Raw genomic sequence first — 113824 nt, 5'->3', positions numbered from 1 at the left:
TGCCATCCTGCCGTCATTGAGGTAATAAATAACCAGATGGTGGGCACAATCGTGACCCAGGCGTAACGTTGCTTCTTCATTTTAAACAGCACCACGGTGCCGAGGATCAGCGCCATGGACGCCAGCATCTGGTTACCGATACCAAACAGCGGCCAGAGCGTATTAATGCCGCCAAGCGGATCGATGACGCCCTGATAGACGAAGAACCCCCAGCCTGCAACGGCCACCGCGGTGCCGATAATATTGCCTACCCAGGAACGATTATTCGCCAGCGAAGGCACCACCGTACCTGCCAGGTCCTGCACCATAAAACGACAGGCGCGCGTACCGGCATCGACGGCGGTCAGGATAAACAGCGCTTCAAACAGAATGGCAAAGTGATACCAGAAGGCCATCATCGCCCGACTGTTAAAGACCTCGGTAATGATATGCGCCATGCCCACCGCAAAGGTGGGTGCGCCACCTGCGCGCGACAGCACTGACATCTCTCCGACATCACGGGCGATGGCGGTTAACACCTCCGGTGTAACAACAAACCCCCAGCTGTTGATCGCCTGACTGGCACTTTCGACGGTGGTACCAATCAGCGCCGCCGGGGCGTTCATCGCAAAGTAGACACCGGGGTCGATCACCGAGGCACAGATCAACGCCATGATGGCGACGAAAGACTCCATCAGCATGGCGCCGTAGCCGATCATGCGGATGTGGCTTTCTCGCTCCACCAGCTTCGGCGTGGTGCCGCTGGAGACCAGCGCATGGAACCCAGAGATTGCCCCACAGGCGATAGTGATAAACAGGAACGGGAACAGTCCCCCTGAGAACACCGGGCCGCTACCATCGATGAATTTGGTCACTGCCGGCATTTTCATCTCCGGCATGGCAAAAACGATGCCAACGGCCAGACCGACAATCACGCCGATTTTCAGGAAGGTGGACAGATAGTCACGCGGTGCCAGCAGCAGCCAGACGGGAAGCACAGAGGCAACAAACCCGTAAATCACCAGTACCAGAGTCAGCGTGGTGCCTTTTAGCGTAAAGAAAGGCCCCCAGTATGGATGCAGAGCGATATCCCCGCCGTAGATAATCGCGGCCATCATCAGCACAAAGCCAATCAGCGACACTTCAGCGATTTTTCCTGGCCGCAGGAAGCGCATATACACGCCCATAAACAGCGCGATAGGCAAGGTGGCCGCCAGCGTAAACAGACCCCAGGGGCTATTGGTCAACGCCTTGACCACCACCAGCGCCAGCGCCGAGAGAATAATAATCATCACCCCCAGTGCGCCCAGCATGGTGATCACCCCGGCGAAGGCGCCCAGTTCCTGTTTCGCCATTTCACCCAGTGAACGGCCATCACGGCGGGTGGAAATAAACAGGATCAGGAAGTCCTGCACGGCACCCGCCAGCATCACCCCAATCAGGATCCACAGCGTGCCGGGCAGAAAGCCCATTTGTGCCGCCAGCACCGGGCCGACGAGTGGGCCAGCCCCGGCAATGGCAGCGAAGTGGTGGCCGAACAGCACCCATTTGTTGGTGGGAACATAATCCAGACCGTCATTGTGACGCTCAGCGGGCGTCAGGCGACGGTCATCCAGTTCGAAAATACGACGGGCAATAAACAGGCTGTAAAAGCGATAAGCAATGCTGTAACAGGCGACGGCGGCCACCACCAGCCATAGCGCGTTCACGGGTTCGCCCCGGTTAAGCGCCAGCATGGCGAAAGCCACAGCACCTGCTAACGCCACCAGTAACCAGATCAATCCGGCTTTGACGTTCTTCATCACGTAACTCCTTGTCAGATCCATTAAGAAGAGGGACAAGTTAACCGTAATGTAAAAAAGTGTTAATGACAGGCGGTAAGTAAAGAAGTGTGAGGCGCAGGCGATTTTTTCGTTTTAGAAGGGGAAGGGCAATAACAGAGGAAAATACGGGATAGCCAACAGGCTATCCCGTTGAAGACAATCAGACAACCGGACGGGCAACGACGCTGCGGGTTTCCATACGCACTTCGGCGATGGTCACGTCAATCAGGTCGGTGACGCGGTAAGCCACATCGCCTTTGATCTGCACGGTGCCATTCTCGTTGCTGCACACCAGCTCATCACGCACCGCGTGGATGAACGGGGCAGGGATAAAGGCAACCGCACCATTTTCCTGAAGACGTACACGCATACCGCCACGGGAAACATCGATCACTTCCGCGCTGAAACGCTGGTCAGTACCGACCGATTTCTGCAGGAAACGCGAGTACAACCAGTCTCCGACATCGCGCTCTGCCATACGGTTCTGACGGCGGCGTTCGCCCATCTTCACCGTGACGTCATCCGCAGGGCGGCTGGCCGCTTCCCCTTTGATGATCGCTTTCAGCAGGCGGTGGTTCACCATATCGCCATACTTACGGATCGGAGAGGTCCAGGTTGCGTAGGCATCCAGACCAAGGCCGAAGTGTGGGCCTGGTGTGGTGCTGACTTCAGCAAATGACTGGAAGCGACGAATACGGCTGTCGAGGAACTGAGTCGGCAGTGTATCCAGCTCGCGGCGCAGCGTGCGGAAACCTTCCAGCGTGGCAATGGCTGCGGGATCTGCCGTCACACCGTGGTTCGCCAGAACGGCGGCAGCCTGCTCGGCATTCACGTCGTCGAAACCAAGGTGCACGTTGTAGATACCGAAGCCCAGCTTATCGCGCAGCACGGCAGCCGCGCAGATGTTGGCCAGGATCATCGATTCTTCAACGATGCGGTTAGCAATGCGACGATGCTCGGCAATGATATCCAGCACTTCGCCTTTCTCGCCTAACAGGAAGCGGAAGTCAGGGCGGTCTTTGAACACCAGCGCATGTGTCTGACGCCATTCGCTGCGTGCCTGGCACAGACGGTGCAGCAGACGAATCTGTTGTGCGATGGCGTCGCTTTCCGGCTGCCATTCACTGGTACCGTTAGTTTCCAGCCAGTCAGAGACATTGTCGTAAGCCAGCTTGGATTTAGATTCAATCCAGGCCGCGAAGAACTGAATGTCATCTCCCGGTGTGCCGTCAGCGGCGATAGTCACGCGGCATGCCAGCACAGGACGTCGCTCATTCGGACGCAGCGAACAGATGTCATCAGACAGCTCGCGCGGCAGCATCGGAATGTTAAAACCAGGCAGGTAGTTAGTGAACGAGCGCTCAGCGGCAACCGCATCGAGTTTGCTCCCCGCGGGCACATAGGCCGTTGGGTCGGCGATCGCGATGGTCAGTTTCAGCGCGCCATCGGCGGCCTCTTCCACATACAGCGCATCGTCCATATCTTCGGTGCTGGCGCTGTCGATGGTCACGAAGGTCAGGGCAGTGAGGTCTTCACGCTCCAGTTGCTCGTCCAGCATCTCTTCCGGCGTTGCCACATCCGGTGCTTCACGCTCCAGATTATGGCGAGACAGCGTCACCCACCACGGCGCCAGATGGTCATCCGCAGTGGTAATAAATTCGGTCAGTTCGGCATAGAAACTGCGATCGCCTTTGAGCGGATGACGGCGCATCTCAGCCACTGCCCAGTCACCGGCCTGGAAGTCATGCTTCACATTACGGTCAGGACGGCACTGAATGGCGTCTCTCAGCAGCGGATGATCAGGCACAATCGACAGGCGATCGTCTTTCTTCTGAACACGGCCAACAAAACGGGTCAGGAAGGGTTCAATCAGCGTTTCAGGGTCCGCAACTTCACGATCTTTATCGGTCTGAATCACTGCGCTAACGCGGTCACCGTGCATGACTTTTTTCATAAACGGTGGCGGAATAAAGTAGCTTTTCTGTGCATCGACTTCCAGGAAGCCGAAACCTTTTTCCGTGCCTTTTACCACACCCTCAACACGCGGCGTTTGGGAGTGGAGTTTCTCTTTTAGCTGCGCGAGCAGCGGGTTATCCTGGAACATAATTTCAACGTTTTCGTGGCCTAAGAGCGGCAGACAGTTTTACGCGATTAACCGCTCCACGGCAAGTAAAAAGCCTTTTCTGACGTGGTGGTGGGCGGCCATTTTTGCGGCCGCCCGGGTCTGTCAGGCGATACGTCTTCCGGCCACAACAGGTGACAGACTGATCTTCACCGGCACCGACTTCGAGGTGGGCGTTCCGCTGCCGTCACCAAAACTGGAAAGCGGCACCAGCGGATTGGTTTCGGGATAATAGGCGGCCAGATTCCCACGCGGAATGGCATAGGGCACCAGCTTAAACCCGCTGACTTTACGGGTAATACCATCATTCCACAGCGTTTCGATATCGACGTTATCTCCGGCGGCGTAGCCCATGTTGTCCATGTCTTCCGGGTTGATAAACAGCACTTCACGCTGGCCGTAAACGCCACGATAACGGTCATCCAGCCCGTAAATGGTGGTGTTGTACTGGTCATGAGAACGCAGCGTTTGCAGCGTGAACGGCACTTCAACATCGAGCGCCGGGAACAGCGAGGTCGGCAGGGAGGCCGCGCTGAACTGAGCTTTTTCATGCAGCGTATTAAAACGCAGTTCAGCCGCCGCGTTGCCTAAATAGAATCCGCCTTTCAGATCGCATTTGGCATTGAAATCGCTGAAACCGGGCAGCGTTGCCGCAATATGATCACGAATGATATTGTAATCGTCCGCCATTGCGAGCCAGTCCACTTTCTCGCTGCCCAGTACTGCATGAGCAATGTTAGCCACGATCCAGGTTTCAGAACGCTGGGTATCGGCTATCGGTTTACCCACACCTTCTGACGCATGCACCATGCTGAAGGAGTCTTCGACGGTAATAAACTGCGGGCCACTGGCCTGAATATCCTGCTCGGTACGGCCAATCGTCGGCAGGATCAGTGCATCAATCGCGCCAGGGCACAGATGGCTGCGGTTGAGCTTGGTGCTGATCTGCACCGTCAGACCGCAGCGTTTCAGGGCCTCTTCGGTACGCGGGCTGTCCGGAGCGGCCGCAGCCAGGTTGCCCCCGAGGGCAATCAACACCTTGATTTCATCACGCAGCATCGCTTCCAGCGCCTGTACCGTGTTGTGCCCGACGTTGCGCGGTGGCTCGAAGTCAAAATGCTGCCCCAGACTATCGAGAAACGCCTGAGACGGCTTTTCATCGATGCCCATCGTGCGGTTACCCTGCACATTACTGTGGCCACGTACCGGGCAAAGACCTGCGCCTTTTTTGCCTAACTGCCCGAACAACAGTTGCAGGTTGACGATTTCGCGCACGGTATCGACAGAATGTTTGTGCTGGGTGATGCCCATCGCCCACGTACAAATCACACGTTCGGCGCTTTGGTAAATCGCTGCCGCTTCACGGATCTGCTGTTCGCTGAGACCGGACTGACTGACAATCTGTGACCACTCCGTGGCATCCACGGCGGCAAGATAAGCCTCCAGACCTTCCGTTTTGGCATTGATAAACATCTCATCGAACAGGCCTTTCTCACCCGCCGCGATCAATGCACGATGGTTCTCAGCCAGCACTTTGACCATGCCGCGCACGGCGGCCATATCCCCGCCGAGGTTCGGCTGGTAATAGGTTGAGCTGATTTTACCTGCCATGCTGGTGACCACTTCCAGCGGTTTTTGCGGATCGGCAAAACGTTCCAGCCCGCGTTCGCGCAGCGTGTTGAAGGTGACGATTTTAGCGCCGTGATCGGCCGCGTGACGCAGGCTGTGCAGCATGCGCGGATGGTTGGTACCCGGGTTCTGCCCGAAGACAAAGATGGCGTCTGCATGGTCAAAGTCGTCCAGACGGATGGTGCCTTTCCCCACGCCAATACTGCGCTTCAGCCCGACACCACTGGCTTCATGGCACATGTTCGAGCAGTCAGGGAAGTTGTTACTGCCGTTCATGCGGCCGAACAGTTGATACAACCAGGAGGCTTCATTACTGGCGCGGCCGGAGGTGTAAAGCTCCATACGGTCGGGATGATCCATCGCCTTAATATGGCGTGCGATCAGGGCAAAAGCCGCGTCCCAGCTAATCGGTTCATAGTGGTCAGTGGCGCGGTTATAGCGCAGCGGCTCGGTCAGACGTCCCTGGTATTCGAGGAAGTAATCGCTCTGCTGATAAAGGGCGGCAACACTGTACTGGGCAAAGAAGTCAGCACCGATATGGCGACGGGTGGCTTCCCAGGTCACGGCTTTGGCGCCGTTCTCGCAGAAGCTGAAGGTACTTTTGTTGTCGTCGCCCCAGGCACAACCCGGGCAGTCGAAGCCCTTTGCCTTATTCATACGCATCAAATTGCGCATGTTTTTTAACACTTGTTTGCTGTCGAAGACGAAACGGGTGGTGGCTTCCAGTGAACCCCAGCCGCCCGCAGCGGCCTGGTATGGCTTAATCGCTTCTTTAAATTTCATAATGTCGCAGGCTTATGTTGAATAGTTGTTAAAAAATTATTGCTTCTTTTTGGCGATTTTGCGATCCGAGCGAAGAATTGTCTAATTGATTGCAGAGATGGTGCGATAGGTCGTGTTTATCGCGATAAGACTGGAAATGTGACGTTGGTCAAAGATTGTCCGTTGAATATCCCCATTAAGGCAGCATCCTCCGACATGCAACGCATACTTAGCCCGTGATAATGACAGCGGGAGAGACGGATGAAAGCGTTTGCCAGTAAAGTCCATGCCTTCGGTAAAGCTCTGATGATGCCGATTTCGGTGATTGCCGCCGCCGGTATTTTCTTAGGCGTTGCGGCCGCGTTGCAGAACCCGGTGATCACCGGGGATGCCTTTGCCAGCTTGCAAATACCGCAGCTGATCATTGGGTTTATCCGCAAAGTGGCGGGGGCGCTGTTTGCTAACCTGCCGCTGTTCTTTGCTGTAGCCAGCGCCATTGGCCTGGCGAAAGCAGAAAAACCCACGGCTGCCTTTGCCTCGGTGATTGGTTTTATCGCCATGCACGTCGGCATCAGCGCCACCCTGGCAGCGCGGGGGCTGACGGCCGCCACCACTACCGCAGCGGCCTTGCAGCAGCAGGGGATGGATCAAACTACGGCGATGATGACCTCCGCGGAATTTATTCCCATGCTGGGCATCTTCACTTACAACATGAGTGTGCTGGGTGGGGTGATTGCCGGGCTGGTGACGGTAATGATTCATAACCGCTTTTACACCACCGAGCTACCGACGGCGATCAGCTTTTTTGGCGGGCGACGCTTTGTCCCGATTGTCACCGTGCTGGTGCTGCCGCTGGTCGGCGTTTTGCTGGCGCTCATCTGGCCGACGATCGGTGCCGGGATTGCCTGGGTCGGCGAACTGATTGGTGAGAGTGGTCAGTACGGTGCGTTTCTCTACGGCACCAGCGAACGGTTGCTGATCCCCACCGGGTTGCACCATATCCTCAATGAAACGGTGCGATTTACGCCGATTGGCGGCATTGCCACGGTCGATGGGCAGACCATTGTCGGCGCGCTGAATATCTTTAATACCTCGCTGACGCACCCGGGTTCCGTACCGGATACCACGGTGCAGGACGCTACACGTTTTCTTGCGCAGGGAAAAATTCCGGTGATGATGTTCGGCCTGCCCGCCGCCGCGCTGGCGATGTATCACTGTGCGCGTCCCGAGCATAAGCAGCGGGTGAAAGCGCTGGTGCTGGCCGGGGCGCTGACCTCCTTTACCACCGGAATTACGGAGCCGCTGGAGTTTTGCTTCATCTTTGTTTCCCCGGTGCTTTACCTATTTCATGCTTTGCTGAGCGGCCTCTCCTTTATGCTGATGTCATTGCTGCATCTGATGATTGGCAATGTGCAGGGGGGCGCTATCGATCTGGTGGTCTTCGGCATTCTGGGGGGCAGTAAAACCGCCTGGTGGTGGAGCGTGGCGCTGGGGCTGATCTATATCCCGATCTACTATTACGGTTTTCGCTTCGTCATTCTGCGGATGCGCGTGGAAACACCGGGGCGAGAGTCAGAAGAGGCACCTCAGGCCGCTAAGGTGACGGGGGATGAACGCACCCGCATTATTATCAGCGGGCTGGGCGGTGAGGCCAATATAGAGGATGTTGATTGCTGCTTTACCCGCTTGCGGGTGAGGGTTAAAAAGATGAATGAGGTGGTCGATCATACCTTGATGAGCACCGGTGCCAATGGCATCAACCGCGTCAGCGACCACGATGTTCAGGTGATTTATGGGCCGCAGGTAGAAAAAATTGCCAATGAAGTGAAAAGTGCGTTGGGTCTGGCCTGAATGGCCCGGTATGATAGCGCCTGAATAAAGGCGCTAAGTTGCCGATAAAACTCAATATACCCTAAATAATTCGCATTGCAGGACAAAAACGTTACTCGTTTTTGAACAGCACTTGTGCTGGCCCCAAAGGGGCGCGCCCAACGCATCTGCAATGAGAATTGTGACGGGTAAGGACCCACGTTGCATGGACAAGATTAAAACGACGATAGCCTTGCTGTTGCCGGTGCTGCTTCTTGCGGGCTGTAAAAAAGAAGAAGATGAAGGCATTTCATTAAAAATCAAAAACCTGTCTTTCCTTTATCAGTTTGAGTCTATTCCCGGAAAGATAAAAAGCACCCATCAGACCATTTTTGATGCCAACGGCGAGAAACGTTACGACGGGGTATTTAATTTTGATAAGGACGGCTGCGTCACGGATTTTGATGTCACCAACCTCGACGTCGGTAATATCAGCGTGCGTCGGGAAAAAAACCAGCTGGTCGGCGAAGAGAATGGAAAACCCGTTGTCCTGACGTTGGATAGCAAATGCAACGTGCAGTCCAAAACCAGCGGCAACTTCACCATCGATATTCGTTACAACGATAGCGGGCTTATTTCCGGGCTTTCTTCTACACAGTCTGACTATCGCGTTGAACTGACGTATGACTCTCTGGGGCGTCTGGTTGCTCAGCATGCGTTTAGCGGCGATCGCCCGATCTCGGAAGGGGTGCAGAAATATGCCTCGGATGCCGGTGATAAACCCTCCGATGCCGTGACCATCAGCAAAACTGCTGAAGGCACCAGGGAAACCACTACTCGTTGCGATTATCAGCAGGGCGTGCCCGTGACCTGTCGCTTCACCCTCAAAACCACGCCGGGCGACAAGGTGGTTGAACGCCATGCGCAGCTGGCCACGACGTTTTACTAAAGCGTAGATATTATGGATATCAAACAGCTCATCTATCTGTGTAATCTAGAGCGCGAGCGCCACTTTGGTCGCGCCGCCGAGGCCAGCTTTGTCAGCCAGCCTACGCTGTCGATGCGCCTGAAAAACCTGGAACGTGAGCTGGGACTGTCGCTGATTAACCGCAGCAATAACTTTGATGGTTTTACACCGGAAGGGGAACGCGTGCTGTCCTGGGCGCGGGAAATTGTCTCGGTTTATCAGGGGCTCAAGCTGGAGGTGGAGTCACTCAAACACGGCGTTAATGGAACGCTGCGTATTGGTGTGGTGCCGCAGTGCAGTATTTCGCTGCCGGTGATGCTGAAAGCGATCGGCGATCGTTACCCGCAGCTCGACTATCGTGTGGCGGTGCTGAGCGCCGATCAGCTGCTGGATGCACTGAACAGTCATACGGTGGATGTGGGAATTGGCTTTTTTGAGCTGGCTACGCTGCGTGAGCTGCATTTCCAGGCGGAAACCCTGGACGATAACGGTATTGAGCTGCTCTATCATCCGCAGCATTTTCCTCAGTTACAGGGCGATGAGCCGCTGACACTGAAAGAAGTGGCCGCGCTACCGCTCTGCCTGGCTGAACAGACGCGCTATTTCCGCCGCTATATTGACGGGCATTTTCGTGATGCGCAGCTGACCCTGCGTGTGGTGCTGGAAACCACATCCGTCTTTCAACTGCTACAGGGTGTTCAGGTCGGATTGGGATGTCTGGTCTCGCCGGTCGGGCATCTGATTGACGGCATGACCAGCGGGTTGCAACGCCGCCGGGTGGCGATGCCGCCTATGTCCCGACAGGGGGCTGTGGTCATTGCTGAACCAGGGCGTGCTACGCCGCTGGCCCAGCATTTCTTTGATGAAGTCCGGCGCTGGTTAAAGGACTAGCGTTATTCGCCGTTAATGCCCAATCCCTGCATCAGCCGGTTACCCCAGCTGGCTGCCGCCACACTCAAAATAATATCGAATATCTGCGCACTGTTCAGACCCGCGTCTTTCAGCGGCTGAATATGGGCGGCATTCACTCTTTCCGGTGAACGTGTCAGCTGTGCTGCCAGTGAAATTACCGCCTGTTGCAGGGTATCCGCTACGCTCACAGCCTGTTCCACGCTCTCCTGTAATGCCGTCCGCCATTCGCTGCCTGCGGCATAACGTTCAAAACAGCTCACGCTGCCGTTGATACGTGAAGTGACTGCCGCAGCCAGCGAGGAATCGTTGCTGCTGCGTGCCGCCTCCAGCTGGTTGATCAGACGGCCCCAGCCATACAGTGCTTTGCCATCATGGGCAAACAGCCATGCGCCTGTTTCAAGTTCGGCCAGTGGCTGGCAGAAGGTGAGCGCTTCCAGCTGTTCCGGCGCTGCGTAGCGTAACTCCAGCGGCGGCAGCGCAGGGCGCCAGACGAGGGAATTCAGGAAGTTTTCGCTGGCGGCATCCGGTGGAATGGTCACGCCGGGCATCCAGCGTACGGGCAGCGCCATCAGGGCATGAACCCCGGCGACAACGCGTGCCTGATAACTCACAAAACCGATAATCTGACCGAGAGTGATAATATCCGGCGCGCTCAGGCCGACATCGTCAAGCCGCTGCACGGAGAGGGCATCAATCAGTGTTGGCTGGCTGGCAAGCTGGCGTGCATATTCGGTGATTTGTGTCAGGCGATGATTGCTCTCACGTGATGAGTCTGGCCCCGGAAGCGGATTGAGGCGTGCAGCATAGTGATTGCAAAGACGTTGCACCCCGGTCACCTGCGCCACCGTCAGCGCACTGCTGAGGCGATCGTACAGTGTCAGCGTATGGCTCAGGGTGGTGGTGAGTTCCGATGGGAACAACAGTTGATAGAGATCGCGCGAAGCCAGCAGTGCGGGTTGCACCTGCTGTAATAAGGTGTTCAGTTCTCCTTCTGCCTGCTGCGCCAGACCCAGCAAAAACCGGTCTTCAATAGTGGCAGCTTCAGGCATCAGCGGTGCGCGCTGGGCGGGCAGGCTGGTCTGGGTTTCATGATACCAGTGGTTGTTGCCGGTAAAGCGGCGCTGTTCCATGATCATTCCTTTTCGGGTTCAAAGGCTCGCCGGGAGGGCGCCAGGAAAAGGCACCATGACCAGCGGGCCTGAATGTCATGGTTATCCTGGCGTAAGGCGCAACACGATAGAAATAATGATCTGTGCTATCAAATAGCTGAATGGCATATACCCTTTTTTACCCGTCATACTTCAAGCCGTAGCTGCGTTGGCTGCATCCGTTCAACCTGGTCACAGAGTGATTGTTGATAATACTTAGCGGTCTCTGCGCCAGGCATCAGCCGTCAGGGCTTCACCAAAATGGCTGGAGATAAGACGCTTCGTCAGGTCATGCAGCGGGCAGGCCAGCACATCGGCCGTGCTGCCGCGTTCGACAACTTCACCCTGGTGCATGACCAGCACCTTGTCGCTGATATGTTTCATCATTCCCAGATGCTGAGTGACGTAAATATAGGCGATCCCGTGTTTATCCTGCAGTTCCAGCATCAGGTTAATCAACTGAGACCGCATCGACATATCCAGCGCCGCCAGCGCCTCATCAGCAACAATCACTTTAGGCTGTAAGATCAGGGCGCGCGCCAGCCCGATACGCTGCTTCTGACCGGGGGCCAGCATATGGGGGTAGTAGGATGCGTGATCGCGCAGTAACCCGACCTGGCGCAGCGTGGCGATAATGCGTTTCTCCCGCTCGGCGGAATTCAGCTCAGTATTCAAACGCAGTGGAAAATCGAGGATCTGGCTGATGCGCTGACGCGGGTTCAGCGAGGTTGACGGGTCCTGGAAAATCATACGAATGCGCTGGCTGCGGTAACCGTAATCACCGTACTCCAGCGCATGGTCGTCAATCACGATCTCTCCGGCCGTCGGTGCGATCATGCCACTGAGCATTTTTGCCAGTGTCGACTTGCCTGAACCGTTCTCACCAATTATCGCCAGCGTCTGACGTTCCTGTAACGTAAAGCTGATCTCTTTGACCGCCTCGACGTGCTGACGTCTGAACAGACCGGTGCGGTAGCGATAGGTTTTACTCAGATTGCGCACTTCCAGCAGTGTATCAACCATTACTGACTCTCCATATTCAGCGGGAAGTGGCAGGCAAAAAGATGGCTTTTGCTGCCTGAAAGGCGCGGCGTTGCCATACAGTCTTTTTGCGCGTAAGGACAGCGTGGGCCAAGGCGGCAACCAATCGGCAGGTGTTCCAGCGAAGGAATGGTGCCTGGCAGCGTATTCAAACGACTCTTGTGCGGCAGAGAACGACCAAAATCCGGCATGGCGCGGATCAGGGCCTGAGTGTAGGGGTGGTGCGGCGCTGTAATCAACTCTTCGCTGACGGCGGTTTCAACGGTCTGTCCGCAGTACATGACGTTAATCCGATCCGCCCAGTGGCTGAGCATTTGCAGGTCATGACTGATCAGCAGAATAGTGGTGTTGTTATTCTGGTTCAGACGCGACAGCAGGCGGAAAATCTGCGCCTGCGTGGTCGGTTCCATGGCGTTGGTCGGTTCATCGGCAATCAACAGGCGCGGCTGATTGGCCAGCGCAATGGCAATCATCACTTTCTGGCATTCGCCATCTGTCAGCTCGTAAGGGAAGCTGCTCATGATGTCTTTATGATCTTTGATCCCCACGCGGTGCAGCAGCTCAATGGCACGGCGGTGGCGCCAGCCGAAGCGCTGATACCAGCGGCCTTTCCATGTCCAGCCGGGGATCGCCTGTTTTAACTGGGTGCCGATACTCTCAGATGGGTCAAGGCACGACTGCGGCTCCTGAAAAATCATCGACACATTATGGCCGACGATCTTACGCCGTTCACGCGGCGAGAGGTGCAGCAGATCGATATCATTAAAGCGCATACGGTCGGCGGTGACGCGCCAGTTGTCGTTAGTGACGCCACAAATCGCTTTGGCAATCAGACTCTTCCCCGAACCTGACTCACCCACAAGGCCGCGAACCTCGCCTTCCGTCAGCGTAATACTTACCCGATCCACGGCTTTGACCGGGCCATCGGCCGTCATAAATTCAATGGTCAGGTTACGAATATCGAGTAGCGGCATTATTCAACTCCCGCATCGATGGCACGGCGTACACCGTCACCCAGCAGGTTAACGATCAATACGCTCAACATAATGGCTGCACCGGGTAACATCACGGTCCAGGGCGCAACATAAATCAGTTCCAGCGAATCGCCCAGCATGGCGCCCCATTCTGGAGACGGCAACTGTGCGCCAAGATCGAGGAAGCCGAGAGCGGCAATATCGAGAATGGCCATCGACAGGGCGCGGGTAAACTCCGTCACCAGCAACGCCAGAATATTGGGCAGAATGGCGTACCACAGAATATCCAGACTGCTGGCCCCATCAAGGCGCGATGCCACCACATACTCTTTTTCCAGTTCGTCATGCACCGCACTGTAAATAGCGCGCACCAGACGCGGCAGGATGGCGAGGTACACCGCCAGCATGGCATGTTCCAGCCGCGGCCCGAGAAACGCGACGACGATTATCGCCAGCAGCAGAGAGGGGATCGACAGGAGTGTATCGAGCACATGATTAAGCGCCGCAGAGCGCAACCCGTGGGTCAGACCGGCCAGCACACCGAGCACCATGGCGCAGACGGAAGCCACCAGGGTGACGACAATCGCCGAGCCAACGGTGGGAGCAGCACCGCTCAGCAGGCGGCTTAACAGGTCGCGGCCCAGGTCGTCGGTGCCGAGGAAGAAGGAGACATCGCCGTAATGCGACCAGGACGGCGGCAGCAACTGATAGCCGAGAAATTGCTGATCAAGCCCGTAGGGGGCGATCAGGCCGCCGAAAATGCACAGCAGCAGCACGGCGATAAACGCATAGAAGCCGATCATCGCCGTGGTGTCACGGTAAAACAGCCCCCAGGTATGACGAAGGGGGCTGGGCGGTCGCTTCTCAGCGTAAATATTATCGGTGGGCATGAGTTTTCACTTCAATTCTTCTGGGTGTGTTGTCGTCTGCTATGGTTTTTTGATTCATATCATAACCTTAGTCTGCATCATCCCTTGATCGTCTCGTCATGTCAGTTTTTTTATCTCAGGCGACGTGACAATTTTCACTGTGCTCGCTGAAAAGCACAGCCTGTAACGATCAGCATAGGCGATTATCCTTCGATATCACTGTCGCAAGCAAGGGAACTCCGGCAGCAATTTATCCTCCTCACGGCACGAATGCTTCTCGGGTCTTATCGGTATCTGTTTCGGTCGAACGGTAGCCGTTTTAGTCGCCGCGTGCCGATAGTTTGCACAATCGAGCAGTCATCAAAATTTTGATTATCTTCATAACACATCCATTGTGATGGTTAAGATGAAAATGGCCCCAAACCCGAGGCCAGATTGTCATTATTGATAATCCTCTGCATCAGGGATAGGGACTGAATAGTCACGAGGATTGAAGGGGGAGGGCACACCATTGACAATTTTAAACTCCGACATAATAAACCGGCGCTGCATCACCTTTGTCGGTGAGCGCAAGGCAATATCAACATTCACTTCACCTTTTTTTGGGAAATGATAGTAAGTCTGAGGGATACACAATTGGTCGTTTTCAATTTTCAATGCAGGAAGCTTTCTGTTAAAACCCGATCTCTCCGTAGCATTGCGATCTCTTATTGAAATATAGTGTGCATAATAGTCACTAGCGTTTTTTATTTGGAAACAGTATCCAGCAAAGTTTTTAGAAACGGGTACTATTTCATACTGAGGGAAGTATTCTCCAAACAATCCGCAACTAACAAGCAACGAAGATAACAGGATGGGACGTAGCATTTTAATTATCATCATTATATGCTCCATGGGAATGATCTCAGCGTATATTGATATTGGCGTAATAGCTCTTTATCGGATAATTCATCACAATTTTTACATGTATTGTTCGATTCCCAATCACTGCGCCCGCCGGGTTGCCTCAGAAGATAATAATCAGGAATGATCGATGCCTGTTGTTCCATACGATAGGTACTCAGTGGCCAGCTGTCTAAGGCATACTTATAGGATACCAGCCAGCTCAAACCCCTGGTTCCCTTATCAAACATAACCGCTCCTTGTTTCATCCATGGTAATTATCTTGTCAATATAGCAAATTCATTTCTTGCATCTTCATAACACAACGAGTGTGATCCTTAAGGGGAAAATGGCCCCGAAACAGGGCCAGGTTTTCTACTCTTTCTCGCGCATATAGTCAGCAGTAGGTACTGAGTATTCACGGGGAGTGAAAGGCTGCGGCTCACCATTTACCATTCTGAATTCAGAGACTATATTTCGGCGCTTCATTACTTTCGTTGGGGAATGTAAAGCAATGTCGACATTGATCTCACCATTTTCAGGGAATTTGTAGTAAGCCTCAGGGATGCACATCTGATTACTCGTGATTTTTAATGCTGGTAACAGCCTGTTAAATCCAGACATTTCCGGTGCATTCCGATCTCTTATTGAAAGGTAATGCACATAATAATCTCCGGGTTTTGTTATTTGGAAACATAACCCGGTATTGTTTTTGGAAACCTGTGCAATTTCATATGGAGAGACGTAATAACCCAGCATTCCACATCCTGTCAAAAATGAAGAAAACAGAGCAATAATCGACATTTTACTTGTCTTCATTATAAACTCCATGGAAAGGATCTCAGTGTATATTCATACCGACTTAGTAAGTCATTGTAGGATAAATATTCACAATTAGCGCATGAATTATTCCTCTGCCAGTAGTTATGCCCATTGAATTGCGTAAGAAGATAATAATCCGCAATGATCGATGCCTGTTGTTCCATACGGTAAGTAGTTAGTGGCCAACTGTCTAAAGCATATTTATAGGAGACTGCCCAGCTGATCAGGCCTCTTAACTTGACCTTCATACCCTTCTGATATTGCCAGACATGAGACAATTCATGGATGAAAATATGTTGATTGATTCGCATGGCCTTTGAAAAATCAGGACTGTAGTATTCCCTAAAATACATCTCTCCATTGGGTGACATCGATGTTCCCATACTCTGTAAACCAAAAGGCAGATAACTACCTTTATGTATCCATACCTTAGGATAATCAATCGTGTCACGAAAAATCTCTCGCGCCATCTTAAGCTCACCCGGTGTCATCAGGCGAAGACTGCCATCCCTGGTTCCCTTATCAAACATAACCGCCCCTTGTTTCATCCATGGTAATTATCTTGTCAATATAGCAAATTCATTTCATGCATCTTCATAACACAACGAGTGTGATCCTTAAGGTAAAAATGGCCCCGAAACAGGGCCCGGTTTTCTACTCTTTCTCGCGCATATAGTCAGCAGTAGGTACTGAGTATTCTCGTGGAGTGAAAGGCTGCGGCTCACCATCAACCATTCTGAATTCAGATGCAATCCAGCGACGCTTCATCTTCTTTGTCGGTGAACGTAGTGCAAATTCAACGTTTATCTCCCCTGAATTGGGGAAGTGATAATAGGCCTGTGGAATACAAACCTGATTTTTAGCAATGCTCAAGGCAGGCAGTTCTCTATTGAATCCAGACCTCTCCGGTGCATTCCGATCTCTGATTGAGAGATAATGAACGTAGTAGTCGCCAGGTCTTTTAATCTGGAAGCAGAATCCGCTATTTGTCCTGGACACCTGCCCAATTTCATCTAAAGGGGTGTAATCTCCCAGCAGCCAACAGCCAGTCAGTAGTGAGGAGATCAATAGGGGAAACAGAAATACTTTTATCTTCATCGTAGATTCCCCGGAAAGGATCTCAGGGTGTATTTATACTGAAGAACTAACTCTTCATCAGATAATTCTTTACAATTCGAGCAGAAACCGTTCGATGCCCAGTCAGCACGGTCATCGAATTTCGCTAAAATATAATAATCAGCAATGATCGCCGCCTGTTGTTCCATACGATAGGTGCTAAGTGGCCAACTACTTAATGCATAGTGATAATCAACCAGCCAACTTGCGAGGCCTCTGACTTTCACATTCATACCGTGTTGGTGTTGCCAGAAGTGCGACAGTTCATGAATAAAGGTGTGCTGTTGCCTCATATGAGCCTTTGAGAAATCGGATCTGTAGTCATCTCTAAAATACATCTCTCCATTGGGTGACATCGATGTTCCCATACTCTGCAAGCCAAAAGGTAGGTAACTGCCTTTATGTATCCACACCTTCGCGTAATTAATCGTGTCACGAAAAATCTCTCGCGCCATCTTAAGCTCACCCGGTGTCATCAGGCGCAGACTGCCATCCTTAGTTCCCTTATCAAACATAACCGTTCCTTGTTTCATCCATGGTAATTACCTTGTCAATATAGCAAATTCATTTCTTGCATCTTCATAACATATAGAGCGTGATCCTTAAGGTGAAAGTGGCCCCGAAACAGGGCCTGGTTTTCTACTCTTTCTCGCGCATATAGTCAGCAGTAGGCACTGAGTATTCACGGGGAGTGAAAGGCTGCGGCTCACCATCGACCATTCTGAATTCAGACACAATATAGCGACGTATCATCATTGTTTTCGTGGGTGACATTAGAACAATGACAACGTTTATCTCACCGTATGCTGGGAATTGATAGTAATCCCTTGGGATGCAAAAATTATTTTTAGAAATGGTTAAGGCGGGTAGCTGCCTGTTGAAACCAGACATCTCGGGTGCATCTCTATCTCTGATTGCGAGGTAGTCGACATAATAATTCTCAGCATTTTTAATCTGGAAGCATAACCCATTATTCACTCTGAGTGCCTCGCCGACCTCATATTGAGGTAGCTGTTCCCCTAATAACCCACACCCAGTAAGTAAAGGGAAAAATAGGGTGGTAAATAGTGATTTTTTTATTGTCATTAACGGATTCATGGGAATGCCCTTAACGTATATTTATACTGCTGCATTAACTCCTCAAAAGATAAGTCATCACAGTTAGTACATAATCTATTCATTCTCCAGTTAGTATGCCCGTTGAATTGTGTAAGGAGATAGTAATCTGCAATGATTGATGCCTGCTGTTCCATACGATAGGTACTCAGTGGCCAGCTGTCTAAAGAATATGTATAAGGCACGGCCCAGCTTATCAGCCCCCTTAATTTAACATTCATACCGTGCTGATACTGCCATACGTGCGACAGTTCATGCATGAAGGTGTGCTGATACAAAAAGTGAGCCTTTGAATAATCAGAACTGTAATACTCTCGAAGGTACATCTCTCCATTGGGTGACATTGATGCTCTTTTAAGTTGCAAACCAAAAGGCAGATAACTGCCTTTATGTATCCACACTTTAGGGTAATTAATCGTGTCACGAAAAATCTCTCGCGCCATTTTAATCTCGCCCGGCGTTATCAGGCGCAGACTGCCATCCTTAGTATCCTTATCAAACATCTTTAATCCTTGGTTCATCCGTGATCCATTCCTGGCAAGCATAGCAAATACACTTTGTACTAAACAGGTTGTGAGGTGTAATTTGCCTGGTGTGTCACGTTGGCCTTCAATGGCCGGAAAAAAGAAGGGGTAACTCGAAAGGGGTATATCCCGCCAGCTTTAAGACGTAGCGGGATATTTACATAGCGGCAGTCAAACGAGTTTAATATTGCGGTGCTCAGGTTAATGAGTTGAACACCGCATAAGCACTATTGTTATTAACGCAGCGCATACCACTCTTTATGCTTCAGCGGATTGGTCATGGCGCCTAAAATATCGGAAAGCACGTTAACGGCAATCACCAGGCTGCCCACTACCATCACGCCTGCGGAAATAGCGGCATAGTCCTGTTGGCGAATGGCATTAATCAGCCAGCGTCCCAGTCCAGGCCAGCTGAATACCACTTCGGTGATCATCGCCAGCGTCAGCATGGTTGAAAATTGCAGGCCAAGGCGAGGGATCACCGGTGGCAGGGCGTTATGCAGGACGTGGCGGCGAATAATGGTAAACAGTGACAACCCACGCGTGGCCGCTGCTTTCACGTAATTCTGCTCCATCACTTCACGGGTGCTGAGACGCAGCAGACGGATCACCTCCGTAGTGGGGGCAACGGCCAGCGCCGTCACTGGCAACACCATATGTTTCAGTGCGCTGATAATCATTTCATGGCGCCACGGTGAATCGGTAATCCAGGCGTCGATCAGGGCGAATCCGCTAACATGCTTTACCGGATAGAGCAGATCAAAACGACCGGACACCGGGAACCAACCGAGATTCAGTGAGAAAAACAGCGTTAACAGCAGTGCAAGCCAGAATACAGGTAATGAAAATCCGAGCAGCGCCACGGCGCTGATCGCTTTGTCCTGCCACTTGTTACGCATCACGCCTGCGGCAATCCCCAGCGGTATCCCCACCATCAGCGCCACGCTAAATGCCATAAAGCAGAGTTCCAGCGTGGCAGGGAAAACCTCGCGCAGTTGCAGATTGATCGACTGGCCGTTAATGCTGGAAACGCCAAAATCGAGCTGCAAAATCCCTTTAAACCAGAACAGCCAGGCATCCAGTAAAGACGCACCCTGCAACGGCGCGTGTGGCGTAAAGTAGCTCAGGCTGAAGCCGAGCAGCGTCAACATAAACAGCGTTACGGCAAATAGCACCAGACGGCGCAGCGTATAGATAATCACGGTGACTTCTCCTCGCCGCCATCGCGGTAAACACCGGCAAATGAGGCATTGCCAAACGGACTGAGTACCAGCCCTTTAATATCGTAGCGATAGGCCTGCAAACGCAGAGAGTAGGCCAGCGGCAGAACCGGCAGCTCCTGAGACAACATCGCCTGGGCGCGGTCATAATAATCGATGCGGTTTGCCAGTTGCTGCGACAGCAGCGCCTTGTGCAGCAATTCATCAAAGCCAGAGTGGCACCAGTGCGCATAGTTAGTCTGGGAAGCAATTGCCGCACAGCTCAGCAACGGACGGAAGAAACTGTCCGGGTCATTACTGTCCGTTGCCCAGCCGGTCAGCGTCAGGTCGTGGTTCATCTCCATAAGTCTGGCTTCCTGGAAACGGCCTTCAACCTGCACGATGGTCACGCGAACGCCAACCTGGGCGAGATCTGCCTGAATCAACTCGGCAGTCTTCATCGGGCTGGGATTCCATGACTGGGATGCCGAGGGTACCCACAGATTGAGGTGGAGATCGTCAATGCCCAGTGCCTTAAGCTGATCGCGGGACTTTTGAGGATCGTAGGGGGTCACGCGCGCATCGGTATCATAAGCCCAGGAAGCACGCGGCAGAATCGAAGCAGCGGTTTCTGCGGTACCGTAATAAATCGACTCCATCAAACGTTCGTTATTGATCGCCAGCGCCAGTGCCTGGCGTACCTCTGGGCGATCGAGCGGGGCTTTGCGCGTATTGAATGCCAGATAGGCAATATTCATTCCCGGCCGCAGCGTCAGTCGGAGGCGTGGATCATCGCGCAGGATAGAAAGCTGGCTGGCGGCAGGGTAGGCCAGCACATCGCATTCGCCGGTGAGCAGTTTGGACAACCGCCCGGTACCGCCCGCACTCATATCAATCACCACCTGTGACATGCGCGGTTTGCCCTTCCAGTAGGCGTCGTTACGTTGCAGGCGTACATACTGCCCGGCGTGATAATCGTTCAACATAAAGGGTCCGGTGCCGACCGGTTCACGGTCCAGCTGCTCCTGACGGTCCACTTTGGTGAGCTGGTCTGCGTACTCGGCCGACAGAACTGGCGCGTAGTGTGTTGCGAGATGCCAGAGGAATGAGGCGTCCGGGCTGTTAAGACGGATTTCGACGGTGTTTTTATCGATCTTTTTCACGCTCTGCACGGCGTCAGAGAACTGGAGGCTGTCAAAATAGGGATAGCTGCCGCCGTTGACGTTATGCCACGGATGCTGGCGATTAAACACCCGCTCAAAGCTGAACACCACATCATCAGCGTTCATGGTACGGGTTGGCGTGAACCATGCAGTATGCTGGAAGGGCACTTTTTGGCGCAGATGGAAACGGTAGGTCGCGCCGTCGTCCAGCACTTCCCAGCTTTCAGCCAGCTCCGGCATCAGCCGATAGGTGTAAGGATCAACATCGAGCAGGCGATCGTAAAGCTGGGCGGCGAGGGTATCCACCACCAGCCCACTACTGGCCATCTGCGGATTAAACGTATTCATTACGCCATTGACGCAATACACGAAGCCACTCTGGCGAATATCACCAGGCGTGGATGACCATACAGGGGTACTCAGCGCGCTAAGGCTGAGAAGCAAAATCGAGAATAATTTGCGCATAACTCTTCTGAAAATTCAGGCAATAAACAGAGTGTACCGCACTCGGAGGCTGCACCCAAAGTTTGCGAGGGCGAGGGGAAGAAAAATGCCCACAAGCGGTTAAGGGGTGTTAATAATAAGCCTGAACTTGTTATGGAAATGAGAAAGGTTCTCAACAAAGTGCTTTACAGATCGGCTTGAGAATGATTATTATTCCCCTGCGCTTCAACGGTGGCTCTACCGTGGAAGAGCACGACATTGCTCACATTGCTTCCAGTATTTTTAGCCCGCCTTGAGCGGGCTTTTTTTTGCCTGATTTCCCGGGCCTCAATCTTCACTGACACTGATATCATGCTTCTTTAACATGGCGCGCAGCTGATGATAGGTCACGCCCAGCAGCTCGGCAGCCCGGCGTTGATTAAAGCGAGCCTGAGTCAGCGCTTTTTCTACCAGCATTTTTTCCTGTTGATACTGCCAGTGACGTAAATCAAGCGGCAGGGCGGGCAGCGCATCATCACCCTGTGGTTCTGTCGTGACGGCAGGTTCCACACGCTGGAAGGGGTTAAGAATGATGTTGTCGAGCGGATCCTCGATGCTGGCATGGCGATAGACCGATCGCTCCACCACGTTTTTCAGCTCACGTACGTTACCCGGCCAGCCATAGCCCAGCAGGCGTTGCTCCGCTGCCGGGGTAAAACCCGGAAACAGCGCCAGGCCCAATTCGCGGCACATCTGGATGGCAAAGTGCTGTGCCATCACCAGGATGTCGCTACGGCGTTCGCGCAGCGGAGGCAGCTGCACCACATCAAACGCCAGCCTGTCGAGAAGATCGGCGCGGAATTTTCCCTCACGGGCCAGCAGCGGCAGATCGTCATTGGTGGCGCACACCAGCCGCACGCTGACCTGCAACGGCTGACTACCGCCAACGCGTTCCAGTTGGCCGTATTCAATGACACGCAGTAATTTCTCCTGCACCAGCATCGGCGCCGTTGCCAGTTCATCAAGAAACAACGTGCCGCCATCGGCACGTTCAAAGCGCCCCAGATGGCGCTTTTGCGCGCCGGTAAAGGCGCCTGCTTCATGGCCGAACAGTTCTGAGTCCAGCAGGTTTTCATTCAGTGCGGCGCAGTTCAGCGAAATAAACGGCCCCTGCCAGCGGTCAGAGAGGTAGTGCAGACGGCTGGCAATCAACTCTTTACCTGTGCCGCGTTCGCCGATGACCAGCACGGGCTTATTTAGCGGTGCCAGACGGGAAACCTGCTCCAGCACATCAATAAAGTTATTCGACTCGCCAAGCAGGGTATCAGGATTTTCACTCATCATTAATTTCACCAAGTGTTAGTGATAAAAACCACTTTAGTCGCTGCATGTCATCCTGTAAAGCGATGCACTCATTGAAAATCAATAAGATAAAAACTGGCACGCCTTTTGAATAGTGTTATGCAGCAAGAACAACAGACACTAACTCAAGAGGATTTTGATTATGGGTATTTTTTCCCGCTTTGCCGACATCGTGAATGCCAATATCAACTCGCTGCTGGAGAAAGCGGAAGATCCGCAGAAGCTGGTGCGCCTGATGATTCAGGAGATGGAAGATACGCTGGTTGAAGTTCGCTCCACCTCAGCCCGCGCGCTGGCAGAGAAGAAACAGCTGCTGCGCCGTATTGATCAGGCTGAAAGCCAGCAGGCAGAATGGCAGGAGAAAGCCGAACTGGCCCTGCGTAAAGACAAAGACGATCTCGCCCGCGCTGCGCTGATGGAAAAACAGAAACTCACCGACCTGACCGCCTCATTGCAGCAGGAGGCCAGCCAGGTTGAAGAGAGCCTGACCCGCATGAAAGGGGAAATTGGTGAACTGGAAAGCAAACTGAGCGAAACCCGCGCCCGCCAGCAGGCGCTGACGTTACGCCATCAGGCAGCATCTTCTTCGCGTGATGTTCGCCGTCAGCTCGACAGTGGTAAAATTGATGAAGCGATGGCGCGTTTTGAATCGTTCGAACGCCGCATCGACCATATGGAAGCTGAAGCCGAAAGCCACAGTTTCGGAAAAAAGAAAACGCTGGACCAGGAGTTTGCTGAGTTACAGGCTGACGATGAAATCAGCCAGCAGCTGGCGGCGTTGAAAGCGAAAATGAATCGCAGTGAGTAACGGAACTGGCCACGGCAGTGGCCAGAACAGTTAAGCTTAACCTTCAAGGAACGTGAATGAGTGTCTTCATTATTGCCTTACCCCTGACGTTGTTTCTGCTGTTCGTCGCGCCGATCTGGCTCTGGCTGCATTACACAAAACGCCAGAACGGTGGGGCGGAACTGTCGCAGAACGAACTGCAACGGCTTCAGCAGCTGACCCAGGACGCACGCAAAATGCGTGAGCGTATTCAGGCGCTGGAAGCCATCCTCGATGCCGAGCATCCTCAGTGGAGGCAGCCATGAGTCAGAAGAAACTGTACTGCATCCCTGAGCAGGGGAAGCTCAAAGGTGTCTGCGCAGGGATTGCCGACTATTTGGGTGTTCCGGTGTTACTGGTGCGTGTGATTGTTATCATGTCGCTGTTTTTCGGTTTGTTTTTACTCACCATCGTGGGCTATCTGCTGCTGGCCGCGATACTGCCGGATATGCCGCCGAGTGAGCAGGGCCGCGACAAACCACTCAGCGCACATCAGCTGTTGGATGAGCTGAGCGCCGAGCTGAACGGTGGCGAGCGTGAGTTGCGCGAGGTAGAACGTTATGTCACCTCGGAAACCTTTAGCGTACGCAGCCGTTTCAGTCAGCTGTAATCTTCCGGTCCTTTTTCAGGAGTCATATTATGCGTCACTGGCAGCCCCATCCGCGCCTGAAAAAGGCCGGAAAATTTATTCTCATCAGCGCCATCACTTACGGTCCGGCCGGATTAAGCGGCTGGGCGGTGAAATCGGTGGCTCGCAGGCCGCTGAAGATCCTGCTGGCCTGGGCATTGGAACCGTTACTAAAACGCGTGATGCGCCGGGCCACCGCGCGCTGGGTGAAGCCCTCATCCTGAGTCAATATACCCGTCATACTTCAAGTTGCATGTGCGTTGGCTTCACTCAGTCACCCGAATCACATACTCGAGTAAGCTCATCGGGCCGCTTTCATGCAGCTCGAATTATTTTGGGTATAAAGCAGCAATGGCATGAGGATGTTACGATAAGGAACACACAACAATAAGGTGCCAACGCCACAGATGAAACGACTACAACATGAATTGCTGTCGCTGGTGAATCGCGGCGCGGATCGCCATCTGCGCCTGGCGGTCACCGGATTAAGCCGCAGCGGAAAAACCGCTTTTATTACCTCGCTGGTGAATCAACTTCTTAACGTCAATTCCGGTGCTCGTCTGCCGATGTTCTCGGCCGTGCGCGAACAGCGTCTGCTGGGTGTGAAACGCGTCCCACAGCGCGATCTCGGTATCCCGCGTTTTACTTACGATGAAGGCGTGGCTCAACTCTATGGCACACCGGCGGCCTGGCCAACGCCAACCCGTGGCGTCAGTGAAATTCGCCTGGCGCTGCGCTACCGTTCGCAGGCATCACTGCTTCGCCACTTTAAAGAGACCTCCACGCTTTATCTGGAGATCGTCGACTACCCTGGCGAATGGCTGTTAGACCTGCCGATGCTGGAACAGGATTACCTGAGCTGGTCGCGTCAGATGACGGGCCTGTTACAGGGTGACCGCGCCGAATGGGCGCTGCAGTGGCGCCAGCTATGTGAAGGGCTGGACCCGCTGGCCCCGGCAGATGAAAACCGCCTGGCCGATATTGCCGCCGCCTGGACCGAATACCTGCAGCGCTGTAAACAGGAAGGCCTGCACTTTATCCAGCCAGGCCGCTTTGTGCTGCCCGGTGACATGGCCGGCGCACCCGCCCTGCAATTTTTCCCCTGGCCCGAGGTGGCAGAAGGGGGAGAAACGCGCCTGGCGCAGGCCGATGCGGGCAGTAATATCGGCACTTTGCGCGCCCGCTATCAGTATTATTGCCAGCACGTGGTGAAGGGGTTTTATAAAAATCACTTCCTGCGTTTCGATCGTCAGATCGTGCTGGTGGACTGTTTGCAACCGCTCAACAGCGGGCCGCAGGCGTTTAACGATATGCGCCTGGCGTTGACCCAACTGATGCAAAGCTTCTCCTACGGCCAGCGCACGCTGTTTCGCCGTCTGTTTTCTCCGGTTATCGACAAACTGCAGTTTGCCGCCACCAAATCCGACCATGTCACCGCCGATCAACATGCCAATCTGGTGTCGCTGCTCCAGCAACTGGTGCAGGATGCCTGGCAGAACGCGGCGTTTGAAGGCATCAAGATGGACTGCATCGGGCTGGCATCCGTGCAGGCCACCCAAAGTGGCCGTGTTGATCACCAGGGCGAAAGCATTCCGGCACTGCGAGGGCACCGTCTGTCCGACAACACCCCGCTGACGGTTTACCCCGGTGAAGTGCCACCTCGCCTGCCGGGACAGGCATTCTGGCAGGATCAGGGATTCCATTTTGAACAGTTCCGCCCGCAGGATCTGGATGTTGACCGGCCTTTGCCACATATCCGGATGGATGCTGCACTGGAGTTTTTACTGGGAGATAAACTGCGATGAACGCACCCATTAAACCAAGAATTGATTTTGCCCAGCCGCTCAGTGACGAACCGGCGCCTGTTTTACGCCAGCAGCAGGCGTTTGCTGAGCAGCAGGATAACTTCGTGGCTACGGAGCCAGAGCTGGATGTTGAACCGGAAGGTGCCGGTGAGCTGGCGGTGGAAGCCGCACTGCGGCCTAAACGCAGCCTGTGGCGCAAAATGGTGATGGCGGGTCTGGGTCTGTTTGGTGTCAGCGTGGTTGCTCAGGGCGTACAGTGGGCACACCAGGCATGGATAACCCAGGACTGGATCGGCCTCGGCGGCAGCGTGGCGGGCGGATTGATTATCGCGGCAGGGGCCGGATCGTTGATCGGTGAATGGCGCCGTCTTTACCGCCTGCGTGAAAGGGCGGAAGAACGTGACGTGGCGCGTGAACTGCTGGCCAGCCACGGCAGCGGTCAGGGCCGCGCGTTCTGCGAAAAGCTGGCGCAGCAGGCGGGGCTGGAGTCCGGTCACCCGGCCCTGCAACGCTGGCAGGCTTCGTTGCATGAAACGCAAAACGATCGTGAAGTGGTTGCACTGTATGCCCAACTGGTGCAGCCGGTGCTGGATCGGCAGGCGCGGCGTGAAATCAGCCGTTATGCCGCTGAATCGACGTTGATGATTGCCGTCAGCCCGCTGGCGTTGGTGGATATGGCCTTTATCGCCTGGCGCAATCTGCGTCTGGTGAACCGCATTGCTGCGCTGTATGGCATTGAGCTGGGTTATTTCAGTCGGCTGCGGCTGTTCCGCCTGGTGCTGTTGAACATCGCTTTTGCAGGTGCGTCGGAGCTGATCCGCGAAGTGGGCATGGACTGGATGTCACAAGATCTTGCCGCCCGACTTTCCACCCGCGCCGCACAGGGGATTGGAGCCGGGCTGCTGACCGCCCGGCTCGGGATTAAAGCGATGGAGCTGTGCCGCCCGCTGCCGTGGCTGGAAGGAGATAAACCCCGCCTTGGTGATTTCCGCCGTGAGCTGATAGGGCAGTTAAAAGAGAGCGTGCAGCGCAGCGGGAAGGACAATCCATAAACAGACTGTCAACTTTTCATGACAGAACACTTCTGGCCTGACGAGGGATAGCGTATTATCCATCAATACGCTCCGCACTGTGATAATAAAGGTTAAAACGCATGCGTCTTGAAGTTTTTTGCCAGGATCGAATCGGTCTGACCCGTGAACTGCTGGATCTGCTGGTTGAACGCAGCATCGATCTACGCGGTATCGAAATTGCCGCCATTGGCCGCATCTATCTTAACTTTTCCACCGTCAGCTTTGAGCAGTTCAGCCAGCTGATGGCGGAAATCCGCCGCATTCCCGGCGTCACTGACGTGCGTACCGTCTCCTATTTGCCCTCAGAGCGTGAACATCGCGCACTGAGCGCGCTGCTGGTCGCCCTGCCTGATCCGGTGTTCTCCATTGACCTGAAAAGCAAAGTGGAACTGGCGAACCCGGCGGCCCAGGCCCTGTTTTCCCTTAATGAAGAGAAGATGCGCAATTACAGTGCCGGATCGTTGATCGCCGGTTTCAATTTCCAGCACTGGCTGGAAAGCGAACGCATTGAGGCTGAAGCGCATCACGTTGTGCTGCAGGGGCGCGACTTCCTGATGGAGATCACACCGATCTATGCACAGGACGAAGATACGGCGGCCCCGAACCCGGTCGGCGGCGTGGTACTGCTGAAATCCACAGCGCGTATGGGCCAGCAGCTGCAGAATCTTATCGTGAATGATGATAGTGAGTTCCAGCACATTGTTGCCGTCAGCAGCAAAATGCGCCAGGTGGTGGATCAGGCACGAAAACTGGCAATGCTCGATGCACCTCTGTTGATTGTGGGCGATACCGGTACCGGAAAAGATATGCTGGCCCGCGCCTGCCATCTGCGCAGTGCGCGCGGGAAAAAACCTTTCCTGGCGTTGAACTGTGCCTCGCTGCCGGATGATGTGGCCGAAAGTGAGCTGTTCGGACATGCGGCTGGCGCTTACCCCAATGCGCTGGAAGGGAAAAAAGGGTTCTTTGAACAGGCCAGCGGTGGCTCCGTGCTACTGGATGAAATCGGGGAAATGTCACCCCGCATGCAGACCAAACTGCTGCGTTTCCTCAATGATGGCACTTTCCGCCGTGTCGGCGAAGAGCACGAAGTTCATGTGAATGTGCGGGTGATCTGTGCCACGCAGAAAAACCTGATGGAGCTGGTGCAGCGCGGTGAGTTCCGCGAGGATCTGTTCTACCGTCTGAATGTACTGACGCTTAACCTGCCGCCGTTGCGCGATCGTCCACAGGACATCCTGCCGCTGACCGAAATGTTTGTCGCACGCTTTGCAGATGAGCAGGGCGTACCACGGCCAAAACTCTCCGCACAGCTGAATGCCTTCCTGACCCGTTACACCTGGCCGGGCAACGTGCGCCAGTTGAAAAATGCGCTGTATCGCGCACTGACTCAACTGGACGGCTATGAGCTGCGTCCACAGGATATTGTGTTGCCTGAATATGCGATGGAGATGCCGCTGGGGGATGATGCAATTGAAGGGTCGCTGGACGATATCACCAGCCGCTTTGAGCGCTCAGTATTAACCCGGCTTTATCTCTCTTATCCCAGCACGCGCAAACTGGCAAAACGCCTGGGTGTCTCGCACACCGCGATTGCCAATAAGTTGCGTGAATATGGTTTGAGCCAGAAAAAGAGCGATCCTGAATAAGGGTTACCGCGTTTCGCGCAGGTAATCAATCAGTGCTCTGAGCGGCGTGGGCACCACCGTATTGCCGGGATAATAGAGTGAATATCCGGTAAACGGGGGTGTCCAGTCACTGAGGAGCGGCACCAGCTCACCGTCTGCTATCGCCACGTCCACCAGGGCGCCGAACAGATAGCTGATGCCCGCCCCTTGTTTCACGGCGGCAACCAGTAATTCCGGCTCATTGACTCTCAAGGGGGCTGCGATATCCACCTCCAGCCTTTTTCCGTTCTTCTCAAACTCCCATCGCCACGCTGTATGATCCGACGGGCGAAAGTAAGAGAGACAGCGGTGCTGATGCAGATCTGCGGGATGCTGTGGGCATCCGTTTTGTGCCAGATACTGAGGGGAGGCCACCACGTGCATCTGCACATTGCCTCCCAGTGGAACAGCAATCATATCCTGATGCAGTTTTTCCCCCAGCCGTATCCCCGCGTCATACCCTGCGCTGACAATATCAATCAATCCCTCTTCTGACACAATCTCCACCTCAATCTCTGGATAACGGGCCATAAATCCGGCCACTTGAGGGGCCAGCAGATGCAGCGCTGCCAGCCTTGGAGCATTGATGCGCAACGTGCCTCTGGGAATGCGGCTGTGGCTGGCAAGGTCGGCTACTGCCGCATCCAGCTCGGCCAGCAGCGGATGCAACCGGGCAATCAGCGCTGCACCGGCTTCCGTCGCAGCCACGCTCCGCGTGGTCCGGTTCAACAGGCGAACGCCGTGGCGCTGTTCCAGAGATTTGATGGTCTGGCTGAGTGCTGAGGGCGTCAGCGCCAGGCGAGCGGCAGCACGGGCAAAATTGCCGCATTCCGCAATAGCCATCAGCGCCCGCAACTCCATAAATTCACTGCCACGCATTCTGTCTTTCCTGCTTAATACTCCATGAAGATTAAACAGTATTATTTAATAACCCGCTCAGTGCCAGACTCTCCTCTCTTAACACGAGGAGTAAACCATGAGTTTTAAGCAGCAACGCATCCTGATTACCGGCGGCAGCAGTGGTATTGGTCTGGCAGGCGCACAGCAATTAGCACGTGAAGGGGCTGAACTGATCGTTACCGGTCGTAACCCACAACACCTGGCAGAGGCAGCCAGGTTATTACCGGGGGAAACCCGGGTACTGCGTTCGGACAATAGTGAGCCTGACGATTTGACGGCATTAGTTGAGTGCGTGAAACAGACGGGGCCGCTGGATGGGCTGTGGCTGAACGCGGGTTATGCCGCTGTGGCACCCTGCGATCGGCAAGATAAGACGTTCTTTGATGCGATGATGTCGGCGAATGTGCGTGGCCCGGTATTACAACTGGCCGCGCTGTCCACTTTCCTGAAACCGGGGGCAGCCGTTGTTGTGACAGCCTCGTCTTCAGCCTATGAAGGTGCGGCGGCGACCAGTATCTATGCCGCCACTAAAGCGGCGCTGATAGCCTTAACGCGCTGCTGGGCAACGGAACTGGCGGCACGTCAGATTCGGGTTAATTGTCTGGTGCCTGGCCCGATAAGCAGCGAACTGCGCAGCTTCCTGCCGGTGGATCAACGTGAGGAATTTGAACAGGGTGTGCTGGCTCAGGTGCCGTTAGCGAGGATAGGGCGAGCAGAAGAAGCGGCGGCGGTCGCGCTGTTTTTGCTGTCAAGCGCTGCGAGTTATGTGACCGGGAGTCAGTACTGCGTGGACGGGGGATTGCTGATGCGATAGAGCAGGCCACAACGACCAACAAACTGCGTGAATATGGCTTGAGCCAGAAGAAGAGCGATCCGTCGTAGGGGCGAGGCACGCCTCGCCCTGGGTCGGGCATGCCCGACCCCTACGAAAAAATATTACTTCAACGCTGCCAGTGCGGCATCGTAGTCTGGCTCGGTGGTGATCTCATTCACCAGTTGGCTGTAGATGACGTTATCTTTTTCATCCAGAACCACAACCGCGCGCGCAGTCAGTCCGGCCAGTGGGCCGTCAACGATTGCCACGCCGTAGTCCTTTTTGAAGTCGCCGCCACGCAGGGTGGAGAGGGTGACCACATTGCTCAGGCCATCGGAGCCGCAGAAACGGGACTGGGCAAACGGCAGGTCTGCTGAAATACACAACACAACGGCGTTATTCACATCACCCGCCAGCTGATTAAATTTACGCACAGACGTGGCACACACGCCGGTATCAATGCTTGGGAAGATGTTAAGCACTTTGCGTTTGCCCGCATAGTGGGACAGGGAGACATCGGAGAGATCTTTGGCCACCAGGGTGAACGGCTTTGCTGGCTGGCCCGGCGCTGGCAGTTGCCCGTCAACGGAAACCGGATTGCCCTGGAAATGTACGGTCTGAGACATAATCTATCCTTTTAATGTTAATGGTGTTTAACCTGCTTCAGTGTATGCCATGCTGAAGCAGTGAGACAGTATAAATGCGATACAATGTGCTGGCATCAACTCAGATTAAGGATTGAAGCATGAGATCAGTGAAGACTTATCCGGAAAGCTGGCCGTTACATACGCCGTTTGTGATCGCACGTGGCGCCCGCAGTGAAGCGGGTGTGGTGGTGGTTGAGCTGGAAGAAAATGGCATTAAATCCATCGGCGAATGCACCCCCTATGCGCGTTACGGCGAGAGTGAAGCGTCGGTGCTGGCGCAAATTACCGCGTTGTTGCCTGCGTTGCAGCAGGGGCTGACCCGGGCAGAGCTTCAGCAGCAGCTGCCTGCGGGGGCCGCGCGTAATGCGATCGACAGTGCCCTGTGGGATCTGGAGGTGGCGCATGCCGGGCAAAGCCTGTGGCAGTTAACAGGAAGCCATGCACCTGCGCAAATCACGATGGCGCAAACCGTGAGCATCGATGTGCCAGAAATGATGGCCAGCAGTGCTTTGGCGCTATGGGAGAACGGGGCCAGATTATTGAAAATTAAACTCGACGATCATCTGATTACTGAACGCCTGGTGGCGATCCGCAGCGCCGTGCCGCAGGCCACGCTGATTGTTGATGCTAACGAGTCCTGGCACAGTGAGGGGTTGGCGGCCCGTTGCCAGCTGCTGGCTGATCTCGGCATCGCCATGCTGGAACAGCCACTGCCTGCGGCTGACGATGCCGCGCTGGAGAACTTTATTCACCCCTTGCCGATCTGTGCAGATGAGAGCTGCCATACCGCGGACAGCCTGCCTGCGCTGCACGGGCGCTATGACATGGTGAACATCAAACTGGACAAAACCGGGGGCCTGACGGCCGCGCTGGAACTGGCTCAGGCCGCGCAGGCACAGGGGTTTTCCATTATGCTCGGCTGCATGCTGTGCACCTCACGCGCCATTCGTGCCGCATTGCCGCTGGTGCCTCAGGCGCGTTTTGTCGACCTGGATGGCCCCACCTGGCTGGCGGTGGACGCCGAGCCTGCTCTACCGTTTAGCTGCGGAAGCATTGAGCTTTCACGGCTGCCAGTAGAGTAAATCGACCAGCGCCCCCAGATAGCGTTCGGTCGCTTCATCGGCGGCAATCGGTGGGAATTCGGCGGTGATGCAGGGCAGGTTGATATCGGCGCACCAGCTGCCAAACGAGCCTGGCGTGGCATAACCGACGCTGGTGACCAGCGGCAGGCCCGTTTTGGCCGCCAGCCAGTGCCCCAGTGGGCTGCTGTGCGGATCTTCAATACAGGCCAGGGGCTCATGAAAGGTGACAATCCAGGCCGGGGAGAGCTGGTGAATCAGCTGGCAAAGCGCCTTCGTTTCGGGTTCGGAAGCGGCATGCTCACCGGTGGACAACAGCACATCGCGTTCCTCGGCCACGCTGTTCCAGCGGTAAACCGTGTCGCCATGCTGCCAGTTGGCGGCAGGAAAGTTGCGGTTGAGATCCACACCATTAGCATTAGCGCGCAGCCCAAGCTGGCAACCGTCCGGGTTTACCGCGAGCACCACATGATGCCGACGATGGCTATCCTGCAACGTGCGCATGGCGCAGGAGAGAGTAACCACCGCTGCGGTTTCATCGCCATGCGTACCCGCGAGGATCAGCCCGCTGTCATCGTCCGCCAGCGGGGCCGGGAACCAGAGCAGCGGTGCGCCCAGCACGGACTGTCCATAGTGTTGCGTGGGGGCATCCAGACGACCACGCAGAGGCCGGGGGTGAAGTAATGACATTGTCCTGCTCCTGAGAGAAAGTTCTGCGCTAAGCCTGGCACATCACCCGCTGCGGTTCATCATAAAAACACTGTTTCGCAGCGTGCAATTTGCGTTAGAGTGCCAGCAGTACAAAAACACCCGCCGTTTCGCTGACAGGTAAGGATATCTCTATGAGGACATCATCATCTTTTGCGCTGGCTGCTTTAGCGCTATGTATCAGCTCAACTTTGCACGCTGCCGACGTACCGGCAGGGACTCAACTGGCCGCACGACAGGAAATTGTCCGTCATATTAAAGATGAACCGGCCTCGCTGGACCCGGTGAAAGCGGTCGGCTTACCTGAAATTCCGGTGATCCGCGATCTGTTTGAGGGGCTGACCAATCAGGATGCCAGCGGGAAAATCATTCCGGGCGTGGCGACGGCCTGGCAGACCAATGATAATAAAACCTGGATTTTCACGCTAAGAAAAGATGCCCGCTGGTCAAATGGTGACACTGTCACAGCGGCGGATTTTGTTTACAGCTGGCAGCGCCTGGTTGATCCAAAAAACACCTCAACCTTCGCCTGGTTTGCTGAGCTGGCCGGGATTGAAAATGCGAGTGCGATTGTTAAAGGTGAGATGAGCCCGGATAAACTGGGCGTCAGCGCCATTGATGCCACCCATCTGAAAGTCACACTCGATAAACCGGTACCTTATTTTGTCAGCCTGACGGCCAACTTCAGCCTGTTCCCGGTGCCGCAAAAGGTGATTGCACAATATGGCGATCAGTGGACGCGTGCGGGCAATCTGGTCGGTAACGGGGCGTATCAGCTCAACAACCGGGTGGTGAATGAGAAGGTCGAGCTGGTGCGTAATCCGCACTACTGGGATGATGCACATTCGGTGCTTACCAAGGTCACCTTTGTACCGATCAGTGAAGAGTCCAGCGCGACCAAACGTTACCGCGCCGGGGATATCGATATTACCGAGTCCTTCCCGAAAGAGCTTTACGGGCTGCTGAAGAAAGAGATCCCTGCAGAGGTCTACACACCTGACCAGCTCGGCACCTATTATTATGCATTCAACACCCAGAAGGGCCCGACGGCCGATGTTCGCGTGCGTCAGGCGCTCTCCTGGTCCATCGACCGTAAAGTCATTGCGGAGAAAGTGCTGGGCACGGGCGAAAAACCCGCCTGGCATTTTACGCCGGATGTCACGGCAGGTTTTACCCCGAAAGCCAGCTTTATGCAGCAGCACAGTCAGGCAGAACTTAACGCGCAGGCCAAAGCACTGCTCGCGGCGGCAGGTTATGGTCCCACGCATCCGCTCAATTTGACGCTGTTGTATAACACCTCGGAAACACACAAGAAGATCGCCATTGCCGTGGCCTCCATGTGGAAGAAAAACCTTGGGGTCAATGTGAAGCTGCAAAACCAGGAGTGGAAGACTTACATTGATAACCGTAACAGCGGGAATTTCGATGTTATCCGCGCTTCCTGGGTGGGGGATTACAACGAGCCTTCGACGTTCCTCAGCCTGCTGACCTCAACGCATAGCGGTAATATCGCCCGCTTTAAAAGCAGCGAATATGATGCGGTGCTGGCGCAGGCCAGTCGTCAGACTAATGACAAAGCACGTAACGACGACTACAACCGTGCTGAACAGATGATCGCCGGGCAGGCTCCGATTGCGCCGATCTATCAGTACACCAATGGTCGGTTGATTAAGCCTTATGTGAAGGGGTATCCCATCACCAATCCGGAAGATGTTGCTTACAGTCGTACGCTGTATATTTTGAAGCACTGATAGATAGCGAGCGCCACGTCGTCTTAAGGTCCAGGTCAAGGGCGTTGACGTTGACCCGGCCCCGGACCTAACCCTGGCCACGCCCCTAACACAACCAATACCCACGAAAAGCAGCAGTTAACGCTGCTGCTTCCGCTATTGAATCGCGCACGTTATGTGCACAATGATGCCATTCTGTCCGAAACGGTAATGATGATGAAACTGACCCCTCTGCTGGTACTCTCTCTGCTACTCAGTGGCTGCGCTTTGAAGCAATATCCTGATTCTCCCCCGGTCAGTGCCGTGCAGGCCGATCAGCTGGATTGCCAGGGCGTACAGCAGCAACTTGCTGAACAACAAAAGGTCCAGCAGGATATCGATAAAACAGGGGAGTTTGACGCGTTGACGGTGGTCGGTGCCGCCATGGACTTCGGTATTGGCAACGGTATTGCGAAACATCAGGCGCAGAAGCAGGCGACAGAGCGCGAAGAACAGTTACAACAGCTGGCCGCAGCGAAGTGTTCACGCGCCAGTTAAGACACAAATCGTAACAAACCGGGAGATCTGTCACAGATTGGCAGCCTGGTACTTGAGACGCGCGTATAATCCCTTATCGTGTTCATCACTGGATTGTTACTGCATTTATGCAGGCAAAACCTGACCGCTGGAGCATATCTGGCTGTCAGGTTTTTTTGTTTCAGGCAGGGAAATGAAAATAGCAAAAGTTCTGAATAATAATGTAGTCATCGTTCATGACGAACAGGGTAATGAACAGGTGGTGATGGGGCGCGGGCTGGCGTTTAAAAAACGCAGTGGCGACGAGCTGGACCCAACGCTGGTCGAAAAAACCTTTGCCCTGAAAAGTCGGGAGCTGACCGGGCGCCTGAGCGAACTCTTGTCCGAAATTCCGCTGGAAGTGGTGATTGCCAGCGAATGCATTATCGCGCTGGCACGCGAGCAGTTGTCCTGCGCGTTGCACGAAAGCCTGGCGATTGCACTGACCGATCACGTCAATTTTGCGCTGACCCGTCATCAGCAGAATTTGCCGATCCGCAATGTGTTGCAGTGGGAAATTCGCAGTCTTTATCCGAAAGAGTATGCGGTCGGGCTGGCGGCACTGGATATTATAGAAAAGCGCTTAAAGGCGCGCTTACCTGAAGATGAGGCGGGGTTTATTGCCCTGCACCTGGTCAATGCCCAGCTGGGCAGCGAGATGCCTGCGGTGATGCATATCACCAAATTTATGCAGGAAATCCTGCATATTGTTAAGTATCAGCTGCAGCTGGATTACCAGACCGACTCGCTGAGTTACAACCGTTTTGTGACCCACCTGAAATTCTTTTCTCAGCGTATGCTGGGGAAACGCGGTGTCTATAGCGACGATGAATCGCTGCATGACGTGGTGCGCGACCGTTATCCTGATGCGTATAAGTGCGTGGAGAAAATTGACCGTCATGTGATGAAAAATTACGAATATACGCTGGGCAGTGAGGAGCGGATGTTTTTGACGATTCACATTGAGCGGGTCAGAAAAGAGACGCTGGCGTTGGGGGAGAGCCAGGACGAGGCATGATGTTTTTCGTTTGAGCGTGATGCAGTCAGGAGCGGGCATGAACACCCGATCCTGACCGCCACCGGTCAACCGTTGAGGCGCAACTGCGGATAACGCTTCATGCTGATGGCACACCACAACAGCGAAAGCATCCCGATGGCACCGCCGACGTAGCCGACACTTGCCATATTCAGGTGGAGACTCACCTGATTTCCCAGTAGCGCACCCGCACCGATACCAATATTGTAGATCCCGGACAGCAGCGACATCGCCACATCGGTCGCATCCGGTGCCAGGGCCAGCACGCGCACCTGCACGGCCAGACCAATCACCATCATCGCCATGCCCCAGACAATACACAGCGTGGAAATCGCCAGCGTGTGGGTGGCAGACACATACAGTGACAGCATCGACAGCGTAATTAATGCAATCGCGCCGAGCAAAAAGGTTGCCGGATATTTATTGCCGTAAATGCTGAACAGAATACTTCCCACAATGCCCGCTGCGCCGAAAATTAACAGCAGGAACGTGGTGAAACCGCCGCTCAGTGACGCCACACTCTGAATAAACGGCTCAATATAACTGTACGCGGTGTAGTGCGCCGTTACTGTTACTGCAATCAGAAGATACAGTGCGACCAGCGCCGGGCGGCGAAACAGCATAGGAACGCTTTTCAACGATCCGGTATGTTCACTTGGCAGCTTCGGTAACAGTTTGACCAGTAACAGCATAGTCACCAGCGCCACCACACCAATCACAGCAAACGTGATGCGCCAGCCCAGCAACTGGCCGATCATACGGCCAATTGGCAAGCCCAGAACCATTGCCAGCGCGGTGCCCGTGGCCAGCATACTCAGTGCCTGGGTCTTTTTCCCCGGAGGGGCCACACGGATCGCCAGTGAAGCGGTAATCGACCAGAAAATCGCATGTGAAAAGGCAATACCAATGCGGGAGGCCACCAGGGTGGTGAAATCCCACGCCACCGAGGAGAGAGCATGGCTGGCAATAAACAGCACAAAGATCACAATCAACAACAGGCGACGCTCGACATTACGCGTCAGCAACATCATTGGCAGTGACATCAGCGCCACCACCCACGCGTAAATCGTGAGCATCAGGCCGACCTGCGCCGTCTGCATGGAAAAACTGCTACCGATATCTGACAGCAGGCCCACCGGAACAAACTCCGTGGTATTGAAAATAAACGCAGCAATAGCGAGCATGACCACGCGTAGCCATGCGGTCTTACGGGAAACAGTAGTTGATTGCATTGAAGTTAGCGATGTGTTGAAGGAATGTTAACCCGAAAGAACAGGTCAAAGAATAACGTGGGGATATTGTCTTTTATTTATTCGCCAGATGAAATAAAAAAATCAATAAAATTGTAAATCAGAATTTTTATATAAGCCGGGGTTATGACGAGCGCTTATTTCCCTGTGTAAAAGTGTCTGAACGTTTATCTGCATCAATGTTTGACGCCAATGCGGCCAGGCCGCAGAATCGCGCAGTAATTCAACTCATCAGGCAGCAGCAGAGGAAAGGTATACGTGAGCGTTCTGGATAATGCATTGTTGACGGACATCCTGCAGCAGGTCAGGCCATTAATTGGTCAGGGAAAGGTGGCTGACTACATTCCGGCTCTGGCCGAGGTGCCTGCCGACCGTCTGGGTATTGCGGTCTGCATGCTTGACGGCACCGTCTATCAGGCGGGCGATGCGCAGGAGCGTTTCTCCATCCAGTCGATCTCCAAAGTGCTGTCACTGACGCTGGCGCTGACGCGCTATCAGGACAGTGAAATCTGGCAGCGGGTCGGCAAAGAACCCTCCGGCCAGCCGTTTAACTCGCTGTTGCAGCTCGAGTTGGAGCAGGGTAAACCACGAAATCCGTTTATCAATGCCGGCGCGCTGGTCGTGTGTGACATGCTGGAAACCCGCCTTACCGCGCCGCGCCAGCGTATGCTGGAGGTGGTCAGAAGCCTGACCCAGGAGCCGGACATTGCCTATGATCGCTATGTGGCGCGTTCGGAGTATGACCATTCCGCGCGCAATGCCGCTATTGCCTGGCTGATGAAGTCTTTCGGTAATTTCGACAATGATGTACCGAAGGTACTGCAAACCTATTTTCATTACTGCTCAATGACGCTGAGCTGTGTCGAACTGGCGCGCTGCTTCCTTTATCTTGCTAACCACGGCAAAGGTCTGGGGCAGGAGGAACCGCTGCTGACGCCGAAACAGACGCGACAGATCAATGCGTTAATGGTCACCAGTGGTATGTATGATGGCGCGGGCGAATTCGCCTGGCGCGTTGGCATGCCGGGTAAATCGGGCGTCGGTGGAGGTATTGTTGCGGTGGTGCCGGGGGAAATGAGCATCGCCGTCTGGTCGCCGGAGCTGGATGGTTCAGGCAACTCGCTGGCCGGAACAGCCGCGCTGGAGCTGCTGGCGGAGCGTATTGGCCGGTCGATATTTTGATGCCGGATCCGGTCTACTTCAACAGCGATTAATCACATAGCGTAATCAATGATTGATCGTGGTCAACGACCGGTTTAGCATGAATTGCTAATATTTTGCGCAGCGAAATAATACGACGTTCCACACAGCAATCCATGAACCTGAGAGGATAGGTATGACTATTCAGGCACGGCAGTTAACGCTTAATCATCAATTGCGCCAGTTTGGCGCGCTGGTCAAACTGGCTATGATCCGTTCCACGCCACAGAGTGTCGAAGTCTGGACCATGAGCGGCAATCGTCTGCGTTTCAGACCGACTCAGCAGGTTGAGGCCCAGTTCGTCGCATGTTAAGCCCCGCTTTGTGAAGATCGCCCGACACCGCGGTAACGGTGGGGTCGGGCTCCTGACCCTCATTCGATTTGTGCGTGTTAATAGTGCTGCCGTTTCAGCTCGTCTGGGCTGCCATTCTGCGCCGTGACATCAACGTCCGCACCACCAGTAACAGCATAATCAGCCACTCCGCTGCCAGCGCAGTCAGCACCGCATGCTGGTAATGACCCTGCATGTGCAGCGCCTGACTGAACACGGTGCCCAGTAGCATCGGCCCCAGACCGAACGCCGCCTGCTGCACTGTCGACAGCATCGCACTGCCTGCACCAGCATGATCTTTCGATACCTCAGCCAGACCAATGCGGAAGAAACAGCTGACGATAAACGATTGCCCAAAGCCAACCAGTATCGTCGCCGGGATCAGGCTTCTCACCCCAATCTGCGGCCAGTCCATGTTGAACGTCAGCATCAGCGCAAGCAGTCCTGTCATCTGCACCAGACAGCCGATCAGCAGCGTGTTAACTTTGCCCAGCCGCTCGACAATCCGCGTCGACAGTAATGAACCGATAAAGTAAGCCACGCCGAGAGCAATAAAGGCATTACCTGACTGGAAGGCGTTCAGACCCAGTCCCGATTGCAGCGTCAGTGCCACCACAAACATGAAGCCACTCCAGCAGGAGAAAAACAGCACGGCAATCGATAAGCCGAAACGCACGCTGTACAACCGCATCAGCGCTGGCGGCAGCAGTGGGGCGCCGCCCTGTTGTTCAATGCGCTCTTCTACCTGCCACAGGCGTTTCAGGAGCAGGGGGAAAGCAGCGAGCAGGGCAATACAGGGCCACGACCAGTGCAGCAGCGGGCCTAACGCCAGGGCGACCAGCAGACAGCCAATACTTCCGGCCAGATACAGCGTTCCAGCCCAGTCGATGGCTACGCGCTGCGGCTTTTTCGTTTCAGGAATGGTGCGGGGTGCCATCAGTAAAACCAGCAGGCAGATGGGAATATTAATCAGAAACACACTACGCCAGCCGTAACCGCCGGGATTGGCGTTAATCAGAAAACCACCCAAAACCTGACCAATGATAAAGGCCATGCCGCCAATACCGCCGTATAAACCGAGCGCCCGTGAATGTTCGCGTCCGTGCAGCGTGACATGCAGTGTCGCTAAGATCTGCGGCACGATCAGCGCTGCACCGATCCCCTGTAAAGCGCGTGCCAGTAATAACGTCCACACATCCGGAGTGATGCCGCACAGCAGGGAAGCGATGGCAAACACCACGACGCCGATGCAGAAGATGCGACGGCGGCCAAAGTTATCGCCGAGCCGGCTTCCCATCGCCAGGCTGACGGCAAAGGCGATGCCGTAGATCGCGACGATCAGCTCCAGTTGGATAGGGCTGGCGTGCAGCGTGGTGGACATGGCATCAAGTGCCACATTGACGATGGAAAAATCAATCATCGGTAACAGCTGACCCGCTAACAGCACTATCAAACCGCTGTGGCCGAGAGTGGTGGAATCAAAACCGCTTTTCATGATGCGTAACCCTTGTGTTAATCAGTATCCGGGCATAGCATCAGTGAAATCTTAAACGGGTACCAGTTCTTGATTATCATAGTACCTGCACTACCTGCCTGAGTGGAGTGCCCCCCAATGAGTGAGATTCCGCTGTCGTTGAGCAGCAGTGAAAAAAACCGTCAGCTGCTGGCCACATTTTTACGCAGTCGTCGTGAAAGCATTGATCCGGCGCGGCTGGGAATGCCGCACCATCGCTCACGTCGCACCCCGGGCTTACGCCGTGAAGAGGTGGCTCAGCTGGCGGACGTGGGCGTGACCTGGTACACCTGGCTTGAGCAGGGGCGTGAGATAAAACCCTCGCCGAAAACCCTGGCCGCAATTGCCACTGCGTTACAGTGTAACGAAGCCGAGACGCAGCACCTATACCGGCTGGCCGGGCATCCCATGCCGGCCACTGCCGCAGCGAAAACCTGTGCCAAGGTCTCGGCGCATGGGCAGATCCTCCTCGACCACCTCAACCCACTACCGGCCATTATCCAGACGCCGCGCTTCGATATTCTCGGTTACAACCCGGCATGGTGCCGCCTGATGAATGTCGACCTGGAGAGCATCGCGCCAGAAGACCGTAACTGTATTCTGCTGGCCTTCACCCATCCGCAATGGCGGCAGGCGGTTGCCGATCAGGAACAGCTGATGCCGCATATGGTGGCGCTGTTTCGTACTCAAATGGGAGAACACCTCGACGACCCGCGTTGGCAGGAATTACTGGAACGCCTGTTGTCCGAATCCGAGGAATTTCGCGCCATGTGGCAGCGCTACGAGATCCGCGCCATCGACAATCATGTAAAGCGCTTTTACCATCCGGATGTGGGCATTATCACGCTGCGGCAGAATAACTGGTGGTCTGCACCGCGCAACGGCGACCGTCTGTTGGTGTACATTCCCAACGATGAACAGAGCGCGGCGGCACTCAAAAAAATCACCGATTGACTCTCTCAAGGCTCAGGTATTCCTGAGTCAATCATGAAACAGGACAAGGACAGGAAGTGACTATGAATCAACACCCTTCGGTCGCGGTACTCGGACTGGGCGCTATGGGCCACGCTTTTGCGGCTAATCTGCTGAAAAAATCATTTCACGTTTCCGGCTGGAACCGCACGCGCGCACGTGGTGATGATCTGACGGCTGACGGGCTGGTGCTGTGTGATACCCCCGAACAGGCGGTGGCAGATGCGCAGGTGATCATCGTGATGCTTTCGGATGGTGCCACCACACTGAAGACCTGTGCGCAGATCCTGCCGGTGCTGAAACCGGGTGCGGTACTGTGCCAGATGGGCACCATCGGCGTTGACGCCACACAGCAGCTGATTGACAGCATTCACCAACAGCGCCCGGATGTGGTGCTGCTGGATGCCCCGGTATCCGGGACCAAAGCCCCCGCAGAGCAGGCACAGATACTGGTGCTGGCCAGCGGCGATCGTCAGCGTGCTGCCGCCATTGAACCGGTTTTTGCAGCGATTTCCAAAGGCGCAAAATGGCTGGGTGAAGCGGGTGCGGGATCAAAAATGAAACTGGTGGCGAACGCCTGGCTGGTTTCCGTGATGCAGGGCGTGGCGGAGAGTACTCAGCTGGCGCAGCAATTTGGCTTCACCCCGGATGATTTCTGGCAGGTACTGGAGGGCGGCCCGCTGGCGGCACCCTATGTGAAAGGCAAGCTGGCGATGATCGCCGCAGGGGAATACCCGGCACAGATGCAGCTCACCTGGGCGCTGAAGGACGCAAGGCTGGCGCTGGATGCGGCGGGCGACCGACCGATGCCTGGGCTGCAAACCATTGCCACCCAGTGGCAGGGTGCCGTCGATGCGGGTTATGGCGATAAAGATCTGTCTGTGGTCTATCGTTACCTGCATGAGCAGCATAAAAAGTAATCTGACAGGCGGGCAGGGCGCCGTGTATAAATCCCTGCAAATCATCATGATATGGTCAATAGCCCATAGTGCTTAGCCGGGTGCTTCATAAATGTGTCAAAGTTTGTTATATTATTAAACTCATATGTTTTATATTTGACTGATTTTTAATGCTTTTATTGCAGTGATTCGTTTCCAGATGAACAGAAAAAAGCAAGGATCACATCATGCTTGATATTCGCTTTCCCACCGCATTACAAATGGTGTTATGTATCGCCAAGGCGGATGGCGAGGGGCAACGTTGCACCAGTAAAATTCTCGCCGATGGTTTAGATGCCAACCCGAGTTTTGTGCGCAAAATGATGGTGCCACTGACGCGTGACGGCATTATTATCTCGACGCTTGGCCGCTGCGGGACGATCCGTCTTGGACGCCCGGCCGATCGCATCACGCTGTGCGAAATTTATACGTCAGTAATTGAAGATAAACCGTTGATGGCAGGGCGCCCGGACGTTCCGGCGCTGTGCGTGGTCAGCGCAAATGCCTGCTGGTATTTCAAAGAACTGGCAAGAGAAGCCGAGCAGGCGTCTCTCGATGTCCTGGCTAAACGCACGGTCGCTGATGCGCTGCGTGACATCATGCAGCGCGACTGCATCAATCCGGATCAGCGCTGCGCCTCCTGAGCATCGTCTCAAGCCCCTGTACTCACCGCGTGCGGGGGACTTGTCTTTCTTAACTTATTTCTGAAAATCCACAATTGACGATCCCCGATCGCGTTAACGATCGCACTTAATGCAACAATAAAACTTGCATTAAAGGGATGGCTGCCTTACCGTAATTAAATGCATTCGTGATAGTTGCTCTTTAGCATTCACCACCAACATTCATTTATAAATAGTGACCAATAAATCAGGGGATTTCCGATGAGCCATGATGATTTTATTAACGATCTCGTCAAGTGGATCGATACACACATTGAAGGGAAAATGGATTTAGACACCGTTTCTGCCCGTGCCGGTTACTCAAAATGGCACCTGCAACGTATGTTTAAACAGCACACCGGCCATGCGCTGGGTGAATATATTCGTGAACGCCGCCTGAAAAAATCCGCTGAACGTCTCGCAAGGGGCGGTGAGCCGATTCTGGACGTGGCCATCAGTTTTGGTTTTGATTCTCAGCAGTCATTTAACCGCAGCTTCAAACGTCAGTTCGGTCAGTCACCGGGCGCATGGCGTCGTCAGGTTCAGATTGCAGCCCACGCAGCCTGATAGCAGCATCCCCCTGACAGGTGAGCGGACAACAGTTTGTCCGCTCACATGAGTCACTTTCGCGTAAGCTGCCCAGCCTTGTGCCCACTGCAAATACCGCCCAGTCCCGATTTCCCCCCCCCCTCATTTCTGCCGCCACCTTCAGATGATCGTCGCTGACGAAAATAACAATCACGCATTCAGCATTGCAGATTGATGTTATCCATCTATGTATAAACCATTGCCAATATTGATATTTTACCGCCAGCTCAAAACACGGAATATTGTTCTTATAAGACAGCAATAAGGAGAAGGGCAGCGCCCTTCGCCGCGCGTCCTGAACCCGTTACGGAGCAACCATGACCCAGATCACCTCACTACCGATCCTCGACTTCTCGCAGCTGGATGGCAATGCCGAACAGCAGCAGGCGTTTTTACAAAAACTCAGCCGCTCCGCGCGCGATGTCGGTTTTTTCTACCTGATCAATCACGGCGTTGATGCAGCACTGTCGGCGAAGGTACAGCAGTTGTCTCGTCAGTTTTTCGCCCTGTCGGACGACGACAAGCAGCAGGTATCGATGATCCACTCTCCGCATTTTCGCGGCTATAACCGCGCGGGATCGGAACTGACGCGCAGCCAGCCAGACTGGCGTGAACAGTTTGATATCGGTGCTGAACGCCCGGCGCTGGCGCTGCAATCGGGTGAAGCAGGCTGGAAGCGCCTGCAGGGACCGAACCTGTGGCCGGAAGCCCTGCCGGAACTGAAGCCCACGCTGCTGCACTGGCAGCAGGAGATGACCGCCATGTCTCAGCGACTGCTGCGCGCTTTCGCTCAGGCACTTGAGCTGGCCCCGGATGCCTTCGACCCGCTGTACGGCGAAAAACCTAACGAACATATCAAGTTGATCCGCTACCCCGGCCAGACGGCAGAAACCACCAGTCAGGGCGTGGGCGCACACAAAGATTCTGGCTTCCTCAGCTTCCTGTTGCAGGACCAGCAGCGCGGTTTACAGGTGGAAGTGGAGCCGGATCGCTGGGTGGATGCTCTGCCTTTGCAGGGGGCTTTTGTGGTCAATATCGGCGAACTGCTTGAGCTGGCCAGCAACGGCTATCTGCGCGCTACCGTCCACCGCGTGGAATCCCCGCCCAACGGGCAGGACCGTCTGTCGATTGCCTTTTTCCTTGGCGCACAGCTGGATGCCGTGGTGCCTGTTTTCACGCTGCCGGAAGAGATTGCCCGCCTGGCACAAGGCCCGGCGAGCGATCCGCTCAACCCGCTGCTGCGTGACGTCGGCTGGAACTATCTGAAAGGCCGGTTGCGCTCCCATCCGGATGTCGCAGCCCGCTGGTATCAGGAATTACAACAACAACAGCAACCCCAACACACCGCTTAATGAAAGGAACTGCAATGATCAAACATGCTCCATTTTCTCTGGCAGGGATCGCGTTATCCATGACACTGGCTTTTTCCGCTCAGGCGGCGGAGGCGCTACGCATCGCGGCCGATGCCGTGCCGCACGCTGAAATTCTTAACTATGTGAAGAAAATTGACCCGTCACTCGATCTCAAAATTATTGAACTGACCAGCGGCGTCAACGCCAACGAACTGCTGGCGCATGGCGATGTCGATGCCAACTATTTCCAGCACGTGCCGTATCTGCGCGATCAGGAAAAAGCGCTGGGGCAGACCTTTACCGTGGCCGCCACGGTGCACATTGAGCCGCTCGGCATCTATTCACATAAAGTGAAAAACCTGAAAGACGTGCCGAACAAAGGGACGGTGGCGGTTCCGAACAACGTCACCAACCTGAGCCGTGCACTTTACCTGCTGCAAAGCGAGGGGCTGATCACCCTGAAACCGGGCTTCAACGATCCGGCAAAAAACCAGGCAACGCCGAAAGATATCGCGACTAACCCGAAAAACCTGAAAATTCTTGAAGTGGAGTCGCCACAGATCCCACGTTCGCTGGATGATGTCGATCTGGCGATCATCAACGGCAACTATGCGCTGGAAGCAGGGCTGAACCCGGCAAAAGACGCACTGGGCCTGGAAAGCGCCAAAAATAACCCATATGCCAATATCCTGGTCACCACACCCAAACTGGCTAATGATCCGCGCATCAAACAGCTGGCGAAAGATCTGGAGTCGAAGCAGGTCGCTGAGTTTATTCAGCAGACTTATAAAGGCTCTGTGATCCCGGTCGCAGGGAAATAATATGATTGATATCGAGAATGTCACCCGGCGCTACAGCCCAGACCAGCGCCCGGCGCTGGATAATGTCTCGCTGACCATCCCCGATGGTTCGATATTTGGCATTCTCGGCCGCAGCGGGGCGGGGAAAAGTACCCTGATCCGCTGCCTCAATCTGCTTGAACGCCCCGACGCCGGTCGGGTACTGGTCGATGGACAGGACATTACCCGCCTGAGCCAGGCCGCCTTGCGCCAGCAGCGGCAGCGCAGTGGGATGATTTTTCAGCATTTCAATCTGCTGCACTCGCGCAGCGTGGCGGGTAATGTGGCTGTACCGCTGGAAATTGCCGGGGTGAAAGCCTCACAGCGGCGGGTACGCGTGGCAGAGCTGCTGGATTTAGTCGGGTTGAGTGATAAAGCGAACGCCTTTCCTACTCAGCTTTCCGGTGGTCAGCAGCAGCGGGTCGGTATTGCGCGGGCGCTGGCTGCACAGCCGGGATATCTGCTCTGCGATGAAGCAACAAGCGCCCTCGACGTGGAGACCACGGCATCGGTGCTGGCGCTGTTACAGCAGATTAATCAGCAGTTTGGTCTGACCATCGTGATGATCACCCATCAGCTGGAGGTAGTGAAAGCGATTTGCGATCGTGCTGCGCTGCTGGAGGGCGGTAAGATCGTTGAGAGCGGGGCGCTGAGCACGCTCCTGCGTCAGCCGGACTCAGTACTGCGTAAAGCATTGCTGCACGATCCGCAGGCAGAACACCGTTTCCTGCAACGTCATGGCATCCACGGAGGTGACCTGTGCGCGGTAGCCTAGACCTGAATGAGCTGTGGGAACTGATGTCGGCGGCCACGCTGGAAACCCTGTATATGGTGGCGCTGGCCGGGCTGTTTACGTTTCTTATCGGCCTGCCGCTGGGTGTGCTGCTGAAGGTCGGGCGTCACGACGGTATTCTGCCGCTGCCGCGCCTGAATGCGCTGCTGGGTGCGGTGGTTAACGTCGGTCGTTCTCTGCCGTTTGTGGTGCTGCTGATTGCGCTGATCCCGCTGACGCGCATCATTGTCGGGACCACGCTGGGCAGCAGTGCGGCTGTCGTGCCGATCACCATTGGTGCCATCCCGTTTTTTGCCCGCATCGTCGAAAACGCGCTGGATGAGGTCAATAAAGGACGGATTGAAGCCATCGTGTCAATGGGCGGTAGCGGCTGGCATGTGGTCGGCAAAGTCCTGTTGCCGGAAGCGTTACCCGCACTGCTTGCAGGCATGACGCTGACGCTGGTGATGCTGATTGGTTTCTCTTCGATGGCAGGCGTGATTGGCGGCGGCGGGTTAGGCGACCTGGCTATCCGCTACGGTTACCAGCGTTTTAATCAGCCAGTGATGATTGGCACCGTGGTCGTTTTGATCCTGCTGGTGCAGGCCGTACAAATGGTGGGCGATCGCCTGGTGCGACAGCTGGCTCATCGCCGTTAATTCAGCAAAATCTGGCGCCCGCATAGTATACTGTCTGAATTCGCTTCATTTTTTTCCTTCAGACAGGATTGGTCATGGAAATACGGAACGTTAATCGGGCGCAATTATGCCAGGTCACCAGCTACGGCCTGATATTTATTGCGCTGTTCGCCATCTTCCCGCTGCGTTTGTTGCCCTGTTTTCTTGCCGGCTTTATCGTTTATGAAACCATTCTGGCCCTGACGCCCTTAGTGGAACGTCTGGTGAAAGGGCCGATTGCCCGCTGGATCAGCATTATGTTTCTTAGCGTGGTGATTATTCTTTCGCTGGTCACCGGCATCACCAAGCTGATCGGCTTCCTTTTGCATGACTTCCAGAACCCTGCCGCCTTCCACGCCACGGCCAGCAAACTGCTGGAGGATGCCCAGCACACGCTGTCGCCCGTGATTACGCGCTATCTGCCTTCGGACATCGATGAACTGCAGAACCAGGTAGTGACCTGGCTGCGTGAACATCTGGTGGTGGTGCAGACCTTTGGCCGCAGTGCGGCACATACCTTTGCCACCATGCTGATTGGCATGCTGCTGGGCGCGATCATCTCGCTGCGCACCAGCAGCGGAATCCGCCCTGAAGCGCCGCTGAAGCAGGCGATGCTGGACCGCTTAACCACCCTGGCGGCGGCGTTTCACAATGTGGTGTTTGCACAGATTAAAGTGTCGCTGGTCAATACCATCCTGACCTGCGGTTTCCTGTTCGGCGTGTTGCCGATGTTTGGCCTGCATTTCCCGTTTGCTAAAACCGTCGTGGTGCTGACCTTTATCGCCGGGCTGCTGCCGATTATCGGTAATCTGATTTCCAATACGGTGATTGTGCTGATCGGTCTTTCTATCTCGCTGGAAGCCGCGCTGATTGCCCTGATTTACCTCGTGCTGATCCACAAGCTGGAATACTTTATCAACGCGCGGATTTTTGGCAGCCGCATCAGCGCCAAAACCTGGGAGATCCTGTTAGCGATGCTGGTGTTTGAATCGGCCTTTGGCCTGGCCGGCGTGGTGGCCGCCCCGGTCTATTACGCCTACCTGAAAGCGGAGCTGCGTGCCAGCAGACTGATTTAGGGCTATTTTACTTGCGCTATGCTGGCCGGGAAACTTCCCGGCCCTGACGGATAATCCATGTCGTTATTGACCACGCTGCTTCATCAGATCTTTATTTCCATGCCGCTGTTTGTGCTGATCGCTCTGGGATGGCTGCTGGTGCGCTGGCGTCAGTGGCCGGAGAGTATCACCAGCGCCATTAACCGGCTGGTGTTCCGCGTGGCGCTGCCTGCCATGCTGTTTCGCCTGATGTGCGACTTCAGTGATGGGCCGTCGGTGGATGCCCGCCTGCTGATTGCCTTTTTCGGCGGCTGTCTGCTGGTGTTTATCATTGGCAGGATTGTGGCATCTAAGGTGTTTAAGCTTGATGGCGTGGCCGGATCGGTGTTCGCCCTCGGCGGTATTTTCTCCAATAACGTGCTGCTGGGCCTGCCCATTGCCCGCGTGATGCTGGGCGACGAGGCGATCCCCTCCGTTGCGCTGGTGCTGGTGTTTAACGGCTTAATTCTCTGGACGCTGGCCACCGTTTCGGTGGAGTGGTTCAGGCACGGGGCGCTCAACCTGAAGGGCTTCGGCAATACCGCGCTCAGCGTACTGAAAAATCCTCTGATTATCGGCATCCTTTCCGGCACCTTGTTCAGCCTGACCGGGCTGCCATTGCCTGTCTTCGTTGATCAGCCCGTGACCATGCTGGGGCAGATCGCCGTGCCGTTGGCGCTGGTGGCACTGGGCATGAGTCTGGCGAGTTACCGGATTAAAGAAGGGCTGGCCATCAGCTATGCGCTGAGCGCCATTAAGCTGATCGTGCAACCCCTGGTCGTGTGGGGCCTGGCCTGGATGATTGGGCTGCCGCCGATGGAAAGTAAAGTGGTGGTACTGCTGGCCTCCATGGCCGTGGGCGTGAACGTGTATCTAATGTCGCAGCAGTTTAACGCGCTGACGGGGCCTGCGGCGACGAGCATGCTTTTGACCACGCTTTTTTCGGCAATTACCACGCCAATTCTGATGCTTACGATGGATTGGGCGTATGGGTGAGTGAGGGAAAATGTGGGGGTGAAAAGCTCTTCTGCAAAACCCCTGCAAAACTCTTCTGCAAAACCCGGCAGTTTTATACTGCCACGACCTTCCATTCCTTACCTCGATCATCATTATATTTATCAGTCATTGACCTGCTTTTATGGCCCAAAAGAGTCTGTGTATCGATACCCTGATCCCGGTATAAGCGTTCTGATAATGAGCGCTGTTCATGGAAACTTGGTGGCGTTCCAGATGACCAGGAAAGCTCAGATTTATCACGAGCGCGTGAGAAGGTAATCGTTATCGAGTGCTTCTTGAGCTTTTCACCTGGTTTGCAATTTCCCTGAGAATGCCGTTGATGCAATATCCACGGGCTAAGGATTGAATCCCTGCAAATCGCGATCACCTCTCTCAAAGACATCCCGATAGCGTCGCAACGAAGCGAAAGCGGTATAGCAACTTTTGATCCGGTCTTCTCCTGAACTACATGCAGGGCATCATCCCAAATGTCAGAAAATTTCATTTCAGAAATATCACCAACACGCTGCCCGGTAACAAGAGCGAGTAGCATCGCCCGTGATACCCATGGTTGCATCTTTTCGGCTTCGGCATAGATGACATGCCACTCTTCGAGAGAAAGGCGCTGCCGATTAACGCGGGCTTTAGGATTTTTGGTTGCCAGGGCAGGGTTATAGCCCGGTGGGACTTCTCCGGCATGCTGTGCCTCCCTGAATACGTCAATCAGCACAGACCTGCACAGCTGGGCCATCCTTGGCACGCCGCGTGTAACGTATTCATCGATAATTACTGCTATGTCCCTTGTACCCACTTCATTTAGTGGGCGAATACCGCATTGTGTGACCAGCGATCTGAGTGCTGACTCTCTGCCTGCTGCGGTAGCCGGTTTGATTTCCCCAGCTGCGACTTTGCGAACGAGGATCTTGCTATACTCTTCCACCCATGACTTTGTGGTAATACTCTTGCCACTACTTTTAGCTATCTGCTCCCGCGCCCTGAGCATGTTTGCCATCTGATTCTCAGCTAACCGACTGTTAGCCTCAACGGCTATTACCTTTGCTGCAGCTTCATCGGTGCCGAGACCGTGAAACTTCCCAGTCACAGGGTGTTTGTAGCGCCAATACACCTTTTTGGTCCGGGCATCGGTATAGCATGAAAGCCCGGCTATGCTTACGTTGTATTTACGTGGACGTGCCATCAGCAAGAATCCTTTTCAGTCGGTCATCATCATTATTTTTTATCGTGGGCTTGATGCCATATCCCACAAATCGAGCAGTACGTTCTACACGCCAGCAACGCCCAGCTTTAAAAGGAGAGGGCGATATCATGCCATTTTTTGCGTACTTTAAAAGCGATGGCATGCTGGGGATCGGTTCGTCGAATTCTTCCTTTGCCCAGTCCTGTAATTTGACAGTTCTGCTCACTTTTTAACCTCCAGACGGTAAGATCCAGCTGGCGCCCGGAAACCGTTGCACCAGCTGTGGATTTCTCAAAATCATTCAGGCACACGCACGCAGGGTGGTATAGTGGCCGGCACTAAAGAACTCCATGATTGAAACGCCTAGGGCTTCGGCATACTTCTCGCATGTTGAAACACTGGGTTTATCGTGTGCCAGCACGCCATGAACAGAGCGAGCGGGGATACCCATGCGTTTCGCCACATCGTTCAGCGGAATGCCGTGGGTGAGCGACAGGCTTTGAACTGCCAGGCTGAACGAGAACTTTCCCGGATCTGCTGATGGCGGCTGTTTTTGCTTCAGGCTGGTCAGCGCAATCTGGTGCAGTGCCATCGTTGTTTCCAACACTTCAGCCGGTGCAGTATTACGTGCAATGGCAATTTTCAACTGCGATATGCGAAGCTCGCATTCAGCAATAAGTAATGGTGTATTCATCTTTACGGCGCCAGTAGCTCAACTCTTCATCGACGTGCCAGCATGCATCGCCCTGATCTTCAAATGGCGGTTCATCGCCGTGATGCCGTGCCTCGATAGTGACTTCAGCATTCCGGCGGCAGAACTCTTTCCACTGCTTGCGGCCTTTCTTCCACCCACGGTGCCAGCCCAGCGCCTTCGTTTCGATACGCCACGCGCGGTTGGCCAGCTGCATTTGAGATTTGCTCATCATTCACCTGCCTTTGCTGCTTCCAGCACCTGCCTGAAAGAACCGCGTGGTGATTCGCGCCACTCCCAAATATTTTCTTCGCGATGGATCCAGCGATCCTGTGATACAGCCCAGCCAATCGCTTCGCTCATAGTGGCGTTAAGCTGCTCGCTTTTTTCGAGAGCTTCCAGTAGCTGCATTACCGTTTCCGCCTGTAGTGCCGGCAGGGCGTTTGCCAGATTTTGCGCGTTTTGTTTTAGCTGATTTTTTGTCTGCATTCTTTTTTACCTTCATGACGCTTACGGGTACCGGACGAGTGGTGTTAATTTGTGCGCGAATACGTGCACGGCTACGCATTTCCCAGATAATGACAGCCGCCCAATCACAGCCATCGTCAGGTTGCTGGCTGGTACCGAATTTCAGGCCGCCGGAGTCTTCATTACTCATGCTCAATCCTTAATCGGCCCCGAAAGGCCGGGCGTGTTATGCGGCGTATTCCGGCTTCATATCAAGAAGTGTGACGCTGTAACCTTCATACAGCTCGTCCCCCAGGTGACGTTTCGCGGCGGCCAGCGCACGTTCAGCATTCTGGAATGCTGCAACGGCACCAGGTTCATCCGGCTGCGGCAGAGAGTTAATTGCCGCTTCGACCTTGTTGCGGTGATCAACCAGGTAATACCGCTTCACGGCTTTGTTCTTCAGCTCGGTGAACAGCGCTGTTCCGAGGGTTGCCTTTTGTGCCTCGATATCCACCCGAATAGCTTTTGCGCTGTCTACATCTTCTGAGGACTCAATACGGTCGCGGAATTGATCCGCCAGGGCATCAATGCTGGCATTCGATTTCTGCTCACTCCCGGTGGTGGCCTCGCTGGTGATTTCCTGCACGCTCACACGCTGTGCTGGCGCCGGGTTAATCTCGCGCTCTGTGCGCTGCTCTACTTCGTCAGGGCTGTAAACGCCGAGGATCACTTCCGGACAGTACAGACGCGCCCAATACTTCACGCCGAGATAAGCGATCTGCTGCTTCGGATTTGAAACCCACAATGGCGAGTTACGTGTTACGACGCCCGACAGGTAGATAGGTTCGCCCCATGTGATTTCTGTCTCGTCGCGGAGGACCGCCCCGACTTCAATGTAGAGGCCGATCTCGTCTTCATCAGACCAGCCACGCACGCGCTCGGTTACATTGTATTTGCCATTCTTCCCGTTCTTTTCTCGCGTAACCTCCTGAGTGCGGGTGCAGCGCTCCCATTCCCCACCGTAGCGGTAATGGAACCGGCCTTTAATGGCGCTGGAGCTGGCGATCACTGCATTCACAAGCTGAGCTTCGTAACCCAGCACCCCGTTAACCAGGTGCGTTTTCTGCGCGACGGCGTAGGGATTCATGCCCCACTGCATCGCCTGCATAACGATAGCCATGCAATCGGCTGGTTTCCCTGCCAGATGCGCGGGCACGGTAACGGCAGACTGGGCCATCAACCCGGCGAACGCCTGCAGCTGGCCCAGAGCCTGGACGTTGAAAATCGAGTTGCTGGCCGAAATGGTGTTAGGTGCCTGCTGCTCAGTGGTTACGATATTTGTGTTTTCCATCGTCATTCCCCTTATGCCTGGCTGCGCAGCGCTTCAAGGCGGCGCAGGTCGAAATCGTTCAGTTCGTCGGTGTAATCGTCGGTGATCGGCGCTGGCCACTTCCCGGTATCGAAAGCGTTCGCGATGGCGCGCATCGTGGCCTGGTATTCATGGTTGCCCAGCTCAAGCAGTTCGGCACCGGCCTCAACGATGGCGATCCAGTGGTAGCCCTCATCCTTGTTCACGAATATCCAGAAGAACTGGTCCAGTGCCGCAGTGTTCATGTACATGGCAGCGCTCAGGTGGTAATCACGCTCGATGATTTCACGGTGAAGACGGGCGCGCAGGCCGGACTGCTTCACGTTCCACATGCTGATAGTTTTCAGATCGAAGCCGATGCGGACGCCGCTCATATCAATTTCGAGGTCTGGACGTACACGGATTTCCAGACCGGTTTCATCGTGGATGCCGAAATAGCTCACTTCAACAGCGCGGTTCGGGTGTGCCAGGAACTTACCTGCGGTCGGGTGTGACAGCAGGGCGTCCTGAATGGCCTGGGCTGTTACCAGCTGCGCACGGGTGACCAGGATTTTGTCGTCCGGGTTTTCGCGCCAGGCATCCAGCAGTTCGTCGGCGAATACTGCGTCCGGGGTAACGCTTTTGACGGACTGAATCAGATCGGCTTTGGTGCCGGACACTTTCAGCGGCGCGGGTTTCAGCGCTTCCTGCGCCACCAGGTCAGGGGTGATGATCGCCAATTGCTCGAGCAGCACGTCGCGGCTGCCGCTGGTTTTAACCTGAGCGGGTAGTGTGGCGTTGTACTCCTTAATGCAGGCTTTCATTGCTGCTGCGGTTTGTTTCTGGCCTTCCTCGATGCGCTGGTAGTCCGGCGGCAGCGCCATATAGCTCTGGCCTGTTTCTTCTGCGGATGCCCCGAGCGGCACCTGGGCTGGCAGCGTGGCGTTGTGTGCATCCAGCAGCACTTTGATATCGTCGGCGCTCAGCATCGGCGGCAGGCTGGCGTTATGCGTGTCGATGAACTCGCGTAGGGTCGCGGTGGTGGTGAATGCACCATCGGGGATAATCGGCTCAACGCTGAATTCCGCTTCCAGATTTTCCGGCTGGAGTGCCAGCTCGTGGACAAGGTTTCCCATATCCAGCACCTTCGAGTTTTCACGGGCGATGGTTTTAGAAACGTGGCGGGCGTTGAAATACATCAGCGAGACACGGGCATCTTTAACCTGCGTGCTGCTGATGCCATTCGCGGCGTGATAGACGTTGTTTGGCAGACCCTCATAGCGGCCAGGCTCGAACTCTGTCGGGAATGCCTCAGTGATTTCAGTGGGTTCTGCCTGTTCAGTTGGTTGTACTTCCGTTTCTTCACCTTCAATTGAGGCGGTTTCTGGCACAACTTCCGGCGCAGTTTCCTGTTCTGTGGTAACCACGGGTACCGACTGTGGTTCCGTCTGCGCTGTCTCAGCAACAAGTGCGGTGATATCGAACTTGCCATCGCCCATGGCCTTGATCGGTCCCTCGGCTGGCGGCGCAGCTGCTACATCAGCGACCTCTACAGACGAGCCATTCGCCAGAGCGACAAGCTCCGGACACGGGTTTGCATGATCTGATTCTGTCAGGCTGCTGTTGATGTGTGCCTGTAGATCACCCGGTATGAGATGTGTGTTCTCCTGCGCTGTGCGGACAACAGCAAATATTGCAGCACGCGAGAAATCCAGAATTCCCGGCGTGTTACTCAGTGCACGGTGCCATGGCGATGCTTTAATGCAGGCCACGAGATCACGATCACGACAGAAGGCAGCAAATTTAGATTCAGGTATTGCAAAACTGGATTAGAACGCTTATATTTCGTATAAATCTGATATTGTCGCCATAGCTTTGGTTGACGACCAAATTAAAAGCCTCGCACCTCGCGGGGCTTCCTTGTTTCTGGGCTGCGCTAACGCGTGGCCCTTTTCTATTTCAGGCCCATGGAACCCGTAACACGCTGCCTGAATCTTTTTCTACTCACACAGCGCCCCGATAACGGAGGTGCGGATATGCAGCGAATGAACCCTACAGACGGACATAACCTTCCTTACTGGTGGTCGACTCTGCTCGCTGGTTTTTCTCTTCTGTCTCTCCAGGACTATGTGTTCATCATCGGCGCGGTGATCTCGGCGTACTTCACAATCAAGACGTATTACGCGAAACGCCGTGATGAACGCGCCCGCCTGGATGAAGAGAAAAAGCGAACCCGGTTGCTGGAAGAATACCTCCAGGACGTGGCGAAAAAGCCTGAGCACGAGCGGCCGGCATCAGCTGAGGTAGTTACAGAGGCAATGAAAAAGGTGATACATGTCGGCGATTAAGAAAGCAGGTGGTGCGGCAGGCGTCGTATGTTCGGTTGGTACGATTATCGCGATTATCCTGAGCGCGGGTAATGTCCGCACTAATCATCGCGGCCTGGATCTAATAGGTAATGCTGAATCCTGTCGACGAGATCCATACGTTTGTCCTGCGGGCGTACTGACCGACGGCATCGGCAACACCCACGGCGTTAAAGCGGGTGTACGCAAAACCGATGAGCAGATCGCACGAGACTGGGAACGAAACATCCTTCAGGCCGAACAGTGCGTTAACCGCTGGGCCGCCGGTAAGCAACTCAGCAACAATACTTTCTCAGCAGTGACATCCCTGACGTTTAATGTCGGCTGTGGTGCCATGCAGAAATCGACGCTGTTCCAGCTGTTGCGCCAGGGTGAAACTGCACTGGCCTGTGAGCAATTTCCGCGCTGGGTTTATGCTGGTGGCGTGAAACTGAATGGCCTGGTCACCCGGCGCGCAGCAGAGAAAGCGCTCTGCCTGGATGGTGTGTGATGGGGCGCATAGCGGCCATTATCGGCGGTGCGGCAATTCTGACGCTGGTGGTCCTGGCCCTGCTGGTGAATCACTACCGCGACAACGCCATTGAGTACAAGCAGCAACGCGACGATAAAGCCGAAGAGCTGAACCTAGCGAACGCCACCATCGGCGATATACAGGTGCGCCAGCGTGAAGTCGCCGCACTCGATGAGAAATACACTAAGGGGTTAGCTGATGCGAAAAAGCAGCTTGATGATCTGCAGCGTTGCGTTAGCTCTGGCAAATGTGGGCTGCGCATCAACGCAAAGTGTCCCGCGAACGGAACGGCCAGCGCCACCGGCCTGGATGATGCAGCCAGCCCCCGACTTACTCACTCCGCTGAACGGGATTATTTCACCCTCAGAGAGCGAATTGCCACGGTGACCGGCCAACTGATTGGCTTACAGGATTATGTGCGCCAGCAGTGTTTGAAGTGACCATCACAGGGCGCACTCGCAAATGGGCCTGATTAATGACAATGAAACTGTTGGGAAAATTGATTATCTTCTGAGTGCAGCAATCACAACTCAGAAGGAATAGATGATGATTTATTCGAGAATTGAAACACGCTACATCACGAGCGGTACAAATACGCGCCTCGTAAGATATGATGCCATTTATGTTGATGATGACACCATTGTGGTTAAAGTTTTTGATGATCAGCAGCGCGAGATATCACCACCAAATTCAATTATTGAGGTTGCAGCGTTACAGTTTACGAGAGAAGAGTATAGGTCCGAGCATGGAATTGGCGGACCTCAGCGTTCTGTGCAGTTCAGAATGCCCCCATCTTTTGAGAGCCACGTTTGGGATAAATGCCAAGAGCATCGAAACTCACTGACCGACTGATTTATGCAAACCGCCTCCGGGCGGTTTTTTATTGCCATCGCCGTGCGGCATTACATCAGGCATCACTGAGTGCCTGTGATAATGTCTAATTACCCTAGATAAACATAGCGCGGAAATTTGGATCAATCGCGTCTACTTCCTGCAGCGTTAGAAGACTTGGTTCAAGATTGAGAATCTGAAAAGACTCAAGCAGCGCATCCGCACACTTCGTAGGACTAAGAGGTTTCTGCTTCTCAAATGCTTCTACTACTTTATTAGCTAAAGCAAGGGCATCCGGCATATTTCGGCATGCGCTCAATTGGATTTTTTTCTCATAACCCTCATCTAAAGGACCTAACAGGGCGCTTGCTATAAATGCTCCCCTGATTGACGCCACAAGAGAAGGATGGACGTCTTGGCCCAGCGTTCTGGCATCAATACTTGAAACTAAATCATCTATGCCGGGTTTATAGTCAGGAATTTCATTAAAACCCATCTGCCTAACGATTTCCCAAACATCAGGATGCAAGGCCAAATTCGATAGCATTCGCAAAGTTTGATATTCGGTGGTCCCTCTTTGGATTGAAGGGCAGACAGTAAAGAATGGCCAACCCTCTATGACTAAAATTAGATGCGCCAGTTCATGGCAGGCAGTGGCTTCAGTTAATGCCGAGTTGGGATCTATTAGCAAACGCCATCCTTCTTGGTTTACATAGGCCATAGAGCATCGGGCTACTTCCCTATGCTCATCTGACATGTAACCAGTCGAAATGATTCCCAGCCTGGATTCGATTTCCTCAGTGAGTTTTATGAGGCGTTCGTTTGTTAATAAATTCTTCAAAGCATTATCCTTTATAATTTGTACTGTCGCGACGAGGTGGATAGCCAGCCTGGTGCTAAGACATTAATTATTTTGCGTTAGTAATAACACGCGCCTCAACTGACCACATTTCTGACAGGGATAAATATGGCACTCACCGACAAACAAGAAATGTTCTGTCGCGAGTAAATCATCGATTTAAACGCCACGCAAGCGGCTATTCGGGCGGGGTACAGCGATAAGACCGTAAACAGAACTGCATCTGAAAACCTGTCTAAACCTGACATTCAGAACAGAATCTCTGAACTAAAGTGAGCGATAAATACATAATTCACCCTAATGTTTCATATGGTTTTTTCTTCCAGTAAATTAGCTTATTTCCATCACAATGCCCACCTGAGTAGGCATCGTAATGGTTATAAACGGAGAGATATCACATGGCTAAACCGGACTGGGGAGACCTCCAAAAACGGTTCCTGTCCGATCATGCCAAATCCGGTATTTCACCGAAAGACTGGTGCGAAGAGCAGGGACTGAATTACACATCTGCGCGGCGCTATATCAAAAAGCCAACTGCACAAAAAACTGCGCAGAAGAAAGTGCGCAATGCGCAGGCTGAACAAACCCCTAGAGCTGCGCAGCATGAGCAAACACCAACTGATGCGCAGACCAATGCGCAGGAAACCGCGCAACCCTTCAATCTGCGCAATTACGGGCTGAACGATATGCAGGTCAGGTTTGTTGAGGAATATCTTATCGACCTCAATCGCACCGCCGCATACAAGCGATCTGGCTACAAAGGCGAGGGTAATACGGCATACGTCAACGCTTCTCGCTTGCTAAGGAATGCTAAGGTCAGCCAGGCGATACGCGATGCACTGGACGAACGCTCACGAAGAGTGAAAGTAACTCAGGACGAAGTGTTGAAATGGTGGTGGGACATTGCGACAGCAGACGCGACGCAACTGACCGAACATCACCGTTGCTGCTGCCGTTACTGCTGGGGGTTCGGACATAACTATCAGTGGCGTGATGCTGTCGAATTTGATGAAGCTGTGGAAAAGGTCGCAGGGAAGGAAGGAGCCAGGCAACCGCAGGACACTGGCGGCTACGGCTACGACGGCACGCTGGACCCTAACCCGGATTGCCCGCGCTGCAACGGCGTTGGTATCGGCCACTCTGTATTCCACGATACACGGGATCTAAGCGGTGCAGAGCGTAGGCTGTTCGCCGGGATTAAAGAGGGGAAAGCCGGTCTGGAGGTGATCACCCGTAATCAGGATGACGCGATGAAGATGGTCGCCCAGCACCTCGGTATGATGAAGACCAAAACAGAACTGAGCGGGCCGAATGGTGAGCCTATCCAGCACAGCCACTCTGTAAGTGCGGAGGATCTCACTGATGAGCAACTCGCCGCAATTATCGGCGGTAAGTAAGCAGGCAGCAGCCAGGGAGCTACTAAAGCGGCGTAACGCGCGGAACAGTCTTCACGATTTCATTCAGTACATCAACCCTGATTACATCGTCAGCGACTTTTCGCGAAAGGTCTGCTCTGAGCTGGACATCTTCCTGGAGGATATGGCAGCCGGGAAGAGGCCGATACTGATTCTCGGCGCGCCGCCGCAGCATGGTAAGTCGGATATCGTTTCGCGTTACCTCCCTGCGTATTTCTTCGGCAGATACCCTGATATGCGTGTCGGTGCGCTGTCGTACTCCGCTGACCTGGCTGGAGACATGAACGCTGACGTTCAGCGGATTATGTCCACACCGGAATACCGCAACATATTCCCCGGTGCCTGGCTGGGCAACAAGCCCGCTGACGGCGTGGCGGTGAAGCGCAACACCGATGAGTTTGGCATTGCCAACCACAAAGGGACATATGTCTGTGCGGGCGTGGGTGGTCCGCTGACGGGTAAGAAAATTGACCTCGGTATCATCGATGACCCGATAAAGAACTCGAAAGAAGCGCTGTCGCCGGCTTTGCACTGTGCGGCGTAAATCCGCTGTCCACGGCTATTTCTATTCCTAAACAGAACAGGTTGATGAAAGGAAATACCGACCACGACGGCGACCTTGTGCTCACTGGCGACATCACCCAGCAGGGCGGCGTTACCACCCTGGAGTCATGTGTGGTTCGTGGCCGGATGCAGTACGAGTCACTGGAAACATCGGGTCAGAGCGGTGTCAGCGGATCATTCAGAAGCGCTGACGACAAAACAATCACAGTAACCAACGGAATTATTACGGGGATCGCATGATTGTATCAGCTCTTGATAAGGACAATGACTGGACGTTTGGTCGGGGTCGTCAGAACTGCATCACTGGTGGCATAGCCATTGCACAGAAAGTAAAGACCCGGGTGCGATCATTCAGCAACGACAATCCACTCAATATGAGCGACAACATCGACTGGCTGTACCTGCTCTCAGATAAGAACACAGAGCAGGAAACACTGCGTGAAATCGAGAGGGTTGTCCTGGCAACTGATGGCGTGATGCGAATCATTGAGCTGTCGATGACTGTCAATAAAGCAACGCGGCATCAGGTCATCGAATTGCGTATTGAAACCGTATTTGATGAACAGTAAGTAATATTTCCTGTAAGCGGGGCACAGAAAAATGGCACTACAGTTCGATAATAACGGACTTCAGGTGGATACATTCAGGGAGATATTTCAATCCCTTACTGATGGGTACAAGACCATCTACGGTCAGGATATTGACTTAGACCAGGACTCGCCCGATGGTCAGCGCGTTGCGCTGGAGGCCCAGGCACGAACGGACGTTGAAGCAGCACTGCAATGGCTCTATTCACAGATGGATCCTGACTTTAATACGGGTGATATGCAGCAAATTATTGCGAAGCTACATGGCCTTTATTTGCGTCCTGGCTCCCGGTCACAACGCGACTTAAAGGTCACGACCGACAGGCCCGTTCTTCTGTACAGCGGATACCGGATCCGCGACCAGGCCAATCAGGTCTGGTTTATCCGACAGGATGTGACTGTGGCGGCCGGAACCACGGCAGTAACCTTTTTCGCGCAAAACTTCGGGAAAGTTACAGGGCTGGTGGCGGACACTTTCACGCAAATTACGCCTGAACCTGGCGTGTTGAGCATTATCTCTGATACAGAGGCCGTGGTCGGGCGAGATGAGGAAACGCCGGAAGAATTTCGTCAGCGCCGGAACCGCTCGCTCGAGAACCCGGCCACAGGCAGTACCGGGGCGATTTTCGCCAAAGTCGCACAGCTCCCCGGTGTCACGGATCTGAATATTGATGAGAACGACACCAGAGTCGACGACGAGGCCACTGGCATCCCCGCGAATTCAGTATGGCTTGTTGTTGAAGGTGGGGCTATCTCAGAAATTATATCGGTCATGGTCAAGCAGAAAGGGGGAGGCACCGGTACTAAAGGCACCGTCACCGGGAGATACACCGAAACGCTCGTCAGGCCCGACGGCACGACTCTTTTGATAGCCCACGATCTCCAGTTCGACCGCCCAGTATATAAACCCCTGCATATCAAGCTGACCGCCCGGCGGAAGGTGGCAAACGATCCGGTAGACCTCGACACGCTAAAAGCGGCGCTGGCCGCGCGCGTTATACACATTGGCGAATCGGTTGATGCCAATGAATTTTATGAGAATGGCTACGGTGCTGGCCGGGTTAATTTCGTGCTGACCAATCTGCAAATCAGTGATGATGGCGCCACGTTTACCGACGCTGAATTATCTCCGGGATTTCAGGGGAAATTCACGCTTGATATAGCGAGCATTGATATCGAAGAGGTGATCCCGTGAGTGACGATATCATCAAACGTTACACGCTGATGCTCATCAAGCAGTACTGGGAAAAGCCAAAAGCCCGGGCTGAAATAGAGGCCATGCTGGCGCAGTGGCAGGTAATTGCAGATTTCATCCGTAATCCGGCGAACTTTGATCTCGACCGCGTGACAGGCTATCGACTGGATGTGATAGGGCGAATCGTAGGATTACCGAGAAGCGTACCGGAAGCGCTGGCTAAGGTGTTTTTCGGATTTCAGGAGCATCTCAACTCTGAGGGCTTCGGCAGTAAATCAAACGTCGCATACACAGGCGCTCCGTTTTACAGCAAATTCGCTCCGGCCTACGGCCCTTATCAGTTGGGCGACAATGAATATCGCCGATTCCTGAGGGTGAAAATAGCAAGAAACGCCGCGGCGTCAACTATCGCATCTGACGATCGCGTCAGCCTGCAAGATGTTATACAGGCCGCGTTTAATGGCCGGGCGTACGTCACCGACCGCAAAGACATGACGCTCGCGCTGAATATATCCCCACAGGTGTCAGTTGACGAGCTGCGGTTGATTGTGCGGCTCGGCCTGTTACCAAAACCAGCGGGCGTCCGCTATGACTATTTCTATCAGGTAACGCCTGGCATGACCTTCGGTTTCTCGCGAAACCCGGCAGCCAGAGGCTTTGCCAGCAAGTTCAACGCCGCCTATCAGGGCGGTTTTTTTTCGAGGAAAATTCATGTCTAAAATTGAGCGTTATCAGGGGAATGTTCAGGCTTTCGCCTCAAATGCCCAGGGGCTGGAACGAACAGTGTTCGGCGGAACGACACAAGCGAACGACCTGACATCACAGGTTACAGCGGCATTCTTGCGTGGCTGGGGCATCGTTGGCCCCTCGGAACATCCCTCCCTTGAAGACTTCAACGCCGCCATGCATGCGATGAGCCAGTTTATCGCCTACCAGCATCAGATGGGTGTTCCTGAATGGAATAATACTCAGGAATATTATACTGGCTCTGTGTGTGTCAGAAATGGAGAGGTTTACATTTCACTATCGGACAGTAATGTTGGGAGCGTTCCACCTTCAGCCAAGTGGACACTGGCATTAACAGCTAAGAACGCCCTTGCAAACATTTCCGGCTTTTTAAAGACATCAAACAACCTCTCAGAAATAGCACAAGCTGGAGCAATCGCCCAGGCAGCTGCAATTGCCAATCTAGGGGTTAAAAGGCAGCGCACATATGTTTCCCCTGGGATTACGCTCGTAGCAAACACGCCTGCTATTCAAACCCATGGGTTAACTTTAACCCCAGAAGAGTGCATTCTTAACATTCGACTACGGTGCGTTTCTGCTAACAATGGCTACTCCGTGGGTGATTTTGCTATAGGGTTTGCCGCTAGGATCACTGCTGGAGATACGGGGTCAATGGCTGGATCTCTTGGTGCCGTGCTGACTTCCACAACAGCCCAATTCAACACTGGAAACGCAGGAATTACCATAATGCCAAAGAGCAGTGGAACCGCTGTTGGTATTAATACGACAGGTGCATTCGCTCAGTGGGCTTTAGAATTTATAATCATCTATTAAGGAGTCGCTATGTACGAGCAGAAATGGTGGGTTCATAAAGAAGGATGGATTTACACTGGAGACAAAACTGAAGGAGCAAGAGAAGCCACAAAGGAAGAGGTTGATGATCACTTAGAAGAAGTATATCAGAGCTGAATAACTTGGGTGGTATATTGACAACTAAAAATTTAGCATGTAATTTACCACTCTTTAAAAAGTTAAGACACCGCAATGATTAGAAGTCTACAGGCCTTGAGGTTCTACGCTGCATTCGCCATTGTTATATACCATGCCTGCAGGCAGCATGGTATTGAAACCGGTAGTAACTTTATAAATAAATTGTTCACCCACCAATTGGCGTTTGGTGTTGATATATTCTTTGTAATAAGTGGGTATGTGATTTTTTCATCTTACACAAATAAACCAAAGGGCGCACTTTATTTTATAATAGATAGAATCATAAGAATAGCCCCAATGTACTGGTTTACTACTATTATATTTACTGCCATGCTTTATATTAATTTTGATATTTACCCTCTTAGCGATATAAGCTTTGATGGAATTTTAAAGAGCTTACTATTTATACCAAGCAAGAATCTTCAGGGCATATACCTACCAGTACATAGCGTTGGCTGGTCTTTGAATATGGAAGTTGCTTTTTATGCATTGATGTCAATATCTATTGTTTTGTTCAGCAAGAGAATCGGAATTCCTTTAATTATCCTTGTTTCATTACTTTACGTAATTAGCGGAAGTTTTGACTTTATGAGTTTTTATCACAATGGAATAGTGTTCGAGTTTTTGCTTGGAGTTCTTATTGCTTTAATAACAAAAAGTAAATTACGCAAGCCTACATTAAGCAAGAAATATCTATGGATAATAGTTTCCTTGTGCGTAATTGCAATGATGCTTTTAAGTGATAAGTATCGATTTATTTATTGGGGAATACCTTCCTTCCTTATAGTTCTTTGTCTGGTTTCTTCTGATGTAGAAATAAAAACAAGTGATTTAATGATGTTTTTAGGCGCATCTTCATACTCTTTATATCTGATACATAGAATCGTAATATCTTCCATGTTATGGATTTTCGGTAATAGTGGTAACGCAATAGTATTCATAGCTTCATCAGTTTTGTTAAGTGTTGCAGTGGCAGCACTTACTTACCTTTATGTTGAGCGCCCTGTGGGAATCTGGCTAAAAAATAGAATTTTAATTAGCAAAGAAAGGGATGGCGGCTTGAGACAGGGTGGCATCTAATTTCTCCCACAGATCATAGACCTAACAAATTCCCCAACTCATCCGGTTGACCATTTCGGTTAACCGATCAAATAATACTGTATATCCAAACAGTATAGAGGTGGGCATGGGCAGGCGAGATGACATTCCGTTAGCATTTAGAGAAAGCATAAAAGTTGAGTCCAGCGGTCGGCGCACTGTCGCCACCGCTGATTTTGTGAATGCCCTGGCGGCGGTTAATTACGACTGGACGTTGAAAGAGGCTAATCAGTGGATAGAGCACTATCAGAGCACGTTTCGCGACGTATCTACGGAAGAGGGTGAACATCGGACGTTCCAGCTCTTTAACCCGAACAACGGAGGCTACTGATATGGGCTTTCCTTCACCAGCTATGGACTACATTGAAGATCGGCCATGCCTCAACCGACTGTTCGTCCATCACCCGGCAGCGACATCTTTCATTGAGTTCGGCGGTCTTAATTACGTAGTTGATGCTGCGCTTACACCCCGTGATGGAGACACGCTGTGTTATGAAATATTCGGGGAACTGGCGATCGGGAAAATGATGGGGGGATGTATCGTGACGCCGGACGGTGATGTGATAGAAGGCGACGCGTTGAGTGAAGTGATCGTGATGGGGAAGGTCGCACTGACGATCACCCAACACTATGACTGGGGCAGTCCGACGATTTAGATGTGGCCTGCAAAACCAATGTGTTTATGAACAGTATTATATGGTTTTTTCTTTGCAATGTATTCTGCAAAACTATTTTTAACTTGATGTTATCTAAGTGATTTATAACAGCAAAAAGAATGGCAACAATCCAGCAAAAGACGAAATTATCAGATAAATATCAATTCGTTACGTTATTTTAGTCACAGTACTGTCGCAGCAGTTTAACGCTCTCACCGGGCCAGCCGCTACCAGCATGCTTTTGACCACGCTTTTCTCTGCGCTAACCACACCGTTGTTTATGTTGGTTATGGGTGTGGTTTATGGGTGAGTTAGTGCCTGCCAGGCAGCGGCATGCTGTTACTCGATCTCTTTTTCCTTTAAGTAAATGGCAAGCCAGGAAACGAATTCAAAAGGAGAAGGGCGTAAAAAAGAGACATCACCGATATCTCCCTGGGTGAGATTATTAAGATACAACCTGGCTGTTTCATTATCTGAGAACTCACGGATGAATTCAGAGGCTTCGTTCTGAAGATCTGATTTCAATCCGGTAACCAATTCAGTTGCAGCGTCAACGATCTCAGGATAGTTTTCTCCGTAGGCATCCGCATCGTTGCCTAAGAAGGTTGTCAGAAACACTTTTATCGTTTCATATTTTTCCATGATCATCACTTTATGGGGTAGGCGGTAAGTATGTAATAGGGTTTTTTATTATAGATTTCTTTCAATAAAACAACCCAGAGCTTGTTAGCATCGACCAGCCATTCTCTTGGTTTTCTAGTTCTCAATGGAAACTTCCCAAAATAGAAAGGCTATTAAGCATTAAATTCTACTTGATAGACCTGCGGAGATGAAGAAGACAAATGACGGACACCTAAGTGGAAGGTGGGGAAGAATTTGTCGTAAATTATTGACGGCACTGACGCTGGTTATATAGCAACCGCATTCTGAACAGTTACAAATATCGTGTTCTTTATACCATCGATAATCACACTGCTCATGTGCATATTTTCTGTAGCACCAGGGAGGATTTTAACCGGCTGCTCTATCTGGTAATGATGTCCTGACCCTGGCCTTTCCTTTTACAGGTAATGCACATCTTCTTGCAGCTAGTCGCTTAAATCGTTCCTATGGGTCAGCATATCCCCAGCTCTGCCATGCAGTATATCGGAGGATCTCTACCTTCACCAAGAAACTGCCATCCCTTACACAACAACCCGTTATCTCACAATTACTCACCACGTGGTGATATAGTGGCAAGGCGTCATCAGCGCTGAGTGATAACCAGGTAAATACAATTACTTTTATTAACAGTGTATTAAAGGAGTTCTTATGTCTAACGGAATGGTTAATTTCAAAGCAAAAGTTATCAGTGGGTCAATGACCCTTCCACTCTTGCGTCGAGCTATTGAGTCGGCCGAACCGGGTCGACCAGATATTAATGTGGATATGGGGCAGGTGAGTGAAAGCCTTTTCACTATGGTGGATGAAACGGCCTCAGGCGTGATATTTGAAATACGGTTTAATAACCCGGATGCGCAAAAAGTGAGTATTACTTTCAACGGCGTTGCCTCCGACGTCATCGATGGGGTTATCGGTACAACCAATCCCACGGTGGGGGTTCAGTTGCAAGACGATGACGGCAATATTGTGCCAATAAACGAAGCACGCGACTATCCAGTTTACCCAGGGCCAAACGTGATCAGGTTCACATCCAGCCTGATTGCCACGCACGTCCCTGTGATGGCAGGCCCTCTTGTCGCCAATGCCGTCTTCACCCTGGCGTACATGTGATAGTGAGTGAGCTAAACGTCAGCCCCGGCATCGTCCGGGGCTGAGTTGTTACTGTGGAGGCGCAAACCCTTCTCTGATGTATTCCTGCAGTTCGGCCCCGAAGTACCAGGCAACCAAACCCATTCCAATCACGACGATCGTGATAATTTTCTTGTTCATGGCGACGACATCCTGTGTTGAGAGGGGCATACCTGAGGTATCCCATAAAATATGACAGGCATAAACCTGTACAGGCTAAGTTCTTTCGGTTTGCCAGTGGCACACACCATCAACACGGAGCGATCGGAAAAAACGATCGACCTCTACGATAAATCGCATTGTCGTGGCGGTTTTAAAATCCACAGCGAGCAACTGCTCTGCGGGGATGGGGCCAGTTTGAGGTAAGCCGGACGTCACGCGACAGGACGTCGCGTGCCGAGGCCCGCATGGATGCGGCCGTTGCCGTTCCGGCGTGCTCAAACTGGCCTCAGACCTGAAACCAGACTGTCAGCCACAAATAACCGGGGATCCTTAAGGCCTTATCCTGCCATGTGTGGTGCAGATGCTGAAGTGTTAAACAGGCTTTCATGCTGTAATTTTATTTTATGCTGCTATACGTACAAATAACCTGCAATTAGAAGCATAAACATGCTGAATATTCAGTGCCGTGTCTCGCGTTCTCCGAGGGGAGTAATTTCGGATCTGGCATAATATGCTGTTCGGCCTGGTGTGAATCGGTCATGCAGAGTAACCCTCCCCGATCGTCAGGCATAAAAAACCCGGCTTTCGCCGGGCGGTATAATCTGCACCATTAACGGAACCAGCAATGATCCCGGGCTAAGAATAGCCTCAGGTCAAAAAAGCGCCAGTAAGAATGAGAAATATAATTTTTTCTTAACCCACCACTATGCCAACCACGAGATTGACCAGTCCTGCCAGCAGCATCGTAGCGCCAGGGATCAGATAGTTTTTATCTTGTTTACGCAAGAAAAGGGCGATAAAGAACAGGCCGATAGCCAGTAGTGGCAGGGCGGTGAGGATAAATGTCGACATGCTGACTCCTTAGCAAAACATCTTTCAGTCCAGTGAGAATAGAAAGCACTATAACCCAAACGCTGACACTGAACGCTAAAGCGTGACCGATGTTATGGTTTCGTTAAATTTTGATTGCTGACAAACCATTTATTTCATTATCCTCTAAATACGGTTATTGCATTTCATTTAACCCGTGCGAACATCTTGCTGCCTCTGGAGAATAATAATGAAACATATGAAAAAACTGCTGCTGGTTGCGGCGTTAAGCTGCTCCACTTCTGCACTGGCTGAAACCATTGGTGTTTCAATGGCCTACTTCGACCAGAACTTCCTGACTATTATTCGCCAGGCCATCGATAAAGAAGCGAAGGCACGCGGGATCACCGTACAGTTTGAAGATGCGCGCGGCGACGTAGGGCGTCAGACCGATCAGGTTCAGAGTTTTATCAGTGCCGGTGTGGATGCGATTATCGTTGACCCGGTCAACTCGGCGGGCACCCCGGCGATGACCAAACTGGTCAGCCAGGCCAAAGTGCCGCTGGTGTATGTTAACCGCACACCAGGTGATAAAACGCTGCCGCCGGGTGTGGTGTTTGTTGGTTCTGATGAGAAACAGTCAGGCACCTTGCAGATGGAAGAGCTGGCGCGTCTGGCTAACTATCAGGGTAAAGTGGGCGTGATGATCGGTAACCTCAGCGATGCAGGTGCGCTGCAACGTACCAAAGACGTTGAACAGGTGGTGGCCAAATACCCGAAAATGAAAGTGGTGCAGAAGCAGAGCGCCAACTACTCGCGCAGCGAAGGGATGGACCTGATGCTGAGCTGGATCACCAACGGTGAAGAGATCGATATTGTGGCCGCCAACAATGATGAAATGGCGATTGGTGCCATTATGGCACTGCAACAGTCCGGTAAAAAAGACAGCAAAGTGCTGGTGGGCGGGATTGATGCCACGCCGGACGGCCTGAAAGCGATGTCCTCCGGTAAAATGCAGGTCACGGTATTCCAGGATGCGGTAGGCCAGGGCAAAGCCTCTGTGGATGTGGCCCAGCGCATGATCAAAGGCGAAAAACTCGATTCCTATCACTGGATCCCGTTTGAGCTGGTCACCCCGGAAAATATGAAAAAGTACGAAGAGAAGTAATCTTTTCTGCCAGCGGCCCTGAGAACAAGGCCGCTGTGCATTTTTCCCCTCGCTCCGCATCGTCGTTTTGCTAAACTGCTCAAATGAATAAAAAACTCATTATTGCCGCTATCTTGGCGATCGTCGCCAGCTACGCCGGTCTGCGTCAACAGGGCGAGTCGCGTGCGCCTGCCACCCGCCATGAGCAACCCGTATCCCGCCAGCAGAACGGCAGCAACGACATCAGCGCGCTGACGCAGCAACAGCGCGTGGCGGACTATCTGCATCAGCACCAGCGGCTGCCGGACTATTACATCCGCAAAGGGGATGCGCGGCGTCAGGGCTGGGATCCGTCCAAAGGCAATCTGTGTGACGTGCTGCCTGGCCGGGCAATCGGGGGCGATCGCTTCAGTAATCGTGAAGGGGGCTTGCCGGAGAAAAACGGACGGCACTGGTTCGAGGCTGACGTTAACTATCAGTGCGGGCGGCGTGGAACGGATCGCATGCTCTATTCCAGCGATGGCCTGATCTATGTGACCCGCGACCATTACCGTCACTTTGAGCAGGTGAACTGAGATGCAGATGGCGACGTTCGATTTACAGCAGGTGCGCGACAGCGACGATTTCTACCGTCAGTTTGCGCTGAAATTTGACCTGAGCTACTTCGGGAACAATCTCGATGCGCTGTGGGATATGTTAACGGCGGGGATTGAACTGCCGGTGCGCATCACCCTGCGACATCTCGATCGGCATCCGCAGCGGGCGGCGCTGGAGCGCATTCTGGCGGTGATGCAGGAGGCAGAGCAGGAAACCGGCGGGGCATTCAGTGTGCGTGTCAGCCGAATGCCCGCCGGAGATTAGCGGCGGATAACCTTCAAAATTTGCGCCAGTTTCTCGCGCTGTTCCAGACTGATTTCGCGCGAAGCGGCATAACCGGCATTCTGCACAATCATCTCATTTAACCCCACCAGCCAGTCGTAAATATAAAACGCTGCATGGTTGTTGGGCTTCAGTGCCAGGCGCGTCAGGCGCTGACCAGGCCCGAGGTTGACGGTCTGCGCTTCCGGTTTGGCAAAAATCTTCTGCCCCCGGTTGATGCGGCTTTCCGGGCGCTGCGCTTCCGGCAACTGCTGGAACCCGAGCCAGGCGACAAAATCACCCAGCACGCTGAGCGCCCTGGAGACCTGGCGGTCGGCAATCTGCTCTGGAGGCAGCCCTTGCGCATCGCTGTCGGCCAGCACGCGCATCAGGGAACCTTCTAATTCCTGGCGCACGCTGGCGGTGATCAGCTCTTCGGTCAGCATCTCCAGCGTGGGCTTACTCACGCCTAACAACTCGAGCAGTGGGCCGTTGTCCGGCAGCAGGCGCAGCTGATTCACCCAGTGGCGATACACGCTCTGCGCAAACTCCGCTTCCTGATCGACGGCGGGCACGCTGTGATAGCTGGTCTGTACCGCAGTGAGCGGTTCGTCGCTGAGCAGGTCGATGGTCATTCCGATGCCAAAAGGATCGTCTTCGTTGATACTGTACTCATCGGCGGCGGTGCGTTCGGTACGCAACTGACGTTGCAGGAAAAGATGGCGCAGCGTATCGCGTACCGGCACCAGGCGCTCCAGCAGTTCACCGTGCACCCCGGTACGGGTTTGCAGGGCTTTTAACAGGGATTCCGCAATACGCAGACGCTCCGCCGGATCTTCCCCTTCGGCTGCCTGATACCAGCGACCAAGCAGATTTTCACTCAGTTCGCGCTGGATCTCGGCACGCTGTGTGGCAATACGCGCCAGTTTGCTGTCGGTGCGCACTTCATTGACCAGATAGCCCGCCATACGCTGCACGCCTTTCTCATCCATCGCCAGCATGGCGCCCCAGGCATCACCCGGGTTGCCAACAAAGCGCTGCACGGCGGCATCATGATTGTGGCCGTGAGTAATGCGCTGATCGAACGGGGTCATCGCCCAGATCAACCCCGGCTTACGACCGGTTCGCTGCGCGGTGGTCTCGCCCTGGGTCTGTTTTACCCAGAAGTCGAGCAGGCGGCCAATATGGCGGGTTTCATTACGGTGAGCCGAGGCGCTGCACACCAGCAGATGGGTCACATCCTGCTCAATGGCTGCACGCTGTAACAGGAACGGGCGACGAGCCTGTAAAAACTCCAGCGCCAGTTCGTGATGCTCGTCGTCAGGCAACACGGTTAATTCGATAAAGCCCGGGAAATCGAGCAGGTCGACTTCGGTAAACAGCTCTTCACGCGGCGCGCTATAGAGCGGCAGCAGCACTTCACGGCTGAGCAGCGTCAGTTCGGCCAGCGCCACGCTGACCGGGGCGAGTGCGCAACCGTTATGGCGCGGCACCACCTGCAACGTCAGGTCGGCTGTGGCATTAAACTGGCTGACCCCGGAGCTGTTTAACAGACTGTAAGAGGGTTCATCCAGCACGCTTAACGGTGCCAGCACCTGCGGCACGCAGGAGAGGTGATGCAGCACGTGGGCCAGCTGGCGATACAGCGCCGTCAGCTGACGATCTTCGCCCCACAACAGGGAGAACAGTCTGGCGCGGTCGTCAACACCCAGCTGCGGTGCGAGTTCAACGGCCTGCGGCCAGAAATGGCTGTCCAGCGCGCTGCTGCGCGCCAGGCTGATGGTCAGTGCATCCCACAACGCCACCATCTGATGGCGGTTAATGCCTGCAACCGGTTCCGGCTGGCGATACATCGCCACGTTTTGCACGCGTTCGCCCAGCTGGGATTCATCCAGTGGCGTGACAGTGTCACTGCCACGTTGCGCGTATTGCAGTGCCAGCACCGCCACCAAATCACATTCGGTCAACAGGGAGAGCTGTACCGGCCAGTTGCTGTCGCTGCTCTGCTGCTGGCCGCTGAAGCGCTGCACCAGATTCGCTGTATGCTGCTGTGGATTGAGCTGGCTGGCGTAATCCACCACGCTGTTACCCAGTGCACATTCCAGGCGGCCTTTCTCGCTGGATGCCAGTGCACCAATCAAATAGGACTTGCCCGCCTGGGCCAGGCCAAACAGCCCAATGGCACAGTTCAGCGGGGTATTCCGCGCCAGTACGCTGGCATGGTTATGCTGACGCAGCAGTTTGATCGCCAGACGATCCGCTTCCATATTCAGGCGAGGCGCCTGCGAACGGTTCACATCCAGCCAGGCCAGCGCCTGCTCAATGCCCTGGGTCAGGGCATCACGTTTTTTATTCGCCTGGGCGGTCAGGATTTTATTCAGAGATTTCATTTCTTGTAGACGCTCCCGCTGTCAATCCAGTAATGCGCCATACCTGAAGCGCTGCTGGCCAGCGTATTCAGACGCAGGCGCAGATGCTCCAGCGGCACCTGGCTGCCATCATCCAGAGTGGCATCGGCAATATCAAACCGTTCCGGGCCAAATTCACCAAACGGACGGCTGACCGCCAGCTTGATACGTAACACTTTATCGCCCGCAACGCTGCGCGCCAGCTGAGAATCCACAATGGTCAATGTATAGAGCGGCGAAGCAGGCCAGCGGTCGTTATCCAACTGACGGAAGCCAAGCGTGATGGCCCCGCGTACCTGGAAGCGGCTGCGGACATCCAGCGTGAAGTTGTGCTGATCCAGATCGATATCACTGTACCAGACGTTTTCGGCCGTCAGTGCGCCGGTGCCGTCGAGCATGCCAAGATAGCGGATTGTTGAGTACGGCTGGAAATCACCGGCTTTAAACCAGAAGTTAGCCAGTCGCAGGTCAAGTGACAGCAGGCATAGCATCGCACCCACCGCCGCCGTTGATTTCGGGTTCTCGATTTTTCCCTGCTTGTTGAACGGATACCAGTCATTGGTGTGGTAACCATCCAGCGACAGAATGCGGCTGACCGGCAGCGGTTGCAGATGGCGGAACAGCGCCTGAACACCGGGGAAGCGCGAAGGGCGCCCGGTCAGCAACAGCACGTCACAATCATAAACCGCCACCACTTCGGACATGGAACGCAGGCTGTGCGTGATATTCATACGCGGGGAGAGGAACTCCGCATGCAGTTTGCTGAGGCGCACAATCAGCGGCACCGAGAGAATATCAAAGCCTTTGGCTTCGCCCGGCAGCTCGCGCTGGATCTCGCGGTTAATATAGTCGAGTAATTTTTCCGTCGGTGCCTGTGCCAGCAGTTCACCAAAGCGGGCATCAATTTCAGCCGTCAGATCGAGCGGGTCGAAAGTCTCATAGGCTTCGAGGATCGCCTGGCCCAGCGGAATAAACAGTTGTAATGTCACCTGCTGACGCAGCGTGGAGTGCCCGTCAAGACGGCCTTCATGCCCGAACAGACGCGTCATCACTGCTTCCGGATTGACCATGCCTGCCTGCTTAAATGCACCCTGCAAAGCGGGCAGCACGTACAGTTGGATCACATCCAGCAGAATATCGTCACCCGCCAGCTTAAAGCCTTCACGGAACAGCAGGCGCGGCATGATTTTGACGTTGTTGCCCACGCCGTCGTCCAGGCGGTACTGGGTAATCGCCAGGTCGGTGGTGCCGCCGCCAATATCAATGGAGGCAATGCGCAGCGTTTTGCCCGCCGGTTCATCGGCGGCGCGCGCGCGATCCGGACGCGCCATGCTGGCGAAGAAGGCTTCGGCACGGCCGCCAAAGTTCACCTGGGTTTCGTTATACAGGTACACCATCTGCCCACAGGTGGCTTCATCCCACTCCATCTGCACATCCGGCACCGGTACGCTGCTTTTGGCTTTATCAGCGGCGCTGGTGAAATCATCATCCATCGGGTGCCAGCCCATCGCTTTCCACACCAGTGCAATGGCTTCCAGCATCCGGCGGCGGAAGATCTCACGTTCCGGCTTTGGCATCGCCGACGGCAGGGTGAGGATAATATTGCGCAGCTGGCGCGGGGCGCTGCTGTGCAGCATCTTCTGGCGTTGCAGCGGGCTGTTCATCTGCAACAGCGCCTGCGCCAGCAGTTCAGAAAGCATCAGGCTCATCACCGAACTGCGGCTGTAGTGCGGCGCGAACACCGGCAGGCGTTCTTCCAGCGGAATGCTGTAGAGCGGCTGGCCCTCGTCATTGATCAGATAGGTCAGCGGCAGTGCCGTCGCCAGCGGTTCCTGCAACACATTGCCCGGCGTGCGGCTGAAGCGCCAGCCCGGCGTATAGCTCTCTTCATCCCACAGATAACGACGCGGGCTGGAGAGACCGGTGGCGCCTTCAGTGCCAAGGCGCTGTAACGCCAGCTGCCCGGCTTCACGGCCGACGCGGGTAATGGAAGGCCAGATAAAGGCATCATCACGGCCACTTTCCAATGAGAAGTTCTGCTTACCAAAACTGGCCTGGGCGAACTCCACCCGGCTTTCAAACAGCTCGTTATACAGCTGATGCGGCTCGCTGAGGTTACGCATCTGCAATTCGTAGGTGTGCTTCAGCCCCTGATGATCGTCAACATGATCTTCCACCATGATGCCGCAGGTGTGTGAGTTGCCGACGTCGAGGATCAAATCAACGGCAATGGCGGGTTCCTGAAGGGTGGCCGCGCTGATTTTCAGCTCCGGCACGGAGAGTTGCTGACCGAGCAGATGCAGAATATTCAGATAGTGTGCCTGGTACTCGAACTCACGCAGTGATGCTTTGATGTTCACCTGCGGGCGCTGTTCCAGCGTGGCGGCTGCCTGAGTAAAGGCCTCGCGCAGCCAGCCGTCAATCCAGGTGTGATCGAGAAACTCACCCAGTTCATCGCTGCGATGGGCCAGCGCAAAACTGACGCCGTTCTTCACATCGTTAACGTTCAGCGCCAGCGATTCATCCTCTCCATCGGCCCAGACTTTGGTATCGAACGCCAGCACCACGCGGTGAGTATTACCATTGGCGTCCGGCGTATCCAGTGCCACGATGCGCACGCGTGCCCAGTTATCCGGCCCACCAATAAAGGTGCGAGGAGGATTAAAACGGAAGAACGGCAGCGGCAACCACTGACCGTTAAGCAGCGTCAGCGACTGTGCCAGCGGGAAGCTGAATTCGGGTTTCACCACTTCCGGTGGTGTGCCCGCCGCCTGTGGCAGCAGGTATTTCCCGGCCTGCGCGTGATAATTCAGGCGCAGCAGCGGGCCATTCGCGGTCTGACGGACAAATTTTCCCGGCCAGTCAGCGTTCAGATCCGGGTTTAACGCAAAGTCGAGGAACTGAATGCCGCTGTTCTGAACCAGCGTCATATTCGGTTTGAAGTCAGCAATTGTCGCCAGCATTATGATTTACTCTCACGCTTCATGGTCATTGGCAGCACGGTGTCGTCGTTATAGCGGCCACTGCATTCGGCAGCACCAGTCAGACCCTGTTTACACACCAGTTCCGGCATCTGATAGCGGGAACCGTCGGTGCAGCGTGCTTTGGTGCGGCTGTTAATCACCAGGTTACCGGAAGACATCAGCCCGGCAAACACATCCACCTTACAGGTGACGCCACTTCCCTGGGTAATGCGGGCAGTGCCTTTGCCGTTCTTCAGCTGATATTTCAGCATCGGTGGGGTGCCGGTCGGCAGGTTTTTCTGCACCAGCACACGCCAGTTGCCGTTGAGGAATTTCGTTGAACCAATCTTAACGGCATCCTGCGGCATCACCAGGTCATCTTTGCCTGCCGGACGCGCATCCGCGACCGCTTCAGGGGCCGGAGCAGGCTCTGTCGCTGCTACCGCCGGGGTAGCTGGAACAGGTGCAATCACTGCTGCGGCCAGCGGCAGTGTGGTGGTTTTCACCGGAACCACCGCCGCGGCGGTCGCGACAGGCTGAGGTTCAGGCTGTGGTGCGGGTTCAGCGGCCGTTTGTTTGGCGATGGGCGCATCATGCGGTTCTTCTGCCGGTTTGTCGCTGCGGTTTTTCAGCTGCACGCCAAAGGTGATCAGCAGAGCAACGGCGGGCAATACCCAGCTGTAACGCAGCCAGATTTTAGCTTTCGGTTTCGTGGTTGCAGCGGCAGGTGCCACTGGAGCAGACTCTGGCTCGGATTCCTCAACCGCTTCTGGCTCATCGATAATTTCCAGTGCTGGCATCGGCGGAACCACCACCGGAGGCGGCACCGGAACAGGCGCGGCCACAGCAGGCTCGGGCGCGATCAGCGGGGCAATCACCGGGGAGACTGTCGCGGCAATCGAAGTCGGCGTGACCAGCGGCGCAGCAGCAGGAGCCAGGCGCGACAGACCGAGGGACGGCACATCATCTTCTTCAATGCGCAGACAGTCGAAGACATCCTGACGTGATTTTTTATCCAGGCTGACAAAGCCCCAGAAGGTAATCACCGGTTTGCCACCGACAAGGTAAACGTAGTTTTGATCGGGGAATTGCAGGGCTTTGTTGAGCAGGGCGCCAAACAGTTTCTGGCTGGGTTTATCCGACTGCTGCGCACGTTCGCCGATGTCGGCAATCGTGGTCTGACAGGCCAGCAGTTGATTCAGTGCTGCGGTGCGCGCAGCGTTGCTGGCAGCGGCCCAGGAGGTGACTTTTCCCTCCACCGGGGAGTACCAGTCAAGGCGGTCTCCGGCATCGTTCGGCTGCGGGATAGCCAGGCAGTCGGCAACCTGCGATTGTTTTCTCAGGCGCAGGGTTTCGCGCAGTTGCAAAGCCGACAGATAAACGGGCTGTCCGTTCTCACCGAGGGCGAGGATGGCGTCGAGATTACCGCTGCGTAAGAAGATTTTTGCCACGCAAAGAGACCTTATAGTCAGAGTTCGGAAGTAAAAAGCGTGTGTAATCAGACTATTTTAGTTGTACGTGACTTAAATCAAATGCGCAAATAAGCAATAAAACAGGTGAGTACTTAGGGCATAACCCGGTGATCTGGTGAAGATTTCGCCAGTGCTGGTGACCATCGTCATCTGTCGACTGCTGACTGCATGTTCAGTTCTGATATACAGGTTATATTAGTTTCATTAATGACTTCTAATATTGAATCGCATAATATCGCATTTTTGGGATCTCGCCCGCGATGGAGTCGTAAACGTGTTAATCGTAGGGCGTACTGCTGGCCCTAAAAATAAAGAGGTTTATGAGGCTGTTACAGATAAACAAAATGAGTCTCTTAAATGGCTTGTTTCTGAGATTGCTTCTAAATTTAATGTTCCTATGACTGAGGTTTACAGGCATCCTGATATAGGAAGGAAAAACAAAACGGAAGCGAGTACAGCAAAATGGAAATAGCAAAATACTTACTTTATGCATTTACACTACTTTCCTTATCTGCTGAGGCAGCAAGAGAAGTAGCACATGTAGAAATTATCAAGAGTGGTTACTTCGATGAAATCGATAAGGAAGATCCTTACAACTACGCCGAGGGATGTAAATTATTTAAACCCACCAAAGAGAAACTTATCAACTACTTCTCTAAAGCTGAAGAAAATGGATACGGATGGATGCACGAGTATTACACGCCTTGCATCGCCTCTGGCACGGTAACGTTTAAGGACGGCTCTTATGGGGATTGGGTAATGCACGATAGTGGTTATGGATGGGTAACCTTTAAAGATAAGAAGAATGATGGAAAGGAAGTGTCTTTTCTTCATGTCAATAATGGATGGGGGTTGGAATAGAAATACCCCCCTCTGTTACCCGGTCCATCCGTTATTGCCGTAAACGCGCAACATCACCGCCACTGATCGCCGCCAGATTCTGCGTGATCTTCTCTGGCGACCAGTCCCACCAGGCGATTTTCTCCAGCTCGGCAATCACTTCATCGCTGAAACGCTGACGGATCACCTTCGCCGGGTTTCCTCCTACAATGCTGTAAGCAGGAACATCAGACACCACCACTGAACGTGATGAGATAATCGCGCCGTTACCGATGGTGACGCCGGGCATAATCAGGCAGTCATAACCCATCCACACGTCATTACCCACGCGGGTGTCGCCTTTATAGGGCAGGTCACCAGGCTCGGGCGCAGCACTTTCCCAGCCGTTGCCGAAGATAAAGAAAGGGAAGGTAGAGAGGCCGGAGGTCTTATGATTGGCGCCATTCATGATAAATTTCACCCCGCGCGCCAGGGCGCAAAATTTACCAATAATCAGCTTATCGCCGATGAACGGGTAGTGATAAAGCACATTACGCTCAAAGTTCTCTGCACCTTCCGGGTCGTCGTAATAGGTGTAATCACCAATCAGGATATTGGGGTTGCTCACGCTATTTTTGATAAAGCAGACCTGCGGAAAGCCAGGTAAGGGGTGAAGAGTGGCGGGATCGGGTCCGTGCATAGATACTCCTGAAATGAAATCCTGAGGGGCAGTATAGACCGCAGGCCCGGATCGGGTTCAAATCGGGCGCAGCAGATGTAAACTTCTCGTAAATTAAGAACAACCCTAATCAGAGACGGGTGTTTTTAGCCTGGTGCAGGAGTATTATAGCCGTCTGAAATTACGCTGAGGATAGACCGCTTCATGTTTTCTCGTTCCACGCTCGCCGCGCTCACGGCCACCTTAATGCTGGCAGGTTGCAGCCACAAAACAACGCAGGCCCCGGCAACGGTAGATGTATCTGCCGCCGAAGCGACACCTGCGGTTTCCGCGTTTGCTGCCGGCCCGACGCAGCTTAACGTGACCCACGTTATCTCCCGTGCTGACGATGGCTCCTCCGTCATCCTGACCATCGACGGCGTTGAAGCCGGTACGCTGACGCGCGGAGAAAACAAAGAACTGTTTGTTCCTGAAGGCAAGCATAAGGTCGGTGGCTATGTTCAGACACTGTTCGGCCTGGGCCGTGTGACCATTCAGTCGGTGGAAGTCACCACCAAAACGGATCAGGCAACGCATGTGTCCTATTCCGTCACCAAAAACAAACCCGCGTTTACCCTGACAGAAAAAGCCGCAGGCTGATGCTGTTCTTACCCTGTTCCACGCAAGGAACAGGGTAATCGCCCCCATTCTCAGACGATCCCTAACCCTGTACTGCCGATCTCTCCGCACTGAGCCGCTATAATGGTCAGTTCATTTTCCGATGGAGAGTCTTCCATGTTATATCGCCTTACCCTAACCACCCTCACTGCCGCACTGCTATTGACGGGTTGCGCGCGCCAATCCGTAGAGGTTCCTGACGATCAGTATGCCCGAGGCCCCACGCAGATTAACGTGTCGCATATTGTGACTCAGACTGATGATGGTTCTGCGGTCGTCGTCACCGTGGATGGACGAGATGCGGGGGTTCTGGACAATGGCGAAGGGACACTGTTGCATGTGCCGGAAGGCAAACATAAAGTCGGTGGCTACGTGCCGACGTTGCTGGGCCGCGTGACGATCCCTTCGGTGGATGTCACCACATCACACAATGAAGTGACGACGGTGGCCTATTCGGTCGCACGGGATAAAGCGGCGTTTAGTGAAGTCGCCCGCTTACCTGGATAAAAAGCCAGGATAAAAAGCCTGGATAATAAAAAGGCAGGGATAGTAAAAAAGAGAGGAGCAGGAAAGCAGGGAGAGCAGAACAGAAAGAAGATTGCCCCTGGAACAGGCCAGGGGCAGGGCGATTACAGCGCCATATCGTGTTGCGGGCTTTCGGCACGCTTCTCAGGCTGAGAAGGAGCGTCAGACGGCTTCGTATTGTTCATATTAATCACCGGTGGTTTCACCAGCTGCAGGGTCGCTGCGGTATCATCCCACACCTGCTGAGTCAGCGCGGTGTTGCCATTCAACTGCTGGCCATAGCTTGGAACGATAGTGCGGATCTTGCTCTGCCACTCGGGTGAGTTGAACTGCTCAGGGAACAGCTTTTTCATCACGTTCAGAGTGATAGGTGCTGCGGTGGAAGCACCCGGAGAAGCACCCAACAGGGCCGCCAGGGTTTTCTGCTGATCGGTCACAATTTCAGTACCGAGTTTCAGCACGCCGCCTTTATCTTCATCTTTCTTGATGATCTGCACGCGCTGACCGGCCTGAATCAGTTTCCAGTCTTCTTTACGCGCATTCGGGTAGTACTCTTTCAGCGCTTCAAAGCGGTCGTTGTCATCCAGCATCACCTGACCAATCAGGTATTTCACCAGGTCGAAGTTATCCATACCCACGTGCGTCATTGGCATAAAGTTGCTGGTGGTGGTGGTGCTTAACAGATCAAACAGCGAGCCATTTTTCAGGAACTTGGTAGAGAAGGTCGCGAACGGCCCAAACAGTACCACGCGCTTACCGTCAAGGTAGCGGGCATCCAGATGCGGTACAGACATCGGTGGTGCGCCTACTGACGCCTGGCCGTAGACTTTTTCAGTATGCTGTTTGGTAATCTCAGGGTTTTCGCTCACGAGGAACGAACCACCCACCGGGAAGCCTGCATAGTTATCCGCTTCCGGGATGCCGGTTTTCTGCAGCAGCTTCAACGCACCGCCGCCTGCACCGATAAAGACGTATTTCGCATCAACGCTGTGCTCTTCACCGCTTTTCACATCGGTGATGGTCACGTGCCAGGAGTTATCGGCATTACGTTTAAAATCGGTGGCTTCCGCTGAGGTTTCCAGCGTGAAGTTTTTATCTTTCTTCAGGCTGCCGATCAGCTGACGGGTGATTTCACCGTAGTTAACGTCAGTTCCGACCGGGGTCCAGGTGGCAGCGATTTTCTGATTAGGATCGCGGCCTTCAATGGTCAGGGGTGCCCACTGTTTAATTTGATTTGGATCGGTAGAGAATTTCATTCCCTGGAACAGCGTGGTCTGCTGTAACGCTTCATAGCGTTTGGTCAGGTAATTGACGTTGGTGTCACCCCAGACGAAACTCATATGTGGCGTGGAATTAATAAAGGAGTGCGGGTTATTTAAAATGCCGCGTTTCACCTGTGCGGTCCAGAACTGGCGGGAAATCATAAACTGTTCGTTAATTTCCAGCGCCTTGGACACATCAATGGAACCGTCTGGACGCTCTGGCGTATAGTTCAGCTCCATATTTGCCGAGTGACCCGTACCGGCATTGTTCCAGCCGTTAGAGGATTCAAGGGCCACGCCGTCCAGCTTCTCTACCATCAGCTGTTTCCAGCCTGGCTGAAGTTCCTGTAACCAGGTGCCAAGGGAGGCGCTCATGATACCGCCACCGATCAGCAGTACGTCGGTTTTCTGCGTGGCAGGGGTTTCAGCCCAGGTACTGGTGCAAACCAGTAAAGCTGACAGAGAAAGCAGGGGAATCGTTTTTTTGGAGTTAGACATTTTAAATAACGCATCAATATAGGTTAACAAATTGAGGTGATATTTTAGCGCAATTTAACGAAAAGTTAATAACTATTTATTATGTTTAAATCAAATCACGAAATTAATTTAATTACTTAACGTTTATTTTAATTACTCGTCAGGTTTATTTAGTTTTAAAACACAAAATAGAGGGTTATTAATTGGCTGAAAAAGCATGAGAAAAAGAATAATCAAGCTGGCGATTACCGCCAGCGCAATAAGGGCAAAAAATGAGGGGGAAGTCGACGGCAGCGAAGGTTCATTTGCCGTTTTTTCCCCTCATTTTCCCCATTGATGTGTTGTTCCGGGCGGTACAGCATGAAATGTTAACCGATGCGATTTAATGCATCCAGCACGTCGTGCGGCAATTCGAGCTGTGCGCTCGCCAGATTTTGCTCCAGGTGAGCGAGTGATGAGGTGCCGGGGATCAGCAGGATATTGGGTGAGCGTTGCAGCCACCACGCCAGCGCCACCTGAAGCGGGGTGGCCTCACAGGCAACGGCCGCCTCGCTCAGTGCGGCGCTCTGCAAAGGAGAGAACCCGCCGAGCGGGAAGAAGGGCACGAAAGCGATGCCGTCTTGTGCCAGCTGGTCAATCAATGCGTCATCCTGACGATGGGCGAGGTTATACATATTCTGCACGCACACGATCGGCGTGATACTGCGCCCCTGGGCGATCTGGGCTGCTGAGACATTACTCAACCCGATATGGCGAATCAGTCCCTGTTCTTTCAGTTCGAGCAAAGCCGTCAGTGAGGCTTCAATATCGCCTTCGGCAGGCTGGAACATATCAAACATCAGCCGCAGGTTAACCACATCCAGTACCTCTCGCTTCAGATTGCGCAGATTATCATGCACCGCGCTTTGCAGTTCCGCAGGGGACATCGCCGGGTTCCAGGAACCGTCACTGCCGCGCACAGCACCCACTTTGGTGACAAGGGTCAGGTCATCCGCATAGGGATGCAGCGCTTCGGCGATCAGCTGGTTGGTGATGTGCGGGCCGTAAAAATCACTGGTATCGATATGATTAATCCCGCTTTCCACCACCGCCCGCAGCACGGCGATGGCGGCCTGGCGATCCCGCGGCGGCCCGAAAACATGGGGACCAGCCAGCTGCATCGCACCATAACCCATGCGGGTGACTACGCGGTCGCCAAGTACACAGGTTCCGGCATTTTTTATCGTCATTGTCAGGCTCCAGATCGAGGTTGTAGAAAAAACCGTAAGGTGTTCCAATAAAATACGAATAATTATTCAGGTTGTGAATTCGCATATGATGAACGACAACGCTAAGGGACTTGAAGCGCGCAAACAGCCGCGGCAGGCGCGATCGCAGGCCACCGTTGAGGTGATCCTCGAGGCGACTATTCAGGTTTTGCTGGCGGAAGGGCTGCCCCGGTTGACCACGATCCGCGTGGCCGAGCGGGCTGGCGTGTCGGTGGGGACGCTGTACCAGTATTTTCCCCAGAAGCAGGCGCTGCTGTTTGCGCTGTTACAACGCCATCTGGAGAGGCTGGTAAGCATAATGGAAGGTGCCGCGTTATCCGCACAGGGTCAGCCACTGGCAGTGATGGTGAAACATATTGTCAGCGTGTTTATGCAGGTGAAAACCGAGAACCTGCACGAGTCGGCGGCGCTGTATGCTGTCGCCAGCGAACTGGATACGCGCAGCTATGTGCGCAGCGTGGAAGCGCGCAATCGCCTGGCGCTGGAAACGATGCTGGACAGTGCCAGCGACAGGCGGTTTGCCGATACGCCGGGGGTGACGTTTGTGTTTATGGGCGCACTGATCGGGCCGATACGGCTGCTGCTGGAAGGCGACCCTGAGCAGCAGGATATGGAGCGTCTTGCAGGCCAGCTCGAACTGTTATGCCTGAGCTATCTGGAGCACGTTTCGTTGCCACGCTGAGCGTGGCTCAGCTCTGGGCTGAGGTCATTAAGAGCAGTCTGCTTCAGGAATCGCGGTAGACAACGGGTTTAACTTCATTAGTTTCGGAAACTTACGATAGTTAAACATTGCCAATCAATTAAGATGATGCTTTGTGCAGTACAGGAAAGGTTTTTATTGTGGGGGTTAGTATGATTATTTTATTGAGATTTTCCATTTTACCTATTTATCTTTTTTCTATGATTTTATTGTATGTACTCGGTGTTGATAAGTACTCATGGATGAGTGAAATGGATCCTTCGGTGCCCCCTCACTCTATTGTTAATGATTCAAGTAATCAGCATCTCGTTTCCTCTGTACTGGTTGCCTTTATCATCATGATGCAACTTTTCTATTTTATTTTTGAAAAGAGTAAAAAGTGGAAGGCTACCTCAGTGATATTATTTTCCCTTATTGTTTCATTGTACGTTTTCAGATAGTTCATCCCCGTACCTGTCCGCCCGGATCGCCCCGCAATTTTCTTCATTACTGGCCCCAGTAACCGTACTAAAATAAAATCTGTTTTTTTCGAATAGAAACCCGCCCTGAGACGTTAACCGATCATCTTCCACCGTGACAGGAAACCGATCGCCATGTCTCACACCTCTCTCCCGCTGCGTCAGCGCTATGACACCTTTGCCCTGACGCTGCACTGGATCACTGCCGCCAGCGTCATTTTCCTTTTTGCTTCTGCCCATATCTGGGAACTGCTGGCGCGTGGCACGCCGCTGCGTAAAGGGTTGCAGTCCGTACATATCTCCTGCGGCATTTTGTTGGCACTGGTGATGATTGTGCGGCCGTTATGGCGTCTCTACAGCCAGCGACAGGCGCGTTTTGCCATGCCACCCGTGGCCGGGTCGCGACCGACGCGCATCCTGGCGCATGCCATGCACGGAGCGCTGTATCTGCTGCTGTTTGCACAAATCTCTCTGGGATTTCTGTTCCGCTGGGCACAGCAGGAGCCGTTCAGCTTTTTTGGCCTGTTAGATATTCCGGCCTGGATCGCGGTCGATCCGTCACTGCGTCATCAGATCGGCGGCTGGCACGATAACGTGGCCTGGGCGCTGATTATCCTTGCCTGCGCTCACGCGCTGGCTGCTCTGTTCCACCACTATGTTCTGCGCGATAACGTGCTGCGCCGTATGCTGCCCGCGCGTCGTTCCTCATCATCCCAATAAGGCTAACATCATGAAAAAATTAACGATAATCCTGCCTGCACTGTTACTGACGTTGTATGCGCCCCTGGCTCTGTCCATGGGCGACAGCAGCAGTGAAAGCAAAACCCCGGATTGCCCGAAAGGCCAGGTGTATGACAGCGGCAGCAAGCAGTGTGTACCCGAGAAAACCAGCCGTCTCAGCGATGATGATAAAACCCGTTATGCTTATCATCTGGCGAAAAAAGGGGAGTATCAGTCAGCACTTAACCTGCTGGATACCCTGAAAAATCCGGATACCCGCGAAGCCTGGAACTATCGCGGCTACGCCACACGCAAATTAGGGCGCACAGATGAAGGGATCGGCTATTATCAACGCTCGGTGGCGCTGGATCCGCGCTATGCCAAAGTGCGTGAATACCTGGGTGAAGCCTGGATGATCAAAGGACGTCCCGATCTGGCCCGTGAGCAGCTTGCTGCCATCAAGACCTTGTGCGGTGTGAACTGTGAAGAGTATCGGGATTTGCAGGCCGCGATTAACGGTCACCCTGAATCCTGATGATGAATCCGTGTGGAGGGTAGAAAAATCACCCGTAGTGAAGTCCGAAACCATCTGGCTGCCCATCTTGAACGCTTATGGCGTTACGGGATGGTGCTGTCACGTAATCGTGATGTGGCCGAAGAGCTGGTACAAACCACCTGTGTACGGGCGCTGGAACGCAGCGCCCAGTTTACGCCGGGAACACGCATCGATCGCTGGCTGTTCACCTTGTTGCACTCGGTGTGGATCAACGATCTGCGTGCCAGGCGCGTGCGGCTCGGGCAGGGATTTGTCGACAGTGAGGATCTGCACGCAGCGGATACCTGGTCGCACGAAGAGGACCGTATGCAGTATCAGCAAGTGATGCAGCGCGTGGAAAGGCTGCCGGAGGCTCAGCGTAATGCGGTGTTTCTGGTGTATGTAGAAGGGTTTACCTATCAGGAAGCTGCTGACACGCTGTGCGTGCCGATCGGCACCATCATGAGCCGTCTGGCAGCGGCAAGAGCCACGTTGTCCCGTGCGACAACTTCAGCGCCTGCACAGGAGAAACGCCGGTGAACAGAGAACGTTTTTGTCCCCCTTACAGCGATGAGGCGATAGTCGCGTGGCTGGACGCAGAAATGGATGCGGAAGAGGCTCAGGCCTTTGAGCAACAGTTAAAGCGCGATCAACCGCTGGCGGCCCGCACCGCCGAACTGATGAAAAGCAACCAGCCGTTTGCCGAGGCTTTCGACCCCCTGCTGGAGGCCGCACCCAGCGCACGCCTGCACGCAAACCTGGAGCGTCTGCTGGCGCAAACCCCGGCAACGGCGCCCGTGGTCCGCGCTCAGGTCAGCCGCCGTGCGCTGATTGCTGCGTCACTGAGTTTCCTGGTGATCGGTTCCGGCTTCGGTTACTTCGTGCGCCCGGATAATCGCTCGCGCCGCGATAGCGAGAAAATCCGCGATCTGGAATCGCAGTATATGTCGCTCTACAGTCCGGAAACGTTGGTGGATGTGGACAGCACCGCAGCGGTGATCGACCGCTCACTGGCCAGAACGGCACAGACGATGGGCCTGCACCTGAACGCGCAACAGCTCATGCTGCAGGACGCTGAGTTAAAAAGCGTGCGCCTGCTGCGCTATGACGATACCCGCATTGTGCAGATTGCCTGGGAGCACAGTGCGTATGGCCCGATGGCGCTGTGTGTTTCCCGCGAGGATCATAACAGTGCCACCCCGGTGCTGGGCGAACAGCGCCACGGCATGAATCTGGCCTGGTGGCACGCGGGAGGTTACCAGTACGTGTTGATTGGGCGAAGCCCGGCACCGTGGCTACAGCAGAGCGCCGGGTTGCTGCGTCAGGGACTGATGCCGACGTGATGACCACAGGCTTTGCCGACAGGGCGAAAATATCCTTGTTTTCACTCTGATGTTTATGACAGGGTGAACACCGGACATGTCACCCTTTCAGGAGCCACCGCATGAGTTCACATCCTCTTCGCCAGATCATCGAAGCCTGCGACCGCGCGATCACCGCCCGTGATTTTGACCAGTTGATGACGTGGTATGCGCCCGATGCCGCACTGGTGATTAAGCCGGGCATGATTGCCCGCGGCCACGATGAGATCCGCCGGGCGTTTATCGCCATCTCTGACCATTTTCAGGGGCAGCTGCGGGTTGAGCAGGGAACGATGCAGGTAATTGAAGGGGCGGGCGATGCGCTGGTGCTGATGGAAACGGTGCTGCATTACCCGGATGGCGCGGGCGAGACCCTAACCGTCACCCGGCGCGCCACCTATGTATTCAGGCAGGAGCCTGATGGCCGCTGGCTCTGCACCGTTGATAACTCCTACGGTACCGACCTGCTGGATGCCTGATATCGGCCCATTATTTGCGCGCAGCACGGCGATACAGCGTGCTGCGTGCCACGCCCAGCGCTTCTGCCGTTTTGCTCACATTACCGTTGAAGCGTTGCAGAGTGGCGGCGATCAGTTGTTCATCATGCTGTTGCAGTGCAGGCAGCGGTTCACTCACCGCCAGCTGATACTCCGCAGGGAGGCTGTCGCAATCCAGCACGTCGTTATCATCGGCGAGCGCCAGCAGCACTTTCAGTACGCTGCGTAACTGGCGCACGTTACCCGGCCACGGATGTTGCGCCAGGGTATCCCGCAGCAGCGGCGTCATCTCAATACCACGCTGCTCACCGCCCAGTTCCTGCCAGAGCTGGCGAATAAAAGCAGGCAGTTCTGCCCAGTCGCGCAACGGTGGCAGCGTCAGAGAGAACTCCTGCAAGCGATAAAGCAGATCCTCACGGAACGCACCCTCAGCCACTAACTGTGGCAGATTACGGTGGGTCGCGCAGATCACCGCAAAACTCACCGGCCAGCTGCGGCTGGAGCCGAGCGGGGCCACTTCTTTCTCCTGCAACACGCGCAGCAGACGGGTTTGCAGCGCCAGCGGCATATCGCCAATTTCATCAAGGAACAGCACGCCGCCGTCAGCTTCACGAATTTTCCCGATATAGCCATTCTTACTGGCCCCGGTAAAGGCACCGGGCTGATAGCCAAACAGCTCTGATTCGATCAGTGACTCCGGGATGGCCGCGCAGTTGATCGCCACAAACTTCCCCTGATGCCAGCGGCTCTGCTGATGCAGCGCCCGGCTGACATATTCTTTACCACTGCCGGTTTCTCCATGCAGGCACAGCGACACCCCCGCATTGATCAGCCGCACCATCTTCTCGCCGCCATCTCGCAGCGAGAACGGCAGAGTGGAGGAGGTGATGGCGGTCGAGGCAAAGTGTGTGCGGGCCGGGGCACGCAGTCGGAAAAAATAGTGCTGCTGGCTGCGGGTGGTGAGCGGCTGTGGCACCTGATTTGCCTGCTGTTCGAGCTGTGGGAACAGCTGCTGGAAGGTCAGGCAACCCAACTGTTCCGCTCCCAGTTCCAGTTCACGCATCGCCACGCGGTTGGCGGCCATCAGAATATTGTCAGAGAACACCAGCAGCAACTCTTCCACACGGTCAATGCCCTGAACCTGGCGGTGCAGACTCATCATCCACTGATCGGGGTGCAGGCTCTGCTTGATCCACAGATATTCAATGTGCTTCGCGGCGTCTTTGATCCAGGCCAGGGTATGCGGATGCGCAAAGTGTGCCGGGCCGGAGATATCCAGCACCCCGGCAATCTGTCCACCAGGGCTTTGCAGCGGGATCGCCGCGCAATACAGCCCCTGGTTGCTGGTGAGAAAATGCTGCTGGCCGTCGATTTCACAGCAGTCATCAATCGCCAGAGCGGTGCCGATGGCATTGGTGCCGCGCCCGCACTCACTCCAGAGATTGCCCGGTGCCAGCGCAAAGCGTTCCGCTTTTTGCAGCGCCTGCATATCACCAAAGGTGTTCAGCACCAGCCCGCTGGCATCCGACAGGATCACCACGGCCTGTTTCTCGGCAATTTTCTCGGCTAATGCCCGGATGGCAGGCTGGGCAAATTGTTGCAGCGTGGCGTGGTGGGCGAGGGCATCGGCCAGTTCTGCCTGGCGAATGCGGGGAAAGTCGTCGGACAGGCGATCCAGACCGTAAAGCTGGCTGCGAAACCAGGAATCACTCAGCACTGGGTTTGGCGCAAACGGTGGCGTACTGACGGCTGACGAATTTCCCTGCATTGATAACCTCATGCCCTGGTGACAGTGTTGCAATATTGTAGCCATCTGGTTTTTTCGGTGTTGCGATTTGCAACACAGATGCGAAAAGTTTCCGTTATGGTTTGCGATAGCAGCGGTCACTCGCTTCGTATTACTCTGATCATCATCATTATTTTTACAATCCCACTAAGGTAAAAAATTGGCACGGGGTGTGCAATGGGAAAGAGGCAATCGTAACAACGTCCGGGACAGGATCGCGCTGCGGTTGTTTATCTCTCAAAGACCTACCCTACAAGAGGATTTTGCGATGCGTTATTCCCATCCTGGTACACCCGGTGCTTTAGTGTCTTTCAAAGCGGCCTATGGCAACTTTATTGATGGCAAATTCGTCGAACCGCAAAGCGGTCAGTATTTTATGAACACCTCTCCGGTGAACGGCAGCGACATTGCGCAGTTCCCGCGTTCTGATGCCCGTGATATCGATGCGGCGTTAGATGCCGCCCACCGTGCGGCCGACGCCTGGGGAAAAACCAGCGTGCAGTATCGTTCTAATCTGCTGTTACAGCTGGCCGATCGTATAGAAGCCAATCTGGAATACCTTGCCGTGGCAGAAAGCTGGGATAACGGTAAACCAATCCGCGAAACGCTGAATGCCGACCTGCCGCTGGCGGTTGACCATTTTCGTTACTTTGCCGGGTGCCTGCGTGCCCAGGAAGGGAGCGCCAACGAAATCGATGAAAAAACCGTGGCCTACCATTTCCATGAACCGCTGGGCGTGGTCGGGCAGATTATCCCGTGGAACTTCCCGCTGCTGATGGCCGCCTGGAAACTGGCCCCGGCGCTGGCAGCCGGAAACTGTGTGGTGCTGAAACCCGCAGAGCAAACCCCACTGGGTATCACGCTGTTGCTGGAACTGGCAGGCGACCTCTTCCCGGCTGGCGTGCTCAACGTGGTGCAGGGCTTTGGCCGTGAAGCGGGCGAAGCCCTGGCAACCAGCAAGCGCATTGCCAAAATCGCCTTTACCGGCTCCACACCGGTTGGCCGTCATATCATGGCCTGCGCGGCAGAAAACATTATTCCCTGCACCGTCGAGCTGGGCGGCAAGTCACCGAATATCTACTTCGCCGATGTGATGAACGGCGAGCCGGAGTTTATCGACAAGGCGGTAGAGGGGCTGGTTCTGGGCTTCTTCAACCAGGGCGAGGTCTGCACCTGTCCGTCACGCGCACTGATCCACGAATCAATCTATGCGCCGTTTATGGAAAAAGTGATGGCGAAAGTGGCGACCATCCGTCGTGGCGATCCGCTGGACACCGACACCATGATTGGCGCACAGGCATCACGCCAGCAGTTCGACAAAATCCTCTCGTATATTGATATCGCGCGCCTGGAAGGCGGAAAAATCCTGACCGGCGGCGAACGTGCCAGCATCAGCAAAGAGCTGGATAACGGCTACTACATTCAGCCAACGCTCATCCAGGGCGACAATCAGATGCGCTGCTTCCAGGAAGAGATCTTTGGCCCGGTGATCGGGGTCACTACCTTTAAAGATGAAGCCGAAGCGCTGTCCATCGCCAATGAAACCCAGTTCGGGTTGGGCGCAGGTATCTGGACGCGTGACACCAATCTGGCGTATCGCATGGGCCGCAGCATCAAGGCCGGGCGCGTATGGACTAACTGCTATCACATCTACCCGGCACATGCGGCCTTTGGGGGATACAAACAGTCCGGCGTGGGCCGTGAAACGCACAAGATGGCGTTGAATGCCTATCAGCAAACCAAAAATCTGCTGGTCAGTTATGACACAGCACCGTTAGGGCTGTTTTAAGCCTGTTTTCTTTCGAGGATTGAATAATGAAAACGATGAAAGCCGCAGTAGTGAAAGCCTTTGGCGAACCGCTGGTGATTGAGCAGGTGCCGATCCCTGAAGTCGGGCCGGGCCAGCTGCTGGTAAAAGTGGTGGCTACCGGTGTCTGTCATACTGACTTGCATGCTGCCGAAGGTGACTGGCCGGTGAAACCTCAGCCGCCATTTATTCCGGGCCATGAAGGCGCAGGTTATGTCGTCGCGGTAGGTGAAGGCGTAAAGCATATAAAGGAAGGGGATCGCGTGGGCGTCCCCTGGCTGTACTCTGCCTGTGGCCACTGCGAACACTGTCTGGACAGCTGGGAAACCCTGTGCCATTCGCAGCAAAACGCCGGTTATTCGGTTAACGGTAGCTTTGCCGAATACTGTCTGGCCGACGCTAACTACGTTGGCATCCTGCCGGATAACGTTGATTACAATGAAATCGCGCCAATCCTCTGTGCTGGTGTTACCGTGTACAAAGGTCTGAAAATGACCGAAGCCAAAGCGGGTGACTGGGTGGTCATTTCCGGTATTGGTGGGTTGGGCCATATGGCGGTGCAGTACGCCGTAGCGATGGGCTTTAACGTGGCCGCCGTGGATGTCGACGACGAAAAACTGGCCTTCGCCAAACGTCTCGGCGCCACTGTCACAGCAAACGCCCGTAACGTTGACCCGGCAAAAGTGTTTAAAGACACGTTCGGCGGCGCACATGCGGTGCTGGTGACGGCAGTATCACCCAAAGCCTTTGAACAGGCGATTGGTACGATGCGTCGCGGCGGCACCATGGTACTGAACGGTCTGCCACCGGGTAAGTTTGACCTGTCGATCTTCGATATGGTGCTGGACGGCATTACCGTGCGCGGTTCGATCGTGGGGACGCGTAAAGACCTGCAGGAAGCGCTCGACTTTGCGGGTCGCCACAAGGTAGCGGCGAATATTTCGGTTGAGCCGCTGGCCAATATCAATGATATCTTTGCCCGCATGCATGCCGGGAAAATTGAAGGCCGCATCGTGGTCGATCTGGCCCTGTAATGTCTGTCTGACGACGGCAACACCGGATTAATCCGGGTTTCACAGCAGGCATAGCTTCAGCGCTATGCCTGTTCGCAAAATGTAAAGTATCAGTGATATCATCTGCCAGGTGTTCACTTATTAAAAGCCCGCATATGATCCTGACCCCGCAGAACATTGACTCTCTTAATACCATTTCACACTGGCTTGCCGTTAATGATGTCAACGGCGAACAGGAGTTGCACGCTGATGTGGCTATTCTGGCTGGCCATGCCGTGCTGCCGGGGCTGATCGGGGCCTTTACCCGGCTGGCTGACACCTCAATTCCTTTGTTGCTGAGCGGCGGCACGGGTCACTCCACTGAGCTGCTGAAAACCGCATTGAACACAGTGCAGGTCAACAGCGATGCATCGAGCGAAGCACAGTTGCTGGCCGACGCAGCCGTGCAACTCTCCGGCATCAAGGCAGATCGGCTGATCATTGAAGATCAATCACGTCACTGCGGGGAGAATGCTGCCTTCAGCCGTCGAAATCTGCTCGCGCGAGAGATGCCGGCACAGCGTATCATTCTGATTCAGGACCCGCTGATGCAGCGCAGAACCACCGAAACCTTCCATCATGAGTGGCAGCGCCAGGGGCAACAGGTCGATTTCATCAGCTGGCCGGTGTTCGTGCCGCAGCTGGTGTTACAGGACGACCAGCCGGTCATCACCGGGGCGGCATCGCAACAGGGATTGTGGGCACTGGACCGCTATGTTTCGATGGTGCTGGGAGAAGTGCGGCGGCTGCGTGATGACAAAGAGGGCTATGGTCCCCTGGGCCTCGGGTTTATCGGCCATGTGGATGTGCCTCACGCAGTGGAACATGCCTGGCAGCGGCTGATGGCCGAACCTGAACTGGCGGCGCTGGTGCGCTGAAATGACGACGGAACCCGATCTCAACTTACTGATTGCACTGGATGTGCTGCTGAATGAGGCCAGCGTGGCGGCAGCGGCACGCCGTCTGGGCTTAAGCGCCTCGGCCATGAGCCGCACGCTCAGCCGCCTGCGCAGCGTTACGGGCGATCCGTTGCTGGTGCGTGCCGGGCGCAACATGGTGCTGACGCCCTGGGCCGAAGCGATCCGCGAACGCAGTCAGAACGCGGTCTTAGAAGCCCGTGCGGTGCTGCGTCCTGCGGTGGCCGAACAGCATCCCGCCAGTCTGGACTGCACGTTTACGCTGCGCGCCAATGACGGATTTGTTGAAGCTTTTGGCCCGGCATTGATTGCGACAGCAGCGCTATCCGCGCCGTTGGTCCGTCTGGTTTTTGCCCCCAAACCGGAGAAAAGCGTCAAGCCGCTGCGCGAAGGACGCGTGGATCTGGAGATTGGTGTGCTGGGCGAGATGGGCCCGGAGATTCGTGTGCAGGCGCTGTTCCGCGATCGTTTCGTCGGTGTGGTGCGTCAGGGCCATCCGCTGTCGCAGTTACCTGATGTCAGCGTCAGCGACTATGTTGCCTGGGGGCATGTGGTGGCCTCACGCAGCGGACGGGCGGAAGGCCCGGTGGACCAGGCGCTGGCAGAACAGGGCGTGCAACGGCGGGTCAGCGCCGTGGTGCCTGCTTTTCCGGCTGCGCTGGCCGTGGCGCGCGCCTCCGATCTGGTGGCGCTGGTGCCGGCATCCTTCCTGCTTAATCAGCCAGCCGGGCTGTTGTACCGTTTTGAACTGCCGGTCAAAACCGGTGCCATCACCGTGTCACAGATGTGGCACCCGCGCTCGGAAGTGGACCCGGCGCACCGCTGGCTGCGGCAACTCCTGTTGACAGTATGCCGTCAGCGGGTGCCGGATTGATCTTCTCCTCCCAGGTGGATCGTCACATGATGGTGCTGCCCCTCATCCCGTAGGGGAATGCAATCCTCCGTCAGATCCGCGCCATCCAGCGTGATGTGATAATCCCCCTCACTGCGCACCACCTGAATATGATATTCGCTGCTGCCATGCTGATACGTCAGGCTGACGGAAGGCCAGTGTGCAGGCAGTAATGGCCTGACTGCCAGCGCATCCGCATGGCGGGTAATCCCCAGTAGAGACTCCACCAGCAGGCGGTAAGCCCAGCCCGCCGATCCGGTGTACCAGCTCCATCCACCGCGTCCGGTGTGTGGTGCGACACTGTAGACATCCGCCGTCATCACCCAGGGTTCAACTTTATAGCGTGCCACCGCATCGGCATCCAGGCTGTGATTGATTGGATTGATCAACGACCACAGTTGCCAGGCTCTTTCACTGTTGCCCATTTGGGCAAAGGCCATCACCGCCCAGATAGCACCATGCGTATACTGCCCGCCGTTTTCACGCACGCCCGGGACGTAGCCCTGAATATAGCCGGGATTCGGCCCATCGCCATTAAACGGCGGCGTTAACAGTTTGATCATCCCTGCGTTGTCATCAACCAACCGTGCATCCAGTGATTGCATGGCTTTTGCGCACTGTTCCGGCGTTCCGGCACCGGAGAGGACAGCCCAGCTCTGCGCGATAGCATCAATCTGGCAGGCCTGCGACAGATGGGAACCCAGCGGTTCGCCGTTATCAAAATAACCGCGTCGATACCATTCACCGTCCCAGCCGGCGCTGTTAAGGTTATCGCGAAGCTGGTCTGCCTCTTTGCGGCATTGCAGGGCAATATCCGTTTGCTGCCGCTGTTCTGCCAGCGCGCCAAAACGCCGTAAAATATCGTAGAGGAAGAAGCCAAGCCAGACGCTTTCCCCTTTCCCTTCACTCCCCACCCGATTCATCCCGTCATTCCAGTCACCCGTCCCCATCAGCGGCAGGCCGTGTTGCCCAAAACGCAGGCCGTGAAGCAGGGCTTTCAGACCATGCAGCCAGACGGTATCTTCGTGAGCACTGATGGTGGGCTGCTCGTAAACGGACTCTTCACCGGGCTGCGGATGTTTGCCTTCCAGCCAGGGGACGGACTCCTCCAGCAGCGTCATATCGCCGGTCGTGGTGATGTAATGACAAATCGCCAGCGGCAACCAGAGGTAATCATCCGAACAGTGAGTACGCACGCCATTCCCGAGAGGAGGATGCCACCAGTGCTGGACATCGCCCTCAATAAACTGCCGGGAGGCACAAAGAACAATCTGTTCACGCAGGCGCTCAGGTGCGGTGTGACTCAGGGCAAGCGTATCCTGCAACTGGTCACGGAAACCGAAGGCGCCGCCCGACTGGTAGTAACCGCTGCGCGCCATAATGCGACAGGCCAGCGTCTGGTACAGCAACCAGCCGTTCACCAGCAGGTTGACCGTTGGATCGGGCGTGGTGATCACCACTTTATCCAGAATCCGGTGCCAGTACTGATGAACCTGCGCCAGCTCATGGCGAGCAGCATCCTCATCCAGATATTGGGCGATAAGCGCTTCCGCCTCCTGCTGATTTTGCCCCACGCCCAGTACAAAGATGAACGTGCGCTGGTCGCCATCAATAAGCGTGGTGGCTGACTGCACCGCCGCACAGGGATCAAGCCCTGCGCCCGTGGTATCCGGCAGTCGCTGCTGTTGCATCGCCGCTGGGGAACGGCGTGAACCGTGACGGCAGAGGAAGGCCCGCCTGTCACCTGTCAGTGAACAGTGTGCCCCGGTCACCGCGAAGAATGCCGTTCTTTCAGAGCCGTTGCTGTTGTAGTAGTTACTGGCCAGCACACCGCAGCCGGTGCGAACAGTGGAAGGGTGCGTGATGATATGCATGGCTGACTTGCTGCGCGATTCACCCAGCGTCCATTCAACATAACCCGTGACAGAGATTTTCCGAATGCGGCCTGAGTTGTTGGTAAGGGTTAAAATGGCCAGCTTCACCGGCGCATGCTCAGCGACCAGCACGGTCAGCTCGCTATCCAGCCCGGTTTCGCGGTGGCTGAAGACGCTGTAGCCAAACCCGTGACGGCTCAGATAAGGGCCGCGCCCCTGTACGGGTAGAGTGGTGGGTGACCAGACGGCACCGGTTTCTTCATCACGCAGATAGAAGGCCTCCCCTGAACGGTCACTGACGGGATCGTTCTCCCAGGGCGTGAGACGGTATTCGTGCGCATTTTCATACCAGGTATAGGCTTGTCCGGCCTCCGAAATCACGGTGCCGAACTGCGCATTGGCCATTACGTTCGACCAGGGTGCAGGCGTGGATCCACGTTCATCCAGCAGGATTTGATATTCGCGCCCGTCGGGAGAAAAGCCCCCCCGGCCGTTGAAACAAAGCAGCGCAGCGGTATCCGGCTGCCAGTCAAGGTGCTGGTTCACCGGGAGTACGGCTGGCGTGACCAGGGCAAGCGACGAGGAGACGGCACCCTGAACACGCAAATTGAGTTGTTCTTCCAGCCCACCCGCGCGATCGTCAATCACAACCCGTGCCACACTCAGCAGCAGCGTGCGATCCTCTGCGGAGAGATGCTGACCATTCCGTAAGAAAATCCCTCCCGACTTATCCGTCATTCCTAGCGCAGACTTGGCGGCGATCAGGTCCATAATCTGGTTGTGCAGGGTCTGCTGATAGCCTCCCGGGCCATCATTGAGGATCACCAGGTCGACCGCCAGACCCTTCAGACGCCAGTAATGATGGGCCTGCATCAGCGTATTGATCAGCGGAATACTGTCCGAATGAGTAATATTTAGGATCACAATCGGCAGATCGCCGGAGATACTCCAGCCCCACAGACCGCTCTGCCCACGACGATTACGGGCAATAATCTGCGCCTCTGCACGCAGTTCAGGGCCAGGGAACAGCACGGCGCTGGCAAGGCGATTGAACAATGACGCATCGTCTTCATTGGCATTAATCTGTCGCAGCACAATCTGGCTGTGTGACCATGCCAGTTCAAAGACGCGATCGGCAATCGGGGAGTCGCGGTATTTCTCCAGCAATGCCTGGCTCTGTTCTCGACTGCCCGTGACGCCGTAAACGATATCGAGGGTGACCGGTACGCCGGGGAGTAACACCAGCGGCTGGCGCAGGGCGATCACCGGGTCGAGTACTGCACCGACGTTATTGCTCAGCGGCCCGCTCCGGGTGGGAGCCAGGGCGTTAGCGGTATCATTCCCGCGCCCAAGAAAAGCGGCACGATCGGTTTCAAATGAGGCTGTTTTCTCCGTTCTGCCATGCACCACCATCATATGAAACAGCCACGGACTCTGTTCCTCCGGCGTGCGTGCCCGGCGGTGACAGAGAATCGCTTCCTGGGCAGAGACCCACTCGGTCTGAACAAACAGGTTGCTGAAGGCGGGGTGGGACAGATCGCTGTCGGCGGAAGCCAGCACCACTTCGGCGTAGCTGGTGAGTTCCACCGTCCGTGGCTGACGTCCCCTGTTGACCAGCGTGATACGACGCAGCTCGATGTCATCTTCGGGGGAAACGACAATCTGCGTTTTAATATGCAGCGTTCCCTGCCTGCGCGTGAACTCTGCGCCGGCATCGGTGAAGGAGGCTTTGTAATCATCGGGCGTTGAGCCGGAAGGCTGCCAGGTGTTGCTCCACACTTCGCCGCTTTTCACATCGCTGATGTAGCAGCAGGAACCCCAGTTATCACAGGTGGTATCGCTGCGCCAGCGGGTAAGGGCCAGATCGTTCCAGCGGCTGTAGCCGCCACCTGCCTGTGTCACCATCAGATGATAACGCGCGTTCGATAACAGCTGAACTTCAGGCGCGGCGCTGTCCACATCCGTGAATTCCCGCGGATCATAGTGAACCGGTAACAGCGTTCCTTCCGGCGCATCGAAGTGCCTGCGCGGACTGTAGAGCTCGATGTTATTCGGCACCCGCTCTTGCAACAGCAGACGTGCTGACTGAAAAGCCGGGACAGCCATAAACCGGTCTGTCATCGGGGCATTGTGTAACAGGTGAGATAATGCCTGAAACGACATGCCCTGGTGATGGGCCATCCAGGAGCGAACAACGGCAAACCGCTGGCCGCTGGCCTGGCGGGAAGGGGTGTAATCCAGCGCTTCATAAAAGCCATATTCGCCACGCGCACCGTTTTTTTCCAGTACGACAAGATTGTCACAGGCTTTGTGAGGCGCAACCAGCAGTGCCAGGAAAGTGGCATAAGGGGCCACCACCATATCGCCCGCCAGGCCGCGTTTTAGTCCAAGACCGGGGACACCAAAGGCGTGGTACTGATAATTTTGTAGGGGGTCAAACGCGTAATACCCTGACTCTGAAATGCCCCAAGGCACGCCACGCTGTTTTCCCCACTCAATCTGCCGATGCACCGCAGAAAGGCTCATCTGTTTCAGCAGGCTGCCCGGATAGGTGGGCATCACCAGATTGGGCATTAAGTACTCGAACATCGAGCCACTCCAGGACATCAGCGCCGTATCGCGATCGATGCGGGTAAACAGGCGTCCCAGGGCAAACCAGCTCTTGAGTGGTAGCTGATTGGTGGCAATGGTCAGGTAGGTGGTCAGACGGATCTCGGAGGGGAAGAGATCGTAATGACTGGTGTCCAGCCTGTTATTGTCACAGTCATAGCCGACGCTGAGCTGACTGGTCACCTCATTGTAGAGGAAGGTGAAATCCATGTGGGCATGTGCCGCCAGCCGCTGTTCCAGTTCGGCAATAATATCGATCTGCATGCGAGCCGCTGCCAGCGCTTCTACTGTGGGTGTACCTGCTCCTGCTGGCGTTGCGGTTGACAGCCACGTCAGCGAAGGCAGCGTGGCCTCCTGCCAGCCTGCAGTGACCCAACCCAGCAGTGAGGACCAGGCATGGCAGAATAATGTCAGCTGGCGCTGAAGATGACCAATCCAGTGACTGATGGGGTCATTGTCTTCGGAGAGGGTGGGATGCAGGCGCAGGCTCAATGCCTGCATTTTTCTGAGCTCGCCGAGTAACTGTGCCGCAGGCAGTTCATGCGCGTTGCGACAGTGCTTATGCAGCTGGCGCAGAGTGGTCGGCGCATGTTGTCCCCAGCGGTTTTCCAGCAGCGTGATGGTGTCATCCAGGCCTGCCAGCATCCGATCAATATCGATGACGGGCTGGGTACGTAACTGCGATAAACCGGCACTCAGCGTCAGCAGATGCCCGGCCATATTTCCACTGTCCACGCTGGAGACATAGCGTGGATTCAGGGGCTTCAGCGTACGGGTGTCGTACCAGTTGTAGAGGTGCCCACGGTAATGCTCCATTTTATCCAGCGTGTCCAGGGTGAGCGATACACGCCTCAGTACTTCACCGGCGGGGATATAGCCGAAGTCACAGGCCGTCAGGTTTGCCATCAGCGACAAACCAATATTCGTGGGTGACGTGCGATGAGCAACGGTGGGCTGCGGAAACTCCTGATAATTATCCGGTGGCAGCCAGTTTTCTTCGGCCTGGGTGAAGTGGTCGAAGAATGCCCAGATTTCACGACTGTTGTGGCGTAAAAAACGTTTCTGTCCGGCATTCAGCGCTGCCGCGACAGGCGCAGGGGAACGGCTGAGCCAGCTCAGGATCAAGGGGGTCAGGCACCACAGCACGCCGATGGGAAGGGCAAAAACAAGCAGTAGCGGGGCATAACGGGCGGTTAACGCTGGCAGCAACACACCGCAAACCACGTTGAATGCCATGGCACGGTAAAACCGCAGCGGGGAGGTTTTGTTTCCCTCGTGACAGGGGTCAACACTGGCCCACTGATTGAGGTGACGGTGTGAAACACCCAAACGCCATAGCGTTTTCACAATCGCCAGCAACGAGAAGGCGGCCTCATGCGGCAGGATGGCAAAGTTAAGAATAAGGTGTGTCAGGCGGCGCAGCGTTCCCGACGCGACAGCCGTCAGGCGCTGCCAGACAGGCCGATTGCTAAACAACAGATCCTGAACGATGGCCAGAGCAGCAGGCAACAGCAGAACCAGGGCCAGCATGACGAGCCAGTAGTGTGGGTTGGGGACCAGCAGCAGAGCGGAAAATATCAGCAGCAGCAGCGACGGCGCAACCAGGCTCCGGCGAAGATTATCGAATAATTTCCAGCGTGATAAGGTACTTAACGGGTTTTTCTCACGTGAACCATCCGCTTTTTTCACCCGGAACGTCAGCCAGTTGAGCAACTGCCAGTCGCCACGAATCCAGCGGGTGCGGCGTGCAACATCAGAGAGATAATTGGCCGGATACTTTTCATAAAGCAGCACTTCGCTCAGTAACCCGGAGCGGGCATAACAGCCTTCCAGCAGATCGTGGCTCAGTACCAGATTATCGGGACAGGTGTTCTGCATGGACTGCGTAAAGATATCGACATCATAGATGCCTTTGCCAACGAAGGCGCCTTCACCAAACAAATCTTGATAGATATCAGACGACATCATCGAATAAGGATTGTTACCCGGTACGCTGCTACAGATAGCGGCATAGCGCCCCTGTCCTGACAGGGGGATTTCTTCAGCCAGACCTGGCTGCAAAATCCCGTAACCTTTAATCACTCTACCTGTCGCGGCATCATAAACCGGATGATTCAGCGGGTGCGCCATGGTGGCCACCAGTTTGTGCGCCGTGTCACGAGGCAATACCGTATCGCTATCCAGTGTGATCACGTACCTGACGCGGGCAGGGAACGGTTTCTCATCCCCGACGCGGTGGGAAAATTGCGAGCCTGGCTGGCGCAACCAGCTGTTCAACGCCGCCAGTTTTCCCCGTTTGCGTTCATAGCCCATCCACACACCTTGCTGCGGGTTCCATTCGGGTGAGCGGTGCAGCAAAAGGAACAGCGGGCGATCCGCCGCATAGCGACGGTTCAGGGCGTCGACCTGTGAAAGCGCCCATGCCAGCAGCGCATCATTTTCAGGAGAGTGTTCTGTCTCCGCGTCACTGAAATCGGTCAGCAGCGCAAAATAGAGATGGGCACTGTTATTCCCCAGATAACAGACCTCCAGGCTATTCAGCAATGCATCGGTTGCCTGACGGCTGGTCAGCAGGCAGGGAATGGCAATCAGTGTACTGAATTCTGCCGGTACGCCGCTGGAAAAATCCATCCGCGGCAATGGCTCCGGTGTGCGAAACCGCGTTGTCGCCTCACTGAGCAGATGCAGAACCACCTGACCGATCGCCATCGACAGTGGAACCGCCAGCAGCAACAGCGGCCAGCGCAGCCCCTGTTCCGCAGTCGCATGCAACACCTCTGCAGTACAAGCAACGGTCAACAGACTCAGGCTGCCGAGCCAGGCGAGCAGGGGTTCCTGATTGAATCGATGACGCAGATGCGTTAGCCAGTTGGTGTTGGCGGCCAGGCGTTTTTCCAGCACATGACGGTCTTCGCCGATCAGATACTGGCCGATATGATGCTGCGGCAGGATGGCACTGGCCGCCTGTGACAATGCCAGCACGTGGCGGGTCACGTCCAGTTCACTGAAGCGGCTGGTGCGGGCCAGTTTCTCGATCACGTGCCGGTAATGGTCGCGGGTATCAAAGTGCATCAACGGGTAGATCCCGGCAGGATCCTGAAGCAGCATCTGTTCGACCAGGCTTTGAGCTTCACAAAAATCGGCCCAGTTGGTTTCACTTAACAGCCGCAATCCGGCAATGCTGTTACTGACAGAGAGCTGGCTGGCCGCGAGTTGCTGATTAAAACGGTGGATCAGCAGATCGGTGGTGATGCCGGTTTTCACCAGTCGCTGTTCCATCCAGGTCAGGGGCAGGGCAAGCAGGTTGCCACGCCCCTGCAATCTGCGGACCAGTTCGGCAACAAACGCGCTGCTGAGTGGCGGGCGGGATCGCGCCATATCAGCGATGACCATCACCAGGTCGGCCGGGGTCGTTTCAGCACAGGTGATAATCTGGCTGACCCACTCATCGGCGAGGTTACGCTCCTTTTGCGCCTGAGCCACTTCGCTGCTCACGCGGCGCAGATTTTCGATAAGTGCAAGACGTAACATGCCGGGCAAGGCCCAGAGTTCTCCCAGCGTGAGTGGCGTTACCTGCTGATAGGCGTTGATATAGCCCGACAGACTGCTGACATCCCAGCGCCCGTCACCGTGAGCAATGGCTTCGGAAGCAATATCATAAATACGCGGGCAGGCATGAGGGGAGGCCAGTACTGGAAGGCCTTTGCCAAAGTTTTTTGGCAAATGATGACGCACCATGCGGATCTGTTCTTCAATCAGATAATAGTTGTCCAGCAACCATTCGCCCGCTGGGGCAATACTGATTTTATCGACTTTATTGAGCAGATAGCAGTTTTGGGCAATGACTGATTCATTGTCGTCCAGACGTTTCAGCAGATACCAGGGGATTTTATCAGGTGATAATCGATGCGAACGCGCCAGTTTCTGACCGAAATGCGCCATCTGGGCGGCTGAAAATAATTCTGCTTTAATCACACTATCCATCGCCCGGGCAGGTGCCCCCGTCCAGGCTGTTTTTATTGTGGCGATTTTTGCGCGTAACATCGTCATAAATGGAGATTTAATGCTTAATTTCATATTATTGCTCGTCAGGCGGGGAAACGCACAGGAGCAGTTGTGAAATCATTTCAGAAACGATCTCTCTGAATGGTGTAAACAATCAAAATTCAGCAGCTGCGAGAAGGGTGGTCGGTGAAATAGGTGAAGTCGCGTTTACTGATGATTAACAATAAACAGTGATTTACAGGCAGGGCAAAGTAATGTCTGGTTTTGACGAATTTTGCTGGCTGCATGAGATGAACGGTGTCCACACAACGGGCACGTTACCGTCGATGTCGTTGCCGTGTTAATACGCTTCATAACATCACTAAGAAATGACATGGTACAGGCCTCACAAAACGAGAAATTAATTTCATTATGGCGATTTAGTTGTTTTTTTAAATTCTTTTATCCAGTTAGTGTAGAGATCTATCATTGCCACAATGTCTGTTCCTGGCGAAACATCACGGATAAATAATTTTGCTTTATTTTCATTGACATCAAAGGCATACAATGAAGTTTTGGCATTAAAGGTTCCATGATCGCCATCCTGAACAATGTTGGCATGATCGAATTTGATCAACGGCCACTTTTCCAGACGCGAGAAGAGATGATTTTTATCCATAACTCTCCGAATTAAAAGGAAAATAGATTTACCACAAAGAAAACAACACTAAAAATAATCACCCCTGCCGCGGCCTGATATGATGATTTTTAATGATTAAGTTTAGCCTTTGAAGGGTATTTATAAATCAACCTTCTTTTAACACTCTATACCCAGGGGGGGGCAATGTCGTGTTAAATCCTTAAAATATCGAATTACACCTCAATCTCTGTTTTAATGACGGCAGGCGGTTGTTAAGCGCCTTTCTACTGCGTCATTCAGGACATACCACTGCAATTTGGCTTTTTTCCTAATTTTCACAACTCCAAATCCATAATAAAACCTGGAAAATAAAATTTCATCCTATCGTGGCAATATTCTATTTCAGCGCATTCCTTTTTTACTTTTTTCATCAGAATTTTCATTTAAAATTTATCTGTCGCAATGGTCATGAAAACAGCCAGTTGCTAAAGCCCCGCGCTTTGCCTGAATGCAATAATAACGTCATTTATTTACCGCTCCTCTTTTTTTATCGTTCTTTTATTGTGAAGTGCGCCAGGCTTGTTAGGTCAGCACTCTAATTATCCCTGCTACTTATTGGAAGAAAATATTATGACAATTAAAACGCTTGAAGATCTTTTTATTCATGAATTATCTGATGTTTATAGTGCAGAAAAACAGATATCCCGTGCATTGCCAAAAATGGCGCGGGCAGCAAGAGACGAGCAGTTGGTCGCCGCTTTTAAGCTGCACCTGGAGGAAACGCGCGGACAAATTGAGCGCATCGATCAGCTGGTGGAGATAACGGATGGCGTAAAAATCAAGCGCATGAAGTGCCACGCTCTGGAAGGTTTGGTGGAAGAAGCGCAGGAGATTATCGACTCCGTTGAGGCAGGCCCGGTACGTGATGCGGGCTTAATCGGGGCCGCGCAGAAAGTGGAGCATTACGAGATAGCGACTTACGGCACGCTGTCGGCGCTGGCCACCAAACTCGGCTATAAAGAGGCGGCTCAACTGCTGAATGAAACCTTGCAGGAAGAAAAAGACACGGACGATAAGCTGACAGCCATTGCACAACAGCAATCGGAGTAAGTTATGTTCAGACAGGGGCAGAACGACAACACACTGTACGGGTGGCCGGGCCAAATCCGGGGCTGGCGAATCTGTTACTTGAGCAATTTGGCGGGCCGCAGGGTGAGCTGGCGGCGGCGTGTCAGTATTTCACTCAGGGCCTGGGCGATAATGATCCCGGCCGTAAAGATATGCTGATGGATATTGCGACGGAAGAACTGAGTCACCTGGAAATTATTGGTTCGCTGGTGGTGATGCTGAATAAAGGCGCAAAGGGCGATCTGGCCGAATGCACGGATAAAGAGGGCGACCTGTACCGTTCGATTACCGGTAACGGCAATGACAGACATTTGACGTCGCTGTTGTACGGCGGTGGCCCCGCGTTGACTAACTCTGCAGGCATCCCCTGGACGGCAGCCTATGTCGACTCGATTGGTGAAGTGACCGCGGATCTCCGGTCAAATATTGCCGCAGAAGCGCGCGCGAAAATTTTATATGAACGCCTGATCAATCTGACGGATGATCCGGGTGTGAAGGAAACGCTGGGGTTCCTGATGACGCGTGAAGTCGCTCATCAGATTTCTTTTGAAAAAGCGTTGTACTCCATCAGCAATAATTTCCCTCCTGGCAAGCTGCCACCCATCGAAAAGTACGCGACGGTGTATTACAACATGTCAGACAGCGACAACGTGCGGGGAAGCTGGAATGCCGATGAAAACTTTACCTACGTCAGCGATCCTCAACCGGCAGTGGATGGCGGTGATGGCTCTGCCAGCGTGACCCTTCCTGCTGACCAGCAGGCGAATAGCGACCAGCTATTACAACGCACGGCATCCGATCCTGACATCAATCCGGTAACGGGTACCGATCTCGGGGCAGTGCCACCAATAGAAAATACCCTGGCAAAAAAGGAACCAGCAGGAGACAAAGGCACCGATTAGCCGTTTATCACTGTCGGTAATAAAGCGTGCGGGCTCCTTCGGGGGCCTTTTTTATGTCTGGCGAAACTGGAAAACCATGCCAGACAAGGCTTCTCGTTTTACTACTAGCAGTCAAAAGCCATAAAAAGCACCTAGGGTGTGGACGTTATGTGGACAATTTGTTCATGGTTTTCACCCTTCAACGGGTTGAGCAAAATCGCATCCTGCAGGCACTGCGGAGCGAAGTGCGCGTAGACCATAGTCTGTGCGATTTTCGTATAAGAAGATGGTGATGTGAAGGGCGCTGTAACATAGGGCTATGTAGCGAAGCACCTCAATCAAGGTGGTGCAGCCGGTTACATCGCAAAATACATTGCGAAGAATATCAATGGTTACGCGCTCGATGGTCAGATCCACGATACCTGCAGGCCTCTCACCGATACAGCCGCAGCTGTAACCACTTGAGCGTCGACGTGGCGCATCCCGCAATTCAAACCTATTAACTGAAAGCATAGGTATTCATCAGATAAAATAGTTTTTTACTTCCAAGTTCCAGTTAATTTGTTATACTGTGTTTATGTACAGTATTTTGGGGAGGGAAAGAAATTTTAGATTAGCAGCATGAGATGTCCATATGTCTGACTATCAAATCATGCTAATCCTTTGGATGATTCGTGCGGAGAAAGCAGAGTGTGATCAGCCTTGCATAACTAGTTGATGTTCTTGAGTTGTAGATAGTTGATATTCATTTTAGTATGTGTTCATAAAATCTACTTTAAGGATATCGGAATGGACTGGATTATTCACATCATCACTTTCGTCGTTGGGTTAGGGGCTGGATGGTCGATTCGTATTGTGTATTCACCGCGTAAGAGTGTTGGCAATCATACGGAAGGCTCGAACAACCACACTGTAACCCAGACTGGCAACAACGTTACTAATGGGAGCATTGTTGGTGGCAATCAGGATAGTTCGCATTAAGAGGGATTTTGTGTGTCTATCGAACAGTCGGGCAATGCCGTTACCAATGGCGACATAATTGCGGGTAATCAGACCAATCAAACTATCCATCAGTACGCTGCTAAGGGCACTAATCGCGAGATACAAGGCCTCTATGAGCGTCTAAAGAAGGGCGAATCTGGTGATTCAAACTCGGCATTTTGTGCCGATCTTGAACATTATATGTCTCTTCAGCCAGAAATTGATGTTCGAGGTCTCGATGCAAAATTGGTCGAGAGCAATAGAACGGATTTGTTATTTTTAGCGAAGCAGATGAAAGAAAAGGCCGCTAAAGCTATAATGCGTCGCCAAACCTCAAGAACTGCGCAAAGAATATTTGTGATTATTTTAGACCAAATTCATTATGATTTTATAATGAAGGTGACTCCACTCATAGAAGAAGATAGCCCGAGGAAAGTTGTCGACGAGAAAATTGGCTCAATAATTGATGAACTATATGCTTCATTGGGTGAGAATTTATTAGAGCTGACAGCTAAAGATCTTTTGGGTTTGCTTTTTTTTCTAGGTGGTAATTGTCATATAAGGTGGGATAAATGCTAATTTACCATCCAGCATATGATGCGTATCATTGTCTTTTTAGAATGATTGCGTTGATAGACCATGTGAATGAGATCGAAGTTGATAAAGCAAGGATATTAGATTTTTACCTTATATTCCCTGCTTTGGTTTCGGAGATTAGAATGCCTCATAACTATAGTGCCATTAAAAAAGAGGCTAAGAAATATTCTAATGAATATAGAAACCCTATTAATATTTCATCAACATTTAGAGATATGCATGAGATTCAAATGGCTGCAATTAGATGCCTCGCCGCAACTGGTTTGATTGAGATAGTATCGCTAGAAAAAAATATTATTAAGCGTACGCATAAATCTATTCCAGACGGTTTGCTATTATCAATGCGAGATTTTATAAATGCAAAAAAAGATATTCATGAATTTATAGTTACTACATTGTCACAATTCCATCTGACAGGGAAGGATGGACTTAAAGATAGAACGAATTTAATGGAGTTTAGATATGACTTTTCTTAATCCATCTTTTTCAGTAAGCAGACTGAAAGTGTTCCAAAATGGACATGAGGCATTTGGGTGTGACTTTCATAAAGGTGTTAATGTTATAAGAGGGCGTAATAGCTCCGGTAAGACGACCATTATGGATCTTCTGGCCTTTTCTATTGGGGCTGAAAATATAAGATGGAAGCCTCAAGCTCTTCTTTGTACCCAAACTTTGGTGGAGGTGCTTTTAAATGACAAGCCTGCTTGTTTCAAAAGAGATATCAGTAAGGAGTCGATGCGGCCGCTCAGTATTTTCTGGGGGACGATGAACGAAGCTCTTCAATCTTCACCAAGCCAATGGGAAACTTATCCCTTTAAACGTTCAGAAAAGTCACTAAGTTTTTCCCAAGTAATTCTAAATGCATTGGACATGCCGTTAGCCCAAGGTGAAGGTGCGTCGATATTAACAATGCATCAAATTCTACGAGTTCTGTATGCAGATCAGCCTTCAGTACATAGCCCTATTTTTAGAAATGATAATTTCGATAAAGCTTTAACTAGGGAGACTGTTGGTGATTATTTATGTGGAATATTTGATGATACTCTCTATAGTTCACAGATAAGACTCAAGCAAGTTGATTCTGAGCTATCAACTAAAATCACAGAATTAAAAAGTATATTCACGGTTTTAGGTCGTTCCGGGCAATCACAAAACATACATTATATAGAAGAAAAAATTATTGAGTTGGAACAAGAGAAAGATGAAATATACACCAAGCTAGAAGCGTTGAGAGGTCGGGAAGTTTCTGAAGGTAATAATAAAAGTGCTGATAGGGAAAAAACTGCTGATCTACGTAAGCGATTAAATAAAGCAAAAGAAGCAGAAATAAAAAACACTGATCTAATTAATTCCTTAGAGATGGAAGTGGCTGATTCTGAGATGTTTATCAATGAATTAGAATCAAGATATCAGGCATTAAATGAGTCCAGCGTTGCTAGAGAATATTTCAGTAATGTACAGTTTCAATTTTGCCCTAGCTGCCTAAGTGAGATACACCTCTCTACTGAGGGGGGATGTACATTATGTAAGAGCCATGCACCTGAGGGTAGTGAAGCTCCTCAATTGCTGAGGATGAAAAATGAAATCTCTGTGCAATTGAAAGAATCAAAATATCTTCTTGAGCATAACTTAGAGCAACTCAGTAAAATAAAACTTGAGGCGCCATCTCTAAAGAAAAATGTGCAAACTTTAGTTCGCGAATATGAGACTGTTTCAACGACATGGGAAAATGCTTACGAAATAGAGTTTGAAACTCTGACAAAAGCGCTTGGCCGAGTTGAAGAAGAGATTAATCAAGCTTATGAATCGCAAAAGCTAAGTGATGTGATTTCAGAACTGCAAAAAAATCGTGATGCTTTGCAGTCAGAAAAAGAGCGGTTGGAATCATTGATTGAATCCTTGCAAAGCAAAGAAGAAATTAGGAAGAATGATATATCTCAGGTGGTTGAAGATATCATGTCTAGGCTGCTTAAGCTTGATCTTCCTTTGCAAACTGAGTTTATAGATCCTAAGCAAATCAACTTTAGCTTTGTTGATAATGAAGTTTATGTTAATGGATCTAAAAATTTCTCGGAAAGTTCTGCTGTCGTGCTAAGACATATTTTCCATTTGGCTTTGCTTACCGCAAGTCTGAAAAAACACTATATGCGATTGCCGCGCTTTTTAATGCTTGATGGTATAGATGATGGTGGAATGGAGAAAGAGCGTAGTCATAATTTACAGAAAATCATAGTTCAAGAAGCTAAAACATATGAGTACGATTTTCAGTTAATTTACGCAACTTCTGAAATTAATCCAGAGTACGAGAATACAGATTTGATCGTTGGAAGGTACTTTAACCCTGAAGCTAGATCTCTGAATGTGAGTTATGTAGCAGTCGATAATGGACAATTAATTTAAAAACGAAAACCATGCATTACGATGCATGGTTTTGCATTTAAAAAATAAGTTAACCATCTTTACCCTTCATTAGATTTGGTCTGAATGTCAGAGGAAATGCAACTGCATTAAAACCGACCCATAAAGTGGGTAGGCGTGGCGGGGAAAGCATTGCGTGCTGGAGTGGGGAACATGATTAATTTGGGATGAGATCTCTTTCACAAATCTGCCGTTTCGCTTTGGATAAAATCCGGTTGACAAGCCCTGTGTCTAACTAACGGTTGGAGGTCATTGATGGACAACTATCACATTACTAAAGACGGTGATAAGTGGAAATTGCAGAAAGAAGGGAACACGAAACCTAGCAAAACGGCAGACACGAAAGCCGAAATGATCAAGCAGACACAAGAGTTTATGTCTGACAAGAAAGCGTCAGTCAAAATTCATAATGTTGACGGTAAGATTCAAGAGGAAAGAACTTACCAAAGAAAAGATGATCCTAAATCCTCCAAAGGCTAGTTAGATTAAAGCCGCCTTAATGGCGGCTTAGCTTCAGTTGTCGAGAACGTAGTCTTTGAACCGGATCACCTCCATCCTGAGCCAGTCATTAATCTCTTTAAATCGCTCCTGCAGCGGCGTCAGCTCGTTACGTACGAACACCCGCGCCACTGTAAGTATCCCAGCTTTAGTTCCAGGCACTTTTTGAGTTTTCCGGTTTCTCAGCCATCAGCCGGTATTCTTCCGGTGTCAGGTTATTCAGGGACTCATGAGGTCGCTCACTGTTGTACTCATTCAGCCAGCGCTCCGTTATTTCCCGTGCTTCATTCAGTGTTCTGAACAGGTAAAAATCCAGTATTTCTGTCCGGTATGTTCGGTTAAACCGCTCTATAAACGCGTTCTGTGTCGGCTTACCCGGCTTGATAAATTCCAGCATCACATCATGATCTTCAGCCCATTGCGCCAGCGCCAGTGATATGAGTTCCGGCCCGTTATCCATCCGCATCTTCAGCGGATATCCACGGTTTGCTACTATTCTGTCCAGCACCCGGACGACACGCTGCGCGGGGATATTCAGGTCAATTTCTATCGCCAGAGCTTCACGGTTAAAATCATCGACAACATTGAAAGTCCGAAAACGTCGGCCACATGTCAGCGCGTCGTGCATAAAATCAATCGACCAACTTTGGTTGAGTGCTTCCGGCGTTGCCAGCGGAGCCGGATTGCGCACCGGCAGGCGTTGTTTACCCTTACGACGAAAATTCAGTTTGAGAAGACAGTAAATCCGGTGGACACGTTTGTGGTTCCAGACGTGCCCCTGCCTGCGAAGTACCTGAAAAAGCTTCTTAAAACCGTAGCGGGGATAGCGCTCAGCGACCTCGGTCAGCCTCTGGATCACCGCATCATCACGTCGCGTATCCGGTTGATAACGAAACACCGTCCTGCTTAGCGATAACGTCCTGCATGCCTGGCGTATGCTCATCGTAAATTGCGTGGTCAGATAGTTGACGAGCTCACGCTTTATCGCTGGTTTTAAAGCTTTTTTTCTATGACGTCTTTCAGCGCCCGGCATTCCAGACTCAGATCGGCAAACATCTGCTTCAGACGACGATTCTCGTCTTCAAGATCTTTGATCTTTTTGATATCAGCGGCTTCCATACCGCCATATTTCGCCTTCCAGTTGTAATAGCTGGCTTCAGAAATAGCAGGACACACATCTTTGACGGTTCGACCAGCTTCTACAGATTTCAGAACGGCAATGATCTGGTGCTCGGTGAATCGGATCTTACGCATAGCGATCTCCTCAGGTGACATAATCAGTATGTCGGAAGATCTCTAAAAATGAATGGGCCGTTTTGGTGGGATACTTACAGTTACACGACTATTACTCTCCTTGTATCGCGACGGGAACGGTCCTTTTTAAGGATGGATCTTCTGGGGAGTGGGGTATTTACGATACTGGATATGGGTCTGTAGATTTCAAGGACGGAGTAAATAACATCGTAAAACAAAAGTATTTTCTTAATTTAAACAGTCAGTGGTTGAAGGAATGATCCGCGCCGATAAAGATTATCTGGTGCGGAAGAAAAAACATCAGCTACCTGAGGCGTTTAGTCAGATAATGACGCTGCATACCCGGGTCGGGAAAATCGGGCAATGTCATTTGCAGCACAAATCCCTGCTTTTCATAAAAGGGCAGTGCCTGAAAGCTGAAGGTATCAACGAGAACATGCTGTGCACCTTTTGATTTCGCTTCTTCTTCGGCTATCTGAATCAGTTGAGCGCCAACGCCCGCGCCTCTGATATTTTCGCTGACCCATAAATAGTCAATCGACAGCCAGATCCCCACCAGAGACGCCATCACTCCCCCGATGATAATGCCCTGTTGATCGCGGCAAAAAACGCCGACAGGTCCCCAGCCGCTTTTATCAATAAACTGGCGGTTATATCCTCTCAGCCCTTCTAGCAGCGCTTCTCTGTCTGCCTCAGGGATATCGCCAACCTGGGTAAATTCCATTCATCAGTCCCTCTGAAATTGTGACCATTACGTGATAATTAAGTAACTAAATAAACTGTTTATTTAACAAATCCTGCCGATAACTGAGCGATTTTCTTAAACAATTGTTGTTCAACAACGGAAGGTTATCCAATGAAAAAGTTGTTTGTTTACTTTGAAAATATGAGCGTTGGGAAAAAATTGATGACAGGTTTCGGCATTGTGCTGATCCTCAGCATCGCTGTCGCACTCTGTGGCATTAAGAATCTTAATGATATTGCTGTCCGGGCAGAAAAAGTTCGTATGCTGAAACTCGTCACCGATCAGTTTGCGCTGGCGAAGGATACGCGTATGCAATTTATTAAAACCCATGACGAGCAGTTTATCATCGCTAATGATAAACACTTGCAGCAAATCGAAACCGAGATCGGCCTGCTGAAACAGCTGCCCTGGCACCCTGAGCAGTTGACCTTGCTCAACAGCCTGACCGGACTGATCGCGGAGTATCGTGATAAACGAGCCCAAACGGTGCTTGAAACCCAAAAACGCGTTCAGATAGCCGCAGCACTTTCTATCAGTAACGAGAAAAATGCGATCGCGCAGATTTCTTCAGGCTTTGCAGGCCGGGCTGATGCAGCAGCGCTGGAAGCAGCACTGTCTGAGGTGAACAAGCATCTTGATGGCGTCTCAACCCGCTTAACGCTGCTGGAATTGCAAAATACGGAAGCCGCGCAGAATGCGTTAACCGGTTTCCTGGCAGAGTCCGTGCAGTTAATACAAAATCTGGTGCCGCAAATGACGCCTGACAACAGCGAACGTTTACAGAACATCGCCAGTGTACTGAATCAGAAAAAAGAGAGCGTGGCGGGCTATCGCACCTCGTTCCTGGCAGAACAGGAGGCGACAGGCACGTTGGCGAAGGCGGGTTCCAGCCTCACGACCATTAGCGGTCAGCTGTTTGAAGACGAGATCGGTGCCACGCAAACCGATATCGACGACGCCATCTTCTGGATGACGATCATTCTGCTGGCGGCGGTGATCATGGGCGTAGCCACCACCCTGATTATCACCCGTCAAATCACCACGCCGTTATCCGCCATTCTGGCCTTTACTCAGCGGATTTCTGGTGGGGACCTCAGTACCAGCCTGACCACCTCGCGCCGCGATGAGATGGGCACACTGACTAATGCCATCGGCGGTATGAATGAAGATCTGCGCCGCATCATCGGTGATATTCGCAACGGTGTTGCACAGGTGAACATGGCTTCTGCCGAGATTGCCGATGGCAATAATGATTTGTCTTCGAGGACGGAAGAGCAGGCTGCCGCACTGGAGCAGACCGCTGCCAGCATGGAGCAGTTAACCGCCACGGTTAAGCATAACGTTGAGAATATCCATCATTCCACCAGCCTTGCCCAGACCACGGCGGAAATGGCCAATAAAGGCGGGGTAATTGTCAGCCAGGTGACGGAAACCATGCGGGCGATTACGGCCAGTTCGACAAAAATCAGTGATATCACGTCAGTCATTAACAGTATTGCGTTCCAGACCAACATTCTGGCACTGAATGCCGCAGTTGAAGCTGCGCGTGCCGGGGAGCAGGGGCGCGGTTTTGCTGTGGTGGCCAGTGAAGTCAGAAATCTGGCGCAGCGCAGCGCCGAGGCAGCGAAAGAAATTGGCGGGCTGATTGAGGCATCGGTCAGGCAGATCGATATGGGGGCCGGGCTGGTGGAGCAGGCAGGTGGCACCATGCGTGACATTGTCACTTCTGCGGAGAGCGTAACCGGCATTCTACAAGAGATTGCTCAGGCTTCCGACGAACAGAACCGGGGTATTTCGCAGGTGGGCGTAGCGATTAACGAGATGGATAATGTGACACAACAGAATGCGGCGCTGGTTGAGCAGTCGTCATCAGCGGCAAATTCCCTGCGCGATCAGGCGGAGGGTCTGCTGCATTCCGTTTCGCGCTTTACCACCGCGGCATAAGGCGGTAACACTCTTAACCTAACCCCGGCACGGCAGAGAGCAGCGCCGGGGTTAGGCCGCATCAAACTTTATGCGGCCAGGCCACGGCAGGTATTCCATTAAGCAGCGGCCGGGCAAAAAGGTAACCCTGGAAATGGCGGATACCTGCGGCTTCCAGCCAACGCCACTCGGCAGCGGTTTCCACGCCTTCTGCCACCACGGTGATCTCCAGTGAGGCGCAGCAGTTCACGATAGCCTGAACAATTGCCTGCTTAGGGCCATTGGTATGAATCGCTTCGATCAGACAGCGGTCGATTTTCAGCTTTTCTGGCTGAAGGCGGGCCAGCAGTGATAACCCGGCAAATCCCGCACCAAAATCGTCAATCGCCAGGCTGATCCCGGCATGACGTAGCTGATGGATGGCTTTTTCAAACTCATCGAAACGGGAAATAAACTCATCTTCGGTCACTTCAACTACCACCTGTTCCGGCACCAGACCATTACGGGCGATTTGTTCCAGCAATATATTCACCGCATCAGGCAGCATCACCAGCGACATTGGTCGCAGGTTCACCGCGATTTGCGCGCTGCCAATATCCATTTGCCTGGCCAGCGCAAAGGCGACATCTTTGGCATGGAGATCGGCTTCGTAGAGCTTATCGGCCGGAATGGTGGCGAAATAATCCGCGGGGGAGCCGCCGGAAGCACTGCGGATCAGGGCTTCCAGATAGCTTATTTTCCCTGTGGCCGGTTCAACAACAGGCTGTAGTGCAAACTGGCAGGCTGCCTGTTCAGATGCCACCGGCACGACCTGGACTGACGGTGCCCGGCATTGAAAATCCCACTGCGCGCTGTCATCAGGCAGGGCCAGATCGTTTTTACGCGGGCCTTTAACAAAGGTTCGGATGAATTTAAACACCCGATCACCGTAAGTGAGCAGGTATCTGGCGGTGCCCTGGTTCAGGACCTGCTCAATGATTGCCTCAGCGCTGGCATTGCGCATATCAATCACCGCCATGCCCAGCTTGCCGAAACGGCGATCCGGCGCATAATCACGCATCAGTTGCACAATCTGGGTGTGCCGGGAGTCAGCACAGACGCGGTGGAACACCTGATCAATCGACTCAGAAGGACCTTCCAGTATCTGAAAGAAATAGTCGCCGTCGAAAAGTAAAATTCCGGTGACATTGACCGTTTCATTAAAACGTTGCGCTTTAGCCGCAAGGCGTTCCAGAAAATGCGGACTGACGCTTTTGCACAGGCGACTACGATAAATAAGCGTCGTTAACATACATTCCGGACCTGATAGAGAGGTGAGCCATTTTGTCTTAGAAAACGAATCTATCGCAGACTTCGCCTCTGCCGCAAGCAAGCGTTGATACAGATGGACGTAAAAAAACCGGCCCGAAAGCCGGTTGAGGGAGCGTGCCAGTCTATCAAGTGATAACAGCCTGTCCGGCAAGGGGGGTAACACACCGGATCAGGAGAGGTG

The 113824-nt window shown here is 53.5% G+C and carries 111 protein-coding genes and 7 pseudogenes (1 of these 118 only partly in view); 70 read left to right on the top strand and 48 right to left on the bottom strand.

What is annotated here, in order from left to right; all coding sequences use genetic code 11:
* The 3 genes from FY046_RS13275 to FY046_RS13265 form a co-directional block, all read right to left on the bottom strand.
* Positions 1–1781 carry the 5' portion of a carbon starvation CstA family protein gene (locus tag FY046_RS13275; RefSeq protein ID WP_171148561.1) on the bottom strand. 286 nt of this gene lie to the left of the window's left edge, so 1781 of the gene's 2067 nt are visible here — the first part of the coding sequence; its start codon is at positions 1779–1781; the stop codon falls past the left edge of the window.
* A 181-nt stretch (positions 1782–1962) separates the two neighbouring features.
* A complete protein-coding gene (locus tag FY046_RS13270) occupies positions 1963–3906 on the bottom strand; it encodes an exoribonuclease II (protein WP_133845077.1) in 1944 nt (647 codons plus the stop codon).
* Positions 3907–4029: 123 nt separating this feature from the next.
* A complete protein-coding gene (locus tag FY046_RS13265; RefSeq protein ID WP_446186149.1) occupies positions 4030–6336 on the bottom strand; it encodes an FdhF/YdeP family oxidoreductase in 2307 nt (768 codons plus the stop codon).
* 240 nt (positions 6337–6576) lie between these two features.
* Between FY046_RS13265 and FY046_RS13260 the strand changes: the two genes are divergently transcribed.
* From FY046_RS13260 to FY046_RS13250, 3 genes are all read left to right on the top strand, one after another.
* The gene (locus FY046_RS13260; RefSeq protein ID WP_212816082.1) at positions 6577–8166 is read left to right on the top strand and encodes a PTS transporter subunit EIIC; all 1590 of its coding nucleotides are present in this window, start codon (positions 6577–6579) and stop codon (positions 8164–8166) included.
* A 184-nt stretch (positions 8167–8350) separates the two neighbouring features.
* A complete protein-coding gene (locus FY046_RS13255) occupies positions 8351–9073 on the top strand; it encodes a YnfC family lipoprotein (RefSeq protein ID WP_212814290.1) in 723 nt (240 codons plus the stop codon).
* Positions 9074–9085: 12 nt separating this feature from the next.
* On the top strand, positions 9086–9982 hold the full coding sequence (locus FY046_RS13250) for a LysR family transcriptional regulator (protein ID WP_446186148.1): 897 nt from the start codon (positions 9086–9088) through the stop codon (positions 9980–9982).
* A gap of 2 nt (positions 9983–9984) precedes the next feature.
* Here FY046_RS13250 and FY046_RS13245 read toward each other — a convergent pair whose 3' ends face one another.
* The 15 genes from FY046_RS13245 to pspF all read right to left on the bottom strand — a co-directional run bounded on the left by FY046_RS13245 (position 9985) and on the right by pspF (position 22624).
* Entirely contained in the window at positions 9985–11133 is a 1149-nt protein-coding gene (locus FY046_RS13245) for a CMD domain-containing protein (protein ID WP_159337170.1), read from the bottom strand.
* 234 nt (positions 11134–11367) lie between these two features.
* On the bottom strand, positions 11368–12174 hold the full coding sequence (sapF, locus tag FY046_RS13240) for a putrescine export ABC transporter ATP-binding protein SapF (RefSeq protein WP_133845064.1): 807 nt from the start codon (positions 12172–12174) through the stop codon (positions 11368–11370).
* Positions 12174–13166 carry a putrescine export ABC transporter ATP-binding protein SapD gene (gene sapD / locus FY046_RS13235; protein WP_133845062.1) on the bottom strand — a complete coding sequence of 331 codons (993 nt, stop codon included), beginning with the start codon at positions 13164–13166 and terminating at the stop codon, positions 12174–12176. The genes sapF and sapD overlap by 1 nt, the downstream gene beginning before the upstream one ends.
* Positions 13166–14056 carry a putrescine export ABC transporter permease SapC gene (gene sapC, locus FY046_RS13230; protein ID WP_133845060.1) on the bottom strand — a complete coding sequence of 297 codons (891 nt, stop codon included), beginning with the start codon at positions 14054–14056 and terminating at the stop codon, positions 13166–13168. The genes sapD and sapC overlap by 1 nt, the downstream gene beginning before the upstream one ends.
* A 420-nt stretch (positions 14057–14476) precedes the next feature.
* Positions 14477–14917 (bottom strand): putative T6SS immunity periplasmic lipoprotein, encoded by a 441-nt coding sequence (locus FY046_RS13225; RefSeq protein WP_421504552.1) that lies wholly within the window; start codon positions 14915–14917, stop codon positions 14477–14479.
* A complete protein-coding gene (locus FY046_RS13220; protein ID WP_446186147.1) occupies positions 14917–15168 on the bottom strand; it encodes a hypothetical protein in 252 nt (83 codons plus the stop codon). Before FY046_RS13220 ends, FY046_RS13225 begins: the two co-directional genes overlap by 1 nt.
* Positions 15169–15292: 124 nt before the next feature.
* Positions 15293–15736, bottom strand: coding sequence for a putative T6SS immunity periplasmic lipoprotein (locus tag FY046_RS13215; protein WP_159337169.1), 444 nt, complete (start codon positions 15734–15736; stop codon positions 15293–15295).
* A complete protein-coding gene (locus FY046_RS13210) occupies positions 15736–16269 on the bottom strand; it encodes a type IV secretion protein Rhs (protein ID WP_159337168.1) in 534 nt (177 codons plus the stop codon). The genes FY046_RS13215 and FY046_RS13210 overlap by 1 nt, the downstream gene beginning before the upstream one ends.
* A gap of 124 nt (positions 16270–16393) precedes the next feature.
* Positions 16394–16837 (bottom strand): putative T6SS immunity periplasmic lipoprotein, encoded by a 444-nt coding sequence (locus FY046_RS13205; protein ID WP_133845050.1) that lies wholly within the window; start codon positions 16835–16837, stop codon positions 16394–16396.
* Positions 16834–17370 carry a type IV secretion protein Rhs gene (locus FY046_RS13200; RefSeq protein WP_446186146.1) on the bottom strand — a complete coding sequence of 179 codons (537 nt, stop codon included), beginning with the start codon at positions 17368–17370 and terminating at the stop codon, positions 16834–16836. The genes FY046_RS13205 and FY046_RS13200 overlap by 4 nt, the downstream gene beginning before the upstream one ends.
* A gap of 124 nt (positions 17371–17494) precedes the next feature.
* A complete protein-coding gene (locus FY046_RS13195; protein WP_212814296.1) occupies positions 17495–17953 on the bottom strand; it encodes a putative T6SS immunity periplasmic lipoprotein in 459 nt (152 codons plus the stop codon).
* Positions 17950–18474: a type IV secretion protein Rhs gene (locus FY046_RS13190; RefSeq protein ID WP_446186145.1), complete on the bottom strand. Its 525-nt coding sequence runs from the start codon at positions 18472–18474 to the stop codon at positions 17950–17952. The genes FY046_RS13195 and FY046_RS13190 overlap by 4 nt, the downstream gene beginning before the upstream one ends.
* 257 nt (positions 18475–18731) lie before the next feature.
* Positions 18732–19697 carry a putrescine export ABC transporter permease SapB gene (gene sapB / locus FY046_RS13185; protein WP_159337165.1) on the bottom strand — a complete coding sequence of 322 codons (966 nt, stop codon included), beginning with the start codon at positions 19695–19697 and terminating at the stop codon, positions 18732–18734.
* Entirely contained in the window at positions 19694–21322 is a 1629-nt protein-coding gene (sapA, locus tag FY046_RS13180) for an ABC transporter substrate-binding protein SapA (RefSeq protein WP_133845040.1), read from the bottom strand. The genes sapB and sapA overlap by 4 nt, the downstream gene beginning before the upstream one ends.
* 306 nt (positions 21323–21628) lie before the next feature.
* Complete coding sequence (gene pspF / locus FY046_RS13175; protein ID WP_133845038.1) at positions 21629–22624, bottom strand: phage shock protein operon transcriptional activator; 996 nt, start codon at positions 22622–22624, stop codon at positions 21629–21631.
* Positions 22625–22784: 160 nt separating this feature from the next.
* On the opposite strand from pspF, the gene pspA reads away from it, so the two are divergent.
* The 7 genes from pspA to tyrR all read left to right on the top strand — a co-directional run bounded on the left by pspA (position 22785) and on the right by tyrR (position 28620).
* Complete coding sequence (gene pspA, locus FY046_RS13170) at positions 22785–23450, top strand: phage shock protein PspA (protein ID WP_133845036.1); 666 nt, start codon at positions 22785–22787, stop codon at positions 23448–23450.
* A 56-nt stretch (positions 23451–23506) separates the two neighbouring features.
* Entirely contained in the window at positions 23507–23734 is a 228-nt protein-coding gene (pspB, locus tag FY046_RS13165) for an envelope stress response membrane protein PspB (protein WP_133845034.1), read from the top strand.
* Positions 23731–24078, top strand: coding sequence for an envelope stress response membrane protein PspC (pspC, locus tag FY046_RS13160; protein ID WP_133845032.1), 348 nt, complete (start codon positions 23731–23733; stop codon positions 24076–24078). The genes pspB and pspC overlap by 4 nt, the downstream gene beginning before the upstream one ends.
* 29 nt (positions 24079–24107) lie before the next feature.
* Positions 24108–24320 carry a phage shock protein PspD gene (gene pspD, locus FY046_RS13155; RefSeq protein WP_133845030.1) on the top strand — a complete coding sequence of 71 codons (213 nt, stop codon included), beginning with the start codon at positions 24108–24110 and terminating at the stop codon, positions 24318–24320.
* A gap of 183 nt (positions 24321–24503) precedes the next feature.
* Positions 24504–25901 carry a YcjX family protein gene (locus FY046_RS13150; RefSeq protein ID WP_133845028.1) on the top strand — a complete coding sequence of 466 codons (1398 nt, stop codon included), beginning with the start codon at positions 24504–24506 and terminating at the stop codon, positions 25899–25901.
* A complete protein-coding gene (locus FY046_RS13145) occupies positions 25898–26953 on the top strand; it encodes a YcjF family protein (RefSeq protein WP_133845026.1) in 1056 nt (351 codons plus the stop codon). The genes FY046_RS13150 and FY046_RS13145 overlap by 4 nt, the downstream gene beginning before the upstream one ends.
* A gap of 101 nt (positions 26954–27054) precedes the next feature.
* The gene (gene tyrR, locus FY046_RS13140) at positions 27055–28620 is read left to right on the top strand and encodes a transcriptional regulator TyrR (protein ID WP_133845024.1); all 1566 of its coding nucleotides are present in this window, start codon (positions 27055–27057) and stop codon (positions 28618–28620) included.
* Positions 28621–28623: 3 nt separating this feature from the next.
* Here tyrR and FY046_RS13135 read toward each other — a convergent pair whose 3' ends face one another.
* Positions 28624–29517, bottom strand: a complete 894-nt coding sequence (locus FY046_RS13135; RefSeq protein ID WP_133845022.1) for a LysR family transcriptional regulator — start codon at positions 29515–29517, stop codon at positions 28624–28626.
* A 97-nt stretch (positions 29518–29614) separates the two neighbouring features.
* On the opposite strand from FY046_RS13135, the gene FY046_RS13130 reads away from it, so the two are divergent.
* Positions 29615–30352: an SDR family NAD(P)-dependent oxidoreductase gene (locus FY046_RS13130; RefSeq protein ID WP_159337162.1), complete on the top strand. Its 738-nt coding sequence runs from the start codon at positions 29615–29617 to the stop codon at positions 30350–30352.
* 122 nt (positions 30353–30474) lie between these two features.
* Here FY046_RS13130 and tpx read toward each other — a convergent pair whose 3' ends face one another.
* Positions 30475–30978, bottom strand: a complete 504-nt coding sequence (tpx, locus tag FY046_RS13125) for a thiol peroxidase (RefSeq protein ID WP_133845018.1) — start codon at positions 30976–30978, stop codon at positions 30475–30477.
* 119 nt (positions 30979–31097) lie between these two features.
* On the opposite strand from tpx, the gene ycjG reads away from it, so the two are divergent.
* Positions 31098–32081 (top strand): L-Ala-D/L-Glu epimerase, encoded by a 984-nt coding sequence (gene ycjG, locus FY046_RS13120; RefSeq protein ID WP_446186144.1) that lies wholly within the window; start codon positions 31098–31100, stop codon positions 32079–32081.
* On the opposite strand, the gene mpaA is transcribed toward ycjG, so the two are convergent.
* Entirely contained in the window at positions 32061–32768 is a 708-nt protein-coding gene (mpaA, locus tag FY046_RS13115; protein ID WP_133845014.1) for a murein tripeptide amidase MpaA, read from the bottom strand. The two genes, ycjG and mpaA, sit on opposite strands and share 21 nt — an antisense overlap.
* Positions 32769–32920: 152 nt before the next feature.
* Here mpaA and FY046_RS13110 point away from each other — a divergent pair, with 152 nt between their 5' ends.
* The 3 genes from FY046_RS13110 (at position 32921) to licT (ending at position 36089) form a co-directional block, all read left to right on the top strand.
* Positions 32921–34537 (top strand): ABC transporter substrate-binding protein, encoded by a 1617-nt coding sequence (locus FY046_RS13110; RefSeq protein WP_446186143.1) that lies wholly within the window; start codon positions 32921–32923, stop codon positions 34535–34537.
* 192 nt (positions 34538–34729) lie between these two features.
* The gene (locus FY046_RS13105; RefSeq protein WP_133845449.1) at positions 34730–35053 is read left to right on the top strand and encodes a hypothetical protein; all 324 of its coding nucleotides are present in this window, start codon (positions 34730–34732) and stop codon (positions 35051–35053) included.
* Between the two features lie 172 nt (positions 35054–35225).
* Positions 35226–36089 (top strand): BglG family transcription antiterminator LicT, encoded by an 864-nt coding sequence (gene licT, locus FY046_RS13100; RefSeq protein WP_133845010.1) that lies wholly within the window; start codon positions 35226–35228, stop codon positions 36087–36089.
* A 65-nt stretch (positions 36090–36154) separates the two neighbouring features.
* On the opposite strand, the gene FY046_RS13095 is transcribed toward licT, so the two are convergent.
* Positions 36155–37339 (bottom strand): sugar transporter, encoded by a 1185-nt coding sequence (locus FY046_RS13095; RefSeq protein ID WP_133845009.1) that lies wholly within the window; start codon positions 37337–37339, stop codon positions 36155–36157.
* A gap of 276 nt (positions 37340–37615) precedes the next feature.
* On the opposite strand from FY046_RS13095, the gene glsB reads away from it, so the two are divergent.
* Positions 37616–38539, top strand: a complete 924-nt coding sequence (gene glsB, locus FY046_RS13090; RefSeq protein ID WP_133845007.1) for a glutaminase B — start codon at positions 37616–37618, stop codon at positions 38537–38539.
* Between the two features lie 154 nt (positions 38540–38693).
* On the top strand, positions 38694–38870 hold the full coding sequence (locus FY046_RS13085) for a hypothetical protein (protein ID WP_159337159.1): 177 nt from the start codon (positions 38694–38696) through the stop codon (positions 38868–38870).
* A gap of 94 nt (positions 38871–38964) precedes the next feature.
* On the opposite strand, the gene FY046_RS13080 is transcribed toward FY046_RS13085, so the two are convergent.
* Complete coding sequence (locus FY046_RS13080) at positions 38965–40383, bottom strand: MFS transporter (protein WP_446186142.1); 1419 nt, start codon at positions 40381–40383, stop codon at positions 38965–38967.
* A gap of 117 nt (positions 40384–40500) precedes the next feature.
* Here FY046_RS13080 and FY046_RS13075 point away from each other — a divergent pair, with 117 nt between their 5' ends.
* The 10 genes from FY046_RS13075 (at position 40501) to FY046_RS13030 (ending at position 49291) form a co-directional block, all read left to right on the top strand.
* A complete protein-coding gene (locus FY046_RS13075; protein ID WP_212814304.1) occupies positions 40501–41355 on the top strand; it encodes a helix-turn-helix transcriptional regulator in 855 nt (284 codons plus the stop codon).
* Between the two features lie 62 nt (positions 41356–41417).
* A complete protein-coding gene (locus FY046_RS13070) occupies positions 41418–42293 on the top strand; it encodes an NAD(P)-dependent oxidoreductase (protein ID WP_171148549.1) in 876 nt (291 codons plus the stop codon).
* Between the two features lie 206 nt (positions 42294–42499).
* On the top strand, positions 42500–42955 hold the full coding sequence (locus tag FY046_RS13065; protein ID WP_133845000.1) for an RrF2 family transcriptional regulator: 456 nt from the start codon (positions 42500–42502) through the stop codon (positions 42953–42955).
* Positions 42956–43195: 240 nt separating this feature from the next.
* Positions 43196–43540 (top strand): helix-turn-helix domain-containing protein, encoded by a 345-nt coding sequence (locus FY046_RS13060; RefSeq protein WP_133844997.1) that lies wholly within the window; start codon positions 43196–43198, stop codon positions 43538–43540.
* Between the two features lie 338 nt (positions 43541–43878).
* Positions 43879–44913 (top strand): isopenicillin N synthase family dioxygenase, encoded by a 1035-nt coding sequence (locus FY046_RS13055; protein WP_133844995.1) that lies wholly within the window; start codon positions 43879–43881, stop codon positions 44911–44913.
* Between the two features lie 14 nt (positions 44914–44927).
* On the top strand, positions 44928–45734 hold the full coding sequence (locus tag FY046_RS13050) for a MetQ/NlpA family ABC transporter substrate-binding protein (protein ID WP_133844993.1): 807 nt from the start codon (positions 44928–44930) through the stop codon (positions 45732–45734).
* A gap of 1 nt (position 45735) precedes the next feature.
* A complete protein-coding gene (locus FY046_RS13045) occupies positions 45736–46527 on the top strand; it encodes a methionine ABC transporter ATP-binding protein (RefSeq protein WP_133844991.1) in 792 nt (263 codons plus the stop codon).
* Between the two features lie 23 nt (positions 46528–46550).
* The gene (locus tag FY046_RS13040) at positions 46551–47183 is read left to right on the top strand and encodes a methionine ABC transporter permease (protein ID WP_159337299.1); all 633 of its coding nucleotides are present in this window, start codon (positions 46551–46553) and stop codon (positions 47181–47183) included.
* A 74-nt stretch (positions 47184–47257) separates the two neighbouring features.
* Positions 47258–48277 carry an AI-2E family transporter gene (locus FY046_RS13035; protein WP_133844989.1) on the top strand — a complete coding sequence of 340 codons (1020 nt, stop codon included), beginning with the start codon at positions 47258–47260 and terminating at the stop codon, positions 48275–48277.
* 57 nt (positions 48278–48334) lie between these two features.
* Positions 48335–49291, top strand: a complete 957-nt coding sequence (locus FY046_RS13030; RefSeq protein ID WP_431022737.1) for an AEC family transporter — start codon at positions 48335–48337, stop codon at positions 49289–49291.
* 73 nt (positions 49292–49364) lie between these two features.
* Here the strand turns inward: FY046_RS13030 and FY046_RS13025 are convergent, their stop codons facing one another.
* The 7 genes and pseudogenes from FY046_RS13025 to FY046_RS12995 form a co-directional block, all read right to left on the bottom strand.
* Positions 49365–50489 (bottom strand): phage integrase Arm DNA-binding domain-containing protein, encoded by a 1125-nt coding sequence (locus tag FY046_RS13025; RefSeq protein WP_159337154.1) that lies wholly within the window; start codon positions 50487–50489, stop codon positions 49365–49367.
* Complete coding sequence (locus FY046_RS13020; RefSeq protein ID WP_446186141.1) at positions 50473–50715, bottom strand: excisionase; 243 nt, start codon at positions 50713–50715, stop codon at positions 50473–50475. Before FY046_RS13020 ends, FY046_RS13025 begins: the two co-directional genes overlap by 17 nt.
* A gap of 75 nt (positions 50716–50790) precedes the next feature.
* The gene (locus FY046_RS13015; RefSeq protein WP_446186140.1) at positions 50791–51183 is read right to left on the bottom strand and encodes a helix-turn-helix domain-containing protein; all 393 of its coding nucleotides are present in this window, start codon (positions 51181–51183) and stop codon (positions 50791–50793) included.
* Entirely contained in the window at positions 51158–51415 is a 258-nt protein-coding gene (locus FY046_RS13010) for a hypothetical protein (protein ID WP_446186139.1), read from the bottom strand. Before FY046_RS13010 ends, FY046_RS13015 begins: the two co-directional genes overlap by 26 nt.
* Positions 51412–51669 (bottom strand): hypothetical protein, encoded by a 258-nt coding sequence (locus FY046_RS13005; protein ID WP_446186138.1) that lies wholly within the window; start codon positions 51667–51669, stop codon positions 51412–51414. The genes FY046_RS13010 and FY046_RS13005 overlap by 4 nt, the downstream gene beginning before the upstream one ends.
* A gap of 205 nt (positions 51670–51874) precedes the next feature.
* A pseudogene (locus FY046_RS13000) lies at positions 51875–53036 on the bottom strand (RecT family recombinase).
* A pseudogene (locus FY046_RS12995) lies at positions 52993–54714 on the bottom strand (exodeoxyribonuclease); the annotation flags it as partial. The pseudogenes FY046_RS12995 and FY046_RS13000, both read right to left, overlap by 44 nt.
* A gap of 300 nt (positions 54715–55014) precedes the next feature.
* Between FY046_RS12995 and FY046_RS12990 the strand changes: the two are divergent.
* The 4 genes from FY046_RS12990 to FY046_RS12975 all read left to right on the top strand — a co-directional run bounded on the left by FY046_RS12990 (position 55015) and on the right by FY046_RS12975 (position 56707).
* The gene (locus tag FY046_RS12990; RefSeq protein WP_446186137.1) at positions 55015–55326 is read left to right on the top strand and encodes a hypothetical protein; all 312 of its coding nucleotides are present in this window, start codon (positions 55015–55017) and stop codon (positions 55324–55326) included.
* Positions 55313–55834 carry a lysozyme gene (locus tag FY046_RS12985; RefSeq protein WP_446186136.1) on the top strand — a complete coding sequence of 174 codons (522 nt, stop codon included), beginning with the start codon at positions 55313–55315 and terminating at the stop codon, positions 55832–55834. Before FY046_RS12990 ends, FY046_RS12985 begins: the two co-directional genes overlap by 14 nt.
* A complete protein-coding gene (locus FY046_RS12980) occupies positions 55834–56295 on the top strand; it encodes a lysis protein (RefSeq protein WP_446186200.1) in 462 nt (153 codons plus the stop codon). The genes FY046_RS12985 and FY046_RS12980 overlap by 1 nt, the downstream gene beginning before the upstream one ends.
* 103 nt (positions 56296–56398) lie before the next feature.
* Positions 56399–56707, top strand: a complete 309-nt coding sequence (locus FY046_RS12975; protein WP_446186135.1) for a hypothetical protein — start codon at positions 56399–56401, stop codon at positions 56705–56707.
* A 94-nt stretch (positions 56708–56801) separates the two neighbouring features.
* Here FY046_RS12975 and FY046_RS12970 read toward each other — a convergent pair whose 3' ends face one another.
* A complete protein-coding gene (locus FY046_RS12970; protein ID WP_446186134.1) occupies positions 56802–57527 on the bottom strand; it encodes a hypothetical protein in 726 nt (241 codons plus the stop codon).
* A 168-nt stretch (positions 57528–57695) separates the two neighbouring features.
* Here FY046_RS12970 and FY046_RS12965 point away from each other — a divergent pair.
* The 12 genes and pseudogenes from FY046_RS12965 to FY046_RS12910 all read left to right on the top strand — a co-directional run.
* Positions 57696–57818 (top strand): annotated as a pseudogene (locus tag FY046_RS12965) (terminase small subunit); the annotation flags it as partial.
* Positions 57819–57943: 125 nt separating this feature from the next.
* Entirely contained in the window at positions 57944–58942 is a 999-nt protein-coding gene (locus FY046_RS12960) for a terminase small subunit (protein WP_446186133.1), read from the top strand.
* A pseudogene (locus FY046_RS12955) lies at positions 58908–59483 on the top strand (phage terminase large subunit); the annotation flags it as partial. The gene FY046_RS12960 and the pseudogene FY046_RS12955, both read left to right, overlap by 35 nt.
* A 65-nt stretch (positions 59484–59548) precedes the next feature.
* A complete protein-coding gene (locus FY046_RS12950) occupies positions 59549–59764 on the top strand; it encodes a hypothetical protein (protein ID WP_446186132.1) in 216 nt (71 codons plus the stop codon).
* Complete coding sequence (locus FY046_RS12945) at positions 59761–60093, top strand: hypothetical protein (RefSeq protein WP_446186131.1); 333 nt, start codon at positions 59761–59763, stop codon at positions 60091–60093. Before FY046_RS12950 ends, FY046_RS12945 begins: the two co-directional genes overlap by 4 nt.
* A 31-nt stretch (positions 60094–60124) precedes the next feature.
* A complete protein-coding gene (locus tag FY046_RS12940) occupies positions 60125–61306 on the top strand; it encodes a baseplate J/gp47 family protein (RefSeq protein WP_446186130.1) in 1182 nt (393 codons plus the stop codon).
* Positions 61303–62025, top strand: a complete 723-nt coding sequence (locus tag FY046_RS12935) for a DUF2612 domain-containing protein (protein ID WP_446186129.1) — start codon at positions 61303–61305, stop codon at positions 62023–62025. Before FY046_RS12940 ends, FY046_RS12935 begins: the two co-directional genes overlap by 4 nt.
* On the top strand, positions 62018–62866 hold the full coding sequence (locus FY046_RS12930) for a hypothetical protein (protein WP_446186128.1): 849 nt from the start codon (positions 62018–62020) through the stop codon (positions 62864–62866). Before FY046_RS12935 ends, FY046_RS12930 begins: the two co-directional genes overlap by 8 nt.
* 9 nt (positions 62867–62875) lie before the next feature.
* Entirely contained in the window at positions 62876–63001 is a 126-nt protein-coding gene (locus tag FY046_RS12925; RefSeq protein ID WP_272952621.1) for a hypothetical protein, read from the top strand.
* A 75-nt stretch (positions 63002–63076) separates the two neighbouring features.
* Complete coding sequence (locus tag FY046_RS12920; RefSeq protein ID WP_446186127.1) at positions 63077–64102, top strand: acyltransferase family protein; 1026 nt, start codon at positions 63077–63079, stop codon at positions 64100–64102.
* 106 nt (positions 64103–64208) lie between these two features.
* Entirely contained in the window at positions 64209–64451 is a 243-nt protein-coding gene (locus FY046_RS12915) for a DNA polymerase V (RefSeq protein ID WP_446186126.1), read from the top strand.
* Positions 64452–64473: 22 nt separating this feature from the next.
* Positions 64474–64776 carry a hypothetical protein gene (locus FY046_RS12910; RefSeq protein ID WP_446186125.1) on the top strand — a complete coding sequence of 101 codons (303 nt, stop codon included), beginning with the start codon at positions 64474–64476 and terminating at the stop codon, positions 64774–64776.
* A 339-nt stretch (positions 64777–65115) separates the two neighbouring features.
* On the opposite strand, the gene FY046_RS12905 is transcribed toward FY046_RS12910, so the two are convergent.
* Positions 65116–65418 (bottom strand): hypothetical protein, encoded by a 303-nt coding sequence (locus tag FY046_RS12905; protein ID WP_133846495.1) that lies wholly within the window; start codon positions 65416–65418, stop codon positions 65116–65118.
* A gap of 669 nt (positions 65419–66087) precedes the next feature.
* Between FY046_RS12905 and FY046_RS12900 the strand changes: the two genes are divergently transcribed.
* A complete protein-coding gene (locus FY046_RS12900) occupies positions 66088–66549 on the top strand; it encodes a fimbrial protein (protein ID WP_171148543.1) in 462 nt (153 codons plus the stop codon).
* 873 nt (positions 66550–67422) lie between these two features.
* Here the strand turns inward: FY046_RS12900 and FY046_RS12895 are convergent.
* Positions 67423–67581 (bottom strand): hypothetical protein, encoded by a 159-nt coding sequence (locus tag FY046_RS12895; RefSeq protein ID WP_171148542.1) that lies wholly within the window; start codon positions 67579–67581, stop codon positions 67423–67425.
* A 208-nt stretch (positions 67582–67789) separates the two neighbouring features.
* Between FY046_RS12895 and FY046_RS12890 the strand changes: the two genes are divergently transcribed.
* The 3 genes from FY046_RS12890 to FY046_RS12880 all read left to right on the top strand — a co-directional run bounded on the left by FY046_RS12890 (position 67790) and on the right by FY046_RS12880 (position 69547).
* Positions 67790–68707 (top strand): sugar ABC transporter substrate-binding protein, encoded by a 918-nt coding sequence (locus FY046_RS12890; protein WP_133846497.1) that lies wholly within the window; start codon positions 67790–67792, stop codon positions 68705–68707.
* Positions 68708–68790: 83 nt separating this feature from the next.
* On the top strand, positions 68791–69261 hold the full coding sequence (locus FY046_RS12885; protein ID WP_159338176.1) for a ribonuclease domain-containing protein: 471 nt from the start codon (positions 68791–68793) through the stop codon (positions 69259–69261).
* Between the two features lies 1 nt (position 69262).
* Positions 69263–69547, top strand: coding sequence for a barstar family protein (locus FY046_RS12880; RefSeq protein ID WP_133846499.1), 285 nt, complete (start codon positions 69263–69265; stop codon positions 69545–69547).
* On the opposite strand, the gene FY046_RS12875 is transcribed toward FY046_RS12880, so the two are convergent.
* Genes FY046_RS12875 through FY046_RS12865 form a run of 3 tightly spaced genes read right to left on the bottom strand, consistent with a single transcriptional unit; the run spans position 69544 to position 76366 of the window.
* Entirely contained in the window at positions 69544–71934 is a 2391-nt protein-coding gene (locus tag FY046_RS12875; RefSeq protein ID WP_446186124.1) for a virulence factor SrfC family protein, read from the bottom strand. The genes FY046_RS12880 and FY046_RS12875 overlap by 4 nt on opposite strands.
* Positions 71931–74915 carry a virulence factor SrfB gene (locus FY046_RS12870; RefSeq protein WP_159338175.1) on the bottom strand — a complete coding sequence of 995 codons (2985 nt, stop codon included), beginning with the start codon at positions 74913–74915 and terminating at the stop codon, positions 71931–71933. Before FY046_RS12870 ends, FY046_RS12875 begins: the two co-directional genes overlap by 4 nt.
* The gene (locus FY046_RS12865; protein ID WP_446186123.1) at positions 74915–76366 is read right to left on the bottom strand and encodes an SrfA family protein; all 1452 of its coding nucleotides are present in this window, start codon (positions 76364–76366) and stop codon (positions 74915–74917) included. Before FY046_RS12865 ends, FY046_RS12870 begins: the two co-directional genes overlap by 1 nt.
* A 295-nt stretch (positions 76367–76661) precedes the next feature.
* On the opposite strand from FY046_RS12865, the gene FY046_RS12860 reads away from it, so the two are divergent.
* Complete coding sequence (locus FY046_RS12860) at positions 76662–76859, top strand: peptidoglycan recognition protein family protein (protein ID WP_166653765.1); 198 nt, start codon at positions 76662–76664, stop codon at positions 76857–76859.
* Complete coding sequence (locus FY046_RS12855; protein WP_159338173.1) at positions 76850–77248, top strand: hypothetical protein; 399 nt, start codon at positions 76850–76852, stop codon at positions 77246–77248. The genes FY046_RS12860 and FY046_RS12855 overlap by 10 nt, the downstream gene beginning before the upstream one ends.
* 31 nt (positions 77249–77279) lie before the next feature.
* Here FY046_RS12855 and FY046_RS12850 read toward each other — a convergent pair whose 3' ends face one another.
* Positions 77280–77906 (bottom strand): Vat family streptogramin A O-acetyltransferase, encoded by a 627-nt coding sequence (locus FY046_RS12850; RefSeq protein WP_133846505.1) that lies wholly within the window; start codon positions 77904–77906, stop codon positions 77280–77282.
* A gap of 183 nt (positions 77907–78089) precedes the next feature.
* Between FY046_RS12850 and FY046_RS12845 the strand changes: the two genes are divergently transcribed.
* Both FY046_RS12845 and FY046_RS12840 read left to right on the top strand, forming a co-directional pair.
* Positions 78090–78524, top strand: coding sequence for a hypothetical protein (locus FY046_RS12845; protein ID WP_133846506.1), 435 nt, complete (start codon positions 78090–78092; stop codon positions 78522–78524).
* A 135-nt stretch (positions 78525–78659) separates the two neighbouring features.
* Positions 78660–79049: a hypothetical protein gene (locus tag FY046_RS12840; protein ID WP_133846507.1), complete on the top strand. Its 390-nt coding sequence runs from the start codon at positions 78660–78662 to the stop codon at positions 79047–79049.
* A 122-nt stretch (positions 79050–79171) separates the two neighbouring features.
* Here FY046_RS12840 and mqo read toward each other — a convergent pair whose 3' ends face one another.
* Both mqo and FY046_RS12830 read right to left on the bottom strand, forming a co-directional pair.
* Positions 79172–80827 (bottom strand): malate dehydrogenase (quinone), encoded by a 1656-nt coding sequence (mqo, locus tag FY046_RS12835; protein WP_446186122.1) that lies wholly within the window; start codon positions 80825–80827, stop codon positions 79172–79174.
* A 347-nt stretch (positions 80828–81174) separates the two neighbouring features.
* Positions 81175–82035 carry an aldo/keto reductase family oxidoreductase gene (locus FY046_RS12830; protein ID WP_446186121.1) on the bottom strand — a complete coding sequence of 287 codons (861 nt, stop codon included), beginning with the start codon at positions 82033–82035 and terminating at the stop codon, positions 81175–81177.
* An 88-nt stretch (positions 82036–82123) separates the two neighbouring features.
* On the opposite strand from FY046_RS12830, the gene FY046_RS12825 reads away from it, so the two are divergent.
* The 6 genes from FY046_RS12825 to FY046_RS12800 all read left to right on the top strand — a co-directional run bounded on the left by FY046_RS12825 (position 82124) and on the right by FY046_RS12800 (position 86327).
* Positions 82124–82756, top strand: coding sequence for a TetR/AcrR family transcriptional regulator (locus tag FY046_RS12825; protein WP_422718022.1), 633 nt, complete (start codon positions 82124–82126; stop codon positions 82754–82756).
* A 611-nt stretch (positions 82757–83367) separates the two neighbouring features.
* Positions 83368–83952 (top strand): cytochrome b, encoded by a 585-nt coding sequence (locus FY046_RS12820; protein ID WP_213202355.1) that lies wholly within the window; start codon positions 83368–83370, stop codon positions 83950–83952.
* Positions 83953–83962: 10 nt separating this feature from the next.
* Complete coding sequence (locus tag FY046_RS12815; RefSeq protein ID WP_446186120.1) at positions 83963–84487, top strand: tetratricopeptide repeat protein; 525 nt, start codon at positions 83963–83965, stop codon at positions 84485–84487.
* A 12-nt stretch (positions 84488–84499) separates the two neighbouring features.
* A complete protein-coding gene (locus FY046_RS12810) occupies positions 84500–85027 on the top strand; it encodes a sigma-70 family RNA polymerase sigma factor (protein ID WP_167863940.1) in 528 nt (175 codons plus the stop codon).
* The gene (locus FY046_RS12805; protein WP_159338165.1) at positions 85024–85830 is read left to right on the top strand and encodes an anti-sigma factor family protein; all 807 of its coding nucleotides are present in this window, start codon (positions 85024–85026) and stop codon (positions 85828–85830) included. The genes FY046_RS12810 and FY046_RS12805 overlap by 4 nt, the downstream gene beginning before the upstream one ends.
* A gap of 101 nt (positions 85831–85931) precedes the next feature.
* Positions 85932–86327, top strand: coding sequence for a YybH family protein (locus FY046_RS12800; protein ID WP_167863941.1), 396 nt, complete (start codon positions 85932–85934; stop codon positions 86325–86327).
* 10 nt (positions 86328–86337) lie between these two features.
* On the opposite strand, the gene FY046_RS12795 is transcribed toward FY046_RS12800, so the two are convergent.
* Positions 86338–88113 (bottom strand): sigma-54-dependent Fis family transcriptional regulator, encoded by a 1776-nt coding sequence (locus tag FY046_RS12795; RefSeq protein ID WP_159338163.1) that lies wholly within the window; start codon positions 88111–88113, stop codon positions 86338–86340.
* Between the two features lie 286 nt (positions 88114–88399).
* On the opposite strand from FY046_RS12795, the gene exaC reads away from it, so the two are divergent.
* The 4 genes from exaC to FY046_RS12775 all read left to right on the top strand — a co-directional run bounded on the left by exaC (position 88400) and on the right by FY046_RS12775 (position 92781).
* Positions 88400–89920: an acetaldehyde dehydrogenase ExaC gene (gene exaC / locus FY046_RS12790; RefSeq protein ID WP_421504531.1), complete on the top strand. Its 1521-nt coding sequence runs from the start codon at positions 88400–88402 to the stop codon at positions 89918–89920.
* A 26-nt stretch (positions 89921–89946) separates the two neighbouring features.
* A complete protein-coding gene (gene adhP, locus FY046_RS12785) occupies positions 89947–90972 on the top strand; it encodes an alcohol dehydrogenase AdhP (protein ID WP_133846527.1) in 1026 nt (341 codons plus the stop codon).
* Between the two features lie 134 nt (positions 90973–91106).
* Positions 91107–91868 carry a YdcF family protein gene (locus FY046_RS12780; RefSeq protein WP_171148532.1) on the top strand — a complete coding sequence of 254 codons (762 nt, stop codon included), beginning with the start codon at positions 91107–91109 and terminating at the stop codon, positions 91866–91868.
* Between the two features lies 1 nt (position 91869).
* Positions 91870–92781 (top strand): LysR family transcriptional regulator, encoded by a 912-nt coding sequence (locus FY046_RS12775; protein ID WP_159338160.1) that lies wholly within the window; start codon positions 91870–91872, stop codon positions 92779–92781.
* Here the strand turns inward: FY046_RS12775 and FY046_RS12770 are convergent.
* From FY046_RS12770 to FY046_RS12760, 3 genes are all read right to left on the bottom strand, one after another.
* Complete coding sequence (locus tag FY046_RS12770) at positions 92763–101327, bottom strand: GH36-type glycosyl hydrolase domain-containing protein (RefSeq protein ID WP_446186199.1); 8565 nt, start codon at positions 101325–101327, stop codon at positions 92763–92765. The two genes, FY046_RS12775 and FY046_RS12770, sit on opposite strands and share 19 nt — an antisense overlap.
* A gap of 168 nt (positions 101328–101495) precedes the next feature.
* Complete coding sequence (locus FY046_RS12765; RefSeq protein ID WP_213202360.1) at positions 101496–101663, bottom strand: YnfU family zinc-binding protein; 168 nt, start codon at positions 101661–101663, stop codon at positions 101496–101498.
* A gap of 34 nt (positions 101664–101697) precedes the next feature.
* On the bottom strand, positions 101698–101946 hold the full coding sequence (locus FY046_RS12760) for a hypothetical protein (protein ID WP_133846531.1): 249 nt from the start codon (positions 101944–101946) through the stop codon (positions 101698–101700).
* Between the two features lie 591 nt (positions 101947–102537).
* On the opposite strand from FY046_RS12760, the gene FY046_RS12755 reads away from it, so the two are divergent.
* Positions 102538–103017: a YciE/YciF ferroxidase family protein gene (locus tag FY046_RS12755; RefSeq protein ID WP_446186119.1), complete on the top strand. Its 480-nt coding sequence runs from the start codon at positions 102538–102540 to the stop codon at positions 103015–103017.
* Positions 103008–103937 (top strand): manganese catalase family protein, encoded by a 930-nt coding sequence (locus tag FY046_RS12750; protein WP_446186198.1) that lies wholly within the window; start codon positions 103008–103010, stop codon positions 103935–103937. The genes FY046_RS12755 and FY046_RS12750 overlap by 10 nt, the downstream gene beginning before the upstream one ends.
* A gap of 131 nt (positions 103938–104068) precedes the next feature.
* On the opposite strand, the pseudogene FY046_RS12745 reads toward FY046_RS12750, so the two are convergent.
* Positions 104069–104197: pseudogene (locus tag FY046_RS12745) on the bottom strand (phage integrase); the annotation flags it as partial.
* A gap of 1 nt (position 104198) precedes the next feature.
* Between FY046_RS12745 and FY046_RS12740 the strand changes: the two are divergent.
* The 6 genes and pseudogenes from FY046_RS12740 to FY046_RS12715 form a co-directional block, all read left to right on the top strand.
* Positions 104199–104378 (top strand): annotated as a pseudogene (locus tag FY046_RS12740) (replication endonuclease); the annotation flags it as partial.
* Positions 104379–104705: 327 nt separating this feature from the next.
* A complete protein-coding gene (locus FY046_RS12735) occupies positions 104706–104897 on the top strand; it encodes a hypothetical protein (RefSeq protein WP_446186118.1) in 192 nt (63 codons plus the stop codon).
* Positions 104898–104909: 12 nt separating this feature from the next.
* On the top strand, positions 104910–105476 hold the full coding sequence (locus FY046_RS12730; RefSeq protein WP_446186117.1) for an ABC-three component system protein: 567 nt from the start codon (positions 104910–104912) through the stop codon (positions 105474–105476).
* Positions 105470–105970 (top strand): ABC-three component system middle component 5, encoded by a 501-nt coding sequence (locus tag FY046_RS12725; RefSeq protein WP_446186116.1) that lies wholly within the window; start codon positions 105470–105472, stop codon positions 105968–105970. Before FY046_RS12730 ends, FY046_RS12725 begins: the two co-directional genes overlap by 7 nt.
* Positions 105957–107894 carry an AAA family ATPase gene (locus tag FY046_RS12720; protein ID WP_446186115.1) on the top strand — a complete coding sequence of 646 codons (1938 nt, stop codon included), beginning with the start codon at positions 105957–105959 and terminating at the stop codon, positions 107892–107894. The genes FY046_RS12725 and FY046_RS12720 overlap by 14 nt, the downstream gene beginning before the upstream one ends.
* A gap of 273 nt (positions 107895–108167) precedes the next feature.
* Entirely contained in the window at positions 108168–108392 is a 225-nt protein-coding gene (locus FY046_RS12715; RefSeq protein ID WP_045894789.1) for a DUF2188 domain-containing protein, read from the top strand.
* Between the two features lie 33 nt (positions 108393–108425).
* Here the strand turns inward: FY046_RS12715 and FY046_RS12710 are convergent.
* From FY046_RS12710 to FY046_RS12700, 3 genes and pseudogenes are all read right to left on the bottom strand, one after another.
* A pseudogene (locus FY046_RS12710) lies at positions 108426–108545 on the bottom strand (phage portal protein); the annotation flags it as partial.
* Between the two features lie 13 nt (positions 108546–108558).
* Positions 108559–109664, bottom strand: a protein-coding gene (locus tag FY046_RS12705) for an IS3 family transposase (protein ID WP_446186197.1) whose coding sequence is annotated in 2 segments (ribosomal slippage) — positions 108559–109409 and positions 109409–109664 — 1107 coding nt in all. Because the reading frame shifts where the segments join, the coding sequence is not laid out codon by codon here.
* A 304-nt stretch (positions 109665–109968) separates the two neighbouring features.
* Complete coding sequence (locus FY046_RS12700) at positions 109969–110388, bottom strand: GNAT family N-acetyltransferase (protein WP_227536287.1); 420 nt, start codon at positions 110386–110388, stop codon at positions 109969–109971.
* Between the two features lie 132 nt (positions 110389–110520).
* On the opposite strand from FY046_RS12700, the gene FY046_RS12695 reads away from it, so the two are divergent.
* Positions 110521–112353: a methyl-accepting chemotaxis protein gene (locus tag FY046_RS12695; protein ID WP_171148528.1), complete on the top strand. Its 1833-nt coding sequence runs from the start codon at positions 110521–110523 to the stop codon at positions 112351–112353.
* 61 nt (positions 112354–112414) lie between these two features.
* Here FY046_RS12695 and FY046_RS12690 read toward each other — a convergent pair whose 3' ends face one another.
* Complete coding sequence (locus FY046_RS12690) at positions 112415–113623, bottom strand: diguanylate phosphodiesterase (RefSeq protein ID WP_212814330.1); 1209 nt, start codon at positions 113621–113623, stop codon at positions 112415–112417.
* Positions 113624–113824 lie beyond the last annotated feature (201 nt).

This window comes from Erwinia sp. 1181_3 (genome assembly GCF_052824965.1).
The sequence above is the reverse complement of the archived record's forward strand: the minus strand, read 5'-3'. Positions and strand labels throughout refer to the sequence as shown.

Excerpts from the sequence above, each read along its gene's own strand:
- FY046_RS13270 (WP_133845077.1), bottom strand. The coding sequence starts at position 3,906 with ATGTTCCAGGATAACCCGCTGCTCGCGCAGCTAAAAGAGAAACTCCAC.
- FY046_RS13265 (WP_446186149.1), bottom strand. The coding sequence starts at position 6,336 with ATGAAATTTAAAGAAGCGATTAAGCCATACCAGGCCGCTGCGGGCGGC.
- FY046_RS13260 (WP_212816082.1), top strand. The coding sequence starts at position 6,577 with ATGAAAGCGTTTGCCAGTAAAGTCCATGCCTTCGGTAAAGCTCTGATG.
- FY046_RS13255 (WP_212814290.1), top strand. The coding sequence starts at position 8,351 with ATGGACAAGATTAAAACGACGATAGCCTTGCTGTTGCCGGTGCTGCTT.
- FY046_RS13250 (WP_446186148.1), top strand. The coding sequence starts at position 9,086 with ATGGATATCAAACAGCTCATCTATCTGTGTAATCTAGAGCGCGAGCGC.
- FY046_RS13245 (WP_159337170.1), bottom strand. The coding sequence starts at position 11,133 with ATGGAACAGCGCCGCTTTACCGGCAACAACCACTGGTATCATGAAACC.
- sapF (WP_133845064.1), bottom strand. The coding sequence starts at position 12,174 with ATGGTTGATACACTGCTGGAAGTGCGCAATCTGAGTAAAACCTATCGC.
- sapD (WP_133845062.1), bottom strand. The coding sequence starts at position 13,166 with ATGCCGCTACTCGATATTCGTAACCTGACCATTGAATTTATGACGGCC.
- sapC (WP_133845060.1), bottom strand. The coding sequence starts at position 14,056 with ATGCCCACCGATAATATTTACGCTGAGAAGCGACCGCCCAGCCCCCTT.
- FY046_RS13225 (WP_421504552.1), bottom strand. The coding sequence starts at position 14,917 with ATGATGATAATTAAAATGCTACGTCCCATCCTGTTATCTTCGTTGCTT.
- FY046_RS13220 (WP_446186147.1), bottom strand. The coding sequence starts at position 15,168 with ATGTTTGATAAGGGAACCAGGGGTTTGAGCTGGCTGGTATCCTATAAG.
- FY046_RS13215 (WP_159337169.1), bottom strand. The coding sequence starts at position 15,736 with ATGAAGACAAGTAAAATGTCGATTATTGCTCTGTTTTCTTCATTTTTG.
- FY046_RS13210 (WP_159337168.1), bottom strand. The coding sequence starts at position 16,269 with ATGTTTGATAAGGGAACCAGGGATGGCAGTCTTCGCCTGATGACACCG.
- FY046_RS13205 (WP_133845050.1), bottom strand. The coding sequence starts at position 16,837 with ATGAAGATAAAAGTATTTCTGTTTCCCCTATTGATCTCCTCACTACTG.
- FY046_RS13200 (WP_446186146.1), bottom strand. The coding sequence starts at position 17,370 with ATGTTTGATAAGGGAACTAAGGATGGCAGTCTGCGCCTGATGACACCG.
- FY046_RS13195 (WP_212814296.1), bottom strand. The coding sequence starts at position 17,953 with ATGAATCCGTTAATGACAATAAAAAAATCACTATTTACCACCCTATTT.
- FY046_RS13190 (WP_446186145.1), bottom strand. The coding sequence starts at position 18,474 with ATGTTTGATAAGGATACTAAGGATGGCAGTCTGCGCCTGATAACGCCG.
- sapA (WP_133845040.1), bottom strand. The coding sequence starts at position 21,322 with ATGCGCAAATTATTCTCGATTTTGCTTCTCAGCCTTAGCGCGCTGAGT.
- pspF (WP_133845038.1), bottom strand. The coding sequence starts at position 22,624 with ATGATGAGTGAAAATCCTGATACCCTGCTTGGCGAGTCGAATAACTTT.
- pspA (WP_133845036.1), top strand. The coding sequence starts at position 22,785 with ATGGGTATTTTTTCCCGCTTTGCCGACATCGTGAATGCCAATATCAAC.
- pspB (WP_133845034.1), top strand. The coding sequence starts at position 23,507 with ATGAGTGTCTTCATTATTGCCTTACCCCTGACGTTGTTTCTGCTGTTC.
- pspC (WP_133845032.1), top strand. The coding sequence starts at position 23,731 with ATGAGTCAGAAGAAACTGTACTGCATCCCTGAGCAGGGGAAGCTCAAA.
- pspD (WP_133845030.1), top strand. The coding sequence starts at position 24,108 with ATGCGTCACTGGCAGCCCCATCCGCGCCTGAAAAAGGCCGGAAAATTT.
- FY046_RS13150 (WP_133845028.1), top strand. The coding sequence starts at position 24,504 with ATGAAACGACTACAACATGAATTGCTGTCGCTGGTGAATCGCGGCGCG.
- FY046_RS13145 (WP_133845026.1), top strand. The coding sequence starts at position 25,898 with ATGAACGCACCCATTAAACCAAGAATTGATTTTGCCCAGCCGCTCAGT.
- tyrR (WP_133845024.1), top strand. The coding sequence starts at position 27,055 with ATGCGTCTTGAAGTTTTTTGCCAGGATCGAATCGGTCTGACCCGTGAA.
- FY046_RS13135 (WP_133845022.1), bottom strand. The coding sequence starts at position 29,517 with ATGCGTGGCAGTGAATTTATGGAGTTGCGGGCGCTGATGGCTATTGCG.
- FY046_RS13130 (WP_159337162.1), top strand. The coding sequence starts at position 29,615 with ATGAGTTTTAAGCAGCAACGCATCCTGATTACCGGCGGCAGCAGTGGT.
- tpx (WP_133845018.1), bottom strand. The coding sequence starts at position 30,978 with ATGTCTCAGACCGTACATTTCCAGGGCAATCCGGTTTCCGTTGACGGG.
- ycjG (WP_446186144.1), top strand. The coding sequence starts at position 31,098 with ATGAGATCAGTGAAGACTTATCCGGAAAGCTGGCCGTTACATACGCCG.
- mpaA (WP_133845014.1), bottom strand. The coding sequence starts at position 32,768 with ATGTCATTACTTCACCCCCGGCCTCTGCGTGGTCGTCTGGATGCCCCC.
- FY046_RS13110 (WP_446186143.1), top strand. The coding sequence starts at position 32,921 with ATGAGGACATCATCATCTTTTGCGCTGGCTGCTTTAGCGCTATGTATC.
- FY046_RS13105 (WP_133845449.1), top strand. The coding sequence starts at position 34,730 with ATGATGAAACTGACCCCTCTGCTGGTACTCTCTCTGCTACTCAGTGGC.
- licT (WP_133845010.1), top strand. The coding sequence starts at position 35,226 with ATGAAAATAGCAAAAGTTCTGAATAATAATGTAGTCATCGTTCATGAC.
- FY046_RS13095 (WP_133845009.1), bottom strand. The coding sequence starts at position 37,339 with ATGCAATCAACTACTGTTTCCCGTAAGACCGCATGGCTACGCGTGGTC.
- FY046_RS13085 (WP_159337159.1), top strand. The coding sequence starts at position 38,694 with ATGACTATTCAGGCACGGCAGTTAACGCTTAATCATCAATTGCGCCAG.
- FY046_RS13080 (WP_446186142.1), bottom strand. The coding sequence starts at position 40,383 with ATGAAAAGCGGTTTTGATTCCACCACTCTCGGCCACAGCGGTTTGATA.
- FY046_RS13075 (WP_212814304.1), top strand. The coding sequence starts at position 40,501 with ATGAGTGAGATTCCGCTGTCGTTGAGCAGCAGTGAAAAAAACCGTCAG.
- FY046_RS13070 (WP_171148549.1), top strand. The coding sequence starts at position 41,418 with ATGAATCAACACCCTTCGGTCGCGGTACTCGGACTGGGCGCTATGGGC.
- FY046_RS13065 (WP_133845000.1), top strand. The coding sequence starts at position 42,500 with ATGCTTGATATTCGCTTTCCCACCGCATTACAAATGGTGTTATGTATC.
- FY046_RS13060 (WP_133844997.1), top strand. The coding sequence starts at position 43,196 with ATGAGCCATGATGATTTTATTAACGATCTCGTCAAGTGGATCGATACA.
- FY046_RS13055 (WP_133844995.1), top strand. The coding sequence starts at position 43,879 with ATGACCCAGATCACCTCACTACCGATCCTCGACTTCTCGCAGCTGGAT.
- FY046_RS13050 (WP_133844993.1), top strand. The coding sequence starts at position 44,928 with ATGATCAAACATGCTCCATTTTCTCTGGCAGGGATCGCGTTATCCATG.
- FY046_RS13045 (WP_133844991.1), top strand. The coding sequence starts at position 45,736 with ATGATTGATATCGAGAATGTCACCCGGCGCTACAGCCCAGACCAGCGC.
- FY046_RS13040 (WP_159337299.1), top strand. The coding sequence starts at position 46,551 with ATGTCGGCGGCCACGCTGGAAACCCTGTATATGGTGGCGCTGGCCGGG.
- FY046_RS13035 (WP_133844989.1), top strand. The coding sequence starts at position 47,258 with ATGGAAATACGGAACGTTAATCGGGCGCAATTATGCCAGGTCACCAGC.
- FY046_RS13030 (WP_431022737.1), top strand. The coding sequence starts at position 48,335 with ATGTCGTTATTGACCACGCTGCTTCATCAGATCTTTATTTCCATGCCG.
- FY046_RS13025 (WP_159337154.1), bottom strand. The coding sequence starts at position 50,489 with ATGGCACGTCCACGTAAATACAACGTAAGCATAGCCGGGCTTTCATGC.
- FY046_RS13015 (WP_446186140.1), bottom strand. The coding sequence starts at position 51,183 with ATGAATACACCATTACTTATTGCTGAATGCGAGCTTCGCATATCGCAG.
- FY046_RS13010 (WP_446186139.1), bottom strand. The coding sequence starts at position 51,415 with ATGATGAGCAAATCTCAAATGCAGCTGGCCAACCGCGCGTGGCGTATC.
- FY046_RS13005 (WP_446186138.1), bottom strand. The coding sequence starts at position 51,669 with ATGCAGACAAAAAATCAGCTAAAACAAAACGCGCAAAATCTGGCAAAC.
- FY046_RS12990 (WP_446186137.1), top strand. The coding sequence starts at position 55,015 with ATGCAGCGAATGAACCCTACAGACGGACATAACCTTCCTTACTGGTGG.
- FY046_RS12985 (WP_446186136.1), top strand. The coding sequence starts at position 55,313 with ATGTCGGCGATTAAGAAAGCAGGTGGTGCGGCAGGCGTCGTATGTTCG.
- FY046_RS12980 (WP_446186200.1), top strand. The coding sequence starts at position 55,834 with ATGGGGCGCATAGCGGCCATTATCGGCGGTGCGGCAATTCTGACGCTG.
- FY046_RS12975 (WP_446186135.1), top strand. The coding sequence starts at position 56,399 with ATGATGATTTATTCGAGAATTGAAACACGCTACATCACGAGCGGTACA.
- FY046_RS12960 (WP_446186133.1), top strand. The coding sequence starts at position 57,944 with ATGGCTAAACCGGACTGGGGAGACCTCCAAAAACGGTTCCTGTCCGAT.
- FY046_RS12950 (WP_446186132.1), top strand. The coding sequence starts at position 59,549 with ATGAAAGGAAATACCGACCACGACGGCGACCTTGTGCTCACTGGCGAC.
- FY046_RS12945 (WP_446186131.1), top strand. The coding sequence starts at position 59,761 with ATGATTGTATCAGCTCTTGATAAGGACAATGACTGGACGTTTGGTCGG.
- FY046_RS12940 (WP_446186130.1), top strand. The coding sequence starts at position 60,125 with ATGGCACTACAGTTCGATAATAACGGACTTCAGGTGGATACATTCAGG.
- FY046_RS12930 (WP_446186128.1), top strand. The coding sequence starts at position 62,018 with ATGTCTAAAATTGAGCGTTATCAGGGGAATGTTCAGGCTTTCGCCTCA.
- FY046_RS12925 (WP_272952621.1), top strand. The coding sequence starts at position 62,876 with ATGTACGAGCAGAAATGGTGGGTTCATAAAGAAGGATGGATTTACACT.
- FY046_RS12920 (WP_446186127.1), top strand. The coding sequence starts at position 63,077 with ATGATTAGAAGTCTACAGGCCTTGAGGTTCTACGCTGCATTCGCCATT.
- FY046_RS12915 (WP_446186126.1), top strand. The coding sequence starts at position 64,209 with ATGGGCAGGCGAGATGACATTCCGTTAGCATTTAGAGAAAGCATAAAA.
- FY046_RS12910 (WP_446186125.1), top strand. The coding sequence starts at position 64,474 with ATGGACTACATTGAAGATCGGCCATGCCTCAACCGACTGTTCGTCCAT.
- FY046_RS12905 (WP_133846495.1), bottom strand. The coding sequence starts at position 65,418 with ATGGAAAAATATGAAACGATAAAAGTGTTTCTGACAACCTTCTTAGGC.
- FY046_RS12900 (WP_171148543.1), top strand. The coding sequence starts at position 66,088 with ATGTCTAACGGAATGGTTAATTTCAAAGCAAAAGTTATCAGTGGGTCA.
- FY046_RS12895 (WP_171148542.1), bottom strand. The coding sequence starts at position 67,581 with ATGTCGACATTTATCCTCACCGCCCTGCCACTACTGGCTATCGGCCTG.
- FY046_RS12890 (WP_133846497.1), top strand. The coding sequence starts at position 67,790 with ATGAAACATATGAAAAAACTGCTGCTGGTTGCGGCGTTAAGCTGCTCC.
- FY046_RS12885 (WP_159338176.1), top strand. The coding sequence starts at position 68,791 with ATGAATAAAAAACTCATTATTGCCGCTATCTTGGCGATCGTCGCCAGC.
- FY046_RS12880 (WP_133846499.1), top strand. The coding sequence starts at position 69,263 with ATGCAGATGGCGACGTTCGATTTACAGCAGGTGCGCGACAGCGACGAT.
- FY046_RS12875 (WP_446186124.1), bottom strand. The coding sequence starts at position 71,934 with ATGAAATCTCTGAATAAAATCCTGACCGCCCAGGCGAATAAAAAACGT.
- FY046_RS12870 (WP_159338175.1), bottom strand. The coding sequence starts at position 74,915 with ATGCTGGCGACAATTGCTGACTTCAAACCGAATATGACGCTGGTTCAG.
- FY046_RS12855 (WP_159338173.1), top strand. The coding sequence starts at position 76,850 with ATGGAAATAGCAAAATACTTACTTTATGCATTTACACTACTTTCCTTA.
- FY046_RS12850 (WP_133846505.1), bottom strand. The coding sequence starts at position 77,906 with ATGCACGGACCCGATCCCGCCACTCTTCACCCCTTACCTGGCTTTCCG.
- FY046_RS12845 (WP_133846506.1), top strand. The coding sequence starts at position 78,090 with ATGTTTTCTCGTTCCACGCTCGCCGCGCTCACGGCCACCTTAATGCTG.
- FY046_RS12840 (WP_133846507.1), top strand. The coding sequence starts at position 78,660 with ATGTTATATCGCCTTACCCTAACCACCCTCACTGCCGCACTGCTATTG.
- mqo (WP_446186122.1), bottom strand. The coding sequence starts at position 80,827 with ATGTCTAACTCCAAAAAAACGATTCCCCTGCTTTCTCTGTCAGCTTTA.
- FY046_RS12830 (WP_446186121.1), bottom strand. The coding sequence starts at position 82,035 with ATGACGATAAAAAATGCCGGAACCTGTGTACTTGGCGACCGCGTAGTC.
- FY046_RS12825 (WP_422718022.1), top strand. The coding sequence starts at position 82,124 with ATGAACGACAACGCTAAGGGACTTGAAGCGCGCAAACAGCCGCGGCAG.
- FY046_RS12820 (WP_213202355.1), top strand. The coding sequence starts at position 83,368 with ATGTCTCACACCTCTCTCCCGCTGCGTCAGCGCTATGACACCTTTGCC.
- FY046_RS12815 (WP_446186120.1), top strand. The coding sequence starts at position 83,963 with ATGAAAAAATTAACGATAATCCTGCCTGCACTGTTACTGACGTTGTAT.
- FY046_RS12800 (WP_167863941.1), top strand. The coding sequence starts at position 85,932 with ATGAGTTCACATCCTCTTCGCCAGATCATCGAAGCCTGCGACCGCGCG.
- FY046_RS12795 (WP_159338163.1), bottom strand. The coding sequence starts at position 88,113 with ATGCAGGGAAATTCGTCAGCCGTCAGTACGCCACCGTTTGCGCCAAAC.
- exaC (WP_421504531.1), top strand. The coding sequence starts at position 88,400 with ATGCGTTATTCCCATCCTGGTACACCCGGTGCTTTAGTGTCTTTCAAA.
- adhP (WP_133846527.1), top strand. The coding sequence starts at position 89,947 with ATGAAAACGATGAAAGCCGCAGTAGTGAAAGCCTTTGGCGAACCGCTG.
- FY046_RS12780 (WP_171148532.1), top strand. The coding sequence starts at position 91,107 with ATGATCCTGACCCCGCAGAACATTGACTCTCTTAATACCATTTCACAC.
- FY046_RS12775 (WP_159338160.1), top strand. The coding sequence starts at position 91,870 with ATGACGACGGAACCCGATCTCAACTTACTGATTGCACTGGATGTGCTG.
- FY046_RS12770 (WP_446186199.1), bottom strand. The coding sequence starts at position 101,327 with ATGTTACGCGCAAAAATCGCCACAATAAAAACAGCCTGGACGGGGGCA.
- FY046_RS12765 (WP_213202360.1), bottom strand. The coding sequence starts at position 101,663 with ATGTCATTTCTTAGTGATGTTATGAAGCGTATTAACACGGCAACGACA.
- FY046_RS12760 (WP_133846531.1), bottom strand. The coding sequence starts at position 101,946 with ATGGATAAAAATCATCTCTTCTCGCGTCTGGAAAAGTGGCCGTTGATC.
- FY046_RS12755 (WP_446186119.1), top strand. The coding sequence starts at position 102,538 with ATGACAATTAAAACGCTTGAAGATCTTTTTATTCATGAATTATCTGAT.
- FY046_RS12735 (WP_446186118.1), top strand. The coding sequence starts at position 104,706 with ATGGACTGGATTATTCACATCATCACTTTCGTCGTTGGGTTAGGGGCT.
- FY046_RS12725 (WP_446186116.1), top strand. The coding sequence starts at position 105,470 with ATGCTAATTTACCATCCAGCATATGATGCGTATCATTGTCTTTTTAGA.
- FY046_RS12720 (WP_446186115.1), top strand. The coding sequence starts at position 105,957 with ATGACTTTTCTTAATCCATCTTTTTCAGTAAGCAGACTGAAAGTGTTC.
- FY046_RS12715 (WP_045894789.1), top strand. The coding sequence starts at position 108,168 with ATGGACAACTATCACATTACTAAAGACGGTGATAAGTGGAAATTGCAG.
- FY046_RS12700 (WP_227536287.1), bottom strand. The coding sequence starts at position 110,388 with ATGGAATTTACCCAGGTTGGCGATATCCCTGAGGCAGACAGAGAAGCG.
- FY046_RS12695 (WP_171148528.1), top strand. The coding sequence starts at position 110,521 with ATGAAAAAGTTGTTTGTTTACTTTGAAAATATGAGCGTTGGGAAAAAA.
- FY046_RS12690 (WP_212814330.1), bottom strand. The coding sequence starts at position 113,623 with ATGTTAACGACGCTTATTTATCGTAGTCGCCTGTGCAAAAGCGTCAGT.